We start from the raw sequence: 114,855 nt of genomic DNA, 5'->3' as shown, positions 1-114,855 counted from the left end.
AATTCACAGGCCTCGACCGAATCACACGCCCCGGTGGATAACGTGTGGGATATCAGGGGCGAAGCGGTGGAAAACGTGTGGTTCGCTGTGCACACAAAAAGCGGCCGATCTTTTGTCCACAAGGAATCGGGGTTTCCCACACGAATTCCACACCCGTCACCCACACGCCGATTCGGCCGACATTCTTGGCATTTGCCCGTTCATCCACAGACTGCACAACACTTACTGTTCTTCCCGGGTTTTTTCTTAGTACTTAAACCAAGAGAAAGAGAGGGTGTGCACAACGCCCGCCGCCGCCCCGCACGACCTGCTTTCACGAATCACAAAAGCCCGTGCCCTTTTTGTTGCAGCGGGCAGGTCAGTCGGTAGGCTGAATGACCAGTTGGCACTCAAGGCCCTAACGCGGCCCGAACGCAGCAGCAACAAGGAGCAGGCAAGCATGGACACCCAGGCAGACGTGAACGTGTCATTCCGCGTCCACAAAGATGACCTCTCGGATGCGGTGGCATGGGTTGCACGCAACCTGCCCACGAAAAACACCCAGCCTGTGCTGCGCGCTGTCGTGATCACAGCGGATGACAATGGTTTGGAATTCGCCGGCTTCGACTACGAGGTTTCTACCCGCGTGCGCATCGCCGCAGAGGTGGACCAGCCTGGTCGCGTCGCCGTAGCCGGCAAGCTCATGGCCGACATTGTTTCCAACATGCCGGCGAAGCCGCTCGATGTTTCTGTTGCCGATAACCAGCGTCTTCTTCTCCAGGGCGGCTCCGCCCGCTTCGAGCTGCCGCTGATGCCGCTCGACGATTACCCGCAGCTGCCGGTCCTGCCCGAGGTCACTGGAACCTTGGACACCACTACGTTTGTCGATGCCATCACCCAGGTCGCTTCTGCTGCCGGCCGCGATGACACGCTGCCGATGCTCACCGGTGTCCACATGGAGGTCTCCGGCAACCGCGTGCAGCTGGCTGCCACCGACCGTTTCCGTTTGGCTTTGCGCTCGCTTGAGTGGGAGCCGAAGGCACCGAACGTCGAGGCGAAGCTGCTCATCCCGGCCAAGACTCTGCTGGATAACGCGCGCACCCTGGACACTCACCTGGAAGAGCCGGTCGAAATCGCCGTCGGCTCGGGCGAGAACGTCGGCGGCGACGGCCTGTTCGGCCTGCACTCTGGCAACCGTGAGACGACCACGCGCATGCTCGACGCCGAGTTCCCGAACATTCAGCCGCTGCTGCCGAAGACCCACACCTCGATGGCTAGTGTCGAGATCGCTCCGCTCATGGAAGCAATCCGCCGCGTCAGCCTGGTCGCCGACCGCAATGCGCAGCTGCGGATGCACTTCCAGCCGGGCGAGGTCACGCTCTTCGCCTCTGGCGCTGAGTCCGGTGAGGCGAGCGAGAGCCTGCAGTGCGCGTTCACCGGTGCAGACGAGCTGCTCATCGCTTTCAACTCCGGCTACCTGCGCGACGGCTTGAACGTCATCCACACCGATCGCGTCGTCTTCGGGTTCACGGAAGCATCCCGCCCGGCGATCATGGTCCCGGAGCCGGATGAGCTGCCGGAAGCTGGCCCGGACGGATCCTTCGAGACTCCAGCGACGAACTTCACGTACCTGCTCATGCCGGTCCGCCTGCCGGGCTAAACCAGGTCCATCACCCGTGTATCTCCGTGAGCTCGACCTACGGGATTTCCGTTCCTGGCCTGAGCTGAACTTGGCGCTCGAGCCTGGGGTCACGGTCTTCTCCGGCCGCAACGGCCACGGCAAGACGAACATCGTCGAGGCCGCGATCTACACCGCGACGCTGGCCAGCCACCGCGTGTCCCAGGATCAGCCGCTCATCCGCACCGGCGCCAACAATGCGCGCATCTCGGCGACTACGGTCAACGACGGCCGCGAACTGACCACCCATCTGCTGATCAAAGCCCGCGAGCAGAACCAGGCGCAGATCAACCGGACCCGTCTGAAGTCCCCGCGCGAGATGCTCGGCGTGCTGCGCACGGTGGTCTTCGCGCCGGAGGATCTTGCCCTGGTCAACGGTGAGCCCGCGGAACGCCGTCGATTCTTAGACACGCTCGCCAGCATCCGCACCCCGCGCTTCGGCGGGGCGAAAGCCGACTACGACAAAGTTCTGCGCCAGCGCAACGCTCTTCTGCGTTCGTCGAATATGGCGCTGCGCCGCGGCTACAACGACGATTCCGGTGCCGCCGCGCTGAGCACCCTGGACGCGTGGGATGCGCAGTTGGCAGCGTTCGGCGCGCAGGTCGTCGCAGGCAGGCGCGTGCTTATCGACGCCCTCAGCAACCCCGTCCACACCTCCTATTCCTCCGTCGCACCCGAATCCCGACCAGCCGCGATCGAGTACTCCTCCACACTGGACAAGGCCGTCACCGAGTTGGCCGGCGAACCCTCCAACGACCCGGCGATCCTGGAGGCTGCCTTTCTCACCGAGCTCGCTCGCCGGCGCCGTGATGAAATCGATCGCGGGACCACGCTCGTTGGCCCGCACCGCGACGACCTGTTGCTCACGCTCGGCGACCAACCGGCGAAGGGATACGCTTCCCACGGCGAGACCTGGTCGTTCGCCCTCGCACTGCACCTGGCTGAGTACGCGTTGCTGTCGGAAGACGGCGTGGATCCCGTGCTCATTCTCGACGACGTTTTCGCTGAGCTGGACGCGAAGCGCCGTGAACGGTTGGTGGCTGTCGCACAGCAAGCGGAGCAAGTGCTCATTACCGCTGCGGTCGGCGATGACCTGCCCGACAACCTCGATGAGCATGTCGCCGCCCGCTACTCGGTGGTGATGGAAGACGGGATCTCGCGGTTGGAGGAGTCGTGACCGACAACCAGGAACCAGTCGACTTGGTCACTGCGACGTTCCAGAACCTGCGCGCTACGGCTAAGCGCCGCAACGGAAAGGTCCCCAATCTGGCGAAGGCGCAGAAGGTGGTGCCGACGCGCTCACTCGGCAAGGGTGACGGGCCCACACCAGTCGTCCCCGGATTAGACCTGACACACGAGACCAGGAAACCGCGGAGTTTTCGCGGCCGGCCCACCGGTGCGGATGGTCGCGCGCTGCCGCGGTCGTATGAGGTGTCGGGGTTCGCGTCGTTAGTAAAAAAGGAGATTGAGCAGCGCGATTGGACGGAATCCATCGCGCACGGCTGGGTGATGGGCAATTGGGAGGAGCTCGTCGGCGCGAAGATCGCGCAGCACACCGAGGTCACCATGATCAAAGACGGCGAAGTCTTCGTCGCGTGCGACCAAACGGCGTGGGCGACGAACCTGAAGTACATGCAGTCGACGGTCCTGGCCAAGATCGCAGAGAAGATCGGGCCGGGTGTGGTGACCAAACTGCATGTGTTCCCTCCGAAGACGAAGAACTGGCGCTACGGGCCGCTGCATGTCAAGGGCCGCGGTCCAAGAGATACCTATGGATAAGTGTGAACGATTCGGTGCCCCGTTTTTCGCCACCTGGGGTTTCTCCGACGCATTCCCTCTGGGAGGTTGAATCGTTCACACGCTGCCCGGATCAGGCCCCACACGCTCGGCCGCTACCAGGAATGTCTGCAGCAGCATGTAAAATAACCACGGTTAAGCAAGCTTTTTCCAAGGAGAGTCGTTCACGTGGCTGAGCAACAACCGAACTACGACGCGTCATCGATCACCATCCTCGAGGGGCTGGAGGCCGTCCGCAAGCGTCCCGGTATGTACATCGGTTCCACCGGCAGTCGCGGCCTACACCACCTCGTGTGGGAGGTCGTGGACAACTCCGTCGATGAGGCAATGGCAGGTCACGCGGACAAGGTCGAGGTCACGCTGCTTGCCGACGGCGGAGTTCAGGTCGTGGACAACGGCCGCGGCATCCCCGTGGAAATGCACCCGTCGGGCGCGCCGACAGTCCAGGTGGTCATGACCCAACTGCACGCCGGCGGCAAATTCGACTCCGAGTCTTATGCTGTTTCCGGTGGTCTCCACGGTGTGGGTATCTCTGTGGTGAATGCGCTGTCCACCCGCGTTGAAGCGGACATCAAGCGCGATGGCAAGCACTGGTACCAGAACTTCACCAACGCGATCCCGGACGACCTGGTCGAGGGCGATAACGCCCGCGGCACTGGAACGTCGATCCGGTTTTGGCCGGACGCGGAGATCTTCGAGACTGTCGAGTTCGACTACGACACCATTTCCCGCCGCCTGCAGGAAATGGCCTTCCTGAACAAGGGTCTGACCATCACCCTGAAGGACGAGCGCGTCTCCGATGAAGAGCTCGAGCTTGAGGCGATCGCCGAAGAAGGCGACACGGCTCAGGTTGTGGAGGGGGATTCGTTTGCGGATGAGGATGTCGTCGATAAGCACGAAGACGGCGACGTCGCTCCGACCTCGAAGAAGAAGCGCGAGAAGAAAGTCACCTACCACTACCCGAACGGGCTGGTGGATTACGTGAACTACCTCAACCGCACGAAGACGGCGATTCACCCGACCATCGTCGGTTTTGAGGCGAAGGGTACTGACCACGAGCTCGAGATTGCGATGCAGTGGAACGGCGGCTTCAAGGAGTCTGTCCACACCTTTGCCAACACGATCAACACGCACGAGGGCGGCACGCACGAGGAGGGCTTCCGCGCGGCACTGACCTCCCTGATGAACCGGTACGCGCGCGAGCACAAGCTGATCAAGGACAAGGACCCGAACCTCACCGGCGACGACTGTCGCGAGGGCCTGGCCGCCGTGATCTCTGTGCGCGTGGGCGACCCGCAGTTCGAGGGCCAGACCAAGACCAAGCTGGGCAACTCCGAAATCAAGGGCTTTGTGCAGCGTGCGGTGAACGAGCACCTCAACGACTGGTTCGATGCAAACCCGGCGGAGGCAAAAGTCATCATCAAAAAGGCCGTGTCTTCCTCTCAGGCTCGTGAGGCTGCGCGCAAGGCCCGTGAGTCGGTGCGCCGCAAGTCCGCAACCGATCTGGGCGGTTTGCCCGGCAAGCTCGCCGACTGCCGCTCGAAGGACCCGGTGGCCTCGGAGCTGTTCATTGTGGAGGGCGACTCCGCGGGCGGTTCGGCCAAGCAGGGCCGCGACTCGATGTACCAGGCCATTCTCCCTCTGCGCGGCAAGATTCTGAATGTGGAGAAGGCGCGCCTTGACCGCGTGCTGAGCAACAATGAGGTCCAGGCGATCATCACGGCGCTGGGCACGGGCATCAACGACGAATTCGACATCTCCAAGCTGCGCTACCACAAGATCGTGCTCATGGCCGACGCCGATGTGGACGGCCAGCACATTGCGACGTTGCTGCTCACGCTGCTCTACCGCCTCATGCCGGAGCTCATCGGCGATGGCCACGTGTTTTTGGCCAACCCGCCGCTGTACAAGCTGAAGTGGCATAAGGGCGAGCCGGGTTACGCCTACTCCGATGCGGAGCGCGACGCTGAGCTGGAAGAGGGCCTCAACGAGGGCCGCAAGATCAACACCGACGACGGTATTCAGCGCTACAAGGGTCTCGGCGAGATGAACCCGGGCGAGCTGTGGGAGACCACCCTCGATCCGGAGAACCGCATCTTGCGCCGCGTCGAGCTTGAGGATGCCCAGCGCGCCGACGAACTCTTCTCTATCCTCATGGGCGATGATGTCGCTGCCCGCCGGTCCTTCATTACCCGCAAGGCGAAGGACGTGCGCTTTCTCGACGTTTAGGAGGTTTTCCCCTCAAACTTGGGCGCTCTCCCCGCCAGTGCTGGCACAATAGCCTGCATGACGTCCGTGGATGAGCATTACACCTTGTCGTACCTGCCGGATCACTCTGTGAGCACGGTTTATTGTTTCGAGCCGAAAGAGCCGCGCGCCGGCGCGCCGCTGGTGATGATGTGGCCCGGGTTCGGCATGGGTGCGCGGTATTACCGTCCGTTGGCGAAGGAACTGGCGTCGCGCGGGTACTACGTGGCTATCGGTGAGTTGCGCGGCCAGGGCACGAACACCACGAAAGCGATGCCGGATAACCAGTGGGGCTACCACAACTTGGCATCGGAGGATTACCCGGAGGGCATCAAGGCGGCGAAGAAGGAGCTCTCGCTTCAGCCCAACCATCCCACTTATCTGCTGACACACTCCATGGGCGGCCAGGTGGGCTCGATGTTCCTGGCACGGCCGGAGGCTAAAGAGCTCAACGTCCAGGGTCTGATGGGAGTCGGTTCCGGCAGCCCCTACCACCGCGGTTTCACCGGGAAGGACCACGTGCGCGCTCTGCTTGGCGGGCAGATGATGGGCCAGGTGGCCAAGCTGCGCGGCGTGTGGCCGGGCGGCGCATTAGACATCGCCGGCTATGGTCGCCAGTCGGGTCGGCATGTGTACGAGTGGTCGCGCTTTAGCCGCATGAACACTATCGCGGATCTTCAGGGTCAGGACATCAACTACGCCGAGGAAATCAAGAACGTCCGCGTCCCGGTGCTGCTGACCCGGTTTGCGAACGATTCCGAGTGCACCCTTGAATCCTGCGAGTACCTTCTCGAGCACCTAGAGAAAGCACCACGTAAGGCCGAGGAGCTTCCCGGCCGACTGGGCCACAACCGCTGGGCTCGTGAGCCGAGAATCGTGGCGGACCGTTTCGAGGAGTTCGTCGCGCAGCAAATCTAGTCCCACGAAACCCCGTCGCTGAAGGCAGTTACCGTCCCGATACCGCCTGAGGTTTTAGCCGAAAAACTGGTGAATGCTTAAGCCCGTTCTAAGCTTCACCCGGTTCCGTAGCGTCACCTGTTTATACACGTAAACCGAGCTAGTAGTTACGTACCGATTGTGCAAAAGTATCGTCTGGATCCTCCGGTTCCTCAGGTTCTTCCGACCGGGGCAGCTCCGGTTCCAGCGCGGGCACGGTCCCTGCGCCGGAGGCTGAGCCAGCAGCGCCCGGCTCCGAGTAACCGAAGATAACGCTAAGGCGGTCACCCTTTTCGGTGGCCGCCTTTCGCCTTCCCTGGGGATGTTTTCAACGATTCTCCCTCGGCGGTCACTCCCGGCTGGTATAAAAAGAGACACGTGACACGGGGTGCCCTCTGGGGGCTGAGATAAGACCCGTTGAACCTGATCCAGTTTGGACTGGCGGAGGGAATGTCACGGGGACGCTCCTGCGCACCAGTGCGCGTGCACCCGTGGGCCTTTCGCCAGGAGGAAAGAAAGGCCCGAGGACAATGAAGATCTCCAAAAAGCTCGCAGTGTTCATGGCTGCGTTGGCGGGAGTGTTCATGCTCACCGCATGCGCGGACAGTGCAGACCAGGCAGGCGGTGGTGCCGGCGGCGCTGGCGGCGACAAGATCCGCATCGCGCTGGACTGGACGCCGAACACGAACCACACTGGCCTGTACGTGGCCATCAACAAGGGCTACTTCAAAGACGCCGGTTTGGATGTGGAGGTTCTGCCGTACAACGACTCCAACCCGGATCTCATGGTCGATGCCGGGCAGGCGGAGTTCGGCGTGAGCTTCCAGGACACCGCTACGATCACTATGGCTGCTGGGGCAGACGTGCGCTCGGTCCTCGCGGTCCAGCAGACCTGGTCCACTGAGGTCTCCGTTTTGGCGGACCGCGACGAGATCAAGAGCCCGGCTGACCTGGACGGCCTGACCTACGGCGGCTTCGCTAACCCGTCGGAGGAAGCCACCATGCGCGGCGTCATCCAGGCCGCCGGCGGCAAGGGCGACATCGAGACCGTCACCCTGGGCACCAGCGCGTATGAGGCGCTGTACAACGGCGACGTGGACTTTACCGTCCCCTTCGTCGCCTGGGAGGGCATTGAGGCCGCAGATCGCGGCGTCGAGCTGAAGAACTTCGCCTACACCGACTACGGCTTCCCGGACTGCTACAACGTGATCATCCTGGGCAACGGCACCTGGCTGGAGAAGAACCCGGAGCAGGCGAAGAAGTTCGTCCAGGCACTCCAGCGCGGCTACCAAGACTCGGTCGATGACCCGGATGCTGCAGCCCAGATCCTGCACGAGGAGAACTCGGACCTGCTGACGGACGTGGACTTCCTCAAGCGCAGCCAGCGCATGCTCGCCGAGAAGTACATGCTCGATGAGGGCGGCAAGTTCGGCCGCCAAACCGAGGAGCACTGGGCTGAGCTGGGCACGTTCCTGGGGGAGCAGGGCCTGCTTGTGGATGCCAACAACAAGCCGCTGACCGAGGACCCGGACTGGTCGACCTACTTCACCAATGAATACCTCGCGGATTAGCGTCGTCACGCCGGTCGTCTTCCTCACCGCCCTCATTGCGGTGTGGGAGGCTGCCGTGCGCCTGACCGGGGTCCGCCCGCAGATCCTCCCGGCGCCCAGCCGGGTGGTCACCGCCGGGTGGGAGCAGCGCGAGGTCATTGCCGGCCACGCCGCGTCCACGCTGGGCGTCACGCTCGCTGGCTTCGCGCTGTCTATGGTGTGCGCGTGGTTCATTGCCATCGCGGTGGACTTCTCGCCCACACTCAAGCGCGGCCTCATCCCGCTGCTGGTGGCCTCGCAGACGATCCCCGTGATCGCCATCGCTCCGCTGATGATCATTTGGTTCGGCTTCGGCATGCTGCCGAAGATGCTCGTGGTCGCTCTGGTCACGTTCTTCCCGGTGGCCATCGGGCTGATCGAGGGTTTTGACCGCACTGACCGCGAAGCGTCGAACCTGTTGCGTTCCATGGGGGCCAGCCGCTGGCAGGAATTCAGTTTGGTGAGGTTGCCGTCGGCTCTCCCGTCGTTCTTCACGTCCTTACGCATTGGCATCACCTACGCCGTGACGGGCGCGATTTTCGCTGAGTACGTTGGTGCGCGCCAGGGCTTGGGCATTTACATGAGCGTGCAGAAGAACGCGTTCCGGACGGACCTCGTGCTCGCGGCGGTGGCCGTGACGGCGGTGCTCAGCATCGCGCTGTACCTTTCCACGTACCTCATTGAGCGTGCCGTCATTCCGTGGCACGCGGCCGAAAGGAGGGCGCGCCGTGGCTGAAACACCCCGCCTCTCACTCCAGTCCGTCAGCCGCACATTCGGGGCGTTGCACGTGCTTGACGGTGTCTCCTTCGACGTCGCGCCGGGGGAGTTCGTCTCCCTCGTCGGGCCATCGGGCGCGGGCAAATCAACGCTGTTCAACATCATCGCAGGCCTCGACGCGCCCGGCGCAGGCACAGTGCTTTTCGACGGCACCCCCGCCGCCGGCCGCCGCGACCTCACCGCCTACATGCCCCAAAAGGACTTGCTCTTCCCATGGCGCAGCATCTTGGCGAACGCGGCACTCGGGTTGGAAGTCCAAGGCGTGCCGCGGAAGGAAGCGCGCGCCCGGGCCCGCGCATGGTTCCCCCGCTTCGGCCTGGACGGTTTCGAGGACTCGTTGCCCTTCGAGTTGTCCGGCGGCATGCGCCAACGTGCCGCGCTGCTGCGCACGGTGGTGCAGGAGCGCAGCACCCTGCTTCTTGATGAGCCGTTCGGCGCCCTCGACTACCTCACCCGTCAAGAACTCCAAACGTGGATGCAGCAGGTGTGGGCCGACAACTCGTGGACGGCGCTGCTGATCACCCACGACGTGCGCGAGGCCGTCATGCTGTCTGACCGCGTGGTCGTGTTCAGCCCGCGGCCGGCCACGGTGCGCGAGATCGTGGAGATCGACTTGCCTCGCCCCCGCGGGATCGATGTGCTCGCATCCCCGGAGTTCGGTGAATACGAACGGCAGATCCTGTCGCTGCTTTAACTTTCTTTGATTCCGTGGGCTGACCCCACGGAATCGAGCGCCTGCTGCCAAAAGTCGCGCTCGAGGCGCGATGCGGTGCGGAAGATGTCCAGCAGGCGCTCAAACCGCGGTGTCCCCACGAGGTCCTCGGCGGGCATCTCGGCAAGCCGGTCCAGCGTCTCGATGGATGCCTGGCCCATGCCTTGGAAGTCCTCGGCGGCGTAGGTGGTGATCCAGTCGCTGTACGGGTGATCCTTGCGGCCCTCCAGGCGCGGGGCAAGGTATGTGCCGATCTCGGCGTACCCGATCTGGCACGGAGCCAACGCAATCTGCAGCTCCAGCACGTCACCGGCCAGACCCGTGTCGATCACGTAGCGGGTGTAAGCCACGGTGCCCATCTTCTCCGGGGCGCGGTCGAGCTCGTCTTCGGAAATGCCCCACTCGGCGGTGAGCTTCCGGTGCAGCTTCGTCTCGTCGATAATGCCGGACATCGCGGTGCTCACGGCTTCAATCTCCGACAGACGACGGCTCTTGAACGCGGCCAGGGCATGCGCCCGGGCGAAGTGCACGAGGAAGAGGTAATCCTGCACGAGGTAGTCTTGGAAAGCTTCGAGGGGCAGTGTGCCGTCGCCAAGCTTTTCCACGAACTCGTGCTTCGTGTATTCCTCCCACTCCGGCGCGCGGGACTTCAGTTCTTCATACAGCGTGGTCATGGTTGCTCCTAGTTAGTGTTGATCGGCTCGGCGTAGGCGGCGTCGAAGAAGTCGAGCTCAAGTGCCACCGCGCGGCCGAAGAAGTCGCTGAGAACCTGGCGGGTCTCCTCGTCCTTCTCGCCGAGGCGGTCGACCTCGCTACGCAGGAACTCCACCAGGGTGTGGAATTCGGGGTAGTCGTGCAGCTCAATCCACTCGTTGTGGACGAAGCTCTCCGGGCGATCCTCCGGGGCCTTGACGGCCCAGTCGAGGTAGAGCCACTCGGCGACGACCAGCACACCGAGCGCCGCCGCGTAGGAGCGCGTCTCCGCCGCCTCACGCATCAGGCCGGTGAAGCCTGCCGTGGCGTCCGAGTCCGGGATCTCCTTGCGCTGCTGCTCGCTCACGCCCAGCTCGTCGAAAGAGCGCAGGAAGTAGGTGTTCTCATCGCCTGCGACCTCGCCGATGAACTGGGCCAAGCGCAGGCGCGGCGCCAGATCGTCCGCAGTGGACATAGCCGCGCCGAGCAACTGCAGGAAGCTGTCCACGAACCGGTAGTCCTGGACCAAGTAGGAGGCCATGACGCCGGGGTCAATGGTGCCGTCGAAAAGCTCCTGCACAAAGCGGTGATTGACTGCTGCATCCCACGTTTCTCGGTGGGTGTTGCGCAGCTCGTCGGTAAATCGTGCATCAGTCATAAGGACATTCCTCCGCGAATTCGAATTCGATCAGGTTCAGCGGGTGTGATCTCAGCCGGACTAGTTGCCCGGCACCCCGTGTCGTATGAGTCCACGCTACCGGAAACGCGGACTCCCCGCGGCGCCGTTTTCACGGCCTCCGCGGGGAGTCGGTACAGGTTCAAGTTGCAGTCCTTCCGCCACAGCGCCTCGTAATCACATCAGTCACTGCAACCACAACGGTTCACAACTTTAACATCAGTGGGGGAGGGGCGCCACTTTCCGCGTTGAAAAGTTTCTCAGCGGCCTAAAACTGCAGGTTTTTGGTGAAATCCTGGATAGCCTGCTGCACCTGCGGCAGCTTGAGAATGGCCCCGGCAAGGACAGCCAGTGCCGCGAAACCCAGCCCGACCGAGATCGGCGCGAAGCCGGTGTACGCGCTGCCGAGCGGTGGTTCTTTCGGCGTTTCCCAGCCATCCGGGATCTTGTCGGCGTTGTCCTTTTGCGAGGATGCTGAGCTGAACGCCTGCAGCGCCGATCCGCTGCCACTGGAATCAGCCGCCTGAGCAGCCGGAACCGAGAGCAGCGACGCCGACAACGCAGCCGCAGCGAAAGCAGTGGTGAGCTTCTTCATAGTTAGCTCTTGGCGTGGCGTTCAACGATGTCGCCGAACTCAGGCAAAACCGGGGCCACGATCTTGCCCACCTTGCCGCGTAGCGACGAATACACCTTCCCCACAGCCGCCGGCGCCCGATCCGCGAACGAATCGCCGATTTTCAGCACCGAATCGGTGACCTCGTCCTCATTGGCGGCGAGGTAGGCGCCGAACGAGTCCTTGTCACCGCCGGACTGGTACTTGTCCCAGTGCGGAGTCAGCTCCTCGACGATGTTGGGCAGGAGCTGGTTGATGCCTTTGCGGAGGGCGTCGTCGTCGACACGCGTGGCAGCGCCAACCGCTCCCTTGATTGCCATGCCAGTCACACCGGACTGGTTGGACACAGTTTCGTTGGCCAGATTGGTCAGGTCGCCCACGACAGCGTCGCGGGTGGGGTCGTTGAGAATTGCTTTCAAGTCACTCATGCCAGCTATCGTATGCAGAACTGCACAGCTCGCGCACAGCAAGGGTCGAGGTGGGGTCTTGCTGGCGTGCGTGAGTTTAGAACGGCAGGCGGAATCCGCCGTTGTTCTGCATGAACGCGAAGATGGCCGCGCCGGCGGCACCCAGCAGCGCCAAGGCACCGAGCAGGATTCCGGCACCCGATGAGCCGTTGCCAAGGGTTGGGCCGGTCTGATTCGGGGTAGTCCGGCTGGACTCACCGACGGTGAACCTGATCTGGGACGCCTTCTTCGAATTATCAGGGAAAGTGGCCATCACCGAAAATTTCACCCTTGCGCCCCGGCCGGAGTTGGCGGGAGCCTTGGCGGTCACCACGCCAGTGCTGCGATCCACCGAGGCAGTCCAGCCGCTAGGGACCTCCCCCAATGCGAAGGTGGTGCCGGCAGGAACGTTCTTCTTGGTTGGAGCAGCGCTACCAGCCTTGTTGGCCGGGATTGTCACGGTCGGGTACGTGATCGTGGCGTTGTCTCGCTGCCACTGTCCCTGCTCGGAGATGGTGAAGTACAGCGTCTCCAGCTGGGTATTGCCGTTCGGGAACCAGACTTCGACGGCTACGGTGAACCGACCCGGCAGAAGATTGCCCTTCGGCTTAACGGTCACGTCGCCCTTGTGATTTATAGTCGCTTCCACGGTGTTGCGAAGCTGCGGGTTCAGGTCGTGGCGGATCTTGAAACTCGTGCCTGCAGGCAGGGACGCGGTCTGGCGGGCGGTGGCTGTCTCATTGCCGCGCATGGTCACCGATTCCCACACCGCTTTGTGCTCGTTCAGCTTTTGCTGCGCAGTGACCGTGGCTTGGTAAAACCCAACGTGGCGGCCTGCGCGCGTTTTCACGGTCACGGGGAACTCGATCCGCTTCTGGGAATTGTTCTCCTTGTTCACCGGTGCCTTAACGGTGACGACACCTGCCGAGTCAACGGAAAATTTAAAGCCTGCATACTCAGGCTGCACGGAGAACTGGTAATCACCCTCGGGGGTGCCCTGCGGGACAATGCGCACTTCGCCGCCGAAGCCTGTCTCGGCATCGGGCCAGGTCAGGCCTCCAACGGGTGCTTTTCCCGCAGTGGTCTGGGCGGTGGCAATCGGGGCGGTGGGTGCGCTAATGCCTGCACCGACGAGCGCGGTAGCGCTAACCAGCGCGATGGCCCGCATTGTGATCTTCATGGTTGTGGTCTCCAGGCAGTCTGATTCTTATACTTAAAATTGACTGCCAGAAGAGTAGCAAAACGTCATGAAATAGTTTCAGCCCAACGTACATAGACATCCCGGGCGGTCGACGCGAAAGCGCTATTGTCCCCACGCAGCGGCTCAAGCTTGACGACGCCCCGAGCCAAAGCCTCACCCGCCGCCACCGGCGAGTCGAAAACCGGGATGCCCTCGATCCGAGCACCGGGGATCGCGGCCGCAGCGCACAGGGCGGAGTAGCTGCGGATGGCGCCGCCGTGGTGGGCGCAGAACTCGTCAGCGATGATGAGCAGTTGTTCAGGCGTGAGCGGTTTCATGAGCGGTTCAAGGGTGCTGCGGTTTCAGGTCGCTGCGGAAAAGTTTACAAACTGGATTTCTGTCTGGAACTGTTGGTGCAGGTCAGAGCGTTTCGTTGGTCTAGATCGACGACAAGCTTGTCGAGTAATCCGCACGACGCCTCCGGCGAGTCTTCTATCGGTTAGTTCTGGCGTCCGGTCCCGGTTTTATGGCCTTCGAGGGGCCTTGCCAAACCCGCTCCTGCAATCGAGTTTGTCATCGTTTGCAGGAGGCCCGGCGGCGAAGGGTTTAGGAGCGGAAAGCAGGGCCCGGCGGCCAGGGGAGGGCAGGGCCGGCGGGCGAGGGGCGAGCGAAGGCCCACCCCGAGACGCACCTCTACCCCTCACCTGGCCGGGCGCGACGGATCCGGGCTTCCATCCCGGTGTATCCGGGGATGGTGTCGCGGGCGAGCTGGGTGACGGTGGCGTCGTCAAGCATGCGAGCTGCTGCGATGGCGACCGCTCTTTTGACTGCTTCCTGTTTTGAGCACCCCCATGCGGAGGCGAGCACAGTGAGCGCGCGGTCTTCCTCGGTGGACAGTCTGAGCGTCATTGCCATGCGTGAATGGTATCAAACTGATACCGCACGCCATCTCGGGAATGGCCTCAGTGGTGCGTAGACTGACCACTGACATGTCCAGAGATAGAAAGGTCTCACATTGAGTGACGACACTTTGAGCGGTGACACCTACGACCGCATTCTCCCCATCGATATCAATGAGGAGATGCAGACCAGCTACATCGATTACGCGATGAGCGTGATCGTCGGCCGCGCGCTGCCTGATGTGCGCGACGGCATGAAGCCGGTGCACCGCCGCATTATTTACGCGATGTATGACTCGGGGTACCGTCCGGAGCGCAGCTACGTGAAGTCCGCGCGCCCGGTGTCGGACACGATGGGTCAGTTCCACCCGCACGGTGACTCCGCGATTTATGACACGCTTGTGCGCCTCGCGCAGCCGTGGGTCATGCGGTATCCGCTTGTTGACGGCCAAGGTAACTTCGGCTCCCGCGGCAACGACGGCCCGGCGGCCATGCGTTATACCGAGTGCAAGATGACGCCGCTGGCGATGGAAATGGTCCGCGATATCCGTGAGAACGCGGTCGATTTCTCCCCGAACTACGACGGCAAGGCTCAGGAGCCGGACGTTTTGCCGTCGCGTGTGCCGAACCTGCTGCTCAACGGCTCGTCCGGTATCGCCGTTGGTATGGCCACGAACATCCCGCCGCACAACCTCGGTGAGCTGGCGGAGGCCATTTACTGGATCCTGGACAACCACGACGCGGACGAGAAGACCACCCTCGACGCCTGCATGGAGCGTGTGAAGGGCCCGGACTTCCCGACGGCCGGCATGATCGTCGGCGACTCCGGCATCCGCGACGCGTACACCACCGGCCGCGGCTCGATCCGCATGCGCGGTGTGACCGAGATTGAAGAGGTGGGCACGCGCCAGGTCATCGTGATCACGGAGCTGCCGTACAACGTCAACCCGGACAACTTCATCTCCGGCATCGCCGAGCAGGTCGCTGCGGGCAAGATGACCGGCATCTCGAAGATCGAGGACGAGTCCTCTGACCGCGTGGGCATGCGTATCGTGGTCACGCTCAAGCGCGATGCGGTACCGCGCGTGGTGCTGAATAACCTGTACAAGCACTCGCCGCTGGAGACGAACTTCAGCGCCAACATGCTCTCGCTTGTCGACGGCGTACCCCGCACCCTTCGCCTGGACCAGATGCTGCGCTACTACGTGGCGCACCAGATCGAGGTCATTGTTAGGCGCACCCAGTTCCGCCTCGACGAGGCCGAAAAGCGCGCCCACATCCTGCGCGGCCTGGTCAAGGCGCTGGACATGCTCGACGAGGTCATCGCGCTGATCCGCCGTTCCCCGACGGTCGACGAAGCGCGCGAAGGCCTGATGTCGCTTCTCGACGTCGACGAGGTCCAGGCCGACGCCATCCTGGCGATGCAGCTGCGCCGTCTGGCAGCCCTCGAGCGCCAGAAGATTGTCGACGATCTCGCTGCCATCGAGGCCGAGATTGCTGACTACAAGGACATCCTGGCCAAGCCGGAGCGCCAGCGTGCGATTGTGGCTGACGAGCTGCGCGAGGTCGTCGATAAGCACGGCGATGAACGCCGCACCAAACTCGTCGCCGCTACCGGCGACGTGACCGAGGAAGACCTCATTGCCCGTGAGAACGTCGTGGTCACCATCACTGCGACCGGCTACGCCAAGCGCACCAAGGTGGACGCCTACAAGTCGCAGAAGCGCGGCGGCAAGGGCGTGCGCGGTGCCGAGCTGAAGCAGGACGACGTGGTGAAGAACTTCTTCGTCTGCTCCACGCACGACTGGATCCTCTTTTTCACCAACTTCGGCCGCGTCTACCGGTTGAAGGCCTACGAGCTGCCGGAGGCGGGCCGCGCCGCCCGCGGCCAGCACGTGGCCAACCTGCTGGAATTCCAGCCGGAGGAGAAGATCGCCCAGGTCATCCAGATCCAGACCTACCAGGACGCCCCGTACCTGGTGCTGGCTACCCGCGACGGCCGCGTGAAGAAGTCCCGCCTGACCGATTACGAGTCCGCTCGTTCCGCCGGCTTGATCGCCATCAACCTCAACGAGGGCGACACCCTGATCGGCGCGTCCTTGGTGGGCGATGACGACGACATTCTGCTCGTCTCCGAGCAGGGCCAGTCCATCCGCTTCACCGCCGACGACGAGCAGCTGCGCCCGATGGGCCGCGCCACCGCCGGTGTGAAGGGGATGCGCTTCCGCGGCGACGACCAGCTGTTGGCCATGACCACCGTGTCCGACGGCCAGTACCTGCTGGTGGCCACCTCCGGCGGCTACGGCAAGCGCACCCCGATCGCGGAGTACAACCCGCAGGGCCGTGGCGGCATGGGCGTGATGACGTTCAAGTACACCCCGAAGCGCGGCAAGCTCATCGGTGCCCTGGCAGTGGAGGAGGATGACCAGATCTTCGCCATCACGTCAGCTGGTGGGGTGATTCGTACGGAGGTGAACCAGATTCGGCCGTCGTCACGCGCGACGATGGGAGTGCGCCTGGTGGACCTCGGTGACGACGTTGAGCTGCTTGCTATCGACGTCAACGTCGAGGACGAAGGCGAGCAGGAAGCCACCGCAGTGGCCAAGGGTGAGAAGACCCTCGAGGAGGTCTCTGACACCGTCTCCAGCGCCGCCTCCACCGAAGTCTCCGGCACGGCGGTGAACGTGAACTCCGTGGAGACCGACGAGGTCGGGGAGTCGCACGACTACGAGGATGAGGAGTAGGCCATGGCCGCACGCAACGTGACCCTCACCCGGATTCGGCCGGGCAGCGCCTTCAAGATCGGCATCCTGCTGTCGCTGATCGGCTTCGCAGCATGGCTGCTCGCCGTGACGGTCCTGTACTTCGTCATCGATGCAGCAGGTGTCGTGGACTCGATGAACTCGCTGATCGGCGGCGTCGGCGGCGAGACCGCGATCGATTTCCCGCTCGTGCTGGCCCTGGCCGGTCTGAGCGGGGCGACCGGTGTCGTCTTCGTCGCTCTCATGGCTCCGCTGACCGCGTTCATCTACAATGCGTTGGCAGACCTTGTTGGTGGCCTAGCCATCGAACTAACCGACCAGCAATAGGGCATGTGACCAGGCGATTTGGTTCTATCAAAGCGTCTGGGTAATGTTCTAGAAGTTCCGAGCGGGGCCTATAGCTCAGTCGGTTAGAGCGCATCGCTGATAACGATGAGGTCGCAAGTTCGATTCTTGCTAGGCCCACAAGTTCGGAACAAAGGGGCATTAGCTCAATTGGTAGAGCGCCTCCCTTGCAAGGAGGAGGTCAGGAGTTCGATTCTCCTATGCTCCACAGCTCAGACCCCCTGGCTTCGGCTAGGGGGTCTTCTTGTTGTGTGCGACGTCCGTAGGAGAAAGGCTGCCGAGCTCCGGGTCTCAAACTCATAAATCGAAGTGCGAAACTGCTAACTCCTGGCGGAGGGATACGTGGTCATGGTCGGGGGTCAGGGGAGAAAGGCCACGGTCTACAGCCGCGCTTAGAGGTTGGAATCTAAGAGTCAATGAAACTATGAAATGAATGGCTGAAATTCGCACTTTCATTCGCAGTTTGACACTTTGATTCTCAGTTTGATGCAAAGTGGGAATCTCAGAGACATGAACTAGACCCTTATCGTTCTTCCGGCCTGCAGTTACATCCGCGGTCCACGGGGATCATCAACCTGCCCAAAGTCGCCCGCGCGGTTTTTGGTGGCTTGGCATTCGGTGCCGGTAGTTCTAGAGGGTTGGCATTTCCCAGCTAGTCACCGCCTGAACTTGGCGGTTCGTTGCTGCACCCGGCATACGTTTGAGCATCCAGTTGCGCGCTGCCGCTATGCGAGCACCGCCGGTGTGCACAGAGCGCCCAACAAGCCTGGATTGACGGGCAATCTGCTGGCTTCGGCGCAGACGGTGCTCGTCGTAAGCGCTCAAATCCACAGTGCCCTTCTGGAGAAGCCCGGCAAGAACTGCAGCATCTTCTAGGCCCTGGCACGCGCCCTGACCGAGGTTCGGGGTCATGGCGTGGGCCGCATCGCCCACCAACACCACCTTGCCGGAGTGGTAACTCGGCAGGGGAGACGCCAACTCCTGGATGGGCAGGTACTGGATCGACTCATCCGGCGTTGAGCGAAGCAAAGCAGGAATGGGCTCATGCCACTGACCGAAGGCGTCCCTCAACTGGCTCAGGCCGGTCTCGCCGGGTTGAGCTTCCGGGCCGGTGCGGACAGCGAACCAGTAGACGCGGCCGTCGTGAAGCGGAACGGCGCCGAATCGAGCGCCTGCGCCCCAGGTTTCGAAGCCGGCGTCGAGTACCGGGCCCTCGGTGATTGCCCGCCACGCGCTGTAGCCTGCGTAACTGATTTCTGGGCCGTCAAAGCAGCTGCGGCGCACCGCGCTGCGGATCCCGTCTGCACCGACGACCACGTCGAACTGTTCCACCGCGCCGTTGGCGAAGGTGACAACGCCGGAGCTAGCGTCAACGGCCAAAGCCTCGGCGGAGGTGTGAATGCGCGCCTCAGGGATGTCGTCGATAAGCAGCGCGTGGAGCTCGGAGCGACCGAGCGCGAGTGAAGCTTTGGTGACCTCAGCTGGGATATGCGTCAGCCAATTCCCCTGGGGGTTGCGAATTCCACCCCGTAGAGGGACTTGGTTCTGTTGCAGCTCACGGAAGCGAGCGCCGATGCCTAAAGCATCGAGGGCGGCCAGACCGTTCGGGGCGAGGGTGATACCGGATCCACCACCGCGCACCTGTGAATGACTTTCGTAAACCTGCACGTCCATGCCGTTGCGGTGAAGTGCCGCGCCCAGTGCAAGACCCGAAATACCAGCGCCGATGATGCCTATTTTCATAGTCCCCGAGCTTACGGGGCGGCTGTGCTCCCCAGCCTGACTATCTCGCGTCAGGCACTGACCCGTCGACGAACACGAAGCGGGCATCACTCATCTCCTCCAGGGCGGCGCGTACACCCGCGGCGGTTCCGGACTCGGGGTGGTTCATATGGGCCAGCACAATCGCGCCGTCAGGCGCGTCCTGGATGCGGGCGGCGACCTGACTTGCGGAAGCTTTGGCTCCGTCATCACCATTGACTGAGAACCCAGCGATGCTCACGCCGAGGTCGCGGGCAATCTGCACGGCGACATCGTCGTAATGGGCAGTTCCGGAACGGAACCAGGTCGAATCGGCACCGAAAGAACGCAGCAACTCGCGGTTGACTTCGATCTCGTCAATAACCTCGGCGGGAGAGCTCGTACCGGCGATGCCGTAGGCGGATTGGCCATTCACCGACAAGGGTGCGTGGAGGGTGCCGTGGTTTTCGAGGCGGAAGAGGGGGTCGCTGTGAAGCGTGCGCGTCATGTCAGGGTTCTCCTCGATCCAGCGGTGGTTGAGGAAGAGCGTCGCGGGAACGCTGAACTCCCGAAGCGTATCGACGAGCGCCTCATCTACCCCCATCCCCGTCGGGCCGCCGCACGCGTCAAAGGTCAGGGCGATCGTGTGCGCGTCGGGCGTGGTGGGGACAGTGTCGGTGATGCCGTCCATGTGCAGATCGAACGTAGTGGGGGTAAGGGTCGCGTAGGTCTCAGCCGACGGCGGGGCAGTGGTGCTCGGTGTCGTGCTGGTCGGGGTGACTGCGGTGGTGCGCGTGCCGCTGGCCTGCGTGTTCCCCTCCAGATTGGCGCACCCGCCGAGCACGGCGGCACCGGCGGCGATGAGAGTGCCGGTGAGGAATTGTGCGCGACTGAACTGCTGATCCATTCCGCTTATCGTCATGGGCCGGCGGGCGGTGCGCAACAATGGCCTCCGAATTGTCCCCATCTGGGGGACGCGGCGGCGACGGGGAAGCGCGTTGACTACCAGGTATGCGTAGTTCAACGTTCATGTCTTTCACGGTGACAGATCCGCAATACCCTCGAAGGACCGGAGCCTTTAACTAAGGAGCAGTCGTCGTGGACTATTTCAAGAAGTTGTCGGACATTATCAAGGAATTGAAGAGCGGAGGCGACTTTCTTTTCCAGCTTGTCGGATTTGTCGCAGCAGTAACGACGCTTATCGCGTTGTACCGCCGGCAAACTCCAACTCAAGTTTGGGCGAGTGCAGTCGAGATGCTGGGTGCCCAGAAGGTCGGCGACAAGCTCGAAAACGAACTACCGCTGATCCTGGATCCGGATAAGCTTTCGGGAAACATCTTTCTGCTGCTCAGCGCGTTAACCGTTCTTAGTATGTCAATTGCACCCTTTTTCAAGGCGAAAGAAGACAACTGGCGCATTATAGAGCAGGCCAAGGGTTTGCTTGGGTGTCGTGCTGCCAGCAGTTTTTGGATCCTTCTGCTCGCAGCTGCCCAGTTCGTGACACCAACGCATGTACCGTTATGGGTCATCGGCTGTGGGTGCGTGCTTACACTTTTGTATCTCTTGGGCGGGTCGTTCATCTTGATGAGCACTAACCCGGCACCAGAAGGGGACTTGAAACCGGAGGATTACAGTTACCAGCACGGTTTACGTGATTTGTCTTGGGTGCTCAGTATGGTCGTTCTTGCTCTCATATTCGTGATCGCAGGGCCAATCTTTATCGCCGTACTTTGGCTCTGCTCTGTAGAGCGAGAGACCTTGAGAAAGACGAAGATCGAACTGGCTCGGGATAATGTCCCGTCAGGGTCTTTCGAAGTTACTCGTGGGACCGAAAAGCCGTAGAGCGCTCCTGCGAAACGTTCGGCAAGTTTGTTACTGAGTGTCGTGAGTACTCGCGAATTCGACGAGTCTTATTGCGCGATGTGCCCAGACACAAAACGAAAGAACCCTCCAGCAAATGAGCTGGAGGGTTGAGCTAACGCGGTTGGTTAGTTGCGGCGCTTAGGAAGTTCGGCTACTCGCTCGATTGGCGTAGTCCGCGTGGGAAACGAGCAGTTCGGAGGCCCGGTGGCGGCATCGGCCGCTTGGCCTGAAGGCGAGTCGGATGGGTGCTTTTCGGATCAGCTGTCCGCAGACTGTTTCTTAGTTTATCTTTACGTTATACTCATGAAACGATTTTGCAATCATTCCAGAGCGGATCTTGAGGCGGTCTACGGAACATGGATTCACGCACTAGCGGTTTCGCACGATTAACCCAGTTTCTTCAGGCACTTTTCCCGCAGCGCAACGCTCGTAACGCGTCGCTCGCAACCTGCGTGATCACAGCGCTGACGGCTTCCTTCCTGGTGGCTCCGCAGGCACAGGCGGAAGATACGACGACCTACCGCGGTACGAACGGTATTGGCATCGTCACCAAGCATGTCGATGACGCGACATCAGTCAGCGAGGTCGAAGAGTCCTTCCGGACCGCCAAGGAGATGGGTGTTGAGTGGACCCGTGTTGGCGCTCCGTGGTACCACATCGAGCGCGAGCGAGGTCACTACAACTGGAAGTTCCTCGACCAGACCGTTGAGATCGCTAAAAAGTACGACATCAAGGTCATGATGCAGGTCTCCACCGCACCTCAGTGGGCGACCAGCGTTGGAGACATGTCCGAGGCAGAGAAGAACTCGCTTGACCACTACAAGGACACCTACGCGCCGAAGCCCGAGTACTACAACGACTACGGGCGGTACTTCGCTGACGTGGTCAAGCGCTACTCTGCCCACGGAATCGTGGACTACGAAGTGTGGAACGAGCCGTCGATGCAGGGCTTCTGGAGGGAATCCTCCGAGCACCCGAACCCGAGCCCGGAAAGCTACACCAAGCTTCTGCAGGCGACGTACCCGAAGGCGCACGCTGCTAACCCGGGCGTGAACGTCATTGCTGGTGGTCAGGTTGTGCTTCCCACTTACGATGATGGCACCGTCGTCAACGGTGTGGAGTACCTCGAGCGGATGTATGACGCTGGTGCCAAGGGTAACTTCGACTCCTTGGCCCACCACCCCTACGGCATCGGTGCAGAGTACTGGGAATACAACGGCTGGGCCTACATGTTCGATGAGCCGAAGACGAAACGCTCCCCAGGCAAGTCCCTCCACTCCGTGATGTCCGCTCACGGTGACGGCCACAAGGAAATCTGGTTGACCGAGACCGGCCAGGACACCCTCAACGCCAACGAGCAGGTGCAGGCGGAGGCCTACCAGGACTACATGCAGGCCTGGAACGAAACCCCCAATCTTGGGCCGATCATCTTCTACCAGCTCCACGACCGCAAGCCCTACGGATCCAATGATAAGGAAGACTACTTCGGTGTTCTCCGTGCCGATGGTTCGTGGAAGCCGGCTGCCCACACCATTAAGAACTTCACCGGCGGTGATGACGCCACACCGGTCGAATCCGGAGCCGTGCCGCCGGCTGACGACGACATTGAGGTGGACTCCGGCGCACCCGTTCCTGCAGAAGGATCCGAGCCCTCTGAATCGTCCGAAGCCTCCCAGCCTTCGAAGCCCGATTCCGAAGAAAAGGCCGAGGCGAACAAGGAGAAGTCCGCACAAAAGTCGGACTCCGGAGATAGCCCCTTGGCTCGCCTGTGGACATCCATCTCTGGCTTCCTGCGCAATAACGTGTGGAAGAAGTTCCTGGACTTGTTCTCCTAGTACTCCCGGTAGGACTAACCCGAAGCTCCCGGTGGGTGTGCTCTAGCGGCACGGCCTCCCGGGAGCTTTCGCTATGTTGTCCCGCTGTTGGCAGGCCGTGCGGAAAAGTTGACAAACGTTTCCCCGGTTTGGGGCACCGAAAACCTTTTGACCTGCACAAATGGCGCTAGGCAGAAATCCAGTTTGTCAACTTTTCCGCAGGAGGCGGATGCCCTTGAGTCCTCAACGCTGAGCAAACAGAAATCTCCGCGTCAAGGCCCCCTTTTGAGGCCCCGGGGGTCTCGTTTGATCACGACGAACCTGCAGTTAGCGGGGAAAACTAGTCCGCCACTCCGTCACGTTGTGCACCGCCACGCCGTGCCTATGTAACGAACACGTATCGGCTAAGTAAATAGCACATGTAGAAAAGCCGAAGAACTTTGTGTACAAATTAAGAAACCTCAAGTTTCTATCAGGAGGCATGGCATGAAGAAGAACACGCGAGTCGTCGGCAGCGCGATGGCCGCTCTGGCAATGAGCATTGGGTTAGCAGTCCCGCCGGCGGCGCTGGCGCAGGAAGACCCGAGCTCCCTCTCAGAGCTGAGTTCGTTGAGCTCGGGCAGCTCTGCGGTCGACGGCTTGAGCTCGACCAGCTCTGAACTGGACGGCTCGAGCGCCGCCGACACCGGGGCGGTGATGGATGACGTCGAAGAGCCAGATCCCGTCTACCGCAGTGGTCTCCCTAACGTGACTCCGCAGGGTGAACCGGGAACCGTGCTCGCTGAGGTGCCGCTCGACCAACGCGTGGGATTAGACAGCGCATCGGAGCAGTACCGCATTGCGTACACCACCGTGAACCAGCACGACCAACCTGCAGTGAGTACTGGCGCTGTCTTCTTGCCGGAGGGTGAGAAGCCGGAGGGCGGCTGGCCCGTGCTGGCCTGGGCGCACGGGACGGTCGGCTTGGCTGATGAGTGTGCGCCGTCGATCAACCCTCTCTCCCAGGTTGAAGCAGATTACCTTAACACCTTCCTGGACGAGGGCTACGCGATTGTCGCTTCTGATTACGTGGGGCTGGATTCTCCCGGCTTCCACAGCTACCTCAACGGAAAGGTCGCAGCAGAGAACGTTGTTGACTCCGTTGCTGCCGCGCACAACATGGAGATCCCGCAAGACAGTGAGCCCGTGTTCGCCGACAAATGGTCGGTGATCGGGCAGTCCCAAGGAGGCGGTGTTTCTCTCCATGTTGCTCGCCAAGCTACGGGGCTGAGTGAGGACATGGGGCTCGACTATCGCGGTGCAGTGGCAACGGGTGCACCGGCGTACGTCGAAAACCTCATGGTGGCTGCCGGACCTACCTTCCCGCGCACACCGCAGACCGGAATCTCGGCAACCTACTCGCTGTACATTCTCGCTGCTGTGCAAGAGGCTAACCCGGATGTCGACTTCGACTCCGCTTTGACCGACGAAGGCCGTCGCATGATTGCGGAATCCAAGAAGAGCTGTCTCTTCGAGGTCGCTGAAGCCATGAACGGTGTGAGCCTGGCGAAGGCATTCAACAAACCGCTGCGCGAGGTACCGGGCGCGGACGCCGCGATCCGTGACTTCCTGACCACCCCGGTGAGCGGCTACGACAAGCCGGTCTTCTTGGGCCACGGTCTGTGGGATTGGGACGTGCCCACCCCGATCGGGATGGTGCTCAACTCGGAGATCTGGGCCCGCCAGTTCATCGGCAACCCGCGCAACAACCGCGTGGTGGTCCGCTGGTACCCAGCCGACCACGTGGACACCATGCTCATTTCCACCAGGGATTCCGTGCCGTTCCTGGCCGGTATCATGAGCTAAACCCCAGTTGAAAGCTCACAGACTAGCCCGGGCTGCTTGTCAGCCCGGGCTATACCTGTAGCTCGGGGTGGATGTCTTTGTCCATGAGGACACGCTCGCGCCAGAACCCGGCCATCGCCAGGAGGAAGGCCGCCACTCCCACGAAGGCGAGGACACCGAGGGCTTGTTCCAAACGCGGGTCGCCGGTAGAGGAACCGAAGAGGGTGTGGCGCATCAGGTCCACCGAGAAGCGCATCGGGTCCCAGGAGTGGACCCACTGGATGAAGTCCGGCTGGACTTCTGGCGGGTAGACACCGTTGGAAGCGACAAGCTGCAAGGTCATCAGCACCATCGTCAGCAGGCGGCCCACGTTAGGGCCGAAAAGGGCGTTGATGGCGATGATCGAGGTGACAAACACCATCGAAATGAAGCACAGCGCGCCGAGCATCTGGCCGGGGTGCACCGGGTCGATATCCAGCAGGAAGACCTGGACGAGCCACAGGATCAGCGCCTGAATCAAGCCGATCCCCACGGCCGGGATCCAGGTGCCCATGACCACGCGCGCCGGGTTTGTACCGGAATCGATCGCACGGCGGGAGATCGGGTTGAAGATCATGAACATGATCAGGCCGCCGAACCACAGCGACAGCGACAGGAAGAACGGGGACAGACCCTGACCGAAGGTAGTCAGGGTGTCACCCGTCTCGTTGAGGCGGACAGGGGAGGAGGCCACGGATGAGGCGTCCTCCAGCTTGGAGCCTTCAAAGCGGGGGACTTGCTCGGCGCCTTCGGTGATCTTCAGGGCGAGTTCGCCGGAGCCGTCGTCAAGCTGAATGAGGCCTTCGTTGAGGGCTTCGACGCCGACGACGAGTTGGCGGGTGCCGTCGACAAGCATCGGGGTCTTCTCGGCTGCCGAGTCGACACCGAAGACCAGCGTCTCGGTGCCATCGGTCAGTTCCCCGGTACCCGTGACGAGCTTGCCGGAGCCGTCGTGCAGCAGCTTCAGCGCAGCGGAGAGGGTCTCCGCGCCATCGGCGGCCGTGTTGATGCCCTGCACGTACTCTGCAGCGGGGTCGTTGAGCTGGGTGGACAGCTCGCGGGCGCCGTCGCGAAGCTGCCGCAGCTTGCTGATCGTCTCCGGATCCAGCGCGGTATCGACCATCTGCTGCGTCTCCGGATCAACGGTGATGCCGGCCGCCGCCTGCGCCTCACGGGCCTTGTCGACCAGGTCGCGCGCTGCCGGACCGCCGACGTTTTCTAGGTCGTCGATCGCTTGGTCCAGCGCCTCATTGATCTTCCTGTTGGCCTCCTGCAGCTGTGCGAGCTGGTCGCTGACACCGGTGACTTCATCCACTCCAGCGGACACAGCGGCAGCACCGGCACCCAGCGCGTTGGTCGCCGTGCGCAGTTTGTCCATGCCGTCCGCGAGCTCGTCGGCGCCGTCCGAAGCTTCCCCGAGGCCTTCGTTGAGCTTCTTGGCGCCGTCGTCCAGCTTGTTGGCACCGTCGTCAAGCTTGTGCGCGCCATCGACGAGTTCCGGAAGCTTTTCGACGGCAGTATCAACCCCATCCTCAAGCTTGTGCACCCCGTCCTCAAGCTTCTGGGAGCCATCCTTCGCTTCACCGGCACCCTCGTGCAGTTGACCGGCACCCTCAGAGGCTTGGTCCATGCCGTCCCCGATGGTGTTGAAGCCCATGAACAATGTGTTGGTGATTTGCTCGCCGACGGTGCTACTGATCACCGCCGTCATCACACGCGCCACCTGGTTACCCAGCATGGTGGGGATGAAGCCGTTGGTGTTGTTCAGCGTGACGTTCATCTTCGCCGGGTGCGGCTCGTCAGAGTTCACGGACACTGCGGCCTCAGAGAAGTCCTCCGGGATCTCCACACCCAGGTAGTACGTGCCGTCCGCGATGCCCTGCTGGGCTTCCTCTGCGCTGACCTCGACGAAGTTCATCGGCTCGACCTTGAGCAACTCTTCCGTCACCTGGTCGCCGGCGCGCATTTCCTCCCCGTCAGGGCCTACAGCGCCCTTGTCCGAGTTGACCAGCGCCACCGGGATCTTGTCCAAGTTGCCCAACGGGTCGAAGTACGACCACACGAAAATACCACCGAACAGCAGCGGTAGAACCGTAATGGCCAGCAACGCCAGCGGCGGCAAGATGCCATTGAGCAGCTTGCGGAAGTGGGTGCCCACATGAAGTCCGGAAATCATGCGCTGGCCTCCTCAGTCTGATCGGTGTGTTCGGTCTGTTCGGTTTCAAGTTCGGGCTCGGACGGGTTGCCCGAGCGCAGATCTATGACGTGGTCCGCGTGGTTGCCTGGGTCCTCGTTCACGGTGCTCACGACAACGGGTAGGTGGCGGGAGAGCGTGAGAAGGTCGTCGAGAAGCTCCTGGCGCAGCTCTGCACTGCGGATCTGATCGATGTCGTCCACGACGATCGCCACGGCGTTCTTGCGCGCGACCAGCGCGAGAAGGACGCGCAAACGGAAACGGTCCTGGACGGTCAGATCACCGACGTCGAGAGACGGGTCAAGGTCAGTCAGGCGCAACGGCTCCAGCCACGGCTTGACCAAGTCGTGGCTGAGAATGTCCTTCGGCACGAACTTGAAGAACGGTTGCGCCCAGGCGACCTGCTCGCGAATCACCTCGCGGGTGTCCACCTGGCGCTCCAAGCTGTCCAGCAGCGTGGTTCCGGCGAGCGCGACCTTCTTGAAGCGCTGGCGGGGCTTCGAGGCGTCGCCAACATGCACGTCACCGCTCTTCTGGCTGAAGCGGCCGGCGAGCGTCATGCACAGCGTGGTCGCGCCGACTTCGCGCTCAGTGATCAGGAGGGTCAGGCCGTCGTAGGTGTCGAACGTCAGCGGATCATCGCCTTTACGCAAAACAAGATCCCGCACGTTGAAGATGGGTTCCATTGGGTGCCCCCTCGGCTAAGTGGAGGATAGACTATCGGAAATTCATGCTGTATCATTCCGCACTACAAGACTGTAGTCAAGGCGGGGACGATGAGATCTGACGCAAAAGCACGGCGCGAAAAAATCATTGACGCGGCATGCGACCTGCTGCGCACCCGCCCCGAATCCACCGTCACCCTCGAGGCCATCGCTGCCCGCGCCGGGGTCGGCATTGCCACTCTCTACCGCAACTTTCCCACCCGGGCGGACCTCGACGCCGCGTGCGGGCTGCGGTTGTTGACGAACGTGGGGGAGTTCATCGACGAAGCACTCTCACGCTTTGCCGACGACCCCCAGGCCCACTGGGACACCTTTGTGTGGCAGCTTCTCGATTACGGTGCCGGCCCCCTCGTCGCCGCTATCGCCCATGACCGGTGGCAGCACCATCCGGAACTGTCCGCCGAACGGGCGGCCACCATGGAGGCCTTCCAAGGTGTGCTGGACAAGGCGGCGCCAGCCGGACTGGTGCCTGCCGGGCTCACGCCGCTCGAGTTCGCCGCCGAGATGTTCGTGGTCACACGGCCTCTCGACGGCGAGATGGTGGCAGTTGACGCAGACGTGCAGCGCCGCCTTGTTGGTCGGTTGCTCACGGCCTGGAGGAACGCGGGATAGCTACCGCCGCTACTGGTTGCCGCGGGGGTTGGTGGCGTTGCGCTGATCGTCGTCAAGCGTGTCCAGCGTGGACAGCTGCTCATCGATGGAAGACAGAAGCTCCTCATCGCGCTCCGCCGGCTCCTCCGACAGCGGGCCGTGAGCCGAGTGAGCGCCAGCGGCCTCGTTCTCGACGCGGTTCCCGCTGCCGATCTTGTCGGCGGTCTCACCCTGCGCTTGGGTGCGCTGGCTCGTGGTGGTCGAGTACACGTGGGTCACAGAGCCGTCCGAATTGGTGTGCTCGTCCGTCTTCTTCACCGGACGGTGGTCCTTGCGTGGCACCTGCTTCGGCTCCTCGCGCAGGAAGAAGTACCAGACAGCGCCACCGATCGCGGCCAGGAGAGCAAGCACGCCGGTCGCTGCGCCGATGCCCTTCGCCTGCTTCTTGCGCTTGTTCTTCTTGGCGGTCTTCTCCGCGTTCTTCAACACTCGCTTGCCCAGCTGATCCGAGTCGAACTGGGCGCGGCGGCGGTCCAGGCGGGCGTGCGCGGCGCGGGTGATGTCACCTGCTTCGCGGCGGGCCTCGCTGAAGCGGGACTCGTCAATGATGTCGTCGATGTTGTCAATGTCCTTGAGGTCGTCTGCGTCAACACCGCGGCTCGGGTTGGCCAGAACGCGCACTGCTTCGTAGACGTTGCGCTTCTCAGCCTGGTTCAGGTCGCGGTACTGGCCGTAAAAGTGGTTGGCCACCTTCATGGCCAGACGGATATTGCGAAGGTTCATGGTGTAGGTCACCTTTCGGAGAGTTAACTTTGCCCTCCACAGTAGGTATGTCTGCGGGTTCTCGCCGTCTATAGAGTTTTAGTATCGCCTTTTGCGCGTTCTCCGGCCCTATTTCGGCCCGTTTTCGGCCTAGAAGGCGATAGTAAAATTCTATTCCGCCCGGCCCCGGGCGATCTGGACCGCTCGGTCCATTTCCGCACCGCTCAACCGCCCGAGAAGCCGAATTAAATTCACGCAGGGAACCCCCTCAACCAGCACGAACACCCCGCCCCGCCCGCTGACCTTTTGATCGCCCCGCAGCCCGGGGGTTACATTCACACACAGTTTTCCAAGTGCTGAGCCCAGCCAGTTCAACGCCCCGCTAAAGCGGAAACGTTGAACAGATAAACCTAAACCGACTAGGACGAAAGGACTCCTTCGTTGTCTGAAGGACATTTTTCGTCGAGGCTGTCGGCGTCTGCGCCCTTGGATCCCCTCGATGAAGCACTGGAACAGTCGGCTCGCACTCCTGCGCGCACGGCTTTGAGTTTCGAGCTCATCCCTCCGCGCCATGATGCTGATGAGGCCAAACTGAAGGACCTCGTTTCGGGGCTGGCGGCCTACAAACCCGACTACATTGCTGTGACGAGTTCACGGCGTTCGGGCTGGCTAGAGGGCACGGCCGACTTCATTGCGCGCCTGACCGAGTCGACGAACTTGCCGACCATCGCTCACCTGGCCTGCACAGCGGGCACGGAAGAGGAACTGGCGGACTGGATCCGCCGCCTAATCGACTCTGGTGTGCGCGGATTCCTCGCCCTGCGCGGTGACCTCCCGGAGGGGGAGACCAGCCTGCCGGAGGGCTACCTGCAGTACGCGACGCAGCTGCTCACCCTCATCCAGGAGATCGAGGAGGAGAATGCGTACCGCCTCGCCGCGGGCAAGCTCGCCCTGTCGGTGGCGTGTTATCCCTCCGGCCACGCGGAGTCGCCGACGCCGGACCTCGACCTGGACGTTCTGCTGTCGAAGCAGCGCTTGGGCGCGGACTTCGCCATCACGCAGCTGTTCTTCGCCGCAGAGGATTACCTCCAGTTCGCGGAGCAGTCGCGCATGGCTGGCGTGCGCATCCCCCTCATCCCCGGCATCATGCCTATGACCAGCCTGAAGCGGGTCGAGCGCATGGGCGTGCTGTCGGGGATTGAGGTACCGCAGACCGTGGTTGACGCGCTGTCGTCGGCCAGCACGCCGGAGGAGGAGTATGAGGCGGGCATGCAGCTCACTGTTGAGCTCACGCAGAAGCTTCTCGACGCCGGCGTTGGCGGTCTGCACATCTACACCCACAACAACCTGGCGGTGACCGAGGACCTGTTGTCTAGGCTCGGCATTGAGAAACCAACCAACTAAGGAGATACTGTGACGAATTTCCCTAAGGCAACGATCGAGGGTTACCCCCGCATCGGTGCGAACCGCGAGCTCAAGCGCGCGCTGGAGTCCTACTGGGCCGGCCGCATTGACGCTGACACGTTCCGCACCACGACGCGCGCGCTGCGCATCGACACCTACAACCACCTGCGCGACCTCGGTCTGACCGAGGACTACGCCATCCCGGCGGATGTCGCGTACTACGACCAGGTGCTCGAGACCGGCCTGACCGTCGGCCTGATCGCTGGCGGCACCGACCTGGACGAGGAGTTCGCTCTCGCCCGCGGCAACGACACCCGTGTGCCGCTGGAGATGACCAAGTGGTTCGACACCAACTACCACTACCTCGTGCCTGAGGTTGAGGCTGGCCAGGACATCACCCCGGCTCCGGAGCGCATTGTCCGCCTGGTTGAGGAAGCCCGCGAGGCTGGCCACGCTGTCCGCCCGGCACTCGTCGGCCCGATCACCCTGCTCGCGCTGGCCAAGCCGGTCGAGTGGTCGCTGCTGGACAAGCTTGTCGACGCTTACGCACAGGTCTTCGCCGCCCTCAAGGAAGCCGGCGCTGAGTGGGTCCAGGTTGCAGAGCCCGCACTGGTCGCCGACCTGTCCACCCCGGATGCTGAGCTGGCGAAGTACGCGCAGTCCGCTTGGTCCCGTCTTTTGGACGCTGAACAGCGTCCAAATGTGTACATCACCACCCCGTACGGCTCGCTGCGCGAGGGCCTGAACGCCCTGGCATCGGTGAAGCCGGAGGCTCTCCACGTCGACCTGTCCCCGTGGACCCTTGACGCTGACCCGGACTACCCGCAGCGTGTCGCTGCAGCCGTCCAGGATGGCACCACCCTCGTTGCCGGCCTCATCGACGGCCGCAACGTCTGGGCCGCTGACCTGCGCAAGAAGGTCGAGGTCCTGGAGACCCTGGGCACCGCGGGCGAACCGCACGTGTCCACCTCCACCTCCCTGCAGCACGTCCCACACACCCTGAACGCCGAGAAGAACATCCCGGTCGAGGTCGCACCGTGGCTGTCTTTTGCCGACGAGAAGATCGAAGAGATCACAGCTCTCGTTGCCGGCGAGGGCAACGCACCGGAGGCGTTCGGCCGTTCTGACCGGGCTGTCCGCACGCGTGCAGAGTCCACTCGCATCCACAACTCCGCTGTCACCGACCGTGTTGCCGCACTGCCTGACGGTGCCGTCCAGCGCCAGCCGGAGTTCGCGGAGCGCCAGGAAGCTCAGAAGGCCCTCGGCCTGCCGCAGTTGCCGACCACCACGATCGGCTCCTTCCCGCAGACCACCGAGATCCGCAAGGCCCGCGCCGACCACCGCGCAGACGAGCTCACCGACGAGCAGTACAACGAGGCTCTCAAGACCGAGATCAAGCAGGTCATCGAGCTGCAGGAACGCCTGGGCCTCGACGTGCTCGTCCACGGCGAGCCGGAGCGCAACGACATGGTGCAGTACTTCGCGGAGCTTCTCGACGGCTTCGTCGTCACCGAGAACGGCTGGGTCCAGTCCTACGGCTCCCGCTGCACCCGTCCGCCGATCGTTGTCGGCGACGTCTCCCGCCCGGAGGCCATGACCACCGAGTGGTCCGCCTTCGCGCAGTCCCTGTCCGACCACCCGGTCAAGGGCATGCTCACCGGCCCGGTGACCATCCTGGCCTGGTCCTTCAAGCGTGACGACGTGCCGCTGTCCGTCTCCGCCGACCAGATCGGCGTCGCTCTCGCCGACGAGGTCGCCGACCTGGAGAAGGCCGGCATCAAGGTCATCCAGATCGACGAGCCGGCCCTGCGCGAGCTCCTGCCGCTGCGTGCCGACGACCGCCCGTCCTACCTCGACTGGGCCGTCCGCGCCTTCCGCCTCGTCGCCCTGGAGGCGCAGCCGACCACGCAGATCCACACCCACCTCTGCTACTCCGAGTTCGGCCAGATCATCGATGCCGTCGCCGGCCTGGATGCCGACGTCACCTCCATCGAGGCCGCACGCTCCAAGATGGAGCTGCTCGAGGACATCGACGAGACCTTCCATGCCGAGATCGGCCCGGGTGTCTACGACATCCACTCCCCGCGCATCCCGTCCAAGGAAGAGATGGTCGAGCTCATCAAGGCCGCCCTGGAGAACGTTCCGACCGACCGCCTCTGGGTCAACCCGGACTGCGGCCTGAAGACGCGCGGCTACGCCGAGGTCGAACCGGCCCTGGCCAACATGGTCGCCGCCCGCGACGAGGTCGTCTCCGGCCTCTAAGACTCGAAGGTCCCAGGCCCCTAAGGTCCGAGCCCCTGAGCCTCCGAGGCTTACAACCACTTTCAAACGGCTAACCCCGGGAACCGTGTACATGGTTTCCCGGGGTTTCCGTCGTTTTGGAGAAGGGGCTCCAGGCCCCGGCCGTGCGCTCCAGTGGACCCGCGTGGATCTCGATTACATCCACACCACTGACCGCCGGTAAAACCCCAGGTCAGATTTAGTGGCTGCGGTAACTAGGTAATCGAGATCCACGAGTCCACGGGCCACCACCACGGGCCCCTACGCGAACGCGCCGATGCCGGTCATCTTCTGGCCGAGGATCAGGGTGTGCATCTCGTCGGTGCTGAATATGTAACGAAACCTACGCAGTGCATTGCTCTATTTGTGCAGATTGGGTAGTATTTTAATCAATCGAGACCCCCTCCAAGCTTCTCATCGGAACAGCGCAATATGAGAGGGGGGCTTGTTATTCTTAGCACTGTGAACAGGCGGAAAGACTACCTGTCGGTCCAAGAGCAGGTCGAGAAAATCAAGGATCGAGGACTTAGCATCCCATCCGAGAAAGCCGTCGCTTGTTTCCTGGAACGGAATAACTACTACCGTTTCTCTGGCTATATGCGCTATTTCCAAAAGGACTTGGCGCATGGTGAAGATGAATTCATTGCTGGTGCTACGTGGGATGAAATCGTCGATCTGTACGAATTGGATGCACGCTTGAGGTCTCTCCTGCTCGACGGGATCCAACTCGCTGAGATTTCTACTCGAACCGCGTTCGCTCTGAGTGAGGGCGCGAAACATGGTCCGTACGAAAGCTTCCTTAGGTCCACGGCTTACAAGCTGCCTAAAGATCCTTCAGTGAAGCCGACGCACAAACTGATTGCTAGTGAGCTTCAACGATCGAAGGAGCCGTATATAAGTAAATACCGCAAAGATGCAGCTGGGAGGGGTCCTGCCTGGTTGAGAGACGTACCGGTGTGGGTGGCCGTTGAAACGTTCTCGTTGGGAACGCTTTCTAAGGCGATCACTTACAGGAATGACGCTGGTGCTGTGTATGGAGAAACTTGTTCTACCCTCGGGGTTGGTAAACCTTTTCTTGCCAGCCAGCTGCGTTCCTTCACCTTTGTGAGGAATAAGTGTGCTCACTCATCACGCTTGTGGAATTGTTTCGTTCTTGACCAGCCGAAAGTGCCAACGAGTGCGAAGAACCGGGCCGAACGAACCTTAGGTGAACCCTATGAACCAAACTCCGTGATGGCGACAATCGTTGCCCTGGATAACTTCCTTTTCCGCACTGGCATGCGTGTGGGCTTCCTCGATGAGTATCTAGAACTTGCAGCTGGAAAGCCGGCTTTTCGTCGAGGGATATCCGATCCGCAGAATTCTTAAGGGCTCTTTTGATTCCTGAAGGATGGCCCCGGCCGTGCGCTCCAGTGGACCCGCGTGGATCTCGATTACATCCACACCACTGACCGCCGGTAAAACCCCAGGTCAGATTTAGTGGCTGCGGTAACTAGGTAATCGAGATCCACGAGTCCACGGGCCACCACCACGGGCCCCTACGCGAACGCGCCGATGCCGGTCATCTTCTGGCCGAGGATGAGGGTGTGCATCTCGTCGGTGCCCTCGTAGGTGCGCACGGATTCGAGGTTGGCGGCGTGGCGGATGGGGGAGTAGTCGTGGGTCACGCCGTTGCCGCCGAGAATGGTGCGGGCCTCGCGGGCGATCTCGATGGCGGTGCGGGTGTTCTGGAGCTTGGCCACGGAGATCTGGGAGATGTCCAGGGTGCCGGCGTCTTTCTGGCGGCCGATGTGCAGAGCCAGCAGGTAGCCCTGGTTCAGCCCAACGGCCATGTCGACGAGCTTTTTCTGGGTGAGCTGGAAACCGGCGAGCGGTTTGCCGAACTGGGTGCGCTCCTTGGCGTAAGCGAGGGCGCATTCGATGGAGTCGCGGGCGGCGCCGAGCACACCCCAGCCGATGCCGTAGCGGGCCTCGTTAAGACACATGAACGGGGCTTTGAGGCCGAAGCGGCCCGAGAGGATCTTGTCTTCGCCGACAAGAGCGTCCTTCATATAGATGTGTGCCTGGGTGGAAACACGCATGGACAGTTTCTTGTCGATCTGCTGGGGGTCGAAGCCCGGGGTGTCCTTCTCCACGATGAAGCCGGCGATGGTCTCGTCGCGGCCCTCCGGAAACCCGTCGAGACCAGCTGCTTCGAGGTCGGCGGTGGACACCTTGGCCCAGATGATGGTCAGGTCGGCGTAGTGGGACAGGCCGATCCAGCGTTTCTCGCCGTTGAGCACCCAGCCTTCACCGGGCTTGTAGGTGGCGCGGGTGGTCATGGAGGCGGGGTCGGAACCGGCGGTGGGCTCTGTCAGGCCGAAGGCGCCGAGAAGCTCGCCGGCAGCCATTTTGGGCAGGTATTTCTCCTTCTGCTCCTCGGTGCCGTTGAGGTGGATCGAGGTCATAGCCAGCGAACCGAGCACGGAGAAGATGGTGCGCAGGCCGGAGTCAGCTGCTTCGACCTCGAGCATGGCCAGGCCGTAGTCCACGGCGGAGCGGCCGGGGCAGCCGTAGCCGGACAGGTGTGCGCCGATCATGCCTTTTTCAGCGAAGCGGGGGATGAGTTCGAAGGGCACGTGGGCGTCTTCGTACCACTGGCCGACGTGGGGTTTGATCTCGCTTTCGACGAAGGAACGGATATCGTCGCGCCATTCGATTTCATCGCGGGAGAGCAGGCTGTCGAAGTTGATGAGGTCGGTGGCGAGGGGAGATGCGGAGGTCATGAGGTTCCTTTCGGAAGTTGAAGAGGCTGAAGAGATGGAAGCGGTTATTTGGCAGGAGTTTGGGCGATCCACTCGAGGACGTCGCCGCGATCTTCGTCGAGGCCGGGGGCGGCCTTGGTGTAGGTGATGCCGCCGGAGCTCATGTCGAGGGGATTGGAGACGAAGGGGACGCGGTCGGTGCCGTCCTTAGTGGTGATTTCGACGACGGGCTCGAGCTCGAGGTCGTCGGCGAAGCCGATGGCTTCACGCACCGACAGGATGGGTGCGATGGGAAGGCCCTTGGCGCGGAACAGGTCGATCCATTCGTCGGCGTTCTTCGACGCGAGCAGTTCGGTGAGGATCGGGCGCAGTTCCTCGCGGTTGGCATTGCGCTGCTCGTTGGTGGCAAAGCGGGGATCGTCGGCAAGCTCGGGGGAGCCGAGGCCGTTGACAAGCGTTGCGAATTGCTTGTTGTTGCCGACGCAGATGACGAGCTCGCGGTCCTTGGCGGGGAAGGGGCCGTACGGGAAGATCGACGGGTGGTCGTTGCCCGTGCGGGTCATCTCGGCGTCGGAGGCGACGGCGGCGGATGTCATGTTGACCATGGACGACAGGGCCGCAGACAGGAGGTTGGTGCGGATCGTCTCCCCGCCGCCGCCGAATCGTTCGCGGCGCAAGAGCGATGCGAGGATGCCGACGGTGGTGTGCAGCCCGGTGAGGACGTCGATGAATGCGTAGCCTGCTTTTTGCGGCGGGCCGTCGGGCGAGCCCGTCATGGACATGAACCCGCTGGACGCTTGAATGAGCATGTCGTAGCCGGGAAGCTGCGCCCCAGCGCGCGAGCCGAAGCCCGTGATTTTCGCGTGAATGAGCTCCGGCCACCGTTTTCTCACGGTCTCTGGGTCGAGCCCGAATTTATCAAGGCTGCCGACACGGAAATTGTCCATCAGCACGTCCGCCCGGTCAATGATCGCGTACGCCGTGTCCAGGTCGTCCGGGTCCTTCAAATTGAGCTTGATGGAATTCTTGTTGCGGTTGATCGACAGGTAGTACGTGCCCACATCGCCGCGCTTCGGCGGCACCCACCCGCGGGTGTCGTCGCCATTCGGCCCCTCGACCTTGATCACGGTCGCGCCGAGGTCCGCGAGCAGCATCGTCGCATACGGCCCAGCGAGCACGCGCGAAAAATCCGCGACGACAATGCCTTTTAAGGGGCCGGCTTGTGGTTGCTGTAGCGCCATTTTCTTACGGTCTCCTTTTTAGTTTCGCTGTTCGCTTATCGACGACTCCAGGTCCTGCTCCAGCTCCCCAATGAACTCGTGGTCTTCGATATTGGATTTGCGGGCGGATTCCTCGAGCTTCTTCCTGTCCGCCGCGGGGAGAGCATCCGCGCTGCCGTGGCGGCGGAACAGGCGCCGTGCCTCGCGGCGCAGGGAAATCTCCTTGCGCAGGTCGTGGCGGTGCGTCCACCAGGCCCAGCCGATGATGACCATGATGAGGATCCCCATGTAGCCGAGGATGGGGTAGACCCAGCCGATGAGGTTGCTGAAGCCGATGAAACTGAGAACGAAGCCGACAAGCGCGGTGACGACGTAGACGGGGTAGAAGCGCTTCGGGTTATTGCGTGAAATGCGCTTGCCGAAGGCGTAGAACATGCCGATCGCGGTGTTGTAGACCATGCCGTAGATGGCCACTGTCATGACCAGGCCGAGGATGGGGTGGATGTCAGTGACCATCGCCAGGGTGGGCATTTCCTGGTCCTTTACAGTGTCCACGCTCAAGTACAGCGCGGTGACCAGCATGGCCAGCAGGAAAAGGAAGCACGCGCCGCCGGCGAGGCCGCCGAGGCCCGCTTCGCGGGGGTCGAAGAGACTGCCGCCGATCACGATCGCCATGGACACACCGACGATAACTTGCAGGCCGATGCTGTTGATCGCGGACACCCACCAATTCGGCAGTGTCGTCGGAACCTGGGTAGCCTGCTCGTGCAGGTTGGAGAAGTCCGGGTTGGCGTTGATGATCGCCCACACCGTGGCGATGCCGATCATGATGATGATCAGCGGGGTCAGCGCACCGATCGCCACCGTCACCTTCTCCACGTCCAACAGGCCGGTGAGCAGCACTAAGACCAGCATGATGGTTGCGCCGACCCATTCCGGCCACCCGAATTGCTGGTTCAGGTTGGCGCCCGCACCGGCGAACATGGAAAAACCGATGCAGAACAGGCAGACCAGGGTGGCGGCGTCGAGGATCTTGGACACGATCGGACCGGAGATCTCGTCGAACACGCTCGTGTGCTCGGTGGCGCGGTGGTAGCTGCCTAGCTGCAGCATGGCGAAGCCAGTTAGCGCCAGTGCCAGCGCCGTAATGATCGCGCCGAGCACACCCCAGTTGCCGAAGGCCACAAAATACTGCAATGTCTCACGGCCGGAAGCGAAGCTGGCGCCGACGAGCACGCCGACAAATGCCATCGCGATATTGAACACTCTCAGTCCCATGAAAGAACCTTTCTCTATGCGGGAGTTGCTGGGGGGATCCGGCCGTTTAGAAGCCGATATAGCGGATGTCCAGGTATTCCTCGATTCCCTCGGTCCCGCCTTCGCGGCCGAAACCGGATTGCTTGATGCCGCCGAACGGGGCGGCGATGTCGGTGATCATGCCGCGGTTGATTCCCACCATCCCGGCGGCGAGTTCTTTGGCGAAGCGCTTGCAGGTGTGCGTGTTCTCGGAAAACGCGTAGGCCGCGAGACCGAATTCGGTGTCGTTGGCCTTCTCGATCGCCTCGTCGAGCGTGCTGAACGTGGTCACTGTCGCGACCGGCCCGAAGATTTCCTCGCGCAAAATCCGCGCCCCGTCGGGGATGCCGCTGAGCACGGTGGGCGGGTAGAAGAAGCCCTTCCGGTCCGGGACCTCACCGCCGCGGTGGACGGTGGCACCGGCTTCGACGGTCTCGGTGACCAGGTCGTGGATGCCGTCGCGTTGGGCGGCGGTGATCATGGGGCCGAGGGTGGTGCCGTCGTCAAGCCCGTTGCCCATGACGACCTTGTCCATCTTCTTGCTGAGTCGTTCTGCGAAGTCCGCGGCGATCGATTCGTGCACGATAAAGCGGTTGGCAGCGACGCACACCTCGCCGCCGTTGCGCAGTTTCGCCTGCATGGCGCAGTTCAGCGCGAGGTCCATATCGGCATCCTCCGCGACGACGAACGGGGCGTTGCCGCCGAGCTCCATCGACGCGCGCTGCAGGTGCTGCGACGACTGTTTCACGAGGATCTTGCCCACCTTCGTCGAGCCGGTGAATGTGATCTTCCGCAGGCGTTCATCCGCCATCAGGGTGTCCGACAGCTCGCTCGACGTCGTGCTGGGGAGGACGTGGATGAGGTCGCGCGGGGCGTCGAAACGCTCCAGCACGTCCCACATGACCTGGCCGAGCAGCAGCATCGATAGCGGAGTCTCCCTGGCGGGCTTGACCAGCACCGGGCAGCCGGCCGCAAGCGCGGGCGCGATCTTGCGGGCACCCATCGCGAGCGGGAAATTCCACGGCGTGATCGCTAGGACCGGACCCACCGGCGCGCGCGAGACGACGATGTCCCCGGCACCGGACGGCGACTGGGCGTAACGGCCGGGAATTCGCACCGCTTCCTCGCCGAACCAGCGGAAATAGTCCGCCGTATTCGCCGTTTCCCCGCGCGCCTCCGCGAGAGGCTTGCCCATCTCGATCGTCATCGTGCGCGCGAAATCATCCTCGCGCGCAAGGATTTCCTCGTAGATTGCGTGCAGGATATCGGCGCGCTGGCGCGGGGTGAATGCGCTGAACTTCTCTTGCGCATCTACGGCGCGGGTCAACGCGTCGAGCCAATCATCCGCACGCGTATCCGCGACCTCTGCCACCCCTTCCTCCGTCGCCGGGTTCACCACCGTGAACGATTCGCGCTGAGCAGACGTGTCGGCGCGCGGATCCAGTGGCAGGTTATCCGGCAGCTGCTGATCGGTGGTCAGTGTCATGTCGGTCAACTCCTTGGGTGTGTGCGTGGTGCGGTGCTTAGAAGGTGTTCTTGACGGCGGCAACGAGGATTTCTAGGCCCTCGACGAGCAGAGTCTCCGGGATGACCAGCGGCGGGAGAAGGCGGATCACGTTGCCGTCTGTGCCGCAGGTGAGCGTCACAACGCCCTGCTCCTTGCATGTGTTGGCGGCGGCGGTTGCGCGTTCGCCGGTGTCCAACTCGAGGGCGATCATGGCGCCGCGGCCACGGACTTCGCGCACTTTCTCTTTATCTACGAGTGGTTCGAGGTGCGCCCGGATCAGCGACTCGATCTCTTTCGCCCGGCTCCGCAGGTCGTTGTCCTCGATTTCTTCGAAGACTGCCAGCGCTGCGGCGCAGGCCAGTGGATTTCCGGCGTAGGTGCCGCCGAGCGCGCCGGGTCCGGGCGCGTCCATGATCTCCGCGCGGCCGGTCACAGCAGACAAAGGCAGGCCACCTGCGATCGCCTTGGCTGTGGTGATCAGGTCGGGTTCGATTCCTTCGTTGTCACAGGCGAACATGTCGCCTGTGCGCGCCAGGCCAGCTTGGACTTCGTCGGCGACGAAGACGACGTTGTTCTCACGGCACCAGGATACGATCGCTGGTAGGAACCCTTTCGCTGGTTCGACGAATCCGCCCTCGCCTTGGATCGGTTCAAGCACCACGCAGGAGAGGTTGTCCGCGCCGATCTGCGTTTCGAGCACGCGGATCGTTCGCTCCGCCGCCTGTTCGCCCGTCAGCCCGTCGTGCAGTGGGTACGACGCGGGCACGCGGTGGACATCCGAGGCGAACGGCCCGAAACCATCCTTGTACGGCTTATTCTTCGCTGTCATGGCCAGCGTGAAGTTCGTGCGCCCGTGGTAGGCGTTATCGAAGGCGGCCACCGCGTATTTCCCGGTGTGGGCGCGGGCGATCTTCACCGCGTTCTCCACTGCTTCCGCACCGGTGTTGAACAGCGCGGTCTTCTTCGGGAAATCGCCCGGCGTGAGCTCATTAAGCTTCTCGCAGACAGCCACGAATCCTTCGTAACCGGTGACGAGGAAGCAGGTGTGGCTGAATTTCTGCGCGGCGTCTGCGACCGCCGCAGACACCCGGGGATTGGAGACACCGACCGAGGTCACCGCGATGCCGGAGGCGAAGTCGATGAGAAAGTTACCGTCGGCGTCGATAAGCACGCCCCCGTCCCCGTCGACGATGTAGCGCGGCAGGCCCGGCGCCATTGCACGAGCGACGGCTTCTTCCCGGCGTTCATTCAAGCGCGCGTTCTCCCCGTCAGTTGGAGCGCTGGTGACGCGGCGTTCCTGGGGTAGGCGGTAGGTGAGGTCCTGCATGATCACTCCTTCAAAACCGGTAACTATTTGTTGACAAAACAGTATGGAGCGAAGAAGGTGACCCGCGTCATGTACAGTGTGGCGAAATAGAGACGTGAGTTTATACAGAACGGAGACTATGAGTTGTTTCCCTTCACATTTCTCGTCGATAGCCAACACCTCGGCTTGACCGAGATTGTCGCGCCGCCGAAGCCCTCTTTCACCGTCGTGCAAATCAACGAGCTGGAAACCCCGGGGTCTTTCATCCAGCAGGAAGCATTCGTGCTCACCGTTGGCGCTGCATTCCGTGACAACTCCGATGGCCTGCGCGGACATGTCGAGCATCTCGCGGAGCAGGGCACCGTGGCGGTCGGCTTCGGCATCAGCACCGTCTTCGGACGCATCCCAGATGCCGTCGTGGACGCCGCGCGGGAGAACAACGTGGGCCTGTTCGAAGTGTCGCGGCCCGTGCCGTTCGCCCGGATTTTGAGCGCCGTCCATGAAGAGCAGCACCGCCGCTCCACCGCCGAACAGGAAAAGCGCGCTTACCTGCACCAGCAACTGCTCCACTCCCAGGAGAAGCTCACGCAGACCGCCACCGCGGGCGACGTCAAAGCCCTCACGCGCGATGCCGCCACCACCCTCGAGGCCCGTGTGACCATCAAAGACCCCAACGGCCTTCTGATCGCCGAGCAAGTCTCGCGGGCCTTCAACGCGATGAAAAAGACCTACTCGAGCTCCTACCGCATCAGCTCGTCCGCCACCGACGGTCGGCCGTACACGGTCGATGTGACCTCCACACGCACGCTCACAGACCAAGACCGGTCTCTCATCCGCCACTACGCCGGCCTAGCAGCCACCCTTTTATCGCGCCCGGCTCACCTGCGGCGGATCCATAACCAGCTCAATTCCTTCGCGCTGCGCATCCGCCTCGGCATCACGGATGAGGGGGAGCTCTATTCCGGTGCCGTTGACACTCCAGTCGACCGGGAAGGCTTCACCCGGCCGATCGTCATCGCGGCGCAATCGCCCCGCGGGATGCAGGCGGTGGTGGAGCGGCTGGACAGGGAGACGTCGAAAAGCGATCGGCTACTACATGTCCTCGAGGTCGATGAAACGACCTTCCTGATGGTGGTGCGCCCCGATGTGACCGTGCGCGATGTGCTCGGCACCCTCGGTGAGCACCGCGGCCGCGTGCGCATCGCTGCAGGTGGACCGGTGCTGCTTGCCCGGCTGACGCTGGACCACGTGAATCAGCTCGTCTCCAGAGCGCGGACTCTGCGGCCTGGCGATGTGGCTCGCGCCAATGATTCGGGGCTTCCGTGGCTGCGCGACCCCACCGTCGCCCACGCGCTCGCGGCCAGACGCGAAGAGATTTTCGGCCGGCTGATCAGCTTTGATGCCGCCTACGGGACAGATTACGAGACCACCCTCGCCGTTTTTCTTCGTCACGGTGCGCGGCTGGGCGAGGCCGCCGAGGCTCTGGGTGTGCACCGCCATACCGTGCGGACCCGGATGGCCAAGATCGAGAAACTGTGCGAGATCGACCTACATAACCCCGCCCACTTCAGCGAGGCCTACCTGGCCATGACTGCGTTCGAGGGCGGGGCGGGGTGAGGGGGTGCTGGGATGGTGGATCTAGATTGATCAGTTGCCAGAGCAAGCGAAACTGACCTGGGGTTTTGTGGCCTGGGCTGGGGCTGTCTGGAATCTAGATCCACTAGACCCTCGACTCTTTAGCTATGACTACCTCTCTACGCCCGCGCGCGACGGGCGAGCGTGTTGCCCACAGACTGGATGGCCTGGACGATGATGATCAGGAGCACCACCGTCGTGAGCATCGCGATCGAGTCGAACTGCTGGTAGCCGTACGAGATAGCAAGGTCGCCGACGCCGCCGCCGCCGATCGTGCCGGCCATCGCCGTGGCGGAGATCAGGCCGATCGTTGCCGTGGTGACGGCGAGAATGATGGACGACTTCGCCTCTGGCAGGAGGAAGTATCTGATGGTCTGGAAGAGGCTGGCGCCCATGGAATCGGCAGCCTCGGTGATGCCGGGGTTGACCTCCAGCAGGGACTGCTCGATGAGGCGGGCGATGAACGGGGCGATGTACAAGGTCAGCGGGACGAGCGCCGCGGTGGTGCCGATGGCGGTTCCCGCGATCACGCGGGTGAACGGAGAAATAGCCACCAGCAGGATAATGAACGGCAGCGAACGGATGATGTTCACGACCACATTGAGAACGCCGTAGACAACCTTGTTGGGCTTCAAACCGCCCGGCCGGGTGATCACGAAGGCGAGCGCCAGCGGGATGCCCAACAATGCGCCGAGGAACAGAGAAATGCCGACCATGTAGAGGGTCTCGCCGAAGGAGTCGAGGTACATCTCCGGAGTGACGCGGGAGCCAGTGGTGTCGCGCCACCACGTATTGAGCTGATTCATGCTGTTACATCTCGCTATTCTTCACCAGTGCGCGGGAGAGAGCCTCACGCGCGGTGGCATCGAGTTCGGGCGGGATTACGGTGTCCACGAATTTCTGGGTCAGTTCGTGCTGCGGGTCCGCGAAGACCTGTGCCACTGGGCCGGATTCCACAAGACGGCCCTCGGAGAGCACCGCCACGTTGTCGGCCAAGCGGGCAATCACGTCGATCTGGTGGGTGATGATCAAAATCGTCACTCCGAGTTCCTCGTTGATATTGCGGAGCAGGTCGAGGATCTGGGAGGTGGTGATGGGGTCGAGGGCGGATGTGGGCTCGTCGCAAAGCAGCATTGTGGGCTCCGTGACAAGCGCGCGGGCGATGCCCACGCGCTGACGCTGACCGCCGGAGAGCTGCCGCGGCTTGTGCTGGGCGCGGTCGGTGAGGCCGACCAGCTCAAGCACCTCAGCAGTGCGGCTTTCGATCTCGCTCTTCGGCGTCTTGGTCAGCTTCAACGGGGTGGCCACATTCTCCGCGACCGTTTTCGTTTCCAGGAGGTTGACGCTTTGGAAGACCATGGCGACTTTCCGGCGGAGCTCACGCAGCTCGGACGTGCTCAAGGAAGCCGGCTGCTGTCCGTTCACGGTGACGGCGCCGGAACTCGGGGTTTCCAGTCCGTTCACCATCCGGATCAGCGTGGATTTGCCGGCACCCGAGGTGCCCACGACACCGGTGACACTGCCTTCGGGGACAGTGAAACTGATGTCGTCGAGGGCGGCGAAGGAGCTATCCCGCGTCGGGAACACCTTTCCGACATGGTCGAATACAACAGCGTCAGTCATGGAAGTCAGTTCGCTTACTTCAGAGAGTCGGGCAGGAACCAGTAATCGTTCTCGTTCTGGGAGTCGAAGAACTCCTTGAACTCGTCGGAACGATACGCCTCAGCGACAGCATTCGCCCACGGAGCGTCCTTCTTGTCCTCGGTAGTGACCGCGACGAGGATCAGCTCAGGGCGCAGTTCCTCCTGGAAGACCTGCAGGTTTGGGTCGAGCTTGGCGGAGTAGCTCATCGAGCCCGGGATGACGGCCCAGTCGAGATCCGGGAGGGAGCGCGACAGGTTCGCGGAGTCCATCGGCTTGATCTCGAGGTTGTGCGGGTTCTCATCGATGTCCGACTCTGCGAGCAACGTCTCGTCGGCGTCGTCGCGGAGGGTGATCCAGCCTGCGTCGACAAGCACGTGGAGTGCGCGGGACTTATTCGATCCATCGAGCGGGATGCCGACCGTCTGGCCGTCAGCGACCTCGTCCAGGGACTTGTGCTTCTCCGAGTACAGGCCCGCCGGCACCGTCGGAACTTCGGTGATGGAGGTGAGGTTTGCGCCCTTTTCCTCGTTGAACACGTTCATCCACGCGGTGTGCTGCTCGACGTTGAGGTCGGCGGAGCCCTCCGCGAGAGCGGTGTCGGCCTGGGTGAGGTCGGTGAAGTTCTGGACGTCGACCGTGTAGCCCTCTTCCTCCAGGATGGGTGCGACACCGTCCTGGAAGAGCTCAGAGTACGGGCCCGGGGAGGTTGCGACGCGAATGGTCTTGTCGTCGCCCGCATCGGTGCTCTCGCTGGAGCCGCATGCGGTGAGGCCAAGAACGAGGGAGCCAGCTGCCACGGCGGCAGCGATCTTCTTGAACATTCTGGGGTCCTTTCACGTTTCTAAAAGTGCTGTAGCTGAATGCTAATACTAAACCGTACGGTATGCCTAAACAAGACAGATCTGTCTATCTTGGTGCTGGTACGGATGTCCGCCCCGACGCGTATCCTGGTTCGCATGACTCAGAAGACTCAGACCATCACCTTCCACACCAACCACGGCGCCACACCAACCACGGCGACATCGTTGTCGACCTGTTCGGCAACCACGCGCCGAAGACCGTCCAGACCATCACCGGCCTGGCTGACGGTTCCCAGGATTACTCCACCAAGAACGCCTCCGGCACCACGGACGGCCCGTTCTACAACGGTGCAATCTTCCACCGCATCATCCCGGGGTTCATGATCCAGGGCGGCGACCCGACCGGCACCGGCACGGGCGGCCCGGGCTTTCAGTTCGCCGACGAGTTCCACCCGGAGCTTTCCTTCGACCGCCCGTACCTGCTGGCCATGGCTAACGCTGGCCCGGGCACCAACGGCTCCCAGTTCTTCATCACCGTTGCCCCGACCCCGCACCTGACCAACCGCCACACCATCTTCGGTGAGGTCACTGATCCGGCGTCCCAGAAGGTCGTCGACGAGATCTCCAACGTGCAGACCGGCCGCATGGACCGCCCGGTGTCCGACGTAGTCATCGAGTCCGTCACCGTCGCCTAGGTGCGTAAACTCCTTCACGGCGCCCCCGCCACAGCAGTCATTGCGTTGCTGTGCGCGGGGGTTTTCGCGGTTGCTGCGTTAGACGCGCGGTCGCTTAGCGACGTCATTTGGGCCTCCCGCCTCGGCCAGACCTTCGTCCTCTACGGGCCCTTGGTCGTTGACACCCCCTTCGGATATCTTCGTGCCCTGACGTCGGGGTTCCTGCACGTCGACATCTCCCACCTGGTGGTCAACCTGCTCGTGCTCGTGTTCATCGGGCCGGTGGTCGAGCGGTTCGTCGGCACTGGCCCGTATGTAGCGGCGTACCTGGCCTGCATCCTCGGCGGGTCAGCCGCCGTGTTGTTCTTCGGCTTCGCCCAGCCGACCGCTGGCGCGTCCGGCGCGCTCTACGGCTTGATGGCGATCCTCGTGGCTATCGCCGCCCGCAACCGAGCTGACCTGCGCGCCCCACTCGTCCTCGTGGCCGGAAACCTCGTGTTCACCCTGGTCATGCCCGGTGTGAGCCTATGGGGTCACCTGGGCGGAATGGTCACTGGGGCGCTCATCGCTGTGCCGCTCACCGCGCGCGAAACGCGGGCCCAGTGGTGGGGTGTTGTTGCCGCCCTAGCAATCACCGCCATGGCCATCGCAGCACCTGTCTTGGCGTGAAAGGCCTGATCAAGCCGGGCGTGAAGAAAATCATGGCGAACATTCGCTAACGCTCATACAGTGGCTGACATGCCAACAAAGTTTCGCGTACAAAATCCGAAAACCAATGAAATTGTCGAGAGCTTCGACTTCATCACCGACGACGAACTAGAGCAGGCACTGGCCACTGCGAACGACACGTTCAGGGAGTGGCGCGAGAAGAGCTTCGAAGAGCGCGCCGACGTGCTGCGCAAGGTCGCATCGCTTTTCGACGAGAAGCGCGCCGAGCTGTGCAACATCATCGCAGAAGAAATGGGCAAGTCCGTTTTTGAGGGCGACGGCGAGGTCGACGATGTCGTCGACATCTTCAACTACTACGCCGACAACGGTGCACAGTTCGGCGCCGACGAGGAGATTCCGAACAACCAGGGTGGCACCTCCATCATCCGTAAGGTCCCGCTCGGGATCATCGTGGGCATCATGCCCTGGAACTTCCCCTACTACCAGGTGGCGCGTTTCGCAGCGCCGGCACTCATGGCCGGCAACGTTGTGATGGTCAAGCACGCCGAAATCTGCCCGCGCTCCGCAGCGGCCATTGAGAAGATCTTCGACGAGGCTGGCGCTCCGAAGGGCCTCTACACGAACGTGTACGCACAGCACTCCCAGATCTCCACCATGATCGAGGATGACCGCGTGCAGGGCGTGTCCCTGACGGGTTCTGAGACCGCTGGCCGTGCCATCGCATCGCAGGCAGGCCAGGCACTGAAGAAGTGCGTGCTCGAGCTCGGCGGCACCGACGCATACCTGGTGCTGGACTCCTCCGACGTGAGGGCCGCAGCTGAAACGGCGTGGCAGAAGCGCGTCGGCAACGTCGGCCAGGCATGCACGGCGAACAAGCGCATGATCGTCATGGAGGACATCTACGACGAGTTCGTGCAGGTACTGGTGGATCTCGCGTCGTCCTACACCGAAGGTGACCCGTTGAACCCGGGTGAAGGCAACGAGTACTACCCGCTGTCGTCCCGCGACGCCGCAGAGATGCTCTCCCAGCAGCTGCGTGTTGCGGTCGATGAAGGTGCCAAGCTTCACGTCGGCGGCAAGGTCACCGGCGAGGGCGCCTACATCACCCCGGCCGTGATTACAGACATCCCTGTCGGCACCGACTCTTTCTACGAGGAGTTCTTCGGCCCGGTCGCCGAGGTGTACAAGGCCACGTCCGAGGAGGAAGCGATCGAGCTGGCCAACGACTCCCGCTACGGCCTCGGCGGCGCAGTGATGTCCGAGGATGAGGAGCGTGCGAAGAAGGTGGCGGCGAAGATCGACACCGGCATGATCCACGTGAACATCCCGCAGGCCCGTGGTGCTGAGCTGCCGTTCGGCGGTGTGAAGGCATCCGGTCTGGGCCGTGAGCTCGGGCCGCTGGGCATGGATGAGTTCGTGAACAAGCAGCGCTACTACATCGCCGGCTCCGACTCCGCAGTCTAAGGCGGGTTTCAGCACTCCGTTTAGCTCGCTAGCCCCGGTCGTCATTGTGACGGCCGGGGCTAGTTTTTTGTGCCCTGTGATGTGCTGCCGCCGAGTTATCCACAGGGTGTGGAAGATCCTGTGCATAAGCCACTTCCGTACCACTTTGCACAGCCTGTGGAAAAGGCGTTTTCGCAACCCTGACCTGCTGTTTCCATGCCTTGTCAACAGTGTTTGTGCACAGGCCTGTGTAACACGTCCTGGGGATTTCCCGGTGGGGATAGTTGGGGATAAACCCGTGCACAACACACCGGGATTTCCACACGTTTCACAACCTCAAGGTGGACCGTGTGCGGGCATGAAAAAACCAGCGCTGAGTGCAGCGCTGGGCGACGGGCCGGGGAGCGTGGCGCGGTTGTTAACGCCACCCCATGGTCATCAGCAGACCGATGATCAGGCCGGCGAAGCCGATGAGGTAGTTCCACGCACCGAGTTCGTTCATGACAGGGATCTGCGGGCCGGCGAGGTAGTTGACCACGAGCCAGAGCAGGCCGATGGCCATGAACCCGAACATCAGGATCTTGTACCACATGGGCGTGCCGCCGGTGTTGATCTTGACGGGGGTGCGGTTGGCGCCGGTGGACGTCGTCGTCACCGGGGTAGCGGCGGTGTCCTTCGTGACCTTTGCCTTGGGCATTACGTACGTCCTTTCGTTAGTTCAGCAGTGACTTTACCAGCTACCCGACCAGGTCCTCGATACCGCCGAGGACGGGGTTCTTCCAGTAGTCGACGGTGATGTCTGCGTCCTTGCGGATCTCCTCGCCGGAGGCGGGTCGGTGGCCAGCGATGCGGCCATGGTCGGCAGGGTCGGGCGTGTCCACGAAGTTGCCCTGCTTCAGGGTTCCCGTCCATCCGGAGGAGCGGAGGGCTGTTTCGGCTTCATCCTTGGTCTTGTGCACCAGGCTAGGCAGTTCGAAGAGCATGCCGTTGGAAACACGCAGCTCGACGGTGGTGCCGCGGGCGACGTCGGTGCCTTCTCCGGCGACGGCGATGACTTCGCCCTCTGGCTTTGAGGAATCAACGTCCACCTTGGTGGATTTCAGGCCGAGCGAGTTCAGCACGGACTCGGCTTGTTGGATATTCATGCCGGTCAACGAGGGCACCTGGACCGTTTCGCGACCACTTGAGACGGTCACGGAAACCTTGGATCCCTTTGACAGCTGGGACCCGGCGACCGGCTGCTGGTCCATGATGTGACCGTCGGGGACGTCGTCGGAACTTTCACGCTTCAGGTTGTCGTCAAGTTTCAAGCCGGCTTCTTCGAGCGTTTTCGCGGCTTCTTGCGGGGTGAGGCCATCCAGGTCGGGAACATCGGTGATCTCACGGCCGGAGGACACCGTGATCGTGACGTTCGTGCCCTTTTGCAACTGCGAACCTTCGGTCGGGTTGGTGCCCAGCACGTCGCCGCGGGGAACGTCGGGATCCGGTGCCTCATTCACGGTGACTTGCAGGCCAAGATCCTCGAGAATCTTGACTGCCTCTTCGCGCTTCTTGCCCACGACGTTGGGCACGGTCACCATCTCGGCAGCGGCTTGCTCTTCGCCGTCGCCACGGACCTTGTTGTATACGTACGCGCCACCGCCTAGCAGCATCACCGCAGCGAGCAGCAGCGCGGCTACCTTCATGCCCGAATTCTTCCTTTTCGTTTCCTGGCGGTGCTGCGCATACCTGCTTTCCGACGGCACCACCGCCGTAGTCTCATCCTGTCGCTCCGCCAGGTGATTCCGGGCAGCGTTGGTCACCGCGCCGCGCTGGAGACGCTGTAGGTCTTCGGCCATCTCCATGGCGGTCTGGTAGCGGTCGGCCGGGTGCTTGGCCATGGCAGTGAGGATGACGGAGTCGACGTTGATCGCCTCAGTCTCGCTCAAGCCTGCAATGCGTGCGCTCGGTGGCTGCGGATCTTCCTGTACGTGCTGATAAGCAACGGCGAAGGGAGTTTCACCTTCAAAGGGCGGAAAACCGGTGACGGTCTCGTACATCACGCAGCCGAGAGCGTAGATATCGCTGCGTCCGTCGGCGGTCTTACCGCGTGCCTGCTCGGGGGAGAGGTACTGGGCGGTGCCGATGACGGCAGACGTCTGGGTCATCGCCGCGGTGGAATCATCCAGGGCGCGGGCGATGCCGAAGTCCATGACCTTCACTTCGCCGGTGTTGGTCACCATGATGTTGGCGGGCTTGACGTCGCGGTGGATGATGCCGGCTTCATGGCTGGCGGCCAACGCGTGAGTGACGGGCAGTAACAACGAGGCGGCTTGCTCGGGCGCGAGTGGGCCGTCGCCGTGGACAATGTCCCGCAGGTTTCGTCCCTGGACACGTTCCATGACGATGTACGGGATGGAGGTGTCGCCGATAAGCGTCTCGCCCGTGTCGTACACCGAGACGATATTGGGGTGGTTGAGCCGCGCGGAGTTCTGGGCCTCCCGGCGGAAACGCTCCCGGAAGTTCTCGTCGCGCGCCATGTCGAGCTTGAGCATCTTGACCGCGACCTCGCGGCCGAGCAGCGTATCCGTGGCCACGTAGACGTCGGACATACCGCCGGTGCCGATGGTGTAACCCAGTTGATAGCGGTCCCCAATGAGAGTCATGTTGATCAAGGCTCCTTATTCGAATGGGTTCGGCAGTTCCGGCAATTCCGGGGCTGGCGGGACGGGACTTTCCGGTTGCGTTGCAGGCGGCTCTTCGCGGGTGGGCTGCGGTGCGGTTTGTTCTTCGCGGCTGGACTGCGACGTCGACGGTTCTGGGGAATTGTAAATGGTCGACGGTTCTTCCTGGGTGCTCTGCTGTGTCTCCTCCGGTTCGGAGCTGGGGGTGGTCTGCTCCGTTGTTTCTTCGACAGTCGTCTCGATGGTCTCCGTGGAAACCGTGGTGCTCGACGTGCTCGAGGAAGTCTCTTCGCCACCGCCGCTAATGCCGTCAAAAAGCCCCGATGCGTAGGCCCAGAATGCACCGAGCCCGAGAAGCAGCACCACCAGCGCGATGAGCACACCGGTGCCGAAGCCACCGGAACGCTTCTTCGGCTCCGCATCAACAGCAGGCGTCTGGTGCTCCGACAACTCCGGGTAATCCTGCGGGTAGCCCGGCTGGTAGCTCGGAGCCGGGCCCGTTTCGGGTTGGATCGTGGTCGCCTCGGTGACGGCGGCGAGCTGCGCGGTGGACTCCTGCGGGGAGGGAGAAGAGACCGCGCGGGTGTTTTTGGTCACCGGGCGCTGGCCGTTGCGGGCGTCGGCGATGGCGTTCTGGAACTCGGAGCCGTCGGCAAAGCGCGTCGCGGGGTCTTTGCGCATGGCGATGCCGATCAGTTCGCGCGCCGGCGCCGAAATCGACGTCGACAGCGGAGGTGCCTCGTTGGAGACATGCGCCAACGCCACGGAAACGGAGGAGTCACCGGTGAAGGGGCGGCGGCCCGACAGGAGTTCGTACCCGACCACGCCGAGGGAGTAGATATCCGATGCGGCGGTGACCGGCAGGCCCTGCGCCTGCTCGGGGGAGACGTACTGGGCGGTGCCCACGACCATGCCGGTGCGCGTCAGCGGCACAGCCGATGCGGCCTTGGCAATGCCGAAGTCGGTGATCTTCACCTTGCCGTTCTGCGTGATCATCAGGTTGCCCGGCTTGATGTCGCGGTGGACCAAGCCCATCCGGTGGATCACGGAGAGACCGTGGGCGGCCTGCTCGAGCACGTCGAGCGCCATTGCCTCGGTGAGTTGACCCTCGCGGACAATGAGGTCCGCCAAGGACTCGCCCCGGATGTACTCCATGACGATGAAGCACATCGGGTAGCCCTCGCGCGTGGGCACCTCACGGTAGTCGTAGGTAGCCACGACATTCTCGGAGTTGATGCCCTCAGCGGCATTCGCCTCGTTCCGGAAACGGCTCAAGAACTCTTCGTTAGCGGAGAACTCGGGCGCAGGACCTTCACGGCGACTTCGCGGTCGCGGGTGGTGTCGTCGGCAAGCCAGACGGTGGACATGCCGCCGTGCCCGATAATCCATTGGAGCTGGTAATCGGGGCCGATGAGCTCTTGCAGCTCGGCGCGGTTATCAGTGTGCATTACTGTGCACCTCCAGTGTCATCGGTGTTCGGTGCCGCCGCCACCCCCAGGATGGCGCGGCCGATCGGGGCGGAGACCAGTCCACCAGTAGCGCTCTGGCCCATGCCGCCGCCGTCCTTGACCACGACGGCCACGGCGACATCCTTGTCCGGGTCGAAGGCGACGTACCAGGTGTGCGGTGCAAGTCCCTCGCCGTGCTCGGCGGTACCCGTCTTGGATGCGTAGCCGTTGCCGTTGTACCCGGCAGTGTTGCGCTCGGAGGAGTACATCAGACCTGTCAGCGTCTCAGCTTCGTCGGCGCTGATGGCTTCCGCTGCCTGGTGGGGGCGGGTTTCGCTCACGGTCTTCATGTTGGGCGCGACGACGCGGGAGACCACATAGGGGTCCATGCGTTTGCCGTCGTTAGCCACCGTGCCTGCCATGACTGCGGCCTGCAGCGCGGTCATGGTGACGTCGCGCTGACCGATCGCAGACATGCCCACCGCAGCCAGATCCTCCAGCTCACCGAGGGAACCAGCCGCGTTGGGCAGGCCCAGATCGTAGTTCTGGCCCACGCCGAACGCGGTGGCCATCTCGCGCATCGGTTCGTCGCCGATCTCAGTGGCCAACTCCACGAATGCCGTGTTGCATGACAGGGTGAACGCCTGGGTGAGCGACGTCTCTCCACCGCCGCCGCCACACGCCTTGCCCCCGTAGTTGGTCAGCTGCACTTCTGTGCCCGGCAGGGTGATCGCGGCTTCCGCAGTCAGCTGAGAATCAGGGGTGTAACCGGCGCGCAGACCTGCGGCCGTGGTGATGATCTTGAAGATGGATCCCGGCGGCAGCTGCTCCTGCGCAGCCTGGTTGAGAAGCGGCTGGCCCGGATCCTCGTTGACAGCCTGCCACGCGGATTCTGCGGTGTCGGGGTTCACAATCGAGTTCGGGTCATAGGACGGGTTCGACGCCATCGCGAGCACTTCGCCTGTCGACGGCCGCAGCGCCACCACCGCACCGTTGTATCCACGAGACTCCAGCTGGTCGTAAGCCGCGGCCTGCATCTGCGGATCAAACGTGAGCTCGATGGAATCGCCAACTCGGTTCTCCTTGTTCGTCCGCAGGAAGCGGCTGCCGGACGCGCGCGATTCGCCGTTGAGTTCTTCGTTGAACCCGGCCTCGAGTCCAGCCACGCCGTAGCGGTCCGACACGTAGCCGATCACCGGGGCAAACGAGTACGGCATGTTGGGGTAGCTGCGGTCGTAGAAACCCTCGCTGTTCTGGTGGGACTCGGCGAGAATCTCGCCGCCTGCGCTGATCTGGCCGCGCTCCACCATTTTGGCTTCCATAAAGTTGCGCGAGTTCATAGGGTTGCGTGCGTACTTGTCCTCAGTGAATGCTTGCACCCAGGTGAGGTTGACCAGCAGCATCACGATGAGCAGCAGCGAGCCAATCGCGCCGATTCGAATCGTTTTATTCATCGCGCCCCCTCCAGTTGACGCTCCTCAGAAGCAGCAACAGACGTCTCACCAGCCGGGCGGTTCGCGTTGTTGGAGATACGCAGCAGCAGTCCCAGCAGGATGTAGTTCGCCATGATGGCGGAACCACCAGCCGACATGAACGGCGTGGTCAGACCCGTCATGGGCAGCATGTTGGACACACCGCCGGTGACCACGAAGATCTGCACGGCGATGGTCAGTGCGAGCCCGGAGGCGACCAGCTTGCCGTAGGTGTCGCGCACGGCCAAGGCGGTGCGGAAACCGCGGGTGATCAAGATGGCGAAGATGATCAACACGGCGCTCAAGCCCACCAGGCCGAGCTCCTCACCGATAGCGGCGAGGATGTAGTCCGAGTGCGCGACCGGAACCATGTCGGGGTGACCGAAGCCCAGGCCCGTACCGGTGATGCCGCCCCAGCTCAGGCCGAACAGGGCCTGGGAGGGCTGGAAACCGAAGGTGTCGTAGTTAGCCAGCGGGTCAATCAAGTTGGCCACGCGGTCCTGGATCTTTTCAGACATCTGATAAACAGTGAACCCGCCGATGGCCACCAAGCCAGAACCAATGAATAGCCAGCTCGTCCGGCCGGTGGCGAAGTACACCATGCCCAGCACGGTGGCAAAAAGCAGCAGTGCCGGACCGAAGTCGTTGGACATCGCCATGATGAGGATCGCGATCGCCCAGACCATGAGGATTGGAGCCAAGTCGCGCAGGCGCGGGAAAGTCAACCCCAAGAAGCGATACCCGGCCACGGTGAATAGGGACCTTTTTTGCGCCAAAAGTTGGGCGAAGAAGAGCAGCAGGAGGATCTTGGAGAACTCACCCGGCTGGATGGAGAACGGACCCAGCCAGATCCAAATGCGCGCCTCCGCGTCCGGGGGCTGCGGCCATACCAGTGGCAGCGCCAGCAAGATCAGGCCGAGCAGGCCCAGCAAGTAGGAAAAACGCGTCAGCTGACGGTGGTCGCGCACGATCAGCAGCGTGCCCACGAGCAGCACCACGCCAACAAGCGACCACATGACCTGCCGTTCCGTCAGGTGCGCATCCTTCGCGATGTCGATGCGGTAGATGAACACCAGACCGATCGCGTTCAACGTCGCCGCCAGCGGCAGCATCATCTGGTCGGCGTGCGGTGCGGCATAACACATGGCCACGTGCGCAATCGCGTAGACGCCGATGAAACCGCCAACGAGCCAGAGCATGTCGACGGTGAGCGCTTTACCCTGGGAAAGCTCCAAGCCCACGAGCATGAGCAGCAGCAACGCCGCCGACATGATCAGCAGGGTCATCTCCCTGCCGCGGGAAAACAGCTGGCGCATCTACTTCACCTCCCTACAGGCCTCAGCGGGGGTTTCCGGCTCAGCATCGGCCCCCTCGTTGTCTGCGTCTTCAGCAGCTTGAGCATCTTCGGCCGCTGCCTCATCGACGCAGACGGGCAACGCGTCCTCGGCCAAGCGGTTGACTTGCTCGGTGACCTCGGCATACGAGCCGCTGCCCAGGTTGTCCACGCGTTGACGGGTGGAATCGGGCAAGTCGCTGACCGTGAACAGCTGGCAGTCGTTCGGGACAGAGCCCGTGTCGACGAGCCGGATCTGGTTCTCGTCGTTAATGCACACCTTCTGCACAGGCTCATGCAGGTCGCGGCCGAAAACGCTGGTTTGGAAGCCCTGCTCGATGATGATTTCATCTGCGTCGTTCGCAGTGACGAAGTACGACGACTGCTTGGCGTTGTCGTACCACCACATGCCGCCCAGCCCCAGCAGGGCGACGAGCAACACGCCAATGACTATCGGCCACGCCGAGCGCCGCTGGTGATCCTCCTCGTCGTCATCGGGTTCCGGGGTGTCGTGGGTGGCGCGCGTTTCGCTTGTCGACGTCTTATTCTGCGGCCGCACCAACTTCGCCGCCCTACTCGCGGACGTATCCGGATGGGTGGGATCTTCTGCCTGCACCAACGCACCGGCCATCGCAGGTGCGGTGGGCACGTCGGGGGACTCCGGATCATCCGTGTCGATAACATCGGCCACTACAACAGTGATGTTGTCCGGCCCTCCCGAGCGCAGCGCCAGTTCGACGAGGCGTTGCGCGGCCTCGGCGGGGGAGCCTTCTCCCAAGGTGCTCTCAATGGTGGAGTGCGTCACCGGGTCGGACAGTCCGTCGGAGCACAGGAGGTAGCGGTCGCCGGCGTGGGCGTCGATAAGCTCCAAATGCGGCTCGACCGGACGGCCGGTGTACGCCTTGAGAATGAGCGACTTCTGCGGGTGCGACGAAACATCCTCGGCGTTGAGTTTGCCCTGTTCGACGAGCGACTGGACGAATGTGTCGTCGACAGTGATCTGTGTCAGCTCACCGCCGCGCAGGCGGTATCCGCGCGAGTCACCGACGTGGATCAACCCCAGCTGGACACCGTTGAACATCAGCGCGGTCAGGGTAGTGCCCATGCCTTCTTGCTCAGGGTGCTTACTGATGGACGCCTTGATCGACGCGTTCGCGTCATCAGCCGCCGCGCCGAGCAACGCCAGAATGTCGGCGTCGCCCGGGTCGCGGTCGAGGTGCTCCATGTGCTGGACCATGAGCTGGGAGGCGACTTCACCGGCGGCGTGGCCGCCCATGCCGTCGGCAAGCAACAGCAAGTGCGGGCCGGCATAGGCGGAATCTTCGTTGTTTCCGCGCACAAGCCCGCGGTCAGACACAGCGACGAAGTTGAGTTTCAGCGTGCTCATGGCATCAACCTCACAATCGTGCGCCCCATCTTGATGTCCGTGCCCACCTGGACGCGTTCAGGCTGGTCAATCCGGATACCGTCGACAAATGTGCCGTTACGGGAATCCAAGTCCTCGACGAACCATTCAGACCCGCGGCGGAACAACCGCGCGTGGCGCGAGGAGGCAAAGTCGTCCCCGAGCACGAAATCGTTGTTGTCCGCACGGCCCAGTGAGAGTTCTTCCAGCGTGGAAATCTCCATGTGGGAGCCCTGCAGCGGGCCCTCAACCACGACGACCTCGCGGGCCTTTTCCCTGCGCATGGGCGCCGGTGCCGGGGCAGCTGCCGAACGTGGGCGGCGCTGCGCCGAAGCCGCGGCCTTGATGTCGCGGCGCTGCGCGGCGAGCACCGCCATGATGAATGCCCACAACAAGATCAGGAGCCCGAAGCGGGCACCGAGCATCAATGCAGTATCTAGCACGTCACACCGCCCCTTACTGGTACTGCTGGTAGTGCTCGTTCGGCTGGGCCGGCTGGGAATAGCGCGGACCCACGATACGAACCTCGATGGAGGAATGCCCGACAGTGACCACATCGCCGTCGGCCAGCTCCCAGTTCTCCACAAGCTGGTCGTTGACCGTCGTGCCGTTGGTGGACTGGAGATCCACCAGAAACGCGGTCTGACCGTCCCAAATGACTTCGGCGTGCTGGCGCGAGACACCCGTGTCCGGCAGGCGGAAGTCAGCGTCGTTCGACCGGCCGAGGATGTTGGACCCTTCGTGGACTTGGTAGGTGCGCGACGAGCCGTCGAGAAGCAAAAGGGTCACGGCGGGACCGTTCGGTGCTGGCTGGGGCTGGAACATCGGTGCCTCCTGATCATCGGCCTTGCGCGGTGCGCGGTCCGCAAGAATCGCGTCGAATCCGCTATCGACATCCGGGGCTTCGTCGATATACGACGACACACGCAACTGACCCGTGCGCAACCCGGACTCCTCCGCAACCCGGACCACCACGGGCCCGTACAGGCCCCAGTTCAGGTTACGGACAAAACGCGTGAGCTGCCCTGCGAGGTGGGCGGGCAGATCCGGATCCTGCGACAAGTTCTCCAGATCCTTACTGGACACGCCGATCGCGAACACATTCGGAGCGACAATCTCGTCCACCTCATTGGCGACGAGTTCATCCTGCGCCTCCTGCTTCAGCAGCTCTTCCAGCTCAGCCGGAACAACACGGCCACCGAACACTGCCGCAAAGCCGTTATCCAGCCCGCGCTGCAGTGAACTGTCGATCTTGGCCAACCTATCCAGCAACGCCATCTACCCACACCTCCTCCCAGGAATGTTTCGAAGACAGTATAGAGTTTCGCGCCCGTTCGACATAGCTACCCAGGCCTTTCTTACAGTCCTTATGGAGTTTTAAGGTGTGGTTGAGACTATCTGGACGGCAACTGAACACGCGATTTGGTGGTTGGCGGCAGGCCCGTGCTATGTTTACCTAGTCGCCCGCCCGGGTGGCGGAATTGGCAGACGCGCTGGCTTCAGGTGCCAGTGTTCGCAAGAACGTGGGGGTTCAAGTCCCCCCCCGGGCACAATGTGAAGTCCCGAGACATCGTTCCTATGATGTCCCGGGATTTCTTGTTTTTGGAGTGCCCCGGTTGGGGTTGAGTTCGTTGTCTTGCAGTAGATCTTGCCGTCGGTCAGCAGCAGGGGTCGAGCCGCTGTTGCCCTATCCGCAGGCAGCCAGGGCGCCGGTGGCGGTGAGTACGAGTCCGCCGAGTGGAAACTGTCGCCGGGAAAAGCTGTTTGACGTGGTTTAACCGTCCGTGGTCCAGGTCTGAGTGAAACAAGAAGAGGATGAGGGAACCCTACCGCTAAAGCATCAGGTCAGGGGTAGGTCCGTGACACACGTGGCACCATCAGCGGTGGTGGAGAACTCAGTGACACCGGTTATTTATCATGTCCTCTGTGCTTTCCCTCGGATTGTCGATGATCTGAGCTACTGCCCTGCACTTCATGGCCAAAACCGCAGGAGCGGAAGACTAGTGCTGGAGCAACGTCTCGTTCACAATGGTCCGGGAGGTCGAAAACCGCTGCATAGGAAAGATATGGCGGAAACAGTGAGCGTGGTCGTGGGTCGGGGTTAGTCCAAGGTGGCGAGCAGCTCAGTACAGGCCTGCTCGCACCGGCGGCAGGCCTCGGCGCAGACCGTGCAGTGCTCGTGCATCTCAGCGTGGCGGGCGCATTCTTCTCCACAGGCCTGGCAGGCAGTACGACAAGCCTCCAGGACGGAGCGGATAAGGGTGACATTCCAGTCGGTGGGCCGGGAGAGCATCCGGCCGGTGGCCGTACAGATGTCAGCACAGTCGAGGTTGAGGCGGATGCAGGTGGTCAGCTCCGCGACCATGTCCTCACCCAGGCAGGCATCCGCGCAGGCGGTGCAGGTCTGGGCGCACTCGAAGCAGGCGGTGATGCATTCGGCCAGTTTGTCCTTGTCGATCTGGCCTAGGTCCTTCGGGTGGGCCTCCAGCATGGCGTGTACGTGATGGGTCATGTCGTGCTCCATATCTCAATTCGGTCCGGAAAGGTGGGCCGGTCGAGCCGACCGGCCCACACCCTCGACCCTAGAGGCCCGACTGGCCGGAATCCAGGGTTGGACCATGAAGATTTCATGAAGAACCCCAACCTCCACCTAGCGGCTACCAGCCGCTAGAAACTCCCTAAGTAACGTGGCGAATGCTCGGCCGTAGCTACGCCGAGTGGGTCGGCCACAGGCTCCCAAGAGCCGGACGCTGCCCTACCCACAGCCTCCACCCAGTGGCACCTATCGAGCAGGAGGAGTGATAAACCACGACGCACTTGAAGCACCATCCCTCGCTGAGTCTCAGCTCCTGCACCAACCAAGAAACCTAGAAAGCATTATCATGAAGCGCACCATTGCCCTCGCTGCCCTCGCCCTGACCTCCTCCCTGGCCCTGGCCGCCTGCACGGACGACACTGCATCTGATGCCCCCGAGACCACGACCACCACCACCTCGGTGACGGCCACACAGTCCTCCGAGGAGACTGGCATGAACGATCAGATGGGTGCAGAGGGCCATTACCATCCGGCTGATGGTGGGCAACCCCCGGCAGGGATCGCAGCAGAGGAAAATCCCACCTACCCGGTGGACACCGAGGTCGTCCTCACCGCGGACCACATGCCGGGCATGGAGGGTGCTGAGGCGACGATCGCCGGTGCGTTTGACACCACGACCTACTCGGTCAGCTACACCCCCACCGACGGTGGGGACCCGGTCACCGACCACCGGTGGGTGGTCCACGAGGAGTTTGTCGATCCGGGCCAGGCCCCCCTGCCGGAGGGGTCCGAGGTCGTCTTGGATGCCGAGCACATGTCGGGAATGAAGGGTGTGGAGGCCACCATCGACTATTCCACGGATGAGACGGTCTACATGGTTGATCTCACCGTCGACGGGATGACCATGACCAATCACAAGTGGGTTACCGAAAGCGAGATCGCCCCGGCAGAGTAAGACCCACCAACCGCAACCTCAGCACCCCGGGCTCCTCCACCATCTGGTTGAGGTCCCTGGGTGCTTACCTCTTTGGTTTCTGCCCTAGGACGAGTTAGTCCTCGTCCTGGGTGAGCACCTGTCGGGCCAGTCGGTAGGCGTGGTCGTTCCATCCCTGGCGGACGACGTCGCGGACGAGTCAGGAGCATCCCACCGGTGGTGGCTGCCCGTGACGGGGATGTTCCCTTGGTGGCGGCCGCTCTAGACGGCGTGGCGGATGTCCTTTGAGTGGGCAAAGACGGTACATCGTGGCCCGCTTGTCTGCCGGGTGAACCGGCCATAGCCATCAGGATGCGAAATGAGCCCCACACCAAATCCCGCACCGGTCATCGTCACCGGGGATGACCTGGTCTCATTGGTTGGAGCCGGGGGAAAGTGGTGTTATCTCTATCGGGCGATCACCGCCGGTGGCCAGACCCTGGACTTTTACCTCTCTCCGAAGCGGAACGTGGCCGCAGCGAAGCGTTTCCTGGCCAAGGCTCTCAGATCCAATGCGTCAGCCGGGTATCCCAGAGTGATCAACACCGATAAAGCACCCTCACTAGCCAGGGCAATCGCCGAGTTGAAGTCAGAGGGAATCTGCCCGCCAACAGTGGAACACCGGCAGGTGAAATACCTCAACAACATCCTGGAAGGCGACCATGGTCGGCTGAAGCGGATCCTCGGGCCGAAAGGCGCGTTTAAGAACCGGTCATCTGCATATCGGACGTTGAAAGGGATGGAGGCGATGTACTCATTGCGGAAAGGGCAAGGCACGATGTTTGCCTACGGGCAACCGAACCCGGACGCGGTGATCGTCAACCGGGTCTTCGAGACGGCCTGAGAACGCCCACACGCAGCGGCCATCAGGGAATGAGAAACTGAGTTTTTGCGGCTCTCCCCCCAACTTTGCAACAGCACCGGTTGATGTTGCAGGTGGGGATGTGGTCGAGGTTGTTCAGCGGCGCGATCTTTTCGACCAGCAGCACCACAGTGGCCATCAACCCGATCATGCGGCCGCCAGCAGCAGGACTCCCAGCCTCCAGCCGGCAACAGGGGCGGTCAGAGTGGCCTGGCCGTCGTTCTCGACGGGGTGTGGTGGTCGGGGCCCGGCCTGTCACCGGGCGAAACGGGCGATAGCGTCGGTGACTTCCTGGAACTTCGCGTCGGCCTCCTCTCCTCCTAACTGGGCGGCGTCACGGACGCAGTGTTTCATGTGGTCATCGAGTAGTCCCAGGGCAACGCTGCGTAGGGCAGCATTGACCGCGGAGATCTGGGTAAGGATGTCGATGCAGTACTGTTCCTCGTCGACCATGCTGTGCAGGCCCCGGGCCTGGCCCTCGATGCGCTTGAGGCGGGCGAGATAGCGATCCTTGTCGTTGATGTAGCCATGGGTGGTGTGACAGGTGTCGGCCCCACCCGAGGAGGAAACGGCCTGATCAGGGGTGCGAGTATCCACAATGGTCTCCTTGCTGAAAAAAGGGGGCAGGTATGTCCTGAGTCAGTTGCGGGTCGATCAGGATGGAAAGCCCGAGGGTATGGAATGAGGCGTGAGGACCTCATGGTCCCCACGCCCTGTGGCGTTATTCGGATAAGTAGTCGGCAGTTTGTCGGCCCGGAGGGGCCTGCCGGGTGGGGCCGGGGGAGAGGTCAGGAGCAGGTACTTGGGGACGGAGGTCTGAGTGTTATTGGAGGGACTCAGCCGCAGGAGGAGGACACGGGGTTCCTTATCGCTAGAAAAGGATGCGGATTAGGCGGTGACCGGCTGCCGCACGGAGGGGCGAGCGGGCTGCGGTGAGGAACTGGTGTTGTCGTGGGAGGGCTTGAATCTACGCAGCGTGAGGGAGTTGGAGACCACGAACACCGAGGAGAAGCCCATCGCAATGCCCGCCAACCCCGGGTTGAGGAAACCGATCGCGGCGACCGGGATCAGCACGACGTTGTAGGCGAACGCCCAGAACAGGTTGCCCTTGATGGTGCCCAGCGTGCGACGTGACAGACGGATGGCATCGCCCGCGGAGCGCAGGTCGTTGTTCATTAAGGTGATATCGGAGGCCTCTATGGCCACATCCGTGCCCGCCCCCATGGCCAGACCCAGATCGGCCTGGGCCAGGGCGGCCGCGTCATTGACGCCGTCGCCGACCATGGCGACCTTCTTGCCCTCATGTTGCAGCTTCTCGATGACCGCGACCTTGTCCTGCGGCATGACCTCGGCACTCACGTTGGCCGCATCGATGCCCACCTCTTGGGCGACGGCGGCCGCGGCCTTCGCGTTATCGCCGGTGAGCAGGTACGGACTCAACCCCAGCCTGCGGAACTGGGCGACCGCTTCCGCTGAGGAGTCTTTGATGGCATCGCGCACCACGACCACACCGGCGGGCTGGTCATCGACGTAGACGGCCACCGGGGTCGCGCCCTGCGACTGTGCGTGGTCGAAGGCGGTGGTGAGGTCACGGGGCAGCTGGCCGGCGGGACGGCCGACGGTGACGACGTGACCCTTGACGGTGGCCGTGACGCCCCGGCCGGCGGTGCTGTCGAAGTCGGTGGCCTCCTGGATGTTCCCGGAGCGCTCGGCCTCGGTGACAATCGCCTTGGCGATGGGGTGCTCGGAGCCTGCTTCGACGGCCGCCGACAAGGCGAGGACCTCGTTGTTGGTGTAGCCGTCGGCGGCGTGGACGCCGGTGACCGACATGACCCCGGAGGTGACGGTGCCGGTCTTGTCCATGACGATGGTGTCGACCTGGCGGGTGGATTCGAGGACCTCCGGGCCCTTGATCAACAAGCCCAGCTGCGCGCCCCGGGAGGTGCCCACCAGCAGGGCGGTCGGGGTGGCCAGTCCCAGGGCGCATGGGCAAGCGATGATCAGCACCGCGACTGCGGCGGAAAAGGCCCAGTTCGCCCCGCTGCCGAGGGCGAGGTGGACGATCAGGGTGATGATGGAGACGACAATGACCGTCGGGACGAAGACCGAGGAAATCTTATCCACCAGGCGCTGGACCGGGGCTTTTTTCGCCTGGGCGTCAGTGACCAGCTTGGCCATCTGGGACAGCGTGGTCTCCGAACCTGTGCGGGTGACTTCGACCAGCAGTCGACCGGAGGTGTTGATCGTCGCGCCCGTGACCGGGGTGCCAGGGGCGGCCTCGACGGGAACGGACTCGCCGGTCAGCATCGACTCGTCGATGGCCGAGGTGCCCTCGATGACACGACCGTCGGTGGCGATCTTCTCACCCGGGCGGACGACGAAGACGTCACCGACTGTCAGCTGGGAGACCGGGACGCGGACTTCCTCACCGTCGCGGATCACCGCGGCGTCTTTCGCACCCATGTCCAGCAGGGACTTCAGCGCCGCGGAGGACTGGCCCTTGGCGCGGACCTCAAACCACCGGCCGAGCAACAGGAAGGTGATGACTACGGCGATGGTCTCGAGGTAGATGTGGTCCATGCCGTCATGGCGGGGCAGCAGGCTCATCTCGATGACCATGCCGGGGTGCCCGGCGTTGCCGAAAAACAAGGCCCACAGCGACCACAGATACGCAGCGGTAGTGCCCAGAGACACGAGCGTGTCCATCGTGGTCGAGCGGTGACGCAGGTTGGTTAAGGTCGCCCGGTGGAACGGGGCGCCACCGTAGAAGTAGATCAGGGTGGACAGGACGAGCAGGGCCCACTGCCAATTCATGAACTGCAGGGACGGGATCATCGAGATCGCGACCACCGGAACGGAGAGGATCGTCGACCCGATCAGACGCGACTTCAGGTCTGTGGCCTCGGCCTCGCGGGCCTGTTCGTGGCGGTCACCGACCACCTCGGTGTCCTCCTCCGGGCCGCTGTCCACGGCGGAGGCGTGTTGATCCCCCATGGTGAACGCGTCGTACCCGGCACCCCGCACGGTTTCGATCAGCCGATCGGCGTCGACTTTGGTGGGGTCGTAACTGACGGAGGCGGATTCGGTGGCGAAGTTGACGGTGGCCTCCACGCCATCGAGCTTGTTGAGCTTGCGCTCCACCCGCCCTGAGCACGACGTACAGGTCATGCCGGTGACGCCCAGATCGACCTGGAGTAGGTCAACCGACGGTTGAGTCTGAATCATCAGTGATCAGTCCTTCAGCAAACAGTGGTGAGGTGCATCTCCGAGGTCCCAAAAGGCCCGCCCACAGATGCACCGTCGGGGATATCGAACCGGCATGGCTGGGCCTGATGGGCATATCCAACAGGGTTGGCCCGGCCGTGTCTACCTGAGGCGGGGACCGGGCCCCGGGATTAGGGCTTGACGGTGTAACCGGCTGTCGTGACAGCGGCGACAACATCGTCGTCGGTGAAGTTTTCACCCGTGACGGTCACCTGCCCGGTATCCACGGTGGCCTCCACCATGGTCACACCGGCGACCTCGCCGATCTCCTCCTCCACGGAGGACTTGCAGTGTCCGCAGGTAATGCCTTCGATGATGTACTTCTTTGTTACGGCGCTCATCAGATGATCCTTTCCTTGATGTCCTGAAGGGCAGGAGTGGAGATGTCCCAACAACCTTCAACCTATACCCATGGGGGGTATCAGTCAAGGAGGTGTCTGCCCCTAAGCGTCCCGTTCGGCGGGCAGGACTTCCGGAACGGCCGCGATCGTTGCTGCACTTCTTGTACAAAATGTACGTTAAAGGGTATGGGCATCACGGTCACCCTCAGTCAGTTCCGCAGCGAACAAAGCCACTATCTTGATGCCGCCCAACGTGAACCGGTCACCATCCTCAGTCGCGGGCCCCGCCGCCGGGCGGTGGTGGTCTCCCCGGACTTCTACGACCGGGCGGTTCAGGCGCTGGAGGATGGCGAGGATATCCGTGCCGCAGCGGCTGCCCGCCAGGAGGCGGGCGGTGTCTCTCACGAGGAGTTCACGTCCGACCTCGAACTGGACTGACGTGCCTGTCCATACCTGTGCCGCGGTATTTGATCATCGATAAGCTTTCAACTGCGACAGCCCTCCGCACGCTGGCCCGGCAATGGCAGCAGTGATTGCCACCGCCATCGACGCCCTGGCCCACGTTCCGCCGTCTCGGCGGAGTGGAAAAGTTGCGGGGCGGCGACGGGGAGTGCTGTAGCTGGGTAGTCCACGGCCGTCAATGACGGTGAGCTGATCAGCGTCTCGGTTCCAAGGAAGACAGGCACTCATACTCGCATCGTTGAGTGGGATGAGGCCGGTCCCTGGCGTTCCTGCGCATGACGCATGACTACCGAACCTGAACAAATAAGGAATGGACAGCTGAGGCACGCAGCATCAGGCTGCTAGCGGGGCCTCTTTTTGTTGCCCGTATCGGGTCAGACCCCGCGGCTTGTACACCGCCAGCACCGTAGCCACCAGCAATACCAAGGCTGCTGCCACGGAGTGGAGGACCGGGGAGAAATTCCGCACGGCCTCCAGCCCCACGCCCGGGTCTGCCGCCACCCGGGCAAGATACTCGAAAGTCTACATGTACAGCACCAACACACCTGTCGCCACCACAGTGAGCCCCAGCTTGAACACCACCCAGTAGTGTCGGAACAATCCCCACGTCGTCCCCAGGGATTGAAGGACTCCGGTCACCAGCGAGGCCACCGCCAGGGGAACGAGCGCCCACCACGCCACCTGCTCCATCACCCGATACGTCCCCCGGACCGCCATCTCATCCGCGCTCACTATCCCCATGACCGCCATCGCGATAAAGGCGAGCACCATCCCGAGCCAGCCGACCGAGCAGACCACATGTGCCACCAGCGCGGCCTTGCGTATTCGTGGGGTCATCACTCTCGCCATTAGAGGTGCTCCTGGACCAGGAACGCCCCCTCGGCCGGCATCCCCAACCCATGGCGACTGGGCCCATGGTTGCCGTCTCCAAACACCAGTACCAGCACGACCGAGTCATGCGCCTGAAGGCTTCGCGGTCATCCGGAGGAAAACACCGCACGATCACCACCTCGCAGACCAAGGGGCGTCTCGCCCTCGTGGCTGTAGCCGCCGGCACGGTCTCATCCGCCGGCGTCGGTGGCGCCACGGCCGCCGCCTTGCAAGCCCCGGCCGAGGTCGAGGCTCCGGTCTCCCCGGAGGCTGCCACCGTCGAGGTGGATTTGGCCACCAACGACACGGCCCTGTCCTCGAGTGGGACGCAGGCCGCACCGCAGATTCTCGCGATCTCCGAATTCAAGCCGGTCGCCAACATCGACGAGCAGCTGGACAAGGCCATCCAGTACAACGCCGAGCGGGCCGAGAACGAGCGCGCTGCCCGCGCGCCCTCGGTGGTCAAGCCCGCTGAAGGCACCTTCACCTCCGGTTCCGGCGTGCACTGGGGAACCCTCCACGCGGGTATCGACATCGCCAACGTCGTGGGTACCCCGATCCTCGCGGCGATGGGCGGCACTGTCATCGACTCCGGCCCGGCCTCCGGTTTCGGGCAGTGGATCCGCATCCAGCACGATGATGGCTCGATTGCCGTCTACGGTCATATGGAGACTCTCGACGTGACCGTTGGGGAACGCGTCACCGCTGGTCAGAGGATCGCTGGCATGGGCAACCGAGGGTTTGCCACCGGCTCTCACCTGCACTTCGAGCTTTACCTGACTGGCAGCGGGGCGGTCGACCCGTTGCCCTGGTTCGCCGAGCACGGCGTCACCTTCTAACCTTCCCGCACTCACCAGGACCGGCCCCGACACCGGAACCGGCGGCAGTGACTGGGCGTGAGGCACCCGCCTCAGACCGCAGAGACGCTTCTCACTCATCGCCGACACAGCCCGGACTTGATAGCTTCTCCAGGCAGGGCAGACCGGGGCACAGGGGAGGCAGTCCGTGCTCGTCATATATGGGGGCGGCGAGCGTCCCGCCAACGAGGAGCAGGTGCCGTAATCCACGTTTAGTGGGATACTTCCGTAACCTGCCTTCTCCTGCGCCAGCTGACGAAGCCGGTAACCGCAGGCCATGCAAGAGCCAGCATCGCGAGAACCAACAGGGGCGTATCCCCCATGCGCGCATACGGCGTCAAACCAGTATGAAGGGGAACGGTTGCCGTCAGCAGTTCGTTCGTGCCCAGGCCACTGAGTTGTGAGACTGTGCCGTCGGGCTGGATAACTGCGGAGTATCCGGTGGGGGCAGCCTGGAGAACGGTGCGGCCAAACTCGCGGGCACGCATCCGGGATGCGGCCACTTCAATTGCAGGTACTTCCTCGGTCACAAAAGACGCGGCGTTGGTCGGTGCGAGGAGTAGCTGCCCACCATTGCGAACGGCATCGGCGACCCGGTCGGCGAAGAAGACCTCATAAGAAATGACGATCCCCAATCGTGGTGTCCCGCTGGGATCGAGCACCGCCGGTCCCTCTCCGACAATGGCGTCGCGGGGGATGAACCGTGCGTCCTCGCTGAGTCGTTCAATCAGATTGCGCATAGGGATGTACTCGCCGAACGGCACACGATGATGCTTCTCATAGCGTCCTAACCGGGTCCCGTCCGGTCCCCACACTATGGATGCGTTCCGGAAATGTTGATCCTCGGATTCGGTAATTCCGACGACGATGTTCGTGTCGAGTTGCCTGGCCAGTTCAGCGAAAGCTGCATCAACGCGCGTCCCGTCGATTGAGCCGTCGATATTGACGACGTTTTCGGGCAGCAGAACCAGATCAGGGTCCCCGGTGATATCTTCGGCAGCCTGTAGGTGCCGGCGGGTCGTATCAAACGGATCGGTATTGACCGCGCGAAGCCCGCGGGGGCCTCCACCCTGCACGAGCACGACGTCAAGGCTGCCTTCTGCCGTATCATTTACGATCGTTGGCGCGAACGCCGGTACCGCGAGTACCACGACCGCTGCGACCACGGATGCTGCACGGGCTCGTCTCGGCCCGAAGATGACAGCGGTAACAACGGCCCCCGCAACTGCGGCCAACGCGGTCACCAGGAGAGTCCCACCCAGGGGCGCTGCCGCCATGAAAGGACCATCGGTCTGGCTGTATCCGAAAGCGGACAGCGGGAAACCGCCGAACGGGAACCGGTGCTGCACAGCCTCCAATAACACCAGGGCAGCAGGGGTGAGCAGCCACCAGCCCGACCAGCGGCTGCGAAAAGCCGCCTCGTTAGGCGATACCGCGGCAACCAGCATTAACAGTAGCGCCTGAACGGCAACAACAGCAGCGTATCCGGCAGTGTTGAAGTCGGTGAGCCAGCGCAGAGCAAGAGCGTAGTGCGCCACCCCGCCCAACCCACCGAGCCACAAACGGTTACGTAGTGGTTGACCTGCCAAAGCCAGCATGAACATAGTCACGCCCACCGGGAACAGCACCCACCAACCGCGTGGCGGCAGCGCCAGCCACCAGACCACCGCAGCTCCCATCATGAGCGCGGTGGGACCGGCCAATCTGCGCCAGTTATCGCCGGCTATCCCCCGGGAAAGACGTGAGACTGTCACGTCTGCTGCAGTACTAGCCTTCATCGGAGATCACGGCCTTTTTCGGGTTGTTGCTCAGTTGTGAATATATGCCCAATCCTTCGAGTCATGTGACAGCAACTTTCAGTACTTTCCCAGTGGATCTGGGGGTCCGGCAAAGCGTTGACGAATCCGGATTTAGTTCAGGCCGGCGTAGGAGTGCAGGCCGGAGACGACCAGGTTGATGAACAACAGGTTGAAGATTATCGTGGCCGGGGCCAGGATATTGATCCACGCGGCCTTGTGATCGAGCCACCCGGCCGTGGCACGGGCATGCAGGTAGGCGGCATAGAGCACCCAGGAGATAAAGGATGCGGTCTCCTTCGGATCCCATCCTCAAAACCGGCCCCACGAGGCCTCCGCCCAGATCGCACCCAGAACAATGCCCAACCCCAGTACGGGCAACGTAATGATGGCGGACTTGTAGGCCAGGGCGTCAAGCTTTTTCGCACTCGGCAGCGGCTTGGCCACAGCACCGAAGAAGCCACGCTCCGCACCCTTCGGCTGCCAGATGCGCAGCCGCTGGGAAATATGTACGAGTACATCTCCATGATCTGCGTGGACAAGCTGCAGGTCATCGACTTCCGCCCGACACGGTGCACACCACTGGTCCCAAGCGTTGAGGACGACGACCTCGCCGTCAAAATCAGACAGGCTGATCTCCTCACCCTCCTCCATCAGCGACGGGCCGGAGAAGTCCGGCAGCGGGGCACGTTCCTCCTTTGCGTAGATAATCTCGGTTTGGCCTCCTGGTGAGTGGAACTGGAAGGTGCCCCCGACGGCGACGGCGTTTCGGGCGCCGTCGCCTGAGGAACAGGCCGTCAGGGTCACGGCGGTGAGCACCGCGGCAACCGCGATGGCGGCTCTGCGGGGTGTGCTCGGCATGGATTAGATCTCCTTATTCCGGGGCGGTGGGGAAGAAGACGGTGTTCTGGTTGTCCCGGAAGACCACAACACCGAGGAAGGTCATCGTGCTGCCCGGTGGGTGGTCTGCAGCGACCCAGCTCACCCCAGCGACCGACCATGCTGTGGGGTTAGGCGTACCGCAGGGAACTCATCATCCCGGTTTCCAAGTGATAGGCGTTATGGCAGTGAAATGCCCACTCACCGGGGTTGTCAGCGATCAGGTCGGCGATCATGGTTTCACCGTGGCGGAGAAGGACGGTGTCCTTGCGTAGCCCGCCGCTGCCGGGCAGCGCCCACGTGTGTCCGTGGATGTGCATGGGGTGGGGCATCATGGTCCTGTTGCGCATGACCATCCGCAGGCGCTGGCCCTCCTGCACGGTCGCGGAGGAGGATTGGCCGTCGGTGAGAATGCTCCATTCATACGGCATCATCTGCCCGCCCAGGTCGATGCTGACTTCTCGGTCTGGTGTGCCCTCGGGCAGGAGTGCACGGTCTGCTGGCTTCAGGGAGGACAGAAGCAGTCCGGTGGACGACAACTCGGGGAAGTCGACATCGGGGCGGGGGGCCTGGCCGCCGGCGGTGCGGATGACGGCGAAGGCGCGGTCGTCCTTACCCACCGCCAAAGCCGTGAGCGGGAAGATGCCGTCGCCGAGGATGACCTCGACGTCGACACGCTCGCCCATCGACAGGTAGATCGATTCGGTCTCCCAGGGCTGGACAGGGAAGCCGTCGGTGTGGGTGACGGTCATACGGTGGCCACCGAGAGCCACCTTGAAGATGGTGTCAGCGCCCGCGTTGATGAACCTCAGGCGGGCTTTATCCCCCGGTCGGGCATTAAACGTTCGGTGCGCCCGGGGAATGCGTCCGTTGATGAGGTAGTGCGGATACATGACATCACCGGCATCTCCACCCAGAGCCAGATCGGGCGTGCCGTGGGCCATCATGCCCCCCTCACCACCCATATCCATCCCGCCGTGGCCACCCATATCCATCCCGCCGTGGCCACCCATGTCCATGTTTCCGTGTCCGCCCATGTCCATCCCCGTCAACATGGTCAGCTGATCTTCGGGACTGCTGCCGTCGATGCCGTCCAGCCAGTCGTCGAGCACGATGGTCCATTCGACGTCCTGATCCTCTGCGTCGTCCGGGTCGCGGACGATCAGAGGGGCGTGCAGACCCCGGTCGAGTTGTAGGCCGCTGTGGGAGTGGTAGAAGTAGGTTCCTCCATGGGGGGTTTCGAACACATAGGAAAACGACTGACCAGGCTCAATGGGAGGCTGGGTCATGCCGGGCACACCGTCGGCTGCGTTGTGGAGTGCGATGCCATGCCAGTGGATGGAGGTGCTCTCAGGCAGTTCATTGGTGATATCGACCTGGAGGACGTCGCCGGCGGTGGCCTCAATGGCCGCATCCCCGGTGTCAGAGACATATCCCCACGTCTTGGCTTCGATGCCGCCGATATCGATCGACATGGGCCGCGCGGTCAGCGTCTTGCGGACGGAAGGCGCGGGAAGATTCGGGGGAGTCGGGTAGGAGGATGACGACGAGGAGGACGCGGCAGGGGCCGAGGTGCTGTTGCCCTGTCCGCAGGCGACCAGGGCCCCGGTGCCGGCGAGGACGAGCCCGCCGAGCAGAAACTGTCGTCGGGAAAACGCGTTCGTCATGATTTAACCTTCCATGGTGTAAGATTTCAGTGATACGGGAGACAGGCGCAGGTGAGGACCCTGCTGAGCCATCACGTCAGGCGCAGGTCTGTGACACACGTTGCGCCGTCAGCGGTGGTGGAAAACTCCGTGGTGCCGGTACGCCCCTGGTAGCTGACCTCAATCAGGCCGGTGGCATCATCGGGAAGCCAGAAGCCAATAAACCCGTTGTCGAACGTGGTGGTTTGCTCGTCGATCAGGACCTCCCCGGTGGTCTCATCGGTGACCGTGACCTGGACGGGCGCATTGCGCAGTTCACCCAGGCAGGTGGTCAGACTGTGGTAAAAGCAGTCATGGGTCTGGGTCACATATGGGGCAATCGAGACGTAGGTCAGGTCCTGGGGCAGGTCGAGAGCCACCTCCTGGTTCTCATCCGAGAGCAGCAGTTCATTGGCACGCACTGAGGCGATCAGATCCGTAGGACGCTCAGTGACCTTCTGCCGGTCGAGGTGATCAATGATCTCCACCGCGTCCATGGCGGCCAGACCGTGGGCGGTCAAGAACTTATCCTGGCTCACTTCCGCGGTGACAGCGGGCTCCGAGTCGGGGGCTGAGCATCCGGTGAGGGTCAGGGCGAGGGCGGCGGCTGCGATCGCTGCTCGTTTCACGTCAATCTCCTTGGGTCGTGGTTAGACCGTGATAGGGCACCGCTTATGCGTCGGTGCTTCATCTTTCTCTAGCACGTCCGCCGGCCGGCCGGAAAACCAAAAACCCTGCTCGCAGCCTTGAAATACGGTGAAAAGGGGGCGCGATCGGTGGGCTGGGTCACACCTGAACTGGCCCGCCCCACCACGGGTTGCTGTCCTGCTACCCCGCCCCCGGTATCTGGCGCGGGGCGCCCAACCCCTGGTAGCACCTGCTTCCCCCACCGGTGAAGGCAACATTCTTGGTCTGTGAGGGGACACAGAAACGAGAGCGATCCAGGGGTTGTTTTTGAAGATTTAATGAAGATGTCCTCGGCGAGCACCGAGCGAGGATGGCATCACCCCTGGCCGGGACCATACTGGATCCTATGGATGACCGCGCACTGACCATCGCCACGCCCCCGGGGCGGGTGCTGGTGGTCGACGATGAACAACCCCTGGCCCAGATGGTGGCCACCTACCTCATCCGGGCAGGCTTCGAGGCTCGTCAGGCCTACACGGGAACTCAGGCCGTGGACGAGGCCCGTCGCTTTTCCCCCGATGTTGTTGTGTTGGATCTGGGTCTGCCCGAACTCGACGGTCTAGAGGTGTGCGGACGGATCCGCACCTTCTCGGACTGCTACATTCTCATGCTCACCGCCCGCGGCACCGAGGACGACAAGATCACCGGTTTGACCCTGGGGGCCGATGACTACATCACCAAACCCTTCGGCATCCGGGAACTGGTGACCCGGGTGCATGCGGTGCTACGCCGCCCCCGCACCAGCACCATCCCGCCGCAGGTTACCGCCCCGTTTGTCGTCGGTGAGCTCACCATTGACCCCGCCGCCCACAAGGTGCAGGTGGGGGAGGTGGTCGTGGATCTCACCCGCACGGAGTTCGAGCTGCTGGTCACCCTGGCCCTGCGCCCAGGCCAGGTGCTCACCCGCCACGACCTGGTCACCGAGGTCTGGGACACCACCTGGGTGGGGGACGAGCGCATCGTCGATGTCCACATCGGCAACCTGCGCCGCAAGCTCGGCACCGATACCCGGGGGCGGGGCTTCATCGAAACCGTGCGTGGAGTGGGCTACCGGGTGGGGCAACCATGAAGCACGGACCCGGCCTGACCTTCCGCTTCCTGGCCGCCCAGGTGGCGGTCGTGGTGATCAGCCTGTTGGTGGCCGCGACCGTAGCCACAATCGTAGGCCCGGCCCTGTTCCACGACCATATGCTGATGATCGGCCGGGAAGATCCCTCGCTGGAGTTGTTTCACGCCGAGCAGGCCTACCGGGACGCCAACCTGATCACCCTGGCCGTGGCCCTGCCCACCGCATTGATCAGCACCCTACTGGCCAGCCTGTGGTTGTCTCGTCGGCTGCGCACTCCCCTGCAGGGCCTGACGCGCGCGGCCGCCTCCGTCGCCGGTGGCAACTACCGGGTACGCGTCCCCGCGGGGAACGCCGGCCCGGAGGTGAGCACGCTGGCACAAGCCTTCAACACCATGGCTAATCGGATGGAACACACCGAACAGGTCCGCCGCCAAATGCTCTCGGACCTGGCCCACGAAATGGGCACCCCCTTGTCGGTCCTCGCGGTCTACTTCGATGGCCTCCAGGACGGTGTCGTGGACTGGGACCTGTCCACCCACCGGATCATGTCCGACCAACTCACCCGCTTGACCCGGCTGATCGAGGATATCGACGATGTCTCCCGGGCCCAGGAAGACCGCATTGATCTGGACCTAGCCGAGGAAGGACTCGATGAACTGCTCCACGTCGCGGCCGCCGCCGCGGGGGAAGCCTACGCCGACAAAGGCGTCGGTCTACACATCGAGGCTGGCCACGACACCGCCCGGGTAATGGTGGACCGGCAACGCTTCGGCCAGGTGATGGGCAACCTGCTGTCCAACGCCCTGCGGCACACCCCAACCGGTGGACGGGTCCAGGTCATCGTCCGCCAACAGGGGGCTTCCGCCACGCTCATTGATATCACCGACACCGGCGACGGCATCCCGCCCGACCAGCTCGAGCACATCTTCGAACGCTTCTACCGGGGGGATGCCGCCCGGAGCCGGGACAAGGGTGGGGCCGGCATCGGCCTGACCATCTCCCGTGCTCTGATCGAAGCTCACGGCGGCACCTTAACCGCCACCTCACCCGGAGCCGGTCACGGAGCGGTGTTCACCCTCCGCCTCCCGCTGTCCCCTCCCGACAGTGAGGAGGCTGCTCGGTGACCACACCCTGCCCCGTGAGGGCCGTGCCCTCCACCCCTTGAAAATGTACCCCGGGGGGGTATATGCTAGCGAGCGTTACCGCATCCCACCGACCCGTAGGAGCTTTCCCATGATCACCTCGCCGCCCCGCCTCTTGCCGATGGTCTCCCACGGCTGCAGCTGTTGCGGACCTGCCTCACGTGCCGACACCGCCTCCACCCCTGCCGCCAGCGATTCCTCAGCAGGAGGGGCCTCCCCTAGCTACTATGTCACCGGCCTGACCTGCGGGCACTGCGCGAAAAGCGTGACCCAGGCCCTTCAGGCCCTCCCCCAGGTCGACGACGTCCAGATTGATCTCGCTGCTGGTGGTGTTTCCACCGTCACGGTCACCGGTGTCGTACCTCCGGAGATGGTTCGCCGGGCCATCGAGGAGGCCGGCTACACCGTCTTATCCTGATCAGTTTTACCCATCATCTCGACCCCGACCGGGTTGAGCGGAAGGAACGCCATGAGCACTCTCCACCATTCCGGCGATCACCATGGTGATCACCCCACTCCGGAAACAGACCACACCCACCACCCGGATCATGCCAGCCACGAACACCACGCAGATGCCGACACCCACGGCCAGGCGATGCCCCACGATCACCCGCACTCCGCCCTGGACGAAGACCACCACGTTCATGGTCACGGCGAACACGCCGGCCATAGCACGGCGATGTTCAGGCAGCGTTTCTGGTGGTCGCTGATTCTGTCCATTCCCGTCGTTATTTTCAGCCCGATGGTCGCTGAACTGCTCGGCTACCACCTCCCCGAATTCCCGGGCTCATCCTGGATTCCCCCGGTTCTCGGCACCGTCATTTTTGTCTACGGCGGAACGCCTTTCCTCAAAGGCGGATGGAAAGAACTGAAATCCCGCAAACCCGGGATGATGCTCCTGATCGCCATGGCCATCACCGTGGCGTTTGTCGCCTCCTGGGTCACCACTCTGGGGCTGGGCGGTTTTGACCTGGACTTCTGGTGGGAGCTGGCCCTGCTGGTGACCATCATGCTGCTGGGCCACTGGCTGGAGATGCGCGCTCTCGGGGCCGCGTCCTCCGCGCTTGACGCGCTGGCTGCCCTGCTGCCGGATGAGGCCGAGAAAGTCATCGACGGGACCACCCGCACCGTGGCCATTTCGGAGCTCAGCGTCGATGACGTGGTGCTGGTGAGGGCCGGGGCCCGGGTACCGGCGGATGGCACGATCATCGACGGAGCGGCTGAATTCGACGAGGCGATGATCACCGGCGAATCCCGACCTGTCTTCCGCGACACCGGTGACAAGGTGGTCGCCGGTACCGTGGCCACCGACAACACCGTCCGCATCCGGGTGGAGGCTACCGGCGGGGACACCGCTCTGGCCGGGATCCAACGCATGGTTGCCGACGCCCAGGAGTCCTCCTCCCGGGCCCAGGCCCTGGCGGATCGGGCGGCGGCGTTGTTGTTCTGGTTCGCGCTGATCTCCGCTCTGATCACCGCGGTGGTGTGGACCATCATCGGCAGTCCGGACGATGCCGTGGTGCGCACGGTCACGGTGCTGGTCATCGCTTGTCCGCACGCCCTGGGATTGGCGATTCCGTTGGTGATTGCGATCTCCACCGAGCGGGCGGCCAAGTCCGGGGTGTTGATCAAGGATCGGATGGCACTGGAGCGGATGCGCACCGTCGATGTGGTCCTGTTCGACAAGACCGGCACCCTGACTGAGGGTGCCCACGGTGTCACCGGTGTCGCAGCTGTCGAGGGCATCACCGAGGGCGAGCTGCTGGCTATTGCGGCGGCGGCCGAGGCTGACAGCGAGCACCCCGTCGCACGCGCCATTGTTACCGCCGCGGGTGAGCACCCCGAGGCCTCACGAATGGTGCTGCGCGGCACCGGTTTTACCGCGGCCTCCGGCCGGGGCGTGCGCGCCACCGTTGATGGCTCCGAGATCCTCGTCGGCGGGCCGAACATGCTCCGCGAATTCAACCTGACCAACCCCGGTGTGCTCGAAGAGCAGACTGGGGAGTGGACTCAACGCGGGGCCGGAGTCCTCCACGTGGTCCAGGACGGACAGATCATCGGTGCCCTGGCCGTCGAGGATACGGTCCGCCCCGAATCCCGCGCCGCCGTGAAAGCCCTGCAGGACCGCGGGGTCAAGGTCGCGATGATCACCGGCGACGCGCAGCAGGTGGCCCAGGCGGTTGGCCAGGACCTGGGGATCGATGAGGTCTTCGCCGAGGTCCTGCCCCAGGACAAGGACACCAAGGTCACCCAGTTACAGGAGCGTGGCCTGAGCGTGGCCATGGTCGGCGACGGTGTCAACGACGCCCCCGCTCTGACCCGCGCGGAGGTCGGTATCGCCATCGGGGCCGGCACGGATGTGGCGATGGAATCCGCCGGAGTGGTTCTGGCCAGTGATGACCCGCGGGCAGTGCTGTCGATGATTGAGCTCTCGCAGGCCAGCTACCGCAAGATGATCCAGAACCTCATCTGGGCCTCTGGCTACAACATCCTCGCCGTGCCGCTGGCCGCCGGCGTGCTCGCCCCCATCGGGGTGGTGCTCTCCCCGGCGGCGGGTGCAGTGTTGATGTCCCTGTCGACGATTGTGGTGGCGCTCAACGCCCAGTTGCTCCGCCGGATCAATCTGGACCCGGCCCACCTAGCCCCCACCGATCGACAGGAGGCCCCTGCCAGGTCCGCCTCTCCCGTGACCAACGGTCGCTAACCCTTCGAGGTTGACCCGCTGTTAAATTAACAGCGGGTTTCTCCTTTTGTATATGCTTGCAACGTCATGTGTCCGGCACGTAGCCAAACGCCGGGCCTGTCTCGAGCAAGAAAGACAAACTCCATGAACGATATTGCACGCAAGGCGCTCGCGGAGGCTCTGGCCACCCTGCTGTTCGTCTTCACCATCATCACCGCTGTCGCCGCTGCCGACAACTTCGCGCCCGTAGCCATTGGTATGGCACTGATGGTGCTGGTGTACTCCACCGGCCACATCTCCGGTGGACACGTGAACCCGGCTGTGTCCCTCGGTGCCTGGATTCGGGGTGCTATGACCGCCACCGAGATGCTCATCTACTGGGCTGCTCAGATCGTCGGCGGCATCCTTGGCGCCCTGCTGACCCGTGCCGTCATCTCTGATCCGGTCGAGGCTGCGCAGATCCAGTCTCTGCCGGCCTTTGTTGTAGAGGCCGTGTTCACCTTCATCCTCGTGTGGGTCGTGCTGAATGTGGCCACCTCCAAAGAGACCGACGGTAACTCCTTCTTTGGCCTGGCCATCGGTGCCACCGTGATGACCGGTGCCTTCGCTGTCGGCCCCATCTCCGGCGGCGGGTTCAATCCGGCCGTGGCAATTGGGCTGTGCGTCAACGGCAACTTCGCGTGGGACAACGTGTGGCTCTACATTCTCGCGCCGCTGGTCGGTGCAGCCTTGGCGGCGCTCGCGTTCCGCGTTCTCAGCCCGGCTGATGTCGAGCACGACCTGAAGGCTTAAGGCCCTTTCGAAAAGCTCGACTTTCCCGGGAAAAGTTCTGCATGGAAAACTAATCTTGGACCCATGTTTGGAACCGCTAAAGAATTCCCGTTGAGCAAACTTCCCATCGACACCTCCACCCGCCCGGGACCGGGCAAGCCGGAGGAGGTGGCGGTGTTGGCGCGCGTGGCCAACCGGATTGGTGGCATTGTGCAGGGCAGTACATCCCTGAACCTGTTCACCACGGTTGGCCGCGCGCGCCGTAATTTTTTGGCGTGGCTGGTCTACTCCGGCACGCTCATGCCGTTTGGCATTCTGTCGCGCACAGAGTCAGAGCTGGTCATCCTGCGGGTGGCCTCAATCCGCGCTGCGACCTACGAGCTGGAGCACCACAAGCGTCTGGGCGCGAAGGCGTGGTTGGATAAGGCCGCGATTGAGGCGGTCCAGCGCGCCGACCACGGCTTCACCGGCCGCCAGGGCGCGCTCATGGACGCCGCAGACGACCTGATCCGCCATCGCCAGATCAGCGACGATGTCTACGCCCGCCTGATGAGCCACCTCAATGAGAAGGAGCTCACTGCGTTCCTACTGCTGGTGACCAACTACGACGGGCTGGCTACCGTCATGGACGTGTTCGACGTCCCGCTCGACGAGCCGAAATAGACTGCTCTAGACCGATGCGTCCTTCGCGATCCACTGGAAACCCCTGTTCAACCCGCCGAGCACGAGGCGGTAGAGGAACGGCGCGTTGACCTGCGCCCACCGGCCGAGCTTCACGTCTCCGCCGGTGCTGATCAAGTACTTATTCTTGCGCACGCCCTTCACGATGATCTGCGCGCACTTCGCGGGGGAGATGGCATGACCCTGGAAGAGCTTCTTCGCGCGTCGCACCTTCGGGTTGGACTGGTCCACCCCGTCAATATCAATGGTGCGCACCAGGCCCGTGTCCACAGCACCCGGCGCGACGGCATGCACGTTGATGCCGAAGGGTGCAAGGTCGAAGCGCAGCACCTCGAGCATTGCCAGTACACCGCCCTTGGATGCGGAGTACGCCGCGTGCCACGGCAGGCCCAGAATTCCGGCGGAGCTGGACACGCAGACCAGCCGGCGCTTCTCCTTCCCCGGCAACGGCCCAGCCTCCATCATCGACGGCACGAATGCTCGGATGATGTAGATGGTGCCCATCAGGTTGACGTCGATAAGCATCTCCCACTTCTCCAAGGGCATGGTCGCGACATTGCCCCAAATAGAGATGCCGCCGACGTGGTAGATCGAGTGCGGAACGCCATGCTTATCGACGATTCCTCCCGCCCACCTTTCCACCGCCTCATGGTTGGAGATATCGAGCGGGGTGGCGTCGATAGCGAGCTCCCCGATATCCGCCGCGGTCTGCGCGAGGCCGTCGGCGTTGATGTCGGTGATGGCGACGTGCCATCCGTCGTCGGCAAGTTGGCGAGCGACTTCCTTGCCAATGCCGGATGCGGCACCCGTCACGATGGCGTACTTCTGCGCATTCTGCTCTGCGTTCATGGGTCGTATCCTAGGGGAAACAACCTCACGTGCTCGCGGGTTCGGGCGTTACACTGGGCCGCATGCCTGCGACCCCCATCCCGACCTACTTGAACGCGATCCTCGACGAGGTGCGCGACAACAAAGAGGGCAACAACGCCGACTACATCGAGACGTTGCGCGACGCTGACCCGGACAAGCTCGCGCTCGCGCTGTGCACCCGCAGCGGCAACCTGTATTCGGTGGGGGATGACGAGTATGAATTCTCCATCCAGTCCATCTCGAAGCCGTTCGTGTACGCGCTTTCACTGGACATGGTCGGTCCGGAAGAGGTCCATAAGTACGTCGGCGTGGAACCGTCGGGCGAGGCGTTCAATGAGCTGTCGCTGGATGACACGCACCGTCCCGCCAACCCGCTGATCAACGCCGGTGCGATCGTGGTCAACGAGCTTGTCGCCGGTGACGGGGTTGTTTTGCGCGAATTCAGCAAGCTCGCGGGACGCGAATTGCTTCTCGACGACAACCTCGCCCGCGCCGAACTCTCCAGCGCCGACCGCAACCTCGCCCTGGGGCACATGCTCCGCGAGTACGGGATGATCAAGGGCGACGTGGAAGAAGTCGTGGCCAGTTACATCCGCCAGTGCTCGATCATGGTGAACGTGAAAGACCTGGCTATCATGGCGGCGACATTGGCCAACGGTGGATTGCAGCCGGTGACGGGGGAGAGGGTGCTCTCCGCGCGGGCGTGCCGGCTCACACAGGCCGTCATGGCGTCTGCCGGCATGTACGACGGTTCGGGCCGCTGGATGAGCCGCGTGGGTATCCCCGCGAAGTCCGGTGTGTCGGGCGGGTTGATCGGGACGCTGCCGGGCCAGCTTGGTGCGGCGTCGTTAAGCCCGCGGCTGAACGAGGAAGGCAACTCCGTGCGCGGTGTAGAGATTTTCCAGCGCATGTCGGAGACCCTCGGCCTGCACATGATGGGTTCTTATTACTACTCCGCGCCGGGTATCCGCACCGTGCACCGCCAGGGTGACACCAACGTGGTCGAGCTGCAGGGCATGATCAACTTCACCGCCGCCGAGACGATCCTCCACGACCTGGTGGAGCGCCACCTGGTCGGCGACAAGCTCGTCCTCGACTTCACCCATGTGACATCGTTCAACATGGCCGGCCGCCGCCTGGTCAAAGAAGGGCTGCGCCAGTTCCGCGAGGAAGGATATGAAGTCGCCGTCTACGACCCGGAAGCCGCCATGCCGGACTACGAATTCTCCGACGGCACCCGTGTCGAATCCATCAAGGACTTCACCGAATCCTTCACCGTCAACGTGTCCCCGGAGGATGCCTACACCGTGGTGTCGGACCCGAAGCAGTGGTGGGAGGACACCGAAGATTCTGTCGAAGGCAATGCCGATGAAAAGGGCGAGTCCTTCTCCATCGAGTCCGACGACGGCACCGGTTACTTCACCGTCGAGCAGGCCGATGACGGCGAGCGCCTCGTGTGGCACTCCGAAACCACCGACGAGGATGGCGAGGACGAGGACTGGCGCGACTCCGACATCATCTTCGACTTTGACCGCGAAGAGGACGGCTCCACCACCGTCCACGTCACCCACCGCGGCCTGAAACCCCACGACAGGCACTATGAGGAGCGGGTGCAGGACTGGCGCGACCGGATTGGTAAGCGCCTCCAGCCGTACATCAACCGCCGCGCCGGGAATTCACGCGCGGCAGAAGATGCGGCTGGGGCTGAGCCCAGCGAGCCCAGCTAGTCTTCGAGTTCCGCGTTGAGGCGCTCCTCGTCGCGCTCACGCTGTTTGCGCAGCATCGCTGGCACGGCGATCACGGCGAAGACGGTGCCGATGATCCCGCCGGTGTACAACCCGCGCGCCAAGGACGGGTCCGAGACGTTGTACGCGATGCCGAACAGCATGACAAAGCACAGCGTGAGGTTCACTATTGCCAGCCCCCACAGCCCGTCTTTGAGCTTCGGTGCTGGGCGGGCGGCGCGGGACTTCAACCATTGCGTGAAGATGAGGTTCGGCCCGATCAGCGGGATGACGATGAGCAACGACCACATCGCATGTGTGCCGGGCAGCACCCAAGCGAGCATAGCGCCGGCGATCAGCGCGAAGGTGGGCAGCAGGGCCAGTGCGATGGTGGAGGCTTGGTGGTAAGTGCGGGTTTCGTATTCGTCGCCAAGCATCTTCTCTGTCTTGGCCAGGATGGTGTCGCCGATGTTCATGGTCAGCTCCTTTGCTGGTCACCGAAGACTTCCTCAACCGTTTTGCCGAGTTCGCGGCAAATGTCGAGCGCCAGGTGAACCGAAGGGGAATAGTTTCCTTTTTCGATGTTGGCTACGGTCTGCCGGGAGACACCGACGCGTTGGGCAAGCTCGGCTTGCGAAAGCTCGTGCCAGCGCCGCCATTGGCGGACCATGTTCGGGTGTGGATCTATGTCGCGCGACATTTTCTAACCGTAAATAATCCCATTCAGAGTGTCAAGGAAACTTTACAAACTGCTAACCCCAGTCGCCGAGCGCGCCCTCCAACGCGCCCAACGCTGCATCGATGATCGGCCGCCGTGCATCCTCCGGGCATCCCGCATCCGCCCAATCGAGGCACACAGCCTCCACGAATCCGAAGAACCCGGATACAGCGACAGCTGCGCGTTCACCGTCCGCGCCCACCAGCGCCCGCAGCTTATCGACGCCCGTATCCCGCCCCTCAATCCTCACAAACTGGACCTCCTGCGGCGTATCCCCACGCACCACCGCCGCCCACGCCAGCGGGTGAGCGGCAACGTGATCGAGGTAGACCTGAGCCGCCGCCCGGACCTTGTCGCGTGTCGACGTATTCGGTGGCAGCCCCTCGACCGCCTCCGCTACCGCCGCATCCAGCTCCTCTTCCCGCTGGGCAACCACAGCCGCGTACAGTCCCGCCTTCGAGCCGAAGTGGTGGAAAATCAACCCGACCGAGACGCCCGCGGCCTGGGCTATGTCCTGGGTGGATACCTCGGAGTAGCTGGAGGAGGCGAACAGGGGGCTGGCGACATCGATAAGCGTGTGGCGTCGTTCTGCGACGCTGAGCCGCGTGCGTGTCATGAAAACCACTATACTGAGTGGCGCTCAGTAGGAAAGGAGTCCCATGCTGGAGAACACGATCTGGTGGCACGTCTATCCGCTCGGCGCACTCGGTGCGCCCATCCGCGACCGCGCCGGCGACGATGCCGCGCCGCGTCTGCGTGAGCTTGAACCGTGGCTCGACTACCTCATTGAGCTCGGCTGCGACGGCCTGCTACTCGCCCCGATTTTCGAGTCCGTGGGGCATGGCTACGACACCCTCGACCACTACCGCGTCGACGCGCGCCTGGGCACGAACGAGGACTTCGATTGGCTCATGTCTGCGTGTCGCGAACGCGGCATCAAGGTCATGCTCGACGGCGTGTTCAACCATGTCGCCGCCACGCACCCCGCCGTCGCCGCTGGTCTGGCAGGCTCGACTTCCTGGGAAGGCCACGACGAGCTGGCTACCCTCCACCACGATGACGAGCGCGTCCGCGACATGGTCGCTGACATCATGAAGTTCTGGCTCGCGCGCGGCATCGCCGGCTGGCGTCTCGATGTCGCCTACTCCGTGCCACCCGCCTTCTGGGCCGACGTGCTCGCGCGGGTGCGCGCCGACTACCCCGACGCTCTGTTTTTGGGCGAGGTCATCCACGGCGACTACGCGCAGATCGCGTCGTCCGGCACTCTCAATTCGGTCACACAATACGAGCTGTGGAAGGCCATCTGGAGCTCGCTTCACGACGAGAACTTCTGGGAACTCGACCACGCCCTATCCCGCCACGCAACCGTGAGTGGTTCGATGGTGGCGAACACCTTCGTGGGCAACCACGACGTTGACCGCATCTCGAGCAAGATCGGCCAGGACAAGGCCATCGTCGCGCTGGCCATCTTGATGACACTGCCCGGCATGCCCTCCATCTACTACGGCGACGAACAGGGCTTCGAAGGCATCCGCGGGGAAGGCTGGACCGCCGACGACTCCGTCCGCCCCGCCCTCCCCGCCGAGCCCTCTGATCTGTCGCCGCTGGGTTCATGGATCTTCAACGAGCACCAAGCCCTCGTTGGGCTGCGCCGCCGCCACCCGTGGCTCACCCGCGCGTCCATTGAGGTGCTGGACAAGACCAATGAGACCATTAGCTACCGCGTGAGCGCGGGGCCCAATGCTGACATCGACTCGGGTACCGCGGGCCCCACCGAGCTCCAGGTCGACGTGTGGTTGCAGCCGGCCCCCGGTGTGCGCATCCGTGCGTGCGAGCACGGGGAGACCGGTGAGACCCTCTACGAGTGGGCAGCTTAGACCCCGGGCGTCGCCACTGCGGAAAAGTTGACAAGCTTGGGATCGATCCGTATCGCGAAAACGCCCTGACCTGGTGCTTTGTTCCTAGGCAGAAATCGAGTTTGTCAACTTTTCCGCAGGCTCCATTGTCGTCGAGCCCGTGCCCTCGAGACTTAGCTCGGCCCTGCCGATTCGGCGGCTGTTCTAGGCAGCCATTCTCGAACGCACGGCATCCCTCAAGTGTTGCGGGATATCGGCGAGGGTGCCTGCTGTCACCCTGATCACTAGCCATCCGCGGAGAGCGCATTCGATGCCTATGCGCGAGTCCTTATCCCTTTGGGTCCGTTCGAGGTGGTGCTCACCGTCGTACATCAAGGCAATCTTCAGATTAGGGAGAGCGAGGTCGAAGACGGTGATGAGGCGGGATTCGTCGTAAAGCGGAAGCTGCTCTACGAGGAAAACCTGCAGCTCTTTGCACACAGCGACGCTTAGCAACCGCATCTCGGTCTCCTTCGGGGAATCGGCGAACCGGCTGGAATGGCCAATCAAAATGGCGAGCCACCGCCTATTTAATCTGCGTGCCGCGGCATCGACAACATCCTCGAGTCTGACACCGAGATGACGACGAGCCATGTCGAGCACTTGAATGCACCGCACCTCAACCGCTGTCAATCCCTCGACGTGCAGGACCCGCCATGAATGCAGGCCAGAACGGATATGGCGAATAGCCTCGACGACCGCATCCGCGGGCGGTGAGATCCGAACGTCAAGTCCGCGGTACGTCACGATCCACGGCACGGTCCCGCTGAGATGAGAAACGTGCGGGGTGAAAGCTGTGGCCGCCTGTTTCGTGCGAACCCGACCCGCGAGGGTCGTGTCGCAGTGGTCAGCGAAGAATGGGAGACCGAAAACGGCTAGTGCGCTGAGCCCGGATATCGAATGATTGGGCCGTTCCAATGCCATGGCGAGTGCTCGGGCAGCGGCAGGGGCCCGGTAAACAATTCGACGGGGGTGGTCCCACGACTGCGATTCAGCCAAGTCGAGCGGGCGACCGAGAGTTGGATCGATCGCGTAGGTGGATGTGACGGTCAGGCCCTCGCCGGGTTCACGGAACCCCCGGCGAACGGCGGAAGACACATCCATCCCATTGAAAGCGTGCAGGGGTTGGTCTCTGAACGAAGAGGGGTAGCGCGGGTTTCTCATGTCCTGTTGGACTGCGGTAACTGTTCGTTCGGTTCCCTCCCTTCGGCTGGGAGTGCGGAAAAGTTTACAAACTCGAACCAAGTTCAGACACCCAAAAGGCTATGACCAGCGCGTTTGTTTCTAGACCGAAATCCAGTTTGTCAACTTTTCCGCAGGCGCCGCTGAACGCCCGCGCGCCCACGCGGGCCCTGCCTCACTCCAGGGCCCCAAACCCCTTACCGCAGCACGTCGCGCCCGTACTTCAGCGCCATGGTGAGCAAGTTGGCCCACTTCTCGGGGGCCAGCCCGTCTGGCCCGGCGATGGGGACGATGCGCTGTTCAGCGACGGTGCGAGCTTCGGTGAATTTGAGCAGGCCGTCGTCACCGTGGCGGCGGCCCACACCGGAGCGCTTCCAACCGCCCATGGGCGCAGCGATGGAGGACCAGCCTGCGGCGTACCCTTCGTTGATGTTCACGGTGCCGGCTTCGAGCTGGCTCGCGATCTCGCGGGCTGTCGCGGGTTTGCCCCACACGGACGCGTTCAGGCCGTATTCGGTGTCGTTGGCGCGGCGGATGGCTTCTTCGTGCGAGTCAACAACCTCGATGTAGACGACGGGGCCGAAGACTTCTTCGCGGTGGAGGCGGGCGTCTTCAGGCACATTGAGCAGCACGGTGGGGGCGTAGAAGTTCTCACCGAGGTCGGGCAGGCGCTTGCCGCCGGTGGCCACGGTCGCGCCCTTGGACACGGCGTCCTCAACGAACGAAGCGACGGTGTCGGCCTGGTCGGAAGAAATCAGGGAACCCATGTCGATATCCCAGTCGTGGCCTGGGCCGATGCGCATCTTCTCGACGCAGCGCACAAACGCCGGGATGAACTTGTCGGCCACGTCGCGGTGGACGTAGATGCGCTCGATAGAAATGCACAGCTGGCCGGTGTTGGAGAAGCAGGCGTGGCGCACGCCGGAGACGACCTTGTCCACGTCGGCGTCGGAGGTGACGATGAGCGGGTTCTTGCCGCCGAGCTCACCGGAGAAGCCGATGAGTCGCTCGCCAGCCTGGGAGGCGAGCTTCGCGCCGGTGTCGGAGGAGCCGGTGAACATGAGGTAGTCGACCGAGTTGACTAGCGCCTGACCCACCTCACGGCCGGAACCAGGCACGACGGTCAGCACATCTTTGGGCAGGCCGGCTTCAGCAAGCAGTTCGGCGGCGCGCAGGGAGGTCATCGGGGTCGACGAGTCCGGCTTGAGCACGACGGTGTTGCCCGCCATGATCGCCGGGATCGCGTCAGAAATGGCCAGGACGAGCGGGTAGTTCCAGGGCGCGATGATGCCGACCACGCCGACGGGCGCGTGCTGCACCTGCGTTTTCGTCGCGATTGGCAGGGCGACCTTCGCGCGGTCCGGGGAGAGCAGTTTCTCCGCGCGGTAGGCGTAGTGGCGCGCGGTCAGCGCGTTGTCCAGCACTTCTTCGAAGGCGGCGCGGCGGTTTTTGCCGCTTTCGTCCTGGATGATGTCCAGGAGTTCCTTTTGGTGCTTGAGCACGAGGTCGTGGTAGCGCAGCATGATTTTCTTGCGCTCTTTGACTGCGGTGGCGGCCCATTCGGGCTGCTTGGCGCGGGCGCGCTCGACGGCTTCGAGTGCCGTGTCGGCGCCGTAGTAGTTGGTGGTGCCCACGATCGTGCCGTCGGCGGGGTTTTTAATGGTGATGGTCGTGTTGTTGTTCACGCTCGTCGTCATAACCCCCAAATCTAGTGCACCTGGCGGCGACGGTACAGGTAGTTTGCGCCAAAAAATTACTTAGCGACGTCTCCGCCCACCCCGACAAACCTGCGCACCAACGAGCGGTATGCCGCGGCAGTCAGGGCGACGTCTTCCACGTCAATGTATTCGTCGTGGGAGTGGAGCTGGTCGAGGACTTCGCCGAAACTGCGCTCGCGGGCGTGCAGCGCGAATCCGTAGCCGACTCCGCCGAGGCGGCGGCCAAAGCGCAGGTCGGAGCCTCCTGCGGCGATGGTGGGTACGACGGGGACGCCGGGGAAGAACTCGTCAAGCGTATCGACGATAGCGTCGTAGAGCGGGCCCTCCGTCGGCGACACCGTGGCATCTTCGGTGATGAGGTGCTCGACGGTGACGCGGTCAGCGAGGTCACCCAAGGCGTTCCGCAGCAGCTCGTCGATTTCCTCCTGGGTCTGTCCCGGCAGCGGGCGAATATCTAGTTCGAGGTACGCGGTCGACGGCAGCACATTAATAGCGCCGCCGGCGCGCAGCACGGTGGGGGAGGCGGCTAGGTGGCTCATCGCGTGGGAGTAACGGGCCAGGTCGCCCAAGGCCTCGTAGTTCTCGCCGCGCAGCAGTTGTGCTTCGGTCTCGGGGTCGAAGCGGAACGCGCGGACGTAGCCCTGCCACAGCTCGTCGGAAACGACGTCGGGCTCGAGCGCGGCCAGCCGGCGCGCCACTTCGCCGATCAACCCGACGGTCATCTCGCGGCCGTAGGGTGCGGAGCCGTGGCCTGCATCGCCATGCACGGTCAGGCGGCGCTGAGCTGCGCCTTTCTCACCGACGACGACAACGATCGCGTCACCATCGCCAACCACCGGCAAGTGCGATCCAGCTGTCTCGGACAGGCAGTTGCGCCAGCTGAAGGCCTCGGGCTCGTTCTGGGAGATCCAGCCGGCACCCAGGCCGCCACGGGCTTCCTCATCGGCGCAGCCGACGAAGGTCAGGGTGCCGCGCGGCGGGTTGCCTGCCTGCGCCTCAATAGCGACTTCGCGGGTGACGGCGGCCATCGCTGCGGTAATGAAGAGCATGTCCATGGCACCGCGGCCGTAGATGCGGCCGCGGATAAGCTCGGCGCCGAAGGGGTCCTTGGTCCACTTCGGTTCGTCGACAGGGACGACGTCGGTGTGGCCGAGGAGGGTGAGCGGCTCGGCGGACGGGTCGGAGCCCTCAATGGTGAAGGCGACGGAGACGCGGCCCGGGTGCGGCTCGAAGCGGCGCACGGACACGACCGAGGAGTCCTCCCCGAGAGCCTCCGCGAAGAAAGCCTCGAGGGTTTCGGCGTTGCGCACCTCCTGGCCGGAGTCTGCCGTTAGGTCGTTCACGCAGGCGTTGCGGATGAGCTGCTGCAGCAGGTCGACGGTGGTGTCGGTCAGCTCGGTGGGGGTGCGGTCTGTCATTGGCGGTGTCAGTGCTCCTTCGGGCTTTGGGTGAGGGTGCCGGTCGGACTGGATTCCAGAATGTATTGTGCGAGCTTATCCAACGCGTTCTGGCAGTCTTCTTCCGAGCCGTCAAGTGAGCGGGCCGCAATAGCGATGCCGTAGGTGGTGTCGCCGATGGTGGTAAAGCCCATTTGGCGGGAGTGCCAGGAGCCGTCGTCGGCATCAGACCAGCCGCCCTTGAAGGGCATGTCGGCAATGCGCCCGAGGCCGTAAGAGTGCTCCGGGTTGATCTTGTGCATCTCGTCGATCACGGGGTGGTCCTCCGGCAGGGAGGCCAGGTGGCGGGCATAGCGGGCCTGGGCGGGAACGGGCCACACGGTCGTTCCAAAATACGGTCCCACCTGGACGGACATTCCGCCTTTGGCGATCTCTTCGCCGACGATCTGGCTGGCTTCGTCGTCGGAGCCCAGGCACGACCACAGGCTTGAGGCTGCGTCGTTATCGGAGTATTCGATGGAGGCGGATGTCAGCTCCGCAAGTGTTTCCTCGTCGTAGGAGCAGTGGTCTTGCGCGACCACAGCGATCGGGATTTTGATGGTTGACCAGGCGGGTAGCATGCCGACGGAGCCTGCGGAGGCGTCGGTGGTGCCGTCGAAAAGCGAAATGCCTGCCTGGGTGTCTGTATCTTCCTCGATGGCGGCGACGGCCTCAGCCATGTCGTCGAGGTCCAGGTGCTGTGGTGCAGGGGCCGGTCCGGGCGTGACGGGAGGAGCATCCTCAGGCTTGTTTCCGCAGGAACTAAGCCCTAGCGGGAAAGCGAGACACGTGGATAACAGCAGTGCCGCAGTCGGCGTGGGACGCTTCACAAGACTGATACTGTAGCCCCTTTTCAGTAGGGTTGACAGACATGGGTGGTCTTGAGGTCGTAGGCAGTGTTGAGGAAGCCGTTGATAAGCTCATTGAGCTGTATCGCGCATCGTGCCTCCTCGCCCGCGAAAGCCTCGATTCCGGTGACGTCGCGCGCTATGAGGGCGTGAAGTACTCGAAGATCGCCGTGGAGGTCAAAGAGTGGCACCCTGTCGACCGCTCGCAGCCGTTCGGGTATGTCGATGAGGCTGGCGTGTATTCGGCGGTGCTGTCGCGGCCGGACATGATGGCCCGCTATTTGCGCCACCAGCTGCAGTGCCTGGTGATCAACTACGACTGCGAGATCGCCGTCGGCTATTCCGACGTGGGCATTCCGCCGGAGTACATCCGCGGGCTCGAGGGCATCAATGAAGCGCGGCGCTCACGGTCCGGCAACCTCATTCCGCGGCCGACGCTTGACGACGTCCACGATGCCATCATCGACGGCGACTGGGATGCCTTTCACGGACCGGAGAAACCCCTGTTCCACTTCGGGCCGCAACGTTTCGACATCGCGTGCGCGCGGATCGAGCACTACACCGGCATCGAGGTCGATTCGGTGCAGCGGTTCATCCTGTTCACCAACTACGAGATGCACACGCGTGAGTTCGTGAAATTCGGGTTGTCGCAGCTCGCGGGGGAGGAGACCCGTTACTCGGCGCTGATTCTGCCGAACGGGCGCACGATCACGCGCGGGGATGTCGCCGACATCGACCAACTGGCCATGGATTTGGCTTCGCGCTACCAGATGCCGCGCTTCGACTTGGCCGCCGAGGATAACTCCGGCGTGACCATGATCAATATCGGCGTGGGCCCGTCGAACGCGAAGACGGTGACGGACTGCCTCGCTGTTCTGCGCCCCGAGTGCTGGATCATGATCGGCCACTGCGCCGGCTTGGATGCCCGCATGCGCATCGGCGACCTTATTCTGGGCAACGCCTACGAGCGCCGCGACCACGTGCTGCAGAACCACATCAAGTCTGAGCTTCCCATTCCCGCCGTGCCGGAGATCCAGCGCACGCTAGAGAAATCGGTGAAGAAGATTTACGGCGAGGAGGAGCAGTCCCTCATGCGCACCGGCACGGTGCTGTCCACGGACGACCGCAACTGGGAGTGGCAGACCCCGCGCGAGCTGTGGGATTGGTTGCGGCACTCCACCGCGGTGGCCGTGGATATGGAGTCCTGCACCATCGCGGCGAACGGGTACCGCTACCGCGTTCCCTACGGCGCACTGCTCGCCGTGTCCGACTTGCCGCTGCACGCCGTGCCGAAGCTGCCGGCTGCGGCGCAGGCCTTCTACTCCAACTCGAAGGAAGCCCACGTGATGTGCGCTGTCCGCGCGATGGAACGCCTCGCCGAGCACCCTGAGCGCCTGCGTACCCGCAAGCTGCGCCGTGCGCAGGGTGAGGTCCCGTTCCGGTGACCTGTCATGACCCGGAGTTCAACGACCCTGCTGTCGAGCTCGCTCACCGCAGCGCGATCCGCTCCATCGAGCGCGTCGTGCATGAAACAGTGCAGCCAACTCCGCCCGAGCAGGCACTCGCGGAGATTGCCCGCATGCTCAACCGCGGCCCCGCCCTCATCCTCACCGGCGCTGGCATGTCCACGGAGTCCGGCATTCCCGACTACCGTTCGCCCGGCGGTCGGTTGTCCAAGGGCCGCCCGATGACGTACCAGGAATTCGCCCATTCGCCGGCTGCGGTGCGCCGCTACTGGGCCCGCGCCTTCGTGGGCATGCGCTACATGCGCGCCGCTCACCCCAACCGCGCCCACTTCGCGCTGGTGGAGCTGGAGCGCGCCGGGTTGATCCGCGGCATTGTCACACAAAACGTCGACGGGCTTCACCTCGAGGCGGGTTCCCAGAATGTCATTGCGCTGCATGGCGACATGGAGCACGTCGTGTGCCTCGATTGCGGCCGCCGCGAAACACGCACGCTTTTCGACGCCCGCCTCGACGCCGCCAATCCCGGCTACTTCGAATCCGTCACCGTGACTGAGGGCATGATCAACCCCGACGGTGACGTGGAGTTGCCCGATTCTGCGGTGGAGCGGTTCACCATGTTGACGTGCGGGGCCTGCGGGGGCCAGCGGCTCAAACCGGACGTGGTCTACTTCGGTGAGAATGTTCCGCGGCAGCGCCGCGCCGAGGCGGGGCAGTGGCTGGCGGAGTCGACATCGCTCATTGCGGTGGGGACGTCCTTAGCCGTGATGAGCGGGTACCGCCTCGTGCTTGACGCACGCGCGCAGGAGAAGCCGGCCGCGGTGGTCAACGGTGGTCCCGGCCGGGCCGATCAGAAGGTGACCACAGTGTGGCGCAGCAATGTCGGCGACGCGCTGGACAGCATTTTGGATGAGCTCGGGCTCTAGGTGCGGCCAGAGTGCGGGCCGGTTGTGCGGCGAATCTGTGAATCAGCCCTCAAAATGTGGTGACTTTTCGGGACTCGCGTAGATAATCCACGGTTTATGCGACGAGGGCAAGTAGCGTTTCAACCGTGAAACAGCTGGCTGGGCGGGTAAGCATCGCCGTGACACTCATCGTGGTGATTGTTTTCGCCCTGTACCGTTACTGGGCCAATCATCTCGAAGGCACAAGTGTCTTCGAAACGGATATTCCACTGGACTTGTGGATTTACCTCCGTGGTGGCGAGCGGGTGCTCGACGGGGTGAATGTCTACGATGCCCCGATCTATGACGACCTTCCGTTCACTTACCCGCCGTTTTCCGCCATGCTGTTCGCGGGGCTGAGCCTGCTGCGCGATGAGACAGTGACCATGTTCTGGCACATTGGCGCCCTCATCGGTATCGGGTGGGTCATCTGGGCTTGCCTGAAACGGTTGAAGGTGCAGGTCACGCCGCTGCACGCTGTGCTCATCCCGCTGTTGACCGCCACGTTCGTGCTGATGGCCGAACCACTGCATGCGACGATGTTCTGGGGGCAGATCAATGTCATGCTCATGGTGCTCGTCTGCCTCGACTTCCTGCCGACTAAGTACCGCCTACCGGGTATCGGGGTGGGTCTGGCCGCGGGCATCAAGCTCACCCCGGCGTTTTTCGGACTGCTGTTTCTTGTGCAACGGCGTTGGCTCGATGCCCTGATCAGCTTTGTGACGTTCCTGGTCACAGTGGTCGTCGGGTACCTCACCGTCCCAGATGCGCACGTGTTCTGGACGCGGGCGGCGTTCGATTCCGAGCGCGTCGGCGTGCACACCAACCCGGGGGCGCAGTCGCTGCGCTCCATCCTGATCCGCGTCTACGGGGTAGATTCCACCGCGGTGTGGGCGGCGATCGTCGTCGCCATGATGGTCCTGCTCGTCTGGACGTTGTGGCTGTGCGTCAAGCACGACAACATCCCGGCAGCGGTCGGACTGACCGGCATCGGTGCGTGCATGGTGTCCCCGTTCAGCTGGTACCACCACTGGGTGTGGCTCGTGCCGTTCGGCATCGCTGTGTTCGTCGCAGCCAACCGCGCCGGCGCCGGTTACGCGCAGAACAATCCGGTGCGCTGGCAGGCCGCGGGCGTGCTCTCGGTTGCGGCGTTGTTGCTGGTCATCCTGCCGTACTGCGCAACGAACGTGGCAACGGGGTGGCTCGCGGACGAAAGCTCCACGCCGCTGCAACTGTCTGAACGCTTCCACATGCTCCGCTACGTTGCTGGGGCACTGATCATGATGCTCGGCACGGTGGGGTACTACCTGTTGCAGGAAAAGCGCTACGGCCGCGTACCCGCCGACCGTGCCGCGACTCGCTCCCCAGGCGCAGACGCAGACGCAGGCGCAGGCGCTGACGGCTCCACTGTCACTACAGTGGAGGAGCATGATCTACAGCTTCGAGGGCACAACACCGGTCATCGCTGAATCGGCGTTCGTGGCGCCGGAGGCGACCATCATCGGCGACGTGGTGATCGGGGAGGACGCGGCGATCTTCCCGGGCGTGGTCATCCGCGGTGACGTTGGCGGCATCCGCATCGGTGCCCGCACGAACGTCCAGGACAACAGCGTCATTCACGTCCAGACCGGCACAACGACCGTGCTCGGCGACGATGTCACTGTCGGCCACATGGCCATGGTTCACGGTGAAGAAGTCGGAAACGGCACGATGGTCGGCATGGGGGCGACGGTGCTGGCCTACTCGAAGATCGGCTCAGGCTGCATCATCGGCGGCGGCGCTGTCGTGCTCGAAGGGGCAGAAATTCCCGACGGCTCGCTCGCCGCGGGAGTTCCAGCGAAAGTGCGCCGCGAGCTTTCCGACGACGAAAAGGCCGGGCTGGTCAATCACGCCGCCATGTACGCGGACCTAGGCCGTCGTCACGCTGAGGGGCTCACGGAGCACGAGGTCTAGCGCGACCGCGCGGGCGATGTCGCGCACCATTTCGCGGTGCGTGGGGATCATCCGCAAGCTGGCGGCCGCCCCATCCGGCAGGTTCGCCCGGACGGTGCGGGCGAAGACGGCGGGGGCGTGGGGGTCGTCGATAAACGCGCTGCCAGCGACGACCAACGTGGAGGCGTCATGCTGCGCCATCAAGTCCGCCGCGACGGCGCCCAGCTCCTCAGCCCTCTCGTCAAGGGTCTGTCGGGTGGAGGAGTGGGACGAGGCGTGGGATACAGCGTCGATAAGCGAGCTGGTGGGCTCCTCAATGCGCTCGAGCAGCCCGTGCGTGGTCAGGTCCTCGCGGTCGACCGCGATGGGCAGCACGCCTTTGTCTTCGGTGACGGCAGCGCCGATGGAGTCGTCCGCGAAAATCGCCATGATGGAGCCGCTGCCCGGGTGCTGGTCAGACTGGATTTCGGAGCCGATAATGGCAGCGACGGCCGAGGTCACGGTGACCGGGACGGAGAACTGTTCGCGCAGCTGGGCCGCGAACGGAGCATCGTGCCAGCCGAGGTTCGGCGCCGTGACCGCGCCTTGCGGGCTGACTGAGCCGGACGTGGTCACCCCGACGGTGGCCAGCGGGCGGCCCAGATCCGCCATGAGCCGGTTCAGCCCCGCCATGATGTGCTGGATGAAATCGTCCTGGCTGATGCTGGCGACATCGATCTCCACGTCTGTGTCGCGGATTGTGCGGCCTTTGATGTCGAACAGCGCGATGTACGTGGCCGCCGTACCCACCGAAATCCCGGCGTGGACGGGGTGCGTGTCGCTCAGCTCGAGCGGAATGATCGGGCGGCCGCGGCCTTTCGACTTCGATAGGTCCGCCCGCTCTGTCACATACCCGGCGCTCATGAGCGCCGCGATGGCGCGCGTGACGGTCGGCTGAGACAGCCCCGTCGCCGTGACGAGCTCACTGCGGGACGTCACAGGACTCAACCGCACCATGTGCAAGCATTTCGCCGTCGGGTTGTGGGGGCGCGAGAACGCGGACCACGAGGATTTCATAGTTTCCATCATAGAACGGAACTAGACCGGCTAGTCTAATCGAGGCCCCCGTAACAGCTCTGGCAGGGCTTTTGCTGCCGTGTCAACCAAAGTTACATTTGAAATTCTAGACAGCTCGGTCTGCATAGGGGTGACCTCAATAATGGGAGTCCCCAATTCATGCGCGAGCAGCGGTAACCCGGCCGCCGGAAACACCACCCCGGATGTGCCCACGATGACGACCAAGTCCGCCTCAACCATGCGCCGCTCCGCCTCGTCCCACTCCTTCGGGGGCAACGGCTCACCGAACCACACCACCCCCGGACGCACCAGGTTCCCGCACAGCGGGCACGAAGGAGGCGTGAGCTTTTCGACGGGCTCTTCCGGCAGCTCAATTTCCCCCTTATACGGCCGCGAACAGATGGAGCAGCGGAACTCGAACAGGGAGCCGTGCAGGTGCACGATATCGTCCGGGTTGTTTGGGCCGTCAGGGGTGCTGTTGACAAGCACGGCGCGTTCATGCAGATTATCGATGTTCTGCGTGGTCACAGTGACCCGCACTCCCTCGCGGCGGCCCCATTCAGCGATAGCGAGGTGCCCGGCGTTCGGTTCGGCGCGGCTGGCCAGGCGGGCGCGCCAGAGGTACCAGGCCCACATGGGTTCAGGGTCGCGCGCCCAGGCGTCGATCGAGGCCATTGCCTGCGGGTCGACGTTTTCCCATATCCCCGTAACGGCATCGCGGTAGGTGGCGATGCCACTGTCGGCGGACATGCCAGCACCGGTGAAAACTTCCACCCGCTTCGCGTCCCCGACAAGCTGACGTGCATATTCGAGTCCGTCCATGGGCCCCACTGTACCGTTACGTGCAAAGTGCCTTGAAGGGTTAGACTCTGCGACTATGAGTTCATCCATCTCGGTTGGTTCTGCGGGCAGCGACCGCCAGCCCTCGCTCCTCGACGCGACGTGCGAAGACTTCGTCTACGATCTCGCGGAGCTTTCACCAACGGTGGCCACCGAGATCGGCATCCCCGGTCACGACCACGAGTTGCAGGACTTCAGCCCAGAGCACTGGCACGCCATTGCTGACCGCATCCGCGACTTGATCGCCGACGTCGACGCGCTGAACGACGGCACCGACGACTCCGACGATGACGATGACTTCGATGGAGTCGATTACGTCACCGGCGCTATCTTGCGCGACCGGATGGCCGTCGAGCTGGAGTTGCACCACCGCGGGGAGGACCTGCGGATGCTCAACAATATTACCTCGCCGGTGCAGGTCATCCGCAACGCCTTCACCATCATGCCGAAGGTGACAGATGAGGACTTCGACAACATCGCCTCCCGCCTGGGCCAGGTGCGTTACTCGCTGGCGGGCTACCGCGAGTCCTTGGCGGAGGCGGCGAGCCAGGGTGATGTCGCCTCCCAGCGCCAGATCGACGCCGTGATTAGCCAGTGCGAGGCGCTGGCCGAAGACGGCTCGATGTTCGAGGAGCTCGGCCTCGAGGCTGATGCCGAGCCGGTGCGCCAGGCGAAGGAGGCGTTCGCGGAGATGGCGGACTGGCTCTCTTTGGAGCTCGCCCCGCTGGCCGCGCACACCGACGCGGTGGGCCGCGAGCGCTACGAGCTGTTCTCCCAGTTTTTCCTCGGCCGCACCGTTGACTTGGACGAGGCGTACGACTGGTCGCTGGAGACCCTCGCTGAGCTGGTCGAACGCCAGCAGAAGGTTGCGGACGAACTGTACGGCGAGTGCACGGCGCGCAGCGCTTATCGACGTCTCGACGAAGACCCCGACTACACCGTCAACGACGACGTTGCTCTGGTCGATTGGATGCAGGCGATGAGCGACCGGCTGATCTCCCAGCTCGACGGCACGATGTTCACCCTGCCAGAGGAGATCAAGACGCTTGACTGCCGCGTCGACGAGAACCTCGGCGGCGGCCTGCGCTACACCCCTCCGTCAGAGGACCTGTTGCGCCCCGGCATCCTGTCCTGGTCGGTGCCGGAAGGTCAAGAGTGCTTCCACGCCTGGCAGCAGCTGGCCCGCATCTGCCACGAGGGCGTGCCCGGCCACCACGTGCAGCAGGGGATTGCCATGACGCAGCGCAACACCCTCAACCTGTGGCGTCGCACCTTGAACTGGAACGCCGCCCACGGTGAGGGATGGGCCGTCTACGCGGAGCGCATGATGGAGGAGCTCGGTTTCTTCGAGGACCCGGGCTACCGCATGGGCCTTCTTGATTCCCTGCGCCTGCGCCTGGCTCGCGTCGCTGTCGACATTGGTGTGCATCTGCACAAGAAGACCCCGGACGGCACAGGCAACTGGGATGTTTCCTACGCCAAGGCGTTCCTGCGCGACAACACCGCCATGAACGAGCTGAACCTCACTTTCGAGCTCGACCGCTACATGGGCTGGCCGGCACAAGCCACCACCTACGCGCTCGGCTACCGTGACTGGATGGACCTGCGCGAAAAGGCCTGTGAGAAGGGCATGACACTGCTCGAGTTCCACGACAAGGCGCTGCGCCTGGGTTCCATGCCGATGGACATGTTGGCCCACCAGGTGCTGGGACATTAGCCAGCTACTGACCGGCCAACTAGCCGCGCGAAAGCCGCCGGAGGATCTTCGGCAGCGCTGCCGCGAAGACGAGAATGCAGATCAACCTGATCAGCTGCAATGACACCACGGCCGGCCCGCCGCCGCCTTCGCTAGATAGGGCGAGGACGGTTTCGATGGCGCCGGGGCTCGTGGCTAAGTAGCCCTCGAAATAGGTGATCCCGAGCCAGAGCGAGACGACCCACCCCATGGCTGCGCAGGATGCCATGACCACCACGATGAACGTGATGGTGGCGGGCAGCAATTGCGCGAAGCGTTTCAGGCCGGGCACGTCCAGGCCGCCGCCGCAGATCCACCCGACGGACATGAACGCCATCACGGCCAGCGGCTCGGGCGGGATGATCGGCACTGGCAACACAGCCGCCAGCACGGCGGTGAGAATGAGCGGGCCGAACACGCTCGCCGCGGGCAACCGCGCCCAGGAGCCGAGCCGGTTGCCCACCACCGAGATCGCGGGGATGAGCAGCCACATCCACCACTGTCCGCTCGCACCCGCGGAATGGTCGCCCCCGGGCGTGACCAGCAGGGAGGCGACGAGCGGCAGCGTCATCGACACCGCGAGCAGCCGCAGGTACTGGGTCAGGGCGACGTAGCGCATGTCGGCACCCAGCTCGCTCGCCAGTGCCGGCATGATCGACGCCCCACCGGACAGCATCGACAAAACGCCTGTTTCGCGGCTGACCCGCCCGCGGGAGTATCCGGCCAATGCGAGCCCGCCGAAGAACCCGATGCCCACGATCACCGCCGCCGACACCAACCCCGGCACCAGGTAGTGCAGCAGTTCGCGCGGTGGCACCCCGGCTAGCGGCACGGCGGCGAGCACGCCGATGATCCCGCGGCAGAACGCGTAGAACTGTTTGTTCACGTGCAGTTCGCGGCCCGTGCCCAGCGCGGAGATCCCGGAGACGATGATCGCGGCGAGGATCCACGCCGCCGGCACGTTGAAACGCGACAGCGCAAGCCCCAACGCCACCGACGCCGGGGCGACGATCATCCACCGCTGCCACTGCTTCACGTCGCGCTATGCTACTCCCCGTGACTGTCGTTCTCGTTCTCGCCGCTGCGCTCGCGGGCTGGGTGGACGCGGTCATCGGCGGGGGAGGGCTGATTCTCATTCCGGCGCTCATGGCCGGCACGTCGCTCCCGCCGGCGGCGGTGTTGGCGACGAACAAGATCGCGTCGGCCTCCGGCACGGGCACGGCGGCGGTCACGCTGGTCCGTCGCGTAGGCGCGCCGCGGCATATCTGGGGTTACGCGCTCATTGCGGGGTTACTCTCAGGGTGCGGCGCGGCGTTCGCCTCGCTTATCGACGCTTCCATCCTCCGCCCCCTCATCATCACCCTTCTTCTGACCGTGGGGGTGTTCGTGGCATTCAACCCGTCGTTCGGGACGGCGTCGGCGAACCCGATCTTGACGCGCCGCCGCGTCGTGTTGGGCGCGTGCCTGGTGGCGGCAATTGGGTTTTACGACGGCATTTTCGGCCCCGGCACCGGCATGTTCCTCATCATGGGTTTCACGGCGTTGTTCGCCCAAGACTTTCTGCGCTCGGCCGCGATGGCGAAGGTGGTCAACACCGCCACCAACGTGGGTGCGCTGGTGGTGTTCATCTCGGCCGGGTTCGTGGACTGGCCGCTGGCGCTCGCCTTAGCGGCCGCGAATATCGTCGGCGCGCAAGTCGGTGCCCGCACCGTCCTCGGTGGTGGGGCGCGGCTGGTCCGCTACGCCTTGCTGGCCCTCGTGGTGGTGCTTTCTGGCTATTTGATTTACCAGCAGATCGCGTAGCGGGCCACAGCTCGCGTTCAGCCCCCGGCGTTACGGTGAGTGTGTGCTTAGAACGATGAATGCGGTCGCCGTGACTGTCGGCCCGTTGGGCGGCGAGGACTGCGCAGACGTCGCGGACGTAGTGGAAGCGGCGTTATGGTTTGCGCGTCAAACCAGCGCGGAGAAACTTCGTCTCATCGCCGAGCCGGAGGAGATGCTGCAGCTCGCCGTCGCCCTGGCTACCCGGGAACACATCCCGGACAACCTCGTGCTTGTGGAGACCGGCCACGAGCTCAACGACGAGTTCGTCGCCGTCTCCTCCGACTTCGTCCTGAAACTTACTCGAGAACAAGCGAGCCGTTGACCAGACCGATCACGGCGAAGACAGCACCGACTGCAATGAGCGCCACCACGACCCATTCGAAGGTGTTGAACGGCTTTTCCTTCACGGCTAGGCGCGTCCACACGTAGGCGATGAGGCCCGGGATGACGGCCAACGCACCGAATAGGACGTACACCGGGTCAGCTGCGTAAATCAGCCACAGTGAGTAGATGAAGCCGATAATTCCGATGGCGAGGTGCCGGCGGTTGTCGGTTGCGGAGACTTCGGGGCCGGAGTCGTCGAAAAGCGTGCCGGCGTGCGGGTGTGTCAGCCCCTTGCCGCGCACCGCTAGCAGAATGAGGTACAGCGTCGAGAAGATGTACGGCAGCAAGTACATGATCGTGGCTAGCTGCACCATCGCGTTGTACGACGTCTCGTTGGCGAAGAAGAGGATCACGCAGAACTGCACCACCGCCGTGGAGATCAGCTGTGCGATGTATGGCGCGCCCGAGGCGTTTGTGGTGGCCAGACGCTTCGGCAGCAGGCCGTCTGTGGCCATCATGACGATCGGTTCCGCGCACAGCATCTGCCACGAGATGTAGGCGCCGAGCACCGACAAGCACAGGCCGATGGAGATGAGCACACCGCCCCACGGGCCGACTGCAGCTTCGAGCACCGCGCCCATCGAGTTGTCTGGCAGCGCGGCGAGTTCTTCGCGGGTAAGCACGCCATACGACAGCGTCGACACCGCCACCAGCAGCGCCAGCACGGACAGGAAGCCGATCACGGTCGCCCGGCCGACGTCCTGGCGGGAGCGGGCCTGCTTGGAGTACACCGATGCGCCCTCAATGCCGATGAAGACCCACACGGTGAACAGCATGATTCCCTGGAGCTGCTCGGACAGTGGAATGCCGGAGTTCTCACCCCAGAAGTCGAGCGTGAATTTGTCCCAGCTGAAGCCGACGAACGCGATGAGCACGATGAAGGCGAGGATGGGCACGAGCTTGGCGATCGTCGTGATCAAGTTCATCGCCGCCGCCTGCTTGATGCCGCGTGTCAGCGCGAAGAAGATACCCCACGTCAAAAGCGACACGGAAATCGCCATCACCCACGTGTTGTCCGGGTCGAAGAACGGGATGTAGTGGCCCAGCGTGCCGAAGAACAGCGTGGCGTACCCCACCTGCGCGATCACCGAGCCGAGCCAATAGCCCCAACCGGAGGTGAAACCGATGAAGTCGCCCAGGCCGGCGCGCACGTAGGAGTACACGCCGGAATCCAGGTGCGGCTTGCGGCGGGCGAGGGTCTGGAAGACGAAAGCAACGGACAACATGCCCACGCCCGCGATCGCCCAGCCGATGAGCATCGCGCCGGGGCTGGCCACCGATGCGATATTCTGCGGCAGCGCGAAAATTCCGGAGCCGACAGTCGAACCAATAATGAGGGAGACCAGCGTCCAAATCGTCACTGAGGGCGCGCGCTGGTTATGGGCAGTACTCATAGATGAATAGATTACTGTGTTAAGCCTATAAAATTCACATCCGGTTCTTAGTCCGCGCTGTCGCAGGCGCGGTCCACGGGTCCTCCGGCCAAGGATGTTTCGGGTAGCGGCCGCGCATTTCCTTGCGCACGTCCTGGTAGGGCCCGTTCCAAAAGCTCTCCAGGTCGTCGGTCACAGCGAGTTCGCGGCCCGCGGGCGAGAGCAGGTGAAACAGCACCCTCTCATTGCTTATCGACGGACTCACCCCCAACCCAAAGCACTCCTGCAACTTCACCTTCACCACCGGCCGGCCGCTGCTGTAGTCAATGCGGGGGTGGGAGCCGCTCGGCACAGATAATTTTTCGGGGGCGAGCTCATCCATCCTGGCGGCTTCGGGCCACGGGAGCTGTCGGGTAAGGGCGGCGTGCATATCCAGCTTGTCCAGTGGGGTGCCGTGGGCGAGCTGCTGGGTCTCTGGCGAGTAGTCGCCCTTTGTAACGTCCGGCCACGGGTCGCCGTGCTGGGCGTGGAGGAAATCGAGCCGCTCTTTGAGTCGTCTGGCTTTGTCGTCGAGGGGGAACTGCTCGAAGCTCAGGTGCTTCAGCGCCTCCGCCGCTTCCTCGGCGGTGAGTTGAATGGGTGTTGAATCCAGCTCAATGGCGCCTATGGAACGCACCCGGCGGCCGCGCACTTTGCCGCCCTCGAGCGTGGCTGTGGTCTCGGTGGTGACGCGGTGTGCGGGGAAGTCAGTCGCCGCCGCCGCGCGAATGATGGCGCCCTTGTGCGTCAGCTGTACTTCGGCGGCGACGATCCAGTCGGCGGGCGGGATGGACGAGTCGAGAGTTGCGCGGGTGCCGCTGGCCAGCAAGTATTCACGCTCGTCGAGACGCTTCGCCACCCACTCCGGGTAGGCGGAGGCGACCACATCGCCGGCCGGGACGGGCGCAGAATCTGGCACCATCTTCGCTAGGTGTTGGACCTGGTTCTTCGGCGCGCGGGCGTGGGCGTGGGCAAGGTCGCCGCCGATTCCCTCGGCGAGCGCAGCGACGGTCGGGGCGGCTCCGGAGCCATGTTCTAGCAGCGCGGCACCGAGGCGCGGGTCGAGCGGGAGGCGGGATAGCTGCTCACCGAAGGGGGTGATGGCTCCGCCTTCGAGCGCGCCAAGCGCCTCCAACGTTCGATGCGCGGCTTCCAGTGCGCCGGCAGGTGGCTGGGTCAGTAGCGGTAGATCCGGTGAGCCCCACGCCGCCAACGTCAACGCCGCAGAGGTCAGGTCCGACGTGGCGATCTCCGGCACAATATCGGCGCTGAAGTGCTGGTAGTCGGATTCCGAGTACGCCCGCAGCACCTCACCCGGTCCGAGACGTCCCGCGCGGCCGGCACGCTGGTCTGCGCTCGTCTTCGCCGCTGAAACGGTGACCAGGCCCGTCATGCCGCGGGCAGCGTCGCGGCGGGGGACGCGCGACAGCCCGGCGTCGACGACGCGACGGACACCGGGGACGGTAATGGAGGACTCGGCAATGGATGTCGCCACGACGACCGGAGCATCACCGTTTAGCGCGTCATCTTGTTCTTTCGAGCTCAGCCGGCCATGGAGTGGCGCAGCGGAACCGTTCGGCAGGTGCGCGCAGACCTGGTCCACTTCGCGCTCCCCGGGAACGAACACGAGGGTGCGTTCGCTGGCGCCGTGCGCCAGGTCGGCGACGTGCGCGTAGAACTCCGGCGACCCCTCAGCACGGCCCGGATGCGGGTGGTAGGAGACGTCCAGCGGATGGGTGACTGCTTCGGTGGAGAGGATCTGGGCACCCATGTGCTCCGCCAGGGCGGCCGCGTCGAGGGTGGCCGACATCGCCGCCAGGTATAAGTCCTCGCGCAGGAAGGCGACCTCCATGGCCATCGCCAGGACAAGGTCGGTGTCTAGCTGACGCTCGTGAACCTCGTCGATGATCACCGCGCCGACACCGGTCAGCTCTGGGTCGCGCAGCAGGCGATTGAGCAGGACCCCCGGCGTGACGAACTCGACTAGCGACCCATCACGGTGCTCACCGCGGATGGAGTAGCCGACGCGGTGGGAGGAGCCGTCGAGAAGCGAAAGGCGTCGCGCGGCCGCACGCACCGCAACTCTGCGCGGGGCCGTGACCAGCGTCAACCCTTCGACTTTGTTGCTGATCGCCGGCGGGACCAGCGTCGTCTTACCCGTGCCGGGCGGAGCCTCAACCACCAACGGGCCGTGCGCGGGCAGGTCGCCGATCACGCCGGCGACGGGGAGGCCCTGGCCAATCACGGAGAGGTCGAACATGTCGGACCAGGGTAGCCGAAATGCACACTGTAGTGCGCAAAGCGCGGTTTACACGGGTTTGCGGGGCGCTTTAATGTCAGGAAGCGAAGGGGGAAACATGACATTTCACAGCCACACTTTCCACTACCAGCCAGACCGCAACGACGACTACAGCTACCCAGCCGCCATCATGGCCACCGACCTGTCCACGGGGGAGACAGTCAGCGCCATCCTGCGCGTCGACCATCCAGCCGCGCCCGCCGCGCACGACGCCCGCGCCGTCGCCGCATTGCACAAGCTTATCGACGAGTTCTACGCCAACTTCACCATCGGCATCCCATTCCACGAAGTGCCTACCGGCGACCACATCACCTGCGAATGCAACCCGGACGTCGAAGGCGACGACATCGATGCCGCGCTGACCATGCTCATGCAGGTCCACGTGACCGGCCCAGCGCAGCTCGCCGCCGGCGCATACGAAACGTTCACCATCGACTACCGGCCGAACCAGACTGAGCACTACCCGCTGGCGATCTTCAGCTACCACCAGACCAGCGGCCGGTTCACCGGTTTCGCACTTGCGGAACCGAACCCGTTCCTACCGCGCCTCAACCGCCAGCAAAAGCGGACAATCAAACGCGAAATGGACGCCTTCTTCCACCGCCTCAACGCCGGTAACGCCCAAGAGGCACTGAGCAGGCTCGACCGGCCGCGGTTCGGTGTATTCCGCATCGATCACTACCACACCCGCAACATTCACAAGGCCCTCCAGTTAGGAATCACTGACCTCTACGTGGCCCACTTCGGCGACAGCGCTGAGGAATTCGACGACGAGATCGAGGACTACTGGGACTACCTCGATGACTTCGACGACTTCGACGACTTTGAGGAGCGCAGCGCCTAGCCCGCGCTTTCCTCACCCGCGCCGTTCAGCTTCCGCACGACCTTTCCCGGCACCCCGGTGACCAGCGAGTCGTCGGGGATGTCGCGCGTGACCACCGTCCCCGCCGCGATGACGCAACGGTCGCCGACGGTCACGCCGGGTAACACCATGGCACCGGCGCCGAACCAGCAGTCGTCGCCGATGCGGACGGGGCGGCCGCGCTCCCAACCGTCGGCACGCTGCTGGGCGTTGTCGACCGGGTGCTCAACGGTGATGATCTGGCAAGCCGGCCCGAACAGCGTGCGCTTGCCCACTGTCACTTCGGCTACATCGAGGATGACGCAGTTGTAGTTGAGGAAGCAGTCCTCGCCGAAGGTGGTGTGGATGCCAAACTCGAAGTAGATGGGGGCGAAGACGCCGGGGAGGGAAGAGCCGTCGGCAAGCATCGCACGCAGCAGCGCCTCAGCGCGGGCAGGATCCGTGTTGCCGAGCGCGTTGAATTCGCGCATGAGCTCCCACACGTTCGCGTGCGCGGCATCGGGTTCGGGTGACCCAGGCTTGTACCAGTTGCCGGAAGAGACATCGTTAAGCGAAAAATCTTGAGCCATGCGCTCCAGACTATGCGTGTGGCACGTCCTGCCATCAGAATCGAGCTCGCCCTGCCTGTGCGAGCAGGGCGCGGTGCGGTACCTGAGCTGGAATGGAAGGAGCCGGTGTTGGCTCAACTGACCGCTAAATATCCGTTGATGACGGTGGATTAACGCTACCCCATCGCCTCGTCTCAACTGCGTTGACGCAGCGGCCGCCAAGAATGCCTCAAGCGGAACGCGGATTCTTCAGACTTCGAGGGTTGGTTTTCACCTAACTCGATTTTGCCTGCCGGAGCATAACCCTTAGGTACATAATGAGAGACGCGACTATTGCGCTGCACAACGAAAGATAGGGGCATGTCATGGCGACTAACACGGGTGACGGTTACCGAAAGGGGCAGGTTCGGGATCGCTATCAAGTTCGGAACGAGAACACCAAAAAGTACGACAAGTACGACAGCAACGGAAACTACGTTGGATCCAAAAAGTCAGAAGGTAAGTATAAGGGGATCGAGGAGCGCGCCGCTCGAAAGCATTCCCGCTAGTAATATTCAACCGTGGCCCCGTGGTTATCGCTCTCACAGCTGTTGCATGGCTGGTGCCGACAATCGTGCTCGGCGTAACCCTCGCTCTGTCAAGCGATCGCTGCTGAGCGACGGAGTAGGCGTGACCCACCGCGCGGTCATATGCGGTCGTCCTGGGTTTCGGGTTCGAGGGGAGCCGAGAGAGTGTAGACGGTGCAAGAGACACCGTTAGGAGAAAAATCAGAATCCATGCCCGCTAGGATAGACTTCCCCGCATGGAGAAAATTGCTGTAGTCACGGGCGGTTCCGCTGGCATCGGGGAGGCTGCGTGCCGGGCACTCGCAGGTGACGGGTGGACGGTGTATGTCGCCGCGCGGCGTGAGGAGCGGTGCCGCGCTATTGCCGACGAGATCGGTGGTGTCGCGGTCGAGCTGGATGTGACGGATCAGGGGAGCGTCGATAAGCTTGCGGAGCTTGTACCGCGCGTGGATCTGCTGGTCAACAACGCCGGCGGTGCGAAGGGCCTTGATTTTCTGCGCGACGCGAAGCCGGAGGATTGGGACTGGATGTACCAGACCAACGTCATGGGCACCGTGCGCGTGACCAAGGCGCTGTACCCCGCGCTCGTGGCGGCTGAGGGCCTGGTCATCAACGTTGGCTCCGTCGCAGGATGGGACGCTTATGTCGGCGGCGCCGGATACAACGCGGCGAAGTTCGGTCTGCGCGCCCTCACGCGTGCTTTTCGACGAGAAGAAGCCGCCACCCCCATCCGCATCACCGAAATCGACCCCGGCCGGGTGGAAACCGACTTTGCCTTCAACCGCCTCGGCGACGAAGAGAAAGCGGCGCAGGTCTACGCCGATAAACTCAACCTCACCGCCGAGGATGTCGCCGAAGCGATCCGGTGGGTTGCGTCACTGCCACCGCACGTGAACATCGACACCATGAGCATCATGCCGCGCGACCAAGCAGAACGCTAAACATTAGGAGCTAGTAGTGACTGTTTCGACCTATCTCGCCCTGATCGGCATTTGGATCGCCGCAATCGCCAGCCCGGGGCCTGATCTCGTGCAGATCATCCGCGTCGGTGCGAAGTCGCGCGCCGCCGGTGTCGCCTGCGCGTTCGGCATTATGGCCGGCAACGCGCTGTGGATCGCGGCATCCCTGCTAGGGCTTGGCGCCCTGATCCAGGCTGTGCCGCAGGTGCTCGCCGTGCTGCAGCTGATCGGCGGGGCCTATCTGCTGTGGATGGGTGTGGGCGCGGTACGTTCCGGGCTGGCCGCGCGCGGCCAGGGTGCTTCCAGTGTCTCCGCCGCCGCGACAGACACTACCGATGTGCCACCGGCTGGCACCGTGCTATCCGCGCGCCGGGCGTTCGCCACCGGTGTACTCACCAATCTTTCCAACCCGAAGGCGGTGCTGTTTTTCGGGGCAGTGTTCGCTCAGTTCATGACACCGGGGATGGGCTGGGGGTGGGTGGCCCTCATCCTCGTCACACTGGTGCTAATTGGGGTGGCGTGGTTTGTGGGGTTCGCGGTGGGCGTCGATAAGTTTGCGGGCGTTTTGGCGCGCTGGGGGCACATTGTTGACGTTGTGACGGGCGTGATCTTCGTGGCGCTGGCGGTGTGGATGATCGCCGAAGGCGCGCTCAGTATCGCCGCAAGCCTTTAAATTCTCACACCTAGACACACCTTCACCTCCAGTAACAGGTGAGCTGGGGAAGCTGGAACCGCGCTTGGGCCGCTGGGCAGAACGTGAGTCCACGGGGTACAACAACGCTGTGAGAACCATGGCAAAACGAATGTGCGCGCTCGTACTCGTGCTGGTGATAGCCGTCGGTCTGGCGCCGGCCGCACACGCAGTAGATGTGAAGCGCGGCGCGCCAGGCGGACGAACCGCGGTGGCCGTCTACCACCCGGACGGATCGTGGACCGGGTCGCCGGACGCGCACCAGCCGCGCGCGGCGTTGTCGCTGAGCAAGCTCTACCTCGGCTAGGGGGTACTCCAGCACGGTGCGCCCGTGGATAAGGCCCAGGTAGAGCACATGATTCGTGTGTCGTCAGACTCGATCGCGGCACACCTTGACCGCCGGTACCCGCAGGCCATTGACGCTGTCGCGCGGCAGTTCGGCCTGACCAACACCGCGCGCCGCGGCCGCTGGGGTAACACGGCGACCTCGACCTATGACGCTGCCAAGTTCGTCGAAAGCATCCGCCGCGACCCGCTCGCCGCACCGATCATCCGCGGCATGCGGACCGCCTCCCCGATCGCGCAGGACGGCTTCCGCCAGGACTACGGAACGTCGCGTCTCCCCGGCGCCGAGGGGACGAAGTTCGGCTGGTCCGACGACCGCCGCTCCTACACCGCCACCGTCAGTTTCGGCCCCGGCTGGACCGCCGCCGCGATGACGGCCGGTGATGCGGGTGCGAACACGCACGATGCGCTGGCCATGATCGATCCGGCGCAACCGGCGCCGTCTGCACCGATGAGCTCGGTCGGCCCGTGGAGCATCCCGCTCGTCCCGCTCCGCGACATTCTGCCCCCGCAGGTGCCGTACCAGATCCGTGACGCCGTTCCGCGCGATGTCCTCGTGCGCGCGGGACCGGTACAATTCAGGCCATGATCCTTACAACGACGCCTACCGTCGAAGGCCGGCGCATCACGGAGTACATGCGCATCATCGGCGGCGAGACCATTGCCGGCATGAACATGTTCAAAGATATGGGCGCGGGTTTCCGCAACATGGTCGGTGGCCGCGCAAGCTCGTGGGAACAGGAGCTTGTCCGGTCCCGCGACAGCGCGCTCAACGAGCTGTGGGAGCGCGCCCGGCAGATCGGCGCTGACGCGGTGGTCAACATCGAGGTGGATTACTCGCCGATGGGGCAGAACAACACGATGATGCTGGTTGCGGCGACTGGCACTGCCGTGAGACTCGATTAATGGAATTACCCATTAAGCTCGGCCAGTTTCTCAAGCTGGCCAATCTCGTCGAGTCCGGAGGCGAAGCGAAAGAGCTCATCGCCGCAGGTGAGGTCGCGGTCAATGGTGAGGTAGTCACGTCGCGCGGCTTTTCGCTTGACGACGGCGACGAGGTCTCCATCCCAGGCCACACCATCACCGTCACCGGTACCGGTGCAGACGACGATGACGACTACTTTGACGAGCGCACCGCGAACGACGATTTCGACCCTGAGAAGTGGAGGAACCTCTAACCCATGCCCGCTTTCGAAGCCCGTCCGGGCATGCCGTATTGGATCGACTTGTTCTCGAGCGAGCTGCGAAAGTCCTCTTATTTCTACTCCCGCATCCTCGGTTGGGATGTGGAGGGTGCCGACATGCCAGGCGCAGATAACCAGGGCGCTGACGACGGTTCCTACCGGGTTGCTCGCGTTCAGGGGCTGCCGGTTGCAGGTCTCGTCGCCCAGAAAACTGATTCCACCGGCACGGACATGCCCGACGCGTGGGTGACGTACTTCTATACCACCGACATTGAGCGCGACTCGGAAAAGGTGGCGCAGCTCGGTGGACGTGTTCTTGCAGAGCCGGCTCAGGTGTCCTTGGGGAAGATGGCCCTGTGCGCCGACGTTGCTGGTGGGTGGTTCGGACTGTTCCAGCCATCGGGAGAGGATGCGTTCGTGGCCGCTGGCGAGCCAGGAACCCCCGTGTGGCACGAGTACACCTGCACCGGGGATGTGCAGGCCGTGGTGGACTTTTACCGTTCGCTCTTTGAGTGGGGGGTTGACCACGACAACGGTTACCACCTCGCCATGCAGGACGGCGCCGCATTTGCCGGTGTGTGGGATGCATCCGACACGATTCCGGCGGAGGTGCCGAGCTTTTGGCAGACCTTCCTTGGCGTCGCCAACGTGGCTCAGGTGCGCGGCCGGGTCGAGGAGCTCGGCGGGGAGATTGTGCGCGGTCCGGAGAATTCACCGTTCGGGGTGCTGTTGACGGTGGCGGATTCGACGGGTGCCGTCGTCACGCTGTGCGAAGTCGATGAACCTGTCGACGAGGACGAACTCGACGAAGCCGAGTCCGTGCTTGAGGTTCTTGACCGTCACCAGGCATAATTGCGTGCTGTGAAGCGGTTTTTTGCCGCCGCGGCGACACGCGTAGCCAGAGCAGTCCGTACTGCTGGCGTAGCCAGTGCAACATGCGTAGTCGGTGCGGCCTTCGTCGTCGCGCCGTTGCCCCCTGCGGCGGCTGTCGATGTGCTGCCGGGGGATCCGGGTGAGCGCACTGATCTCGTCGTCATGCATGACGACGGCCGGTGGACCGGCTCCCCGGGCGCCCAAGACCCCCGACCAGCACTGTCTTTGGCGAAGCTGTACCTCGGTTACTGGGTCCTGCTGGAGGGAAAGCCGGAGGATCAGGGGAAGGTCCTGCGGATGATGCGCACGTCGTCCGATGCCGTCGCCGGTGAGCTGGATGCTGCGTACCCGGAGGCGATCAACGAGGTCGCCGAGCTTTTCGAGCTGACCAACACCTACAGCGGTGGCTTCTGGGGCCGGTCGTCAACCTCGCCGTACGACCTCGCACGCTTCATCACCGCAATTATCGACGATCCCGTCGCCGAACCCATCATCCGCGGCATGGCCAACCACGCCCCTTTTGCCGAGGACGGCTTCAAACAGGACTTCGGCACCGATCAAATGGCCGGTGTGATTGGCTCGAAGTTCGGCTGGTCCGATGATCGCGCCGGCGCGTTCGGCTCGGTGTCCTTTGGCCCAAGTTGGGTCATCGTCGCTATGTCCTACGGCGATGTCGACGAGCACACCAATGACGTCCATGACTGGATCGACCAGAGCGAGGACGATCTGATCTTCGACCTCGACCGCGAGGACGCCGAGGAGCGCGGGCTGACCGACGGCACCGACCGGCTTCAGGTGTGGCTCAGCGACTACGGCCGCAGCGAACCAGTGCCGGCGATCCGACCGATCATCCCCGAAGACGACACCGACGGCCGCGACACAGAGGACGCCGACGACCGCGACACAGACGACTAGACGGCGCTTATCGCTCTTGCTGGCCAGGTTAAGCCGCTAATGCTCGCTCACCAGGGGCCGCCCCGAAAAGGACGTCCATTGCCCCAAAGCGGTGTCGAGGGTTGATCCGTTCGTTGCCGTATGGGGAGATCCACACCGGCCTGCCGTCACGCATCTCGATGCGGCCGCGGGTGCGGCGGATGGAGGGGTCGTCGTCGTTAATGCGGTTGTGGTAGCGGCACAGCGGGACCAGGTTGGACACGTTGGTTTCGCCGCCGTTCTTCCAGGCGTCTGCGTGGTGGACTTGGCACAGGTCGGCGGCGTGGTGGCAGTCGGGATGCGCACAGACGGGTTGCACCGCGCGGGCGAGGTCGCGCTGCTTGTCGTTGGCCAGGCGCTGTGAACGGTACATGTTCACGGCCCCTTGAGTCGGGTGGAACAGCGCCGCCTCCAGGTGCGGGGTGTTGGATGCGATCTGGTTGAGGTATTCGGCGCCGGTCATGGTGGTGCCGTTGGTGAGGCCGAGGACGACGTCGTCCCCCTCGCCGTCCATGATCTTGGTGTAATCGGGCAACCCGACGAGCAGCAAGGGCCGAGGCACGGCCTCTGGTACACCGCCGCCGTCTCTGAGCAGTGCTATGAGTTTGGCGGCCATATGGCGACCGGGGGAAGTAACGCTGTCCAGCCCGGACATGAGCAGGTGCTTCAAGTCGGCCATGAACTTCTCCGACGCCGTCAACGTCAACGTCGCATAACCGTCTTTCGGCTCGCTGATACTGGCGTGCTCCTGGCGAGCGGGCGGCTCCTTCGGCGGGACGATGTTCTTGAGCAGCTTCGACATGGCGGCGCATGTGCGTCCGATGCGGGAGGCCGCCGACAGCACTTTCATGCGCATAGTGTGCCGTCGGGTGCGGTGTTTGATGTGGCGGATGGCGCGCTCGATGGTGGCGAGCATCCCGATGGACAAGCCCAGCGCGGTCGCCTTCGCAACCGCCTTGGCTTGCTTGGTGTCCGATAAGCCTTCCCCGAAGTAAGCGTCGTGGACGAGTTTCCAGTTGTTGACCACCGACGGTTCCACGCCGGCGTTCAACGCTTGTTGTTTGTTGAAGTCTTTCAGCGCCCCCAACCTTGGGGCGCTGTGTGCGCTGACAAGGTCATTGAAAGTGTCCATGCCAGCAACACTAACCCTGTTTTTGCAGCTAGGAAAGGGTTTTTGGAATACGTCACAAATCCCGGATTCAAGGAACCGGACGGGCCTCTACGGCAGTCTAATAAGGGTTTGTGGCGTCTACGGCCGCGAGGAAATCAGCGACGTCGCAGATGCGGCGGCGTGATTCCTCCGGCGTCGCAATGGTGTGTGTTGAGTGGTACTCAATGACAGTTGCGTTGTGGGCCTCGGTGGTGGTGGGGTGTGGGGTGGTGTCGTCGTAAAGCGCGGTTTGCACGAGCGTGCGCGGCCATGCGCTCGGAGCTGGCACGGTGCGGTTTCCACGCAGTTCCGCCGGTAGCTTATCGACGCTGCCAAGCCCCGGATTCGTCAGCACCAACCCATCCACACTGCGCTGCTCAGCAGCGAGAACGGCAAGCGCAGCGCCGGAGCCGGCACCCCAAAGGGTGACTGACGCCGGCTCTTGGGCTGCGACGTAGTCAAGCGCTTTGTGCACGCTGGAAACGACCTCGTCGAGGGTGGCGCCGGGCAGCAGCGGGTAGTCCAAGTCGAGGATCGTGGTGCCAGACAACTCCGCTGCCGCGGCAACATCGGGGCGCCAGTGCTGCTCAAGGGAGATTCCGGAACCGCGCCACAAGCCACCCGGGTGCAGTGAGACGGCCCACCGGCGGGTTGGGGAACTGGGGACGAACACGCGGGCAAGCAGTTCCGGCTCTCCGGGAGTGTCGGGGATGTCGGAAAGGGCGGGCAGATCGCGGATCTTGGCGATGTTCATCCCGTACGCGACCCCTGGCATCGTGTGGTCGAGCCCGGAACCGAGCATGAGCATGGACGCGTGGGTGATGCGGTCAGCGAGGTGTCCCATGTAGCGGTCTGCCTCGGCCGGGTCGCCGGTGCCGCCCTCCCACGGCGGGGGCGTATCCGGTGCGGGGTAGGTGGCGTTCATGTAGCTGATCAGCTGCTCGAGCTGCTCTTTCGGCGACAGGGCGCGCTCGACACCACCGACGTTGAACTCCGGCGAACCCTGATCGTTCAACGGCCCAGCCTCACCGGCGGGAAGTGGCGCGGCAGGTTCCTCGGGGGAGGGGGTGTGGCGCATCCGGTCCTGCGCCTCGCGGTACGGCTGGTCGGGGTGGCCAGGTTGGTCGGGCATCACCAGATCACCACGCGGTCCGCTTCCGCGACTGCGTCCGGGGCTTCGGTGGCGTCGGGGAAGGCCTCATAGAACTCGGCGATGTTGCTGGCGACGACGTTGCAGCGGAACTCAGACGGCGAGTGCGGGTCGATCGCCAGGTATTGCGCGGCCATTTCGGGCCGGATGGCGGTGCGCCACACGCGCGCCCACGCGAGGAAGAGGCGCTGCAGGCCGGTGAATTCCTGCCCGTCAATGGCGTCGCTGGCGCCGGGGGCGTGGAAGGTCCGCACGGGGCCCTGGTCGGTGGCGGGGTCGAGACCTTGCTCGGCCAGGTAGTCCTTGTACGCGACGACGGCGATGCCAAGTCCGCCCAAGTCACCGATGTTCTCGCCGAGCGTGAACTCGCCGTTCACCCCGCGGATTTCTCCGCGGCCGGACAGGACGGAGGGGACGAGACCGTCGTATTGCGAAATCAACTTGGCGGTCAGTTCCTCGAAGCGGGCACGGTCGGCGTCGGTCCACCAGGAGTTGAGGTTGCCGTCGCCGTCGTAACGCGAGCCTTGGTCGTCGAAGCCGTGTCCGATTTCGTGGCCGATCACGGCGCCGATCGCGCCGAAGTTCTCGGCGGCGTCCGCGTCGGGGTCGAAGAAGGGCGGCTGCAGGATCGCGGCCGGGAAAGTGATGTCGTTGACCACCGGGTTGTAGAAGGCGTTGACGGTCTGCGGGGTGGAGACCCATTCACCGCGGTCGGCCGGCTTGCCGATCTTGGACAGCTGGTAGTCGTGCTCAAAGGCGGCGCCGGCGCGCACATTCGCGACGAGCTGGGCGCCGGAGCGGTCGAACGTCAAGCCGTCGTAGTTGCGCCACTCGTCGGGGTAGCCGATCTTCGCGGTGAACTTGCCCAGTTTCTCTAGGGCGCGCTCGCGCGTTTCGGGCGACATCCAGGTCAGCTGGCTGATCCGCTCTTCGTAAGCGCGCACGAGGTGGTCGACGAGGTCGAGCATGCGCTGTTTGTGCTCCGGCGGGAAGTGCTTTGCGACGTACGCGCGCCCCATATCCTCACCCACCAGCGATTCCGCGAGCGCAATGCCGCGCTTCCAGCGGTCGCGCTGTTGGGTCGCACCGGAGAGCACGGTGCCGTAGAACTCGAAGTTCGCCTGCCCGATGTGCTGCGGGAGGAGGCCGGCGCGGGAGCGCAGGATGGCCCAGGTGGCCCAGAGTTGCCAGTCGGTGAGGGGGGCGTCGACAAGCAATTGCGCGAGTTCGTCGATGAAGCTGGGCATCATCGCGATGACCTTGCCGTCTTCAAGGCCGGAGGCGCGCAGGAGCGTCTGGATGATCTCGGGTAGTTCCGCCAGCTCAGTGGGGTTGTACGTTTTCACAGCGTCGCGCGTGGTCACCACGTCCCAGTGGTGCGAGGCGATGCGCTTTTCGACGTCCAACACCCGCTCCGCCGCGTCCCCCGCCCCGAATCCACGGCGCTGCTCGTCGGTGAGGAAACCGAGCATGCGCTCGACGTGCTCGCGGTACGCTTCGAGCGTCTCGGCGTGGGCGGGCTCGCGGTAGTAGGCCTCGTCGGGCAGCCCCAGGCCGGACTGGATCACGTAGGGCACGGACTCCTCGCCGAGCGAGTCTTTTTCCACCCAGTACGTCAGCGGGGCGCCCACACCGGAGCGCTCCAGCTCGCCGAAGACGCGGACCAAATCCTGGATCGTGTCCACGTCGAGCAGGGCGAAATCGTCGGTAAGGGGGTCCAGGCCGGCGGCGTCGATCGCGTCGACGTCCATGAAGGAGGCGTATAGATCGGCTGCACGGTCATCGCCAGCCTCAACGATGGCGTGGACGTCCTCCTCCGCCTTGTCGCGCAAGGCGTGGAAGGTGCCGTCCACACCGCGGTCCTCAGGGATGACGTGGCTTTCCAGCCAGGGGCCGTTGACTAGTTGGTAGAGGTCGTTCATGACCTCCAGACTAGTCTTCGTTCTCGTACGGATCCCTGATCTTCATGTCGGACGGGTGCCACAAGCCAGAGCGGGTGATCGTCTCGTGGTTGATCTCGGCCACGTCCGGTGTTTCACCGCGGGAGTTGGTCCGCGGGACGTAGCGGTAGGCCGAGCCCCAGTCGCGGTGCCAATCCTGGTTGAGGTAGCCGGGCATCTCGTAGGCGGAGTTGACCGCCTCCGCAGTAGCCATGGCTCCTCCGCCGAGAAAGTCCTGGAAGCCGGAGAGCTGCTCCTTCGCCTTCGCGTCGGCGGCGATGCGGAACTCGGGGATCTCTGTCACACCGGCGTAGTGGTTGAAGGTGCGGTTGCAGGGGAACTGCATCGCGACCGGCCAGTCGAGCAAGCCAGGGACGTCGGGGCCGAAGACCTCGGTGAGCGGCTCCAACGTGGGGTTGCGCAACGGAGTCAGGGCCATCCACTCCTCGGGGTCGAGGTTGACGTCTTCGCCGACGAGGCGAACGACGTTTGCGCCCTCCGGTAGATCCGCGATGGGGTAGCGCAGGTTGCGCCACTTCGTCGTCGGGCCCGGATCCAGCATTTCGACGTCGCCGATCTCGGTCACGTTGCCTTCCTCATCGCGCGTGCCGTACTCGAGTTTGAGGGTCTGCCCCTCCTTTTCCTCGCCGCTGATGTTGCGGTGCTCCAGCCGGCCGGCGACGGAGGTGACCAGCAGCGGGGCTTCCTCGGTGGCGTCGGGGAGTTCGAACCAGGACGTCTTGATTTCCGAGGCGCTCAACGCACTCTCGTCGAACGTGCCCAGCACCGGGATGCGGTTGTAGTCCAGGTTGAACGGAAGGCGGACCGTGGAGCCGTTGACGCCGATCTGGTCCGACGGGCGGTTGCCCTGGGTGGTGGCGCGGGAGGTGGACTGGACCGTGTCGGAGCCGGCGTCATCGCTCTGGGTGTCGGAGCCGGTGTCGGTCGTCGCGGTCGATGCGTTCTGGTCGCTACCGGTGGTGGCGCCGGTGGCGCCGGTGGCGGGGCTGCCGGCATCGCTGTCTGTCGCCGGGGTGTTCTGGATGGCGCCGACGTTAGCGGCGCCCTCGTTGTCCGAGTCGATGTAGGCCGGGACACCCTCCGGGTGGAACCCGCGCACCGTGCCGGATTCCAGCGACTTGCCCAGCGGCACGCCGTCGACGGGGGTGAGGAAGGAGTCGTTCGTGTTGGCTTCCAAGAGCACGTCGGCACTCATCTGGCAGGTCTCGCCCTTGAGCGAGCGAACGTTACCCATGCCGACGGAGTAGGCCGGCGACTGGTCCATGAAGGACTTCAGGAAGGTCAGGCAGGAGAACGCCACAATGAGAATGCAGGCGAGCGCGATCGGTGCGGTCATGGCGCGAGAGATGCGGGTGATGCTGGTGCTGCCAGCGCCGGCACCGGCAACGGGGCCCTCGCCCTCGCCTGGCCGCGGCTTGTGCCACAGCGACTGCACAATCCCGACGACGAGCGTGAGCAGGAACAGCGCCAGCATGACCGAGCTGGCCTCCACACCCTTGTACTGCACTGTCTTGTCCCACCACGGGACCGCGAAGGAGGAAACGTACCACCACGCGTTCCATCCGCCGAGTGCTAGCGCGAAGACGAACATCACCGCTGCCAGGGCGAAGGTCCTCGCGCGCGGGGAGCGTGCCGCAACCTGTGCCAGCACGATCGCGCCTAGGGCCGCAGCGGCACCGGCGATGCCGGCGTAAATGCCGAAGTGGTGGGTCCACTTCGTCGGGGTGAACATGAGGAAGAACATCGACAACCCGAAGATCGCCAGCATGCGGCGCGTCGGTGCCGGCTTGGCGCCCGGGACTGCGCCGTAGTGAGACATGCTCCACAGCACCAGCACCAGGCAAAGGACGAGGATGAGCATGGGGAAGCGGCGGGTCAGGGAGCCGTCGACGGTTGCTTCCAGCAGTGTCGCGTAGCGGACGTACTCGTTGTACCACTCCAGAGCGGGGCCGACGGCGGAGCGCACGGAG

General features: G+C 63.4%; 99 protein-coding genes, 3 tRNA genes, 6 pseudogenes and 2 riboswitches (1 of these 110 running past the window's edge). Of the genes and pseudogenes, 52 read left to right on the top strand and 56 right to left on the bottom strand.

The features are described from left to right. Window positions 1–439: 439 nt before the first annotated feature. The 8 genes from dnaN (at window position 440) to KBX19_RS02300 (ending at window position 9,698) form a co-directional block, all read left to right on the top strand. Window positions 440–1,639 (top strand): DNA polymerase III subunit beta, encoded by a 1,200-nt coding sequence (gene dnaN / locus KBX19_RS02335; protein ID WP_255994641.1) that lies wholly within the window; start codon window positions 440–442, stop codon window positions 1,637–1,639. 16 nt (window positions 1,640–1,655) lie between these two features. Next, window positions 1,656–2,834 (top strand): DNA replication/repair protein RecF, encoded by a 1,179-nt coding sequence (gene recF, locus KBX19_RS02330; protein ID WP_255994642.1) that lies wholly within the window; start codon window positions 1,656–1,658, stop codon window positions 2,832–2,834. Next, entirely contained in the window at window positions 2,831–3,436 is a 606-nt protein-coding gene (locus tag KBX19_RS02325) for a DciA family protein (RefSeq protein WP_255994643.1), read from the top strand. Before recF ends, KBX19_RS02325 begins: the two co-directional genes overlap by 4 nt. 186 nt (window positions 3,437–3,622) lie before the next feature. After that, on the top strand, window positions 3,623–5,683 hold the full coding sequence (gene gyrB / locus KBX19_RS02320) for a DNA topoisomerase (ATP-hydrolyzing) subunit B (RefSeq protein ID WP_255994644.1): 2,061 nt from the start codon (window positions 3,623–3,625) through the stop codon (window positions 5,681–5,683). A gap of 57 nt (window positions 5,684–5,740) precedes the next feature. After that, window positions 5,741–6,619, top strand: coding sequence for an alpha/beta fold hydrolase (locus KBX19_RS02315; protein ID WP_255994645.1), 879 nt, complete (start codon window positions 5,741–5,743; stop codon window positions 6,617–6,619). Window positions 6,620–7,011: 392 nt separating this feature from the next. Next, a riboswitch (TPP riboswitch) is annotated at window positions 7,012–7,105 on the top strand. A gap of 62 nt (window positions 7,106–7,167) precedes the next feature. Next, the gene (locus KBX19_RS02310) at window positions 7,168–8,208 is read left to right on the top strand and encodes an ABC transporter substrate-binding protein (RefSeq protein WP_005287672.1); all 1,041 of its coding nucleotides are present in this window, start codon (window positions 7,168–7,170) and stop codon (window positions 8,206–8,208) included. Further along, window positions 8,189–8,962, top strand: coding sequence for an ABC transporter permease (locus KBX19_RS02305; protein ID WP_005287669.1), 774 nt, complete (start codon window positions 8,189–8,191; stop codon window positions 8,960–8,962). The genes KBX19_RS02310 and KBX19_RS02305 overlap by 20 nt, the downstream gene beginning before the upstream one ends. Next, window positions 8,955–9,698 carry an ABC transporter ATP-binding protein gene (locus tag KBX19_RS02300; RefSeq protein WP_005287667.1) on the top strand — a complete coding sequence of 248 codons (744 nt, stop codon included), beginning with the start codon at window positions 8,955–8,957 and terminating at the stop codon, window positions 9,696–9,698. The genes KBX19_RS02305 and KBX19_RS02300 overlap by 8 nt, the downstream gene beginning before the upstream one ends. Here the strand turns inward: KBX19_RS02300 and tenA are convergent. The 7 genes from tenA to KBX19_RS02265 form a co-directional block, all read right to left on the bottom strand. Further along, window positions 9,695–10,390, bottom strand: a complete 696-nt coding sequence (gene tenA / locus KBX19_RS02295) for a thiaminase II (RefSeq protein ID WP_255994646.1) — start codon at window positions 10,388–10,390, stop codon at window positions 9,695–9,697. The two genes, KBX19_RS02300 and tenA, sit on opposite strands and share 4 nt — an antisense overlap. 8 nt (window positions 10,391–10,398) lie before the next feature. Continuing rightward, window positions 10,399–11,067 (bottom strand): TenA family protein, encoded by a 669-nt coding sequence (locus KBX19_RS02290; RefSeq protein ID WP_255994647.1) that lies wholly within the window; start codon window positions 11,065–11,067, stop codon window positions 10,399–10,401. Next, a riboswitch (TPP riboswitch) is annotated at window positions 11,058–11,156 on the bottom strand. (Overlaps the previous gene by 10 nt.) Window positions 11,157–11,353: 197 nt before the next feature. Beyond that, window positions 11,354–11,680 (bottom strand): hypothetical protein, encoded by a 327-nt coding sequence (locus KBX19_RS02285; protein ID WP_005287657.1) that lies wholly within the window; start codon window positions 11,678–11,680, stop codon window positions 11,354–11,356. A 2-nt stretch (window positions 11,681–11,682) separates the two neighbouring features. Further along, window positions 11,683–12,126 (bottom strand): hypothetical protein, encoded by a 444-nt coding sequence (locus KBX19_RS02280; RefSeq protein WP_005287654.1) that lies wholly within the window; start codon window positions 12,124–12,126, stop codon window positions 11,683–11,685. Window positions 12,127–12,202: 76 nt separating this feature from the next. Further along, window positions 12,203–13,324 carry a YPDG domain-containing protein gene (locus tag KBX19_RS02275; protein ID WP_005287651.1) on the bottom strand — a complete coding sequence of 374 codons (1,122 nt, stop codon included), beginning with the start codon at window positions 13,322–13,324 and terminating at the stop codon, window positions 12,203–12,205. A 65-nt stretch (window positions 13,325–13,389) separates the two neighbouring features. Continuing rightward, a complete protein-coding gene (locus KBX19_RS02270; protein WP_255994648.1) occupies window positions 13,390–13,662 on the bottom strand; it encodes a TetR family transcriptional regulator in 273 nt (90 codons plus the stop codon). A gap of 355 nt (window positions 13,663–14,017) precedes the next feature. Beyond that, the gene (locus KBX19_RS02265) at window positions 14,018–14,239 is read right to left on the bottom strand and encodes a CopG family transcriptional regulator (protein WP_255994649.1); all 222 of its coding nucleotides are present in this window, start codon (window positions 14,237–14,239) and stop codon (window positions 14,018–14,020) included. Window positions 14,240–14,339: 100 nt separating this feature from the next. On the opposite strand from KBX19_RS02265, the gene gyrA reads away from it, so the two are divergent. The 4 genes from gyrA (at window position 14,340) to KBX19_RS02245 (ending at window position 17,538) form a co-directional block, all read left to right on the top strand. Then, the gene (gyrA, locus tag KBX19_RS02260) at window positions 14,340–16,967 is read left to right on the top strand and encodes a DNA gyrase subunit A (protein WP_255997243.1); all 2,628 of its coding nucleotides are present in this window, start codon (window positions 14,340–14,342) and stop codon (window positions 16,965–16,967) included. A 3-nt stretch (window positions 16,968–16,970) separates the two neighbouring features. Next, entirely contained in the window at window positions 16,971–17,312 is a 342-nt protein-coding gene (locus tag KBX19_RS02255; protein ID WP_005287639.1) for a DUF3566 domain-containing protein, read from the top strand. A gap of 64 nt (window positions 17,313–17,376) precedes the next feature. Continuing rightward, window positions 17,377–17,450 (top strand) — tRNA-Ile (locus tag KBX19_RS02250). Between the two features lie 15 nt (window positions 17,451–17,465). Next, window positions 17,466–17,538, top strand: a tRNA-Ala gene (locus KBX19_RS02245). 422 nt (window positions 17,539–17,960) lie between these two features. Here the strand turns inward: KBX19_RS02245 and KBX19_RS02240 are convergent. Together KBX19_RS02240 and KBX19_RS02235 are read right to left on the bottom strand one after the other, a co-directional pair. Then, window positions 17,961–19,073: an FAD-dependent monooxygenase gene (locus tag KBX19_RS02240; RefSeq protein WP_255997242.1), complete on the bottom strand. Its 1,113-nt coding sequence runs from the start codon at window positions 19,071–19,073 to the stop codon at window positions 17,961–17,963. Between the two features lie 40 nt (window positions 19,074–19,113). Then, on the bottom strand, window positions 19,114–19,977 hold the full coding sequence (locus tag KBX19_RS02235; RefSeq protein WP_255997241.1) for a polysaccharide deacetylase family protein: 864 nt from the start codon (window positions 19,975–19,977) through the stop codon (window positions 19,114–19,116). A 191-nt stretch (window positions 19,978–20,168) separates the two neighbouring features. Between KBX19_RS02235 and KBX19_RS02230 the strand changes: the two genes are divergently transcribed. From KBX19_RS02230 to KBX19_RS02220, 3 genes are all read left to right on the top strand, one after another. After that, on the top strand, window positions 20,169–20,912 hold the full coding sequence (locus KBX19_RS02230) for a hypothetical protein (RefSeq protein ID WP_255997240.1): 744 nt from the start codon (window positions 20,169–20,171) through the stop codon (window positions 20,910–20,912). A gap of 377 nt (window positions 20,913–21,289) precedes the next feature. After that, a complete protein-coding gene (locus KBX19_RS02225; protein ID WP_255997239.1) occupies window positions 21,290–22,768 on the top strand; it encodes a beta-galactosidase in 1,479 nt (492 codons plus the stop codon). A 465-nt stretch (window positions 22,769–23,233) separates the two neighbouring features. Next, a complete protein-coding gene (locus KBX19_RS02220) occupies window positions 23,234–24,592 on the top strand; it encodes a lipase family protein (protein ID WP_005287619.1) in 1,359 nt (452 codons plus the stop codon). A gap of 49 nt (window positions 24,593–24,641) precedes the next feature. Here the strand turns inward: KBX19_RS02220 and KBX19_RS02215 are convergent, their stop codons facing one another. Continuing rightward, window positions 24,642–26,786, bottom strand: coding sequence for a YhgE/Pip domain-containing protein (locus tag KBX19_RS02215; RefSeq protein ID WP_255997238.1), 2,145 nt, complete (start codon window positions 26,784–26,786; stop codon window positions 24,642–24,644). Beyond that, window positions 26,783–27,490, bottom strand: coding sequence for an ATP-binding protein (locus tag KBX19_RS02210; RefSeq protein ID WP_255997237.1), 708 nt, complete (start codon window positions 27,488–27,490; stop codon window positions 26,783–26,785). The genes KBX19_RS02215 and KBX19_RS02210 overlap by 4 nt, the downstream gene beginning before the upstream one ends. Before the next feature lie 90 nt (window positions 27,491–27,580). Between KBX19_RS02210 and KBX19_RS02205 the strand changes: the two genes are divergently transcribed. Then, window positions 27,581–28,141, top strand: coding sequence for a TetR/AcrR family transcriptional regulator (locus tag KBX19_RS02205; RefSeq protein ID WP_005287611.1), 561 nt, complete (start codon window positions 27,581–27,583; stop codon window positions 28,139–28,141). Between the two features lie 9 nt (window positions 28,142–28,150). Here KBX19_RS02205 and KBX19_RS02200 read toward each other — a convergent pair whose 3' ends face one another. Further along, window positions 28,151–28,903, bottom strand: coding sequence for a hypothetical protein (locus KBX19_RS02200; RefSeq protein WP_255997236.1), 753 nt, complete (start codon window positions 28,901–28,903; stop codon window positions 28,151–28,153). Window positions 28,904–29,323: 420 nt separating this feature from the next. On the opposite strand from KBX19_RS02200, the gene KBX19_RS02195 reads away from it, so the two are divergent. The 3 genes from KBX19_RS02195 to KBX19_RS02185 all read left to right on the top strand — a co-directional run bounded on the left by KBX19_RS02195 (window position 29,324) and on the right by KBX19_RS02185 (window position 33,934). Then, complete coding sequence (locus tag KBX19_RS02195; RefSeq protein WP_255997235.1) at window positions 29,324–30,286, top strand: methylenetetrahydrofolate reductase; 963 nt, start codon at window positions 29,324–29,326, stop codon at window positions 30,284–30,286. Between the two features lie 9 nt (window positions 30,287–30,295). Continuing rightward, complete coding sequence (gene metE / locus KBX19_RS02190) at window positions 30,296–32,548, top strand: 5-methyltetrahydropteroyltriglutamate--homocysteine S-methyltransferase (RefSeq protein WP_255997234.1); 2,253 nt, start codon at window positions 30,296–30,298, stop codon at window positions 32,546–32,548. 480 nt (window positions 32,549–33,028) lie between these two features. Then, window positions 33,029–33,934 (top strand): Abi family protein, encoded by a 906-nt coding sequence (locus tag KBX19_RS02185; protein ID WP_255997233.1) that lies wholly within the window; start codon window positions 33,029–33,031, stop codon window positions 33,932–33,934. Window positions 33,935–34,104: 170 nt separating this feature from the next. On the opposite strand, the gene KBX19_RS02180 is transcribed toward KBX19_RS02185, so the two are convergent. Genes KBX19_RS02180 through gabT form a run of 5 tightly spaced genes read right to left on the bottom strand, consistent with a single transcriptional unit; the run spans window position 34,105 to window position 40,660 of the window. Then, window positions 34,105–35,331 (bottom strand): acyl-CoA dehydrogenase family protein, encoded by a 1,227-nt coding sequence (locus KBX19_RS02180; RefSeq protein ID WP_005287600.1) that lies wholly within the window; start codon window positions 35,329–35,331, stop codon window positions 34,105–34,107. A gap of 44 nt (window positions 35,332–35,375) precedes the next feature. Next, the gene (locus KBX19_RS02175) at window positions 35,376–36,551 is read right to left on the bottom strand and encodes a CaiB/BaiF CoA-transferase family protein (RefSeq protein WP_255997232.1); all 1,176 of its coding nucleotides are present in this window, start codon (window positions 36,549–36,551) and stop codon (window positions 35,376–35,378) included. 18 nt (window positions 36,552–36,569) lie between these two features. Continuing rightward, entirely contained in the window at window positions 36,570–37,808 is a 1,239-nt protein-coding gene (locus tag KBX19_RS02170) for a hypothetical protein (protein ID WP_005287593.1), read from the bottom strand. A gap of 46 nt (window positions 37,809–37,854) precedes the next feature. Next, entirely contained in the window at window positions 37,855–39,312 is a 1,458-nt protein-coding gene (locus KBX19_RS02165) for an NAD-dependent succinate-semialdehyde dehydrogenase (RefSeq protein WP_255994662.1), read from the bottom strand. Window positions 39,313–39,349: 37 nt separating this feature from the next. Further along, entirely contained in the window at window positions 39,350–40,660 is a 1,311-nt protein-coding gene (gene gabT, locus KBX19_RS02160; RefSeq protein ID WP_255997231.1) for a 4-aminobutyrate--2-oxoglutarate transaminase, read from the bottom strand. A gap of 123 nt (window positions 40,661–40,783) precedes the next feature. On the opposite strand from gabT, the gene KBX19_RS02155 reads away from it, so the two are divergent. Then, window positions 40,784–42,256 (top strand): PucR family transcriptional regulator, encoded by a 1,473-nt coding sequence (locus tag KBX19_RS02155; RefSeq protein WP_255997230.1) that lies wholly within the window; start codon window positions 40,784–40,786, stop codon window positions 42,254–42,256. Between the two features lie 137 nt (window positions 42,257–42,393). Here the strand turns inward: KBX19_RS02155 and KBX19_RS02150 are convergent, their stop codons facing one another. The 3 genes and pseudogenes from KBX19_RS02150 to KBX19_RS02140 all read right to left on the bottom strand — a co-directional run bounded on the left by KBX19_RS02150 (window position 42,394) and on the right by KBX19_RS02140 (window position 44,739). Then, the gene (locus KBX19_RS02150) at window positions 42,394–43,080 is read right to left on the bottom strand and encodes a methionine ABC transporter permease (RefSeq protein WP_005287582.1); all 687 of its coding nucleotides are present in this window, start codon (window positions 43,078–43,080) and stop codon (window positions 42,394–42,396) included. Window positions 43,081–43,150: 70 nt separating this feature from the next. Next, window positions 43,151–43,897: pseudogene (locus tag KBX19_RS02145) on the bottom strand (methionine ABC transporter ATP-binding protein); the annotation flags it as partial. A gap of 14 nt (window positions 43,898–43,911) precedes the next feature. Beyond that, window positions 43,912–44,739 (bottom strand): MetQ/NlpA family ABC transporter substrate-binding protein, encoded by an 828-nt coding sequence (locus tag KBX19_RS02140; RefSeq protein WP_005287575.1) that lies wholly within the window; start codon window positions 44,737–44,739, stop codon window positions 43,912–43,914. Between the two features lie 62 nt (window positions 44,740–44,801). On the opposite strand from KBX19_RS02140, the gene KBX19_RS02135 reads away from it, so the two are divergent. The 3 genes from KBX19_RS02135 (at window position 44,802) to KBX19_RS02125 (ending at window position 47,525) form a co-directional block, all read left to right on the top strand. Further along, the gene (locus KBX19_RS02135; RefSeq protein ID WP_255997229.1) at window positions 44,802–45,413 is read left to right on the top strand and encodes a peptidylprolyl isomerase; all 612 of its coding nucleotides are present in this window, start codon (window positions 44,802–44,804) and stop codon (window positions 45,411–45,413) included. Beyond that, the gene (locus KBX19_RS02130; RefSeq protein ID WP_255997228.1) at window positions 45,414–46,061 is read left to right on the top strand and encodes a rhomboid family intramembrane serine protease; all 648 of its coding nucleotides are present in this window, start codon (window positions 45,414–45,416) and stop codon (window positions 46,059–46,061) included. A 69-nt stretch (window positions 46,062–46,130) separates the two neighbouring features. After that, complete coding sequence (locus KBX19_RS02125) at window positions 46,131–47,525, top strand: NAD-dependent succinate-semialdehyde dehydrogenase (RefSeq protein WP_255997227.1); 1,395 nt, start codon at window positions 46,131–46,133, stop codon at window positions 47,523–47,525. A 397-nt stretch (window positions 47,526–47,922) separates the two neighbouring features. Here the strand turns inward: KBX19_RS02125 and crgA are convergent, their stop codons facing one another. The 8 genes and pseudogenes from crgA to KBX19_RS02085 all read right to left on the bottom strand — a co-directional run bounded on the left by crgA (window position 47,923) and on the right by KBX19_RS02085 (window position 57,103). After that, window positions 47,923–48,201, bottom strand: coding sequence for a cell division protein CrgA (gene crgA / locus KBX19_RS02120; RefSeq protein ID WP_255994667.1), 279 nt, complete (start codon window positions 48,199–48,201; stop codon window positions 47,923–47,925). Between the two features lie 40 nt (window positions 48,202–48,241). Next, a complete protein-coding gene (gene pknB, locus KBX19_RS02115) occupies window positions 48,242–50,149 on the bottom strand; it encodes a Stk1 family PASTA domain-containing Ser/Thr kinase (protein ID WP_255997226.1) in 1,908 nt (635 codons plus the stop codon). Window positions 50,150–50,164: 15 nt separating this feature from the next. Beyond that, a pseudogene (locus tag KBX19_RS02110) lies at window positions 50,165–51,615 on the bottom strand (protein kinase). Continuing rightward, the gene (locus tag KBX19_RS02105) at window positions 51,615–53,069 is read right to left on the bottom strand and encodes a penicillin-binding transpeptidase domain-containing protein (protein ID WP_255997225.1); all 1,455 of its coding nucleotides are present in this window, start codon (window positions 53,067–53,069) and stop codon (window positions 51,615–51,617) included. The pseudogene KBX19_RS02110 and the gene KBX19_RS02105 overlap by 1 nt, the downstream one beginning before the upstream one ends. After that, window positions 53,066–54,403, bottom strand: coding sequence for an FtsW/RodA/SpoVE family cell cycle protein (locus tag KBX19_RS02100; RefSeq protein ID WP_255997224.1), 1,338 nt, complete (start codon window positions 54,401–54,403; stop codon window positions 53,066–53,068). The genes KBX19_RS02105 and KBX19_RS02100 overlap by 4 nt, the downstream gene beginning before the upstream one ends. After that, a complete protein-coding gene (locus KBX19_RS02095; RefSeq protein WP_255997223.1) occupies window positions 54,404–55,807 on the bottom strand; it encodes a PP2C family serine/threonine-protein phosphatase in 1,404 nt (467 codons plus the stop codon). After that, window positions 55,804–56,250 carry an FHA domain-containing protein gene (locus tag KBX19_RS02090; RefSeq protein WP_005287548.1) on the bottom strand — a complete coding sequence of 149 codons (447 nt, stop codon included), beginning with the start codon at window positions 56,248–56,250 and terminating at the stop codon, window positions 55,804–55,806. Before KBX19_RS02090 ends, KBX19_RS02095 begins: the two co-directional genes overlap by 4 nt. 31 nt (window positions 56,251–56,281) lie before the next feature. Beyond that, entirely contained in the window at window positions 56,282–57,103 is an 822-nt protein-coding gene (locus KBX19_RS02085) for a DUF3662 and FHA domain-containing protein (protein WP_255997222.1), read from the bottom strand. A 188-nt stretch (window positions 57,104–57,291) separates the two neighbouring features. Between KBX19_RS02085 and KBX19_RS02080 the strand changes: the two genes are divergently transcribed. Then, window positions 57,292–57,375, top strand: a tRNA-Leu gene (locus KBX19_RS02080). A 551-nt stretch (window positions 57,376–57,926) separates the two neighbouring features. Here KBX19_RS02080 and KBX19_RS02075 read toward each other — a convergent pair. Next, window positions 57,927–58,337: a four-helix bundle copper-binding protein gene (locus KBX19_RS02075; protein WP_255994672.1), complete on the bottom strand. Its 411-nt coding sequence runs from the start codon at window positions 58,335–58,337 to the stop codon at window positions 57,927–57,929. A 370-nt stretch (window positions 58,338–58,707) separates the two neighbouring features. Here KBX19_RS02075 and KBX19_RS02070 point away from each other — a divergent pair, with 370 nt between their 5' ends. Both KBX19_RS02070 and KBX19_RS02065 read left to right on the top strand, forming a co-directional pair. Beyond that, entirely contained in the window at window positions 58,708–59,316 is a 609-nt protein-coding gene (locus KBX19_RS02070) for a YdhK family protein (protein WP_255994673.1), read from the top strand. 397 nt (window positions 59,317–59,713) lie between these two features. Beyond that, window positions 59,714–60,178, top strand: a pseudogene (locus KBX19_RS02065) (IS6 family transposase); the annotation flags it as partial. Window positions 60,179–60,451: 273 nt separating this feature from the next. Here the strand turns inward: KBX19_RS02065 and KBX19_RS02060 are convergent. The 3 genes from KBX19_RS02060 to KBX19_RS02050 all read right to left on the bottom strand — a co-directional run bounded on the left by KBX19_RS02060 (window position 60,452) and on the right by KBX19_RS02050 (window position 63,801). After that, on the bottom strand, window positions 60,452–60,718 hold the full coding sequence (locus KBX19_RS02060) for a metal-sensitive transcriptional regulator (RefSeq protein WP_076599716.1): 267 nt from the start codon (window positions 60,716–60,718) through the stop codon (window positions 60,452–60,454). A gap of 366 nt (window positions 60,719–61,084) precedes the next feature. Then, window positions 61,085–63,421, bottom strand: coding sequence for a cation-translocating P-type ATPase (locus KBX19_RS02055; RefSeq protein WP_255994674.1), 2,337 nt, complete (start codon window positions 63,419–63,421; stop codon window positions 61,085–61,087). Between the two features lie 170 nt (window positions 63,422–63,591). Further along, the gene (locus KBX19_RS02050; RefSeq protein ID WP_255994675.1) at window positions 63,592–63,801 is read right to left on the bottom strand and encodes a heavy-metal-associated domain-containing protein; all 210 of its coding nucleotides are present in this window, start codon (window positions 63,799–63,801) and stop codon (window positions 63,592–63,594) included. A 186-nt stretch (window positions 63,802–63,987) separates the two neighbouring features. On the opposite strand from KBX19_RS02050, the gene KBX19_RS02045 reads away from it, so the two are divergent. Next, window positions 63,988–64,239 carry a type II toxin-antitoxin system prevent-host-death family antitoxin gene (locus KBX19_RS02045; RefSeq protein ID WP_006840758.1) on the top strand — a complete coding sequence of 84 codons (252 nt, stop codon included), beginning with the start codon at window positions 63,988–63,990 and terminating at the stop codon, window positions 64,237–64,239. A 546-nt stretch (window positions 64,240–64,785) separates the two neighbouring features. Here the strand turns inward: KBX19_RS02045 and KBX19_RS02040 are convergent. Beyond that, window positions 64,786–65,100 carry a hypothetical protein gene (locus KBX19_RS02040; RefSeq protein WP_255994676.1) on the bottom strand — a complete coding sequence of 105 codons (315 nt, stop codon included), beginning with the start codon at window positions 65,098–65,100 and terminating at the stop codon, window positions 64,786–64,788. A 119-nt stretch (window positions 65,101–65,219) separates the two neighbouring features. Between KBX19_RS02040 and KBX19_RS02035 the strand changes: the two genes are divergently transcribed. Further along, window positions 65,220–65,972: a M23 family metallopeptidase gene (locus KBX19_RS02035; protein WP_255997283.1), complete on the top strand. Its 753-nt coding sequence runs from the start codon at window positions 65,220–65,222 to the stop codon at window positions 65,970–65,972. Between the two features lie 230 nt (window positions 65,973–66,202). Here the strand turns inward: KBX19_RS02035 and lnt are convergent, their stop codons facing one another. The 5 genes and pseudogenes from lnt to KBX19_RS02010 form a co-directional block, all read right to left on the bottom strand. Then, window positions 66,203–67,744 (bottom strand): apolipoprotein N-acyltransferase, encoded by a 1,542-nt coding sequence (gene lnt, locus KBX19_RS02030; RefSeq protein WP_255997221.1) that lies wholly within the window; start codon window positions 67,742–67,744, stop codon window positions 66,203–66,205. A 156-nt stretch (window positions 67,745–67,900) separates the two neighbouring features. Then, a pseudogene (gene ccsA, locus KBX19_RS02025) lies at window positions 67,901–68,281 on the bottom strand (cytochrome c biogenesis protein CcsA); the annotation flags it as partial. Between the two features lie 33 nt (window positions 68,282–68,314). Then, a pseudogene (locus KBX19_RS02020) lies at window positions 68,315–68,647 on the bottom strand (TlpA family protein disulfide reductase); the annotation flags it as partial. Window positions 68,648–68,796: 149 nt separating this feature from the next. Beyond that, window positions 68,797–70,332, bottom strand: a complete 1,536-nt coding sequence (locus tag KBX19_RS02015) for a multicopper oxidase family protein (protein WP_255997220.1) — start codon at window positions 70,330–70,332, stop codon at window positions 68,797–68,799. Window positions 70,333–70,403: 71 nt separating this feature from the next. Continuing rightward, the gene (locus tag KBX19_RS02010) at window positions 70,404–70,979 is read right to left on the bottom strand and encodes a CueP family metal-binding protein (protein WP_255994679.1); all 576 of its coding nucleotides are present in this window, start codon (window positions 70,977–70,979) and stop codon (window positions 70,404–70,406) included. Window positions 70,980–71,383: 404 nt separating this feature from the next. On the opposite strand from KBX19_RS02010, the gene KBX19_RS02005 reads away from it, so the two are divergent. The 6 genes from KBX19_RS02005 (at window position 71,384) to KBX19_RS01980 (ending at window position 77,365) form a co-directional block, all read left to right on the top strand. After that, a complete protein-coding gene (locus KBX19_RS02005; RefSeq protein ID WP_255994680.1) occupies window positions 71,384–72,106 on the top strand; it encodes a response regulator transcription factor in 723 nt (240 codons plus the stop codon). Continuing rightward, a complete protein-coding gene (locus KBX19_RS02000) occupies window positions 72,103–73,230 on the top strand; it encodes a cell wall metabolism sensor histidine kinase WalK (RefSeq protein ID WP_255994681.1) in 1,128 nt (375 codons plus the stop codon). Before KBX19_RS02005 ends, KBX19_RS02000 begins: the two co-directional genes overlap by 4 nt. A gap of 109 nt (window positions 73,231–73,339) precedes the next feature. Further along, on the top strand, window positions 73,340–73,666 hold the full coding sequence (locus KBX19_RS01995; protein ID WP_255994682.1) for a heavy-metal-associated domain-containing protein: 327 nt from the start codon (window positions 73,340–73,342) through the stop codon (window positions 73,664–73,666). A 51-nt stretch (window positions 73,667–73,717) separates the two neighbouring features. Beyond that, window positions 73,718–75,952, top strand: coding sequence for a copper-translocating P-type ATPase (locus KBX19_RS01990; RefSeq protein ID WP_255994683.1), 2,235 nt, complete (start codon window positions 73,718–73,720; stop codon window positions 75,950–75,952). A gap of 123 nt (window positions 75,953–76,075) precedes the next feature. Next, window positions 76,076–76,723, top strand: a complete 648-nt coding sequence (locus KBX19_RS01985) for an MIP/aquaporin family protein (RefSeq protein WP_255997219.1) — start codon at window positions 76,076–76,078, stop codon at window positions 76,721–76,723. Window positions 76,724–76,786: 63 nt separating this feature from the next. Further along, window positions 76,787–77,365: a carboxymuconolactone decarboxylase family protein gene (locus tag KBX19_RS01980; protein WP_255997218.1), complete on the top strand. Its 579-nt coding sequence runs from the start codon at window positions 76,787–76,789 to the stop codon at window positions 77,363–77,365. Window positions 77,366–77,371: 6 nt separating this feature from the next. On the opposite strand, the gene KBX19_RS01975 is transcribed toward KBX19_RS01980, so the two are convergent. After that, complete coding sequence (locus tag KBX19_RS01975) at window positions 77,372–78,232, bottom strand: SDR family oxidoreductase (RefSeq protein ID WP_255997217.1); 861 nt, start codon at window positions 78,230–78,232, stop codon at window positions 77,372–77,374. 62 nt (window positions 78,233–78,294) lie between these two features. Here KBX19_RS01975 and KBX19_RS01970 point away from each other — a divergent pair. Continuing rightward, window positions 78,295–79,512 (top strand): annotated as a pseudogene (locus tag KBX19_RS01970) (glutaminase); the annotation flags it as partial. A 464-nt stretch (window positions 79,513–79,976) separates the two neighbouring features. Here KBX19_RS01970 and KBX19_RS01965 read toward each other — a convergent pair. Genes KBX19_RS01965 through KBX19_RS01955 form a run of 3 tightly spaced genes read right to left on the bottom strand, consistent with a single transcriptional unit; the run spans window position 79,977 to window position 81,311 of the window. Beyond that, complete coding sequence (locus KBX19_RS01965) at window positions 79,977–80,453, bottom strand: hypothetical protein (protein ID WP_005287512.1); 477 nt, start codon at window positions 80,451–80,453, stop codon at window positions 79,977–79,979. 2 nt (window positions 80,454–80,455) lie between these two features. Then, on the bottom strand, window positions 80,456–80,677 hold the full coding sequence (locus KBX19_RS01960; RefSeq protein WP_005287509.1) for a helix-turn-helix transcriptional regulator: 222 nt from the start codon (window positions 80,675–80,677) through the stop codon (window positions 80,456–80,458). Window positions 80,678–80,729: 52 nt separating this feature from the next. Further along, window positions 80,730–81,311 carry a TetR/AcrR family transcriptional regulator gene (locus KBX19_RS01955; protein WP_255994684.1) on the bottom strand — a complete coding sequence of 194 codons (582 nt, stop codon included), beginning with the start codon at window positions 81,309–81,311 and terminating at the stop codon, window positions 80,730–80,732. 43 nt (window positions 81,312–81,354) lie between these two features. Between KBX19_RS01955 and KBX19_RS01950 the strand changes: the two genes are divergently transcribed. Beyond that, a complete protein-coding gene (locus KBX19_RS01950) occupies window positions 81,355–82,572 on the top strand; it encodes an alpha-amylase family protein (protein ID WP_255997216.1) in 1,218 nt (405 codons plus the stop codon). A gap of 183 nt (window positions 82,573–82,755) precedes the next feature. On the opposite strand, the gene KBX19_RS01945 is transcribed toward KBX19_RS01950, so the two are convergent. From KBX19_RS01945 to KBX19_RS01930, 4 genes are all read right to left on the bottom strand, one after another. After that, the gene (locus tag KBX19_RS01945; protein WP_255997215.1) at window positions 82,756–83,688 is read right to left on the bottom strand and encodes a hypothetical protein; all 933 of its coding nucleotides are present in this window, start codon (window positions 83,686–83,688) and stop codon (window positions 82,756–82,758) included. A gap of 281 nt (window positions 83,689–83,969) precedes the next feature. Beyond that, on the bottom strand, window positions 83,970–85,469 hold the full coding sequence (locus KBX19_RS01940; RefSeq protein ID WP_255997214.1) for a succinic semialdehyde dehydrogenase: 1,500 nt from the start codon (window positions 85,467–85,469) through the stop codon (window positions 83,970–83,972). A 56-nt stretch (window positions 85,470–85,525) separates the two neighbouring features. Further along, window positions 85,526–86,908: a M20/M25/M40 family metallo-hydrolase gene (locus KBX19_RS01935; RefSeq protein ID WP_255997213.1), complete on the bottom strand. Its 1,383-nt coding sequence runs from the start codon at window positions 86,906–86,908 to the stop codon at window positions 85,526–85,528. An 8-nt stretch (window positions 86,909–86,916) separates the two neighbouring features. Next, on the bottom strand, window positions 86,917–87,756 hold the full coding sequence (locus tag KBX19_RS01930; RefSeq protein ID WP_255997212.1) for a class A beta-lactamase-related serine hydrolase: 840 nt from the start codon (window positions 87,754–87,756) through the stop codon (window positions 86,917–86,919). Between the two features lie 41 nt (window positions 87,757–87,797). On the opposite strand from KBX19_RS01930, the gene amn reads away from it, so the two are divergent. From amn to KBX19_RS01910, 4 genes are all read left to right on the top strand, one after another. Then, a complete protein-coding gene (gene amn / locus KBX19_RS01925; RefSeq protein ID WP_255997211.1) occupies window positions 87,798–89,219 on the top strand; it encodes an AMP nucleosidase in 1,422 nt (473 codons plus the stop codon). Next, entirely contained in the window at window positions 89,216–90,163 is a 948-nt protein-coding gene (locus tag KBX19_RS01920; RefSeq protein WP_255997210.1) for a Sir2 family NAD-dependent protein deacetylase, read from the top strand. Before amn ends, KBX19_RS01920 begins: the two co-directional genes overlap by 4 nt. A 125-nt stretch (window positions 90,164–90,288) precedes the next feature. After that, complete coding sequence (locus KBX19_RS01915; protein ID WP_255997209.1) at window positions 90,289–91,650, top strand: glycosyltransferase 87 family protein; 1,362 nt, start codon at window positions 90,289–90,291, stop codon at window positions 91,648–91,650. Next, window positions 91,610–92,134: a gamma carbonic anhydrase family protein gene (locus tag KBX19_RS01910; protein ID WP_255994692.1), complete on the top strand. Its 525-nt coding sequence runs from the start codon at window positions 91,610–91,612 to the stop codon at window positions 92,132–92,134. Before KBX19_RS01915 ends, KBX19_RS01910 begins: the two co-directional genes overlap by 41 nt. Here the strand turns inward: KBX19_RS01910 and KBX19_RS01905 are convergent. Both KBX19_RS01905 and KBX19_RS01900 read right to left on the bottom strand, forming a co-directional pair. After that, entirely contained in the window at window positions 92,090–93,169 is a 1,080-nt protein-coding gene (locus KBX19_RS01905; RefSeq protein WP_255997208.1) for an ROK family protein, read from the bottom strand. The genes KBX19_RS01910 and KBX19_RS01905 overlap by 45 nt on opposite strands. A 30-nt stretch (window positions 93,170–93,199) precedes the next feature. Continuing rightward, on the bottom strand, window positions 93,200–93,991 hold the full coding sequence (locus KBX19_RS01900; protein ID WP_255997207.1) for an NAD-dependent deacylase: 792 nt from the start codon (window positions 93,989–93,991) through the stop codon (window positions 93,200–93,202). A gap of 55 nt (window positions 93,992–94,046) precedes the next feature. Here KBX19_RS01900 and KBX19_RS01895 point away from each other — a divergent pair, with 55 nt between their 5' ends. Beyond that, a complete protein-coding gene (locus KBX19_RS01895; RefSeq protein WP_255997206.1) occupies window positions 94,047–95,726 on the top strand; it encodes a DUF885 domain-containing protein in 1,680 nt (559 codons plus the stop codon). A 19-nt stretch (window positions 95,727–95,745) separates the two neighbouring features. On the opposite strand, the gene KBX19_RS01890 is transcribed toward KBX19_RS01895, so the two are convergent. Continuing rightward, window positions 95,746–96,780, bottom strand: coding sequence for an AbrB family transcriptional regulator (locus tag KBX19_RS01890; protein ID WP_255997205.1), 1,035 nt, complete (start codon window positions 96,778–96,780; stop codon window positions 95,746–95,748). 8 nt (window positions 96,781–96,788) lie between these two features. On the opposite strand from KBX19_RS01890, the gene KBX19_RS01885 reads away from it, so the two are divergent. Beyond that, on the top strand, window positions 96,789–97,547 hold the full coding sequence (locus tag KBX19_RS01885; RefSeq protein ID WP_255997204.1) for a TSUP family transporter: 759 nt from the start codon (window positions 96,789–96,791) through the stop codon (window positions 97,545–97,547). 43 nt (window positions 97,548–97,590) lie between these two features. Next, complete coding sequence (locus KBX19_RS01880; RefSeq protein ID WP_156774787.1) at window positions 97,591–97,890, top strand: hypothetical protein; 300 nt, start codon at window positions 97,591–97,593, stop codon at window positions 97,888–97,890. Here KBX19_RS01880 and KBX19_RS01875 read toward each other — a convergent pair. Further along, a complete protein-coding gene (locus tag KBX19_RS01875) occupies window positions 97,865–99,346 on the bottom strand; it encodes an amino acid permease (protein WP_255997203.1) in 1,482 nt (493 codons plus the stop codon). The two genes, KBX19_RS01880 and KBX19_RS01875, sit on opposite strands and share 26 nt — an antisense overlap. A gap of 34 nt (window positions 99,347–99,380) precedes the next feature. Further along, window positions 99,381–101,624: an ATP-dependent RNA helicase gene (locus tag KBX19_RS01870; RefSeq protein WP_255997202.1), complete on the bottom strand. Its 2,244-nt coding sequence runs from the start codon at window positions 101,622–101,624 to the stop codon at window positions 99,381–99,383. A 97-nt stretch (window positions 101,625–101,721) separates the two neighbouring features. On the opposite strand from KBX19_RS01870, the gene KBX19_RS01865 reads away from it, so the two are divergent. After that, window positions 101,722–102,507, top strand: a complete 786-nt coding sequence (locus KBX19_RS01865; protein ID WP_255997201.1) for a hypothetical protein — start codon at window positions 101,722–101,724, stop codon at window positions 102,505–102,507. Here the strand turns inward: KBX19_RS01865 and KBX19_RS01860 are convergent. Further along, the gene (locus KBX19_RS01860) at window positions 102,504–103,094 is read right to left on the bottom strand and encodes a sugar O-acetyltransferase (RefSeq protein ID WP_255997200.1); all 591 of its coding nucleotides are present in this window, start codon (window positions 103,092–103,094) and stop codon (window positions 102,504–102,506) included. The two genes, KBX19_RS01865 and KBX19_RS01860, sit on opposite strands and share 4 nt — an antisense overlap. Window positions 103,095–103,875: 781 nt before the next feature. On the opposite strand from KBX19_RS01860, the gene KBX19_RS01855 reads away from it, so the two are divergent. The 8 genes from KBX19_RS01855 (at window position 103,876) to KBX19_RS01820 (ending at window position 108,606) form a co-directional block, all read left to right on the top strand. After that, on the top strand, window positions 103,876–104,580 hold the full coding sequence (locus tag KBX19_RS01855; protein ID WP_255997199.1) for an SDR family oxidoreductase: 705 nt from the start codon (window positions 103,876–103,878) through the stop codon (window positions 104,578–104,580). A 16-nt stretch (window positions 104,581–104,596) separates the two neighbouring features. Continuing rightward, window positions 104,597–105,271, top strand: a complete 675-nt coding sequence (locus KBX19_RS01850; protein ID WP_255997198.1) for a LysE family translocator — start codon at window positions 104,597–104,599, stop codon at window positions 105,269–105,271. 118 nt (window positions 105,272–105,389) lie between these two features. Continuing rightward, complete coding sequence (locus KBX19_RS01845; RefSeq protein ID WP_255994701.1) at window positions 105,390–105,596, top strand: hypothetical protein; 207 nt, start codon at window positions 105,390–105,392, stop codon at window positions 105,594–105,596. A 24-nt stretch (window positions 105,597–105,620) separates the two neighbouring features. Continuing rightward, window positions 105,621–106,223: a hypothetical protein gene (locus tag KBX19_RS01840; RefSeq protein ID WP_255997197.1), complete on the top strand. Its 603-nt coding sequence runs from the start codon at window positions 105,621–105,623 to the stop codon at window positions 106,221–106,223. Continuing rightward, a complete protein-coding gene (locus tag KBX19_RS01835; protein ID WP_255997196.1) occupies window positions 106,220–106,540 on the top strand; it encodes a heavy metal-binding domain-containing protein in 321 nt (106 codons plus the stop codon). Before KBX19_RS01840 ends, KBX19_RS01835 begins: the two co-directional genes overlap by 4 nt. Beyond that, entirely contained in the window at window positions 106,540–106,812 is a 273-nt protein-coding gene (locus tag KBX19_RS01830; RefSeq protein ID WP_255997195.1) for an RNA-binding S4 domain-containing protein, read from the top strand. Before KBX19_RS01835 ends, KBX19_RS01830 begins: the two co-directional genes overlap by 1 nt. Window positions 106,813–106,815: 3 nt before the next feature. After that, window positions 106,816–107,670, top strand: coding sequence for a VOC family protein (locus tag KBX19_RS01825; protein ID WP_255997194.1), 855 nt, complete (start codon window positions 106,816–106,818; stop codon window positions 107,668–107,670). Window positions 107,671–107,679: 9 nt separating this feature from the next. Then, a complete protein-coding gene (locus KBX19_RS01820) occupies window positions 107,680–108,606 on the top strand; it encodes a hypothetical protein (RefSeq protein WP_255997193.1) in 927 nt (308 codons plus the stop codon). Window positions 108,607–108,634: 28 nt separating this feature from the next. Here the strand turns inward: KBX19_RS01820 and KBX19_RS01815 are convergent, their stop codons facing one another. The 4 genes from KBX19_RS01815 to KBX19_RS01800 all read right to left on the bottom strand — a co-directional run. Beyond that, window positions 108,635–109,756, bottom strand: coding sequence for an HNH endonuclease signature motif containing protein (locus KBX19_RS01815; RefSeq protein WP_255997192.1), 1,122 nt, complete (start codon window positions 109,754–109,756; stop codon window positions 108,635–108,637). A gap of 97 nt (window positions 109,757–109,853) precedes the next feature. Further along, window positions 109,854–110,906: an alpha/beta hydrolase gene (locus KBX19_RS01810; protein WP_255997191.1), complete on the bottom strand. Its 1,053-nt coding sequence runs from the start codon at window positions 110,904–110,906 to the stop codon at window positions 109,854–109,856. Next, the gene (locus KBX19_RS01805; protein ID WP_255997190.1) at window positions 110,906–112,846 is read right to left on the bottom strand and encodes a M13 family metallopeptidase; all 1,941 of its coding nucleotides are present in this window, start codon (window positions 112,844–112,846) and stop codon (window positions 110,906–110,908) included. The genes KBX19_RS01810 and KBX19_RS01805 overlap by 1 nt, the downstream gene beginning before the upstream one ends. Before the next feature lie 10 nt (window positions 112,847–112,856). Further along, window positions 112,857–114,855, bottom strand: the 3' portion of a protein-coding gene (locus tag KBX19_RS01800) for an arabinosyltransferase domain-containing protein (RefSeq protein WP_255997189.1). The gene runs 1,505 nt beyond the window's last position; 1,999 of the gene's 3,504 nt are visible here — the last part of the coding sequence; the start codon falls outside the window, past its right edge — the gene reads right to left on this strand; the stop codon is at window positions 112,857–112,859.

The sequence above is a fragment of the Corynebacterium sp. CCUG 71335 genome, assembly GCF_024454075.1.
Lineage (GTDB): Bacteria > Actinomycetota > Actinomycetes > Mycobacteriales > Mycobacteriaceae > Corynebacterium > Corynebacterium genitalium.
Note: the sequence above shows the minus strand (reverse complement) of the source record. Positions and strands in the feature narration are given on the sequence as shown.

Coding starts and splice junctions, on each gene's coding strand:
- dnaN (WP_255994641.1), top strand. CDS start 440: ATGGACACCCAGGCAGACGTGAACGTGTCATTCCGCGTCCACAAAGAT.
- KBX19_RS02315 (WP_255994645.1), top strand. CDS start 5,741: ATGACGTCCGTGGATGAGCATTACACCTTGTCGTACCTGCCGGATCAC.
- KBX19_RS02310 (WP_005287672.1), top strand. CDS start 7,168: ATGAAGATCTCCAAAAAGCTCGCAGTGTTCATGGCTGCGTTGGCGGGA.
- KBX19_RS02305 (WP_005287669.1), top strand. CDS start 8,189: ATGAATACCTCGCGGATTAGCGTCGTCACGCCGGTCGTCTTCCTCACC.
- tenA (WP_255994646.1), bottom strand. CDS start 10,390: ATGACCACGCTGTATGAAGAACTGAAGTCCCGCGCGCCGGAGTGGGAG.
- KBX19_RS02290 (WP_255994647.1), bottom strand. CDS start 11,067: ATGACTGATGCACGATTTACCGACGAGCTGCGCAACACCCACCGAGAA.
- KBX19_RS02285 (WP_005287657.1), bottom strand. CDS start 11,680: ATGAAGAAGCTCACCACTGCTTTCGCTGCGGCTGCGTTGTCGGCGTCG.
- KBX19_RS02280 (WP_005287654.1), bottom strand. CDS start 12,126: ATGAGTGACTTGAAAGCAATTCTCAACGACCCCACCCGCGACGCTGTC.
- KBX19_RS02275 (WP_005287651.1), bottom strand. CDS start 13,324: ATGAAGATCACAATGCGGGCCATCGCGCTGGTTAGCGCTACCGCGCTC.
- KBX19_RS02270 (WP_255994648.1), bottom strand. CDS start 13,662: ATGAAACCGCTCACGCCTGAACAACTGCTCATCATCGCTGACGAGTTC.
- KBX19_RS02265 (WP_255994649.1), bottom strand. CDS start 14,239: ATGGCAATGACGCTCAGACTGTCCACCGAGGAAGACCGCGCGCTCACT.
- KBX19_RS02255 (WP_005287639.1), top strand. CDS start 16,971: ATGGCCGCACGCAACGTGACCCTCACCCGGATTCGGCCGGGCAGCGCC.
- KBX19_RS02240 (WP_255997242.1), bottom strand. CDS start 19,073: ATGAAAATAGGCATCATCGGCGCTGGTATTTCGGGTCTTGCACTGGGC.
- KBX19_RS02235 (WP_255997241.1), bottom strand. CDS start 19,977: ATGGATCAGCAGTTCAGTCGCGCACAATTCCTCACCGGCACTCTCATC.
- KBX19_RS02225 (WP_255997239.1), top strand. CDS start 21,290: ATGGATTCACGCACTAGCGGTTTCGCACGATTAACCCAGTTTCTTCAG.
- KBX19_RS02220 (WP_005287619.1), top strand. CDS start 23,234: ATGAAGAAGAACACGCGAGTCGTCGGCAGCGCGATGGCCGCTCTGGCA.
- KBX19_RS02215 (WP_255997238.1), bottom strand. CDS start 26,786: ATGATTTCCGGACTTCATGTGGGCACCCACTTCCGCAAGCTGCTCAAT.
- KBX19_RS02210 (WP_255997237.1), bottom strand. CDS start 27,490: ATGGAACCCATCTTCAACGTGCGGGATCTTGTTTTGCGTAAAGGCGAT.
- KBX19_RS02205 (WP_005287611.1), top strand. CDS start 27,581: ATGAGATCTGACGCAAAAGCACGGCGCGAAAAAATCATTGACGCGGCA.
- KBX19_RS02200 (WP_255997236.1), bottom strand. CDS start 28,903: ATGAACCTTCGCAATATCCGTCTGGCCATGAAGGTGGCCAACCACTTT.
- KBX19_RS02180 (WP_005287600.1), bottom strand. CDS start 35,331: ATGACCTCCGCATCTCCCCTCGCCACCGACCTCATCAACTTCGACAGC.
- KBX19_RS02175 (WP_255997232.1), bottom strand. CDS start 36,551: ATGGCGCTACAGCAACCACAAGCCGGCCCCTTAAAAGGCATTGTCGTC.
- KBX19_RS02170 (WP_005287593.1), bottom strand. CDS start 37,808: ATGGGACTGAGAGTGTTCAATATCGCGATGGCATTTGTCGGCGTGCTC.
- KBX19_RS02165 (WP_255994662.1), bottom strand. CDS start 39,312: ATGACACTGACCACCGATCAGCAGCTGCCGGATAACCTGCCACTGGAT.
- gabT (WP_255997231.1), bottom strand. CDS start 40,660: ATGCAGGACCTCACCTACCGCCTACCCCAGGAACGCCGCGTCACCAGC.
- KBX19_RS02150 (WP_005287582.1), bottom strand. CDS start 43,080: ATGAATCAGCTCAATACGTGGTGGCGCGACACCACTGGCTCCCGCGTC.
- KBX19_RS02140 (WP_005287575.1), bottom strand. CDS start 44,739: ATGTTCAAGAAGATCGCTGCCGCCGTGGCAGCTGGCTCCCTCGTTCTT.
- KBX19_RS02135 (WP_255997229.1), top strand. CDS start 44,802: ATGCCTAAACAAGACAGATCTGTCTATCTTGGTGCTGGTACGGATGTC.
- KBX19_RS02125 (WP_255997227.1), top strand. CDS start 46,131: ATGCCAACAAAGTTTCGCGTACAAAATCCGAAAACCAATGAAATTGTC.
- crgA (WP_255994667.1), bottom strand. CDS start 48,201: ATGCCCAAGGCAAAGGTCACGAAGGACACCGCCGCTACCCCGGTGACG.
- pknB (WP_255997226.1), bottom strand. CDS start 50,149: ATGACTCTCATTGGGGACCGCTATCAACTGGGTTACACCATCGGCACC.
- KBX19_RS02105 (WP_255997225.1), bottom strand. CDS start 53,069: ATGAATAAAACGATTCGAATCGGCGCGATTGGCTCGCTGCTGCTCATC.
- KBX19_RS02100 (WP_255997224.1), bottom strand. CDS start 54,403: ATGCGCCAGCTGTTTTCCCGCGGCAGGGAGATGACCCTGCTGATCATG.
- KBX19_RS02095 (WP_255997223.1), bottom strand. CDS start 55,807: ATGAGCACGCTGAAACTCAACTTCGTCGCTGTGTCTGACCGCGGGCTT.
- KBX19_RS02090 (WP_005287548.1), bottom strand. CDS start 56,250: ATGCTCGGTGCCCGCTTCGGGCTCCTGATCTTGTTGTGGGCATTCATC.
- KBX19_RS02085 (WP_255997222.1), bottom strand. CDS start 57,103: ATGGCGTTGCTGGATAGGTTGGCCAAGATCGACAGTTCACTGCAGCGC.
- KBX19_RS02075 (WP_255994672.1), bottom strand. CDS start 58,337: ATGACCCATCACGTACACGCCATGCTGGAGGCCCACCCGAAGGACCTA.
- KBX19_RS02070 (WP_255994673.1), top strand. CDS start 58,708: ATGAAGCGCACCATTGCCCTCGCTGCCCTCGCCCTGACCTCCTCCCTG.
- KBX19_RS02055 (WP_255994674.1), bottom strand. CDS start 63,421: ATGATTCAGACTCAACCGTCGGTTGACCTACTCCAGGTCGATCTGGGC.
- KBX19_RS02050 (WP_255994675.1), bottom strand. CDS start 63,801: ATGAGCGCCGTAACAAAGAAGTACATCATCGAAGGCATTACCTGCGGA.
- KBX19_RS02045 (WP_006840758.1), top strand. CDS start 63,988: ATGGGCATCACGGTCACCCTCAGTCAGTTCCGCAGCGAACAAAGCCAC.
- KBX19_RS02040 (WP_255994676.1), bottom strand. CDS start 65,100: ATGACCCCACGAATACGCAAGGCCGCGCTGGTGGCACATGTGGTCTGC.
- KBX19_RS02035 (WP_255997283.1), top strand. CDS start 65,220: ATGCGCCTGAAGGCTTCGCGGTCATCCGGAGGAAAACACCGCACGATC.
- KBX19_RS02015 (WP_255997220.1), bottom strand. CDS start 70,332: ATGACGAACGCGTTTTCCCGACGACAGTTTCTGCTCGGCGGGCTCGTC.
- KBX19_RS02005 (WP_255994680.1), top strand. CDS start 71,384: ATGGATGACCGCGCACTGACCATCGCCACGCCCCCGGGGCGGGTGCTG.
- KBX19_RS02000 (WP_255994681.1), top strand. CDS start 72,103: ATGAAGCACGGACCCGGCCTGACCTTCCGCTTCCTGGCCGCCCAGGTG.
- KBX19_RS01995 (WP_255994682.1), top strand. CDS start 73,340: ATGATCACCTCGCCGCCCCGCCTCTTGCCGATGGTCTCCCACGGCTGC.
- KBX19_RS01990 (WP_255994683.1), top strand. CDS start 73,718: ATGAGCACTCTCCACCATTCCGGCGATCACCATGGTGATCACCCCACT.
- KBX19_RS01985 (WP_255997219.1), top strand. CDS start 76,076: ATGAACGATATTGCACGCAAGGCGCTCGCGGAGGCTCTGGCCACCCTG.
- KBX19_RS01980 (WP_255997218.1), top strand. CDS start 76,787: ATGTTTGGAACCGCTAAAGAATTCCCGTTGAGCAAACTTCCCATCGAC.
- KBX19_RS01975 (WP_255997217.1), bottom strand. CDS start 78,232: ATGAACGCAGAGCAGAATGCGCAGAAGTACGCCATCGTGACGGGTGCC.
- KBX19_RS01965 (WP_005287512.1), bottom strand. CDS start 80,453: ATGAACATCGGCGACACCATCCTGGCCAAGACAGAGAAGATGCTTGGC.
- KBX19_RS01960 (WP_005287509.1), bottom strand. CDS start 80,677: ATGTCGCGCGACATAGATCCACACCCGAACATGGTCCGCCAATGGCGG.
- KBX19_RS01955 (WP_255994684.1), bottom strand. CDS start 81,311: ATGACACGCACGCGGCTCAGCGTCGCAGAACGACGCCACACGCTTATC.
- KBX19_RS01950 (WP_255997216.1), top strand. CDS start 81,355: ATGCTGGAGAACACGATCTGGTGGCACGTCTATCCGCTCGGCGCACTC.
- KBX19_RS01940 (WP_255997214.1), bottom strand. CDS start 85,469: ATGACGACGAGCGTGAACAACAACACGACCATCACCATTAAAAACCCC.
- KBX19_RS01935 (WP_255997213.1), bottom strand. CDS start 86,908: ATGACAGACCGCACCCCCACCGAGCTGACCGACACCACCGTCGACCTG.
- amn (WP_255997211.1), top strand. CDS start 87,798: ATGGGTGGTCTTGAGGTCGTAGGCAGTGTTGAGGAAGCCGTTGATAAG.
- KBX19_RS01910 (WP_255994692.1), top strand. CDS start 91,610: ATGATCTACAGCTTCGAGGGCACAACACCGGTCATCGCTGAATCGGCG.
- KBX19_RS01905 (WP_255997208.1), bottom strand. CDS start 93,169: ATGAAATCCTCGTGGTCCGCGTTCTCGCGCCCCCACAACCCGACGGCG.
- KBX19_RS01900 (WP_255997207.1), bottom strand. CDS start 93,991: ATGGACGGACTCGAATATGCACGTCAGCTTGTCGGGGACGCGAAGCGG.
- KBX19_RS01895 (WP_255997206.1), top strand. CDS start 94,047: ATGAGTTCATCCATCTCGGTTGGTTCTGCGGGCAGCGACCGCCAGCCC.
- KBX19_RS01885 (WP_255997204.1), top strand. CDS start 96,789: ATGCTACTCCCCGTGACTGTCGTTCTCGTTCTCGCCGCTGCGCTCGCG.
- KBX19_RS01875 (WP_255997203.1), bottom strand. CDS start 99,346: ATGAGTACTGCCCATAACCAGCGCGCGCCCTCAGTGACGATTTGGACG.
- KBX19_RS01870 (WP_255997202.1), bottom strand. CDS start 101,624: ATGTTCGACCTCTCCGTGATTGGCCAGGGCCTCCCCGTCGCCGGCGTG.
- KBX19_RS01865 (WP_255997201.1), top strand. CDS start 101,722: ATGACATTTCACAGCCACACTTTCCACTACCAGCCAGACCGCAACGAC.
- KBX19_RS01860 (WP_255997200.1), bottom strand. CDS start 103,094: ATGGCTCAAGATTTTTCGCTTAACGATGTCTCTTCCGGCAACTGGTAC.
- KBX19_RS01855 (WP_255997199.1), top strand. CDS start 103,876: ATGGAGAAAATTGCTGTAGTCACGGGCGGTTCCGCTGGCATCGGGGAG.
- KBX19_RS01845 (WP_255994701.1), top strand. CDS start 105,390: ATGGCAAAACGAATGTGCGCGCTCGTACTCGTGCTGGTGATAGCCGTC.
- KBX19_RS01835 (WP_255997196.1), top strand. CDS start 106,220: ATGATCCTTACAACGACGCCTACCGTCGAAGGCCGGCGCATCACGGAG.
- KBX19_RS01830 (WP_255997195.1), top strand. CDS start 106,540: ATGGAATTACCCATTAAGCTCGGCCAGTTTCTCAAGCTGGCCAATCTC.
- KBX19_RS01825 (WP_255997194.1), top strand. CDS start 106,816: ATGCCCGCTTTCGAAGCCCGTCCGGGCATGCCGTATTGGATCGACTTG.
- KBX19_RS01815 (WP_255997192.1), bottom strand. CDS start 109,756: ATGGACACTTTCAATGACCTTGTCAGCGCACACAGCGCCCCAAGGTTG.
- KBX19_RS01810 (WP_255997191.1), bottom strand. CDS start 110,906: ATGCCCGACCAACCTGGCCACCCCGACCAGCCGTACCGCGAGGCGCAG.
- KBX19_RS01805 (WP_255997190.1), bottom strand. CDS start 112,846: ATGAACGACCTCTACCAACTAGTCAACGGCCCCTGGCTGGAAAGCCAC.